An 88,735-nucleotide genomic window follows, 5' to 3' on the forward strand; every position below is an offset into this window, starting at 1 on the left:
AGGCCGCGGCTCTGAACGTTCAAACGGTTAGAGATTTGTAGGCCCGCAGCGTCATCTTTTGCGCTGTTGATTTTAGAGCCTGAAGCTAGGCGCTCCATCGATGTTTGTTGTGCGCTATTAGCATTGTTTAGGTAACGTTGCGCTGTCATCGCTGAAACGTTTGTATTTACATTCACTGCCATGGTGATTTCTCCAATTGATTTTCCGGTATAGCGGTTTCCGACGTCTCGGAAAACCAAGTAGTTATCTCTAAGTTACTATTAATAACGGCGTGAGTGCTGAAACCTTTAGAAAAAAAACAACAAAATTAAAGAAATAGCGATAAAGGAGAAGAAAGCGTGACTAGTCGTGAAATTATCAAAAAAAGATCAAAAAAACGCTAAAGTTGTCGAGGAGTCAGTCGGGACAAAAGTTGTGTTTTTATTAACCAAAGGGCTTTGGTTAAGCTAGAACACCGTTATAAAATTAAACTTAATTTATTAGCCTAGCAGCGTTAAAGCTAGATTGGGAGCTTGCTTAGCTTGAGCCAAAATAGTGGTGCTGACTTGTTGTAGTATTTGTTGCTTAAGCATCTGAGTGCTTTCTTTGGCGTAGTCGGTATCTTTAATACGACTATTTGATGTCGCCAAGTTCTCATGAACATTTTCAAGGTTATTGATAGCATGATCAAAGCGATTTTGCATTGCGCCGAGTTCGGAACGATGGCTATCTACATACTTCATCGCTGTATCTAAAATAGAGACTGCACGCTGAGCACCACCTACATCAGTCACATTGATGTCATCGACTGACTCGTAATAACCCGCCGACATCGAAAGCTCACTGGCTAACGAACCTGAGAAAGAGATCGTGCCTGCCGTGTCTTCGCCAGACATATAGATCTGAAGCTGCCCTTCATCATTGACGGAAGCAGAGACGAGATCCGTTTGACCATTAATATAAGTCGCCAACTCTTCGATATCGTCGCCTTCTTTCGCGTTGATGGTGATCTCTTGTGGCTGACCAAAACGGTCAGTAAATGACATTGTCATATCATTCTGATCGGGCTTCACTTCCCATAAGTCACTTGCCATGCCGTTGGCAACATAGCTAAAACCACCCATGTTGATGTCGTCAGTACGCATGCTTTTTAAACCGATCTGCACAGCCTCACCTGAACTGCCACCGATTTGAAATGAAGAGCTACCAAAGCTACCGTTAAGAAGTTTTTTACCACCAAATGAGGTGGTTTCTGCAATTCGATTTAACTCATCATTTAAGGCGGTCACTTCCTCTTGGATCGCGGTTCGTTCCGATTGGCTATTCGAGCCGTTACTCGCTTGTAGTGACAAATCCCGCATGCGCTGCATGATATTGGTGGTTTCATTCATCGCCCCTTCTGCGGTCTGCATAATGGAAATACCGTCGTTAGCATTTCGAACAGCAACATCAATGCCACTCATCTGTGTTTCTAATCGATTCGAAATTTGCAAGCCCGCCGCATCGTCTTTTGCACTATTAATACGGCTCCCTGAAGCCAAGCGCTCCAAAGATTGGTTCAGCATGTTGTTGGCATTAGAGAGGTTTCTCTGGGCCACCAGCGCTGAGACATTCGTATTAACAGTTATAGCCATAGACCTTCACTTACAAAAAGATGAATAAAAATCACGATTGCTCTTATATCGACCAGTTCATATAAAGCTTTAATAAAAAAGGAGCCCTGAGGCTCCTTTTCTTTACTGCATACGAGGTTATTTACTTAATCGTTAATGCACTCAACATATCAGTCGAAGGCGCAAAGTAGTAAGCGCCTGTCACTGCTTTAGTGAAACGAAGCAGTTGGTCTGTTTTACCATCTGTCGCGCCGTACATACTCTCTAACATCGCATCAAAGTTATGACGAACATTACAGTAAGCAATGAACAGTAAACCATGATCGCCCGTAGCGGTTCCGTAAGGTAGGCTATGGCGAACAATCTTAAGGCCTTTACCTTCTTCTTTGATATCAACACGGCCTACGTGAGACGCAGCAGGAACATCATCAAGTTCAATTGAATCAGGCTTAGTTCGACCAATCACTTTCTCTTGTGCCGACACATTCAATCTATTCCAAGCTGGCAGGTTGTGTACAAAACGCTGCACCATCACATAACTACCACCAGCAAATTCACCTTCAGGAACAATCGCTACTTCAGCGCGCTGTGCGTCTTTCGGGTTTTCAGTACCATCAACAAAATCAGTCATATCACGAGAATCGAGGAAGCGGTAACCGTAGGTTTCATCAACGACTTCAACGTCCGCAGCGACTTCAGATAGTAATTTGCGTAGGATAAAGAAGTGCAGATCATGTCGATTTGAATGACAGTGAATCAGAACATCAGACAATGTGCTCGGTGCAGTGATATCACCCTCACCAAGCGCAGGAAAATCAATTAAGTCAGAAGGCGCAGCTTGCTCGAACTTATCCCAAAAAGCCTTTGAGAACGCAACCGATGCAGTTAAGTACGCATCTGGTTGAGTTTGATTAAGCTCGGCGATTAGATTCGGAAGCTTTTGAAGTTCCGCTAATACATTAGCAGCGTTAGCATTCACTTTTAATTGAACGTAAAGAGCGAAAGGCCCAGCTTCTGGCAAGATAGCACTTTGAATTTGAGACTGCTCATTTGAGATGTTAAGCATAGATTAATCCTTTCATTTTTAGCTTCTAAGTATAATTGTGAACGGGACAAATGTTTTGATGAGAATCAGTCTTCGTGCTCGACCGCTTTAAAGCAATCTTTAGCGGTATGACTATTGGTTAGATAAAGTGCTAACCACAGGAGTAACAATAAAGTTACCCCATTCGACCAACGAAACCATCCGTTGTCCAAATAGATTAAATAAAGGGTATGTGCTCCCTGTGCCAAAATAGCGATCATGGTAACCCAACGCCCCCATGACACCACTTTGTTCAAGCGTTTTCTATCTGGTGATCTCAACCCAAACAACCACATAATAAGTAAACTAGGAATGCTCAATGCGATCCCAATGTAGAACATGTGGTGATCTGGATAAATAATTTCGAGGATATCAGTTCCCGACTCTCTGCTAGCGCCAGCAACGATGAAAACAACCAAAGCTTTCGCCAGAAATAACCAACCCAACCATAATAAGATTGGGGCTTTCAAAAAACCGTTCTTATCGTATTGTTCTATGGAGTACCGCACAAATCTCACTTTCACTTAGTTTCAAACCAACACTTTAACGCAAATCATTCATACTTAACTAGGTTTGCGTTATCTTATTAGCTAATCCGCTTTAATTATCGAACTCAGTATGAAAAAGAAAACTAATACGCCGTCTGTTGAATCTCAACAAGAAGCTATGAAGATAGCCAAAGCAACTCAAAAGCCAGCTCAAACCAAAGAACAAACCAAACTGATCGCTCAAGGTATCGAAAAAGGCATCGCACTCTATAAAAAACAACAAAAAGAGCGCAGTCGCCAAGCAGATAAAGCCAAGAAACGCATACAGAAAGAAAAGCAGACTCAACAAGCTAATCTAGATGAAGAGAACAGTGTAGATACCAGTGTTGAAACAACATCAAACCACGCCAGTAAATTGCCGTGGCTACTATTAATCATAAGCTGGATAGGCTTCGCGATTTATTTGATGAAATAACAGGATAAACGTATGAAAAAGGAATGGGTTGCTTTGGCTATGAGTGGAACCCTTTTGGGATGCACGACACCGACTTCATCTCCTCACAATGAAGCGGACAAAGTACAAATGGATTTCCACGGTCTTATCAATATTGAGCAGTGCGAGTATAAAGGGGAGGTCACGGGTAGCGAAGGCCACTGGTATAGTTACCTCTTTTTCCCGAACGACACCTTGATTCAGGGCGCCATGAATGAACTCAAATCGAATACGATTGAGCTAGGCGCAGATACGGTGATATTTACACTTCCCCAAGACTTTAGCACTTCTGTCACGATGCTTGGCACAGCCTATCTGTGTGAGTAAGAAAATAGACAGATAAGTAAACCAGCATATCTGTATGCTCTGATTTTGCGACGCCCAAAAGAAAGCCAGCTTTCGCTGGCTTATGCACTAAATCCAAGGCTTGTCGCTATATCGCCTTTACGTTCTAGAACCCACTGACTATCAAACGGCCCCCAGTCGGATAACTGGTAATAACCATCATTATGACGTCGCCCATCTTGAACAAACATAAGTTCGATACCGATCCCCGGTAGCGCCTTGAGTACATCTTGAATCGTACGACGAGGCCAACCCGTTTTTTCGATGAGTTTAGGCACATTTGGCCTATCAAGGCTTTCCACTAACAATGCTAAATATAGCCGCCTTGCAAAAACAGGACTCAACTCCATTGACACCTCCTATATATGTGCAGCTCAATTATTTCTTTTTTCGCTGACAACATGTTGAGGCTGATCAATAAGTCTCCAATAGTGACATTTTCTTACTGTTTTTTTTCACTCTATGAAATATTCCTCACTCTATTTTGTCTGAATTGCCGCTTCCTGATAGGATTCAACTCATAACAATGAAATAAAATCACCCAAAGGAAGAATAATGACTATCACTATGTTTGGTATCCCAAATTGCGACACCATTAAAAAAGCAAAGAAATGGCTCGAAGCTGAAGGTATCGAGTTCGAATTTCACGATTATCGCAAGCAAGGCATCACAGAAGAGCTAGTAACAAGCTTCTGCTCAGAGCTTGGTTGGGAACTTGTGCTGAACAAACGTGGTACGACTTATCGCCAACTTTCACAAGAACAGAAAGAGACGTTAACGGAAGACAAAGCCGTGTCTCTACTTGTTGAGCAACCGGCAATGATTAAGCGCCCAATCCTAAAAGTGGACGGTAAGCTTCACATCGGATTTAAAGCTGACCAATACGCCGCTATTTTTGCTTAGAGCACCGCATTTATATCGAAAGACAACCGGACGTTGATCACTGATGCAACGCCCTAAAAATTAATGACTATACGTTTTATTTAAACAAGGAATTCAAGGATGACAGATAGCCCAACTTTGGCTCTGGCAAAAGATCTCATTAGCCGCCAATCAGTAACGCCTGAAGACGCAGGTTGCCAAGACTTAATGATTGAACGCTTAAAAGCGCTCGGCTTTGAAATCGAAGTGATGGTATTTGAAGATACCACTAACTTTTGGGCTCGCCGTGGCACAGAAGCACCTCTGTTTGCTTTTGCTGGTCACACAGACGTTGTGCCAGCAGGTCCAATTGAACAATGGAACACCAAGCCATTTGAGCCGACTATAGTCGACGGTTTCCTTCACGGCCGTGGCGCAGCAGACATGAAAGGTTCCCTGGCTTCAATGATCGTTGCCGTAGAGCAATTCATAGCTAAGCACCCTGATCACACAGGCTCAATCGGCTTCCTTATCACATCAGATGAAGAAGGCCCTTTCATCAACGGTACGGTACGAGTTGTTGAAGCGCTGATGGCGCGTGGTGAGAACATCGACATGTGTATTGTGGGTGAACCATCGAGCACCGAATACGTGGGTGATGTCGTAAAGAACGGCCGTCGCGGTTCTATCACTGGCGATCTAACGATTAAAGGTACACAAGGCCATGTTGCCTATCCTCACCTAGCGAACAACCCCGTACACAGTTCTCTGCTTGCAATCAATGAGTTGGCAACGACTGAGTGGGACAAAGGTAATGATTACTTCCCACCAACTAGCTTCCAAATTCCGAACGTAAGCGCAGGTACGGGCGCATCAAACGTCATTCCTGGCGAGTTTAACGTTCAATTTAACCTGCGTTTTAGTACAGAATTAAACAACGACATCATCGTTGAACGCATCACATCAATACTCGATAAATACGATTTCGAATACGACCTAAAGTGGACATTCAATGGCGACCCGTTCTTAACAGACGCTGGCTCGTTGCTTGATGCTATCGTGGATGCAGTTGGTTACGTGAACGACGTGAAACCCGCGCTATTGACTACCGGTGGTACATCTGACGGACGCTTTATTGCGCGCATGAAAGGGCAAGTGGTAGAACTAGGTCCGGTTAATGCAACCATTCACAAGGTTAACGAATGCGTGAAAGTGGCTGATTTAGAGAAGCTCACTGATATGTACGAAAGAACATTAGTGAATCTTTTCGCCAAATAGTGTTTCACCAGAGATTCATAGCATCCCATTATTGAGAGACGCGTTATGACACCAGAGCAGCTTACCGGACAATCAGATTCTCATCTGGAACCTAACCTGATTGGCGCCAAGACATTCTTGGTTCACAGTGATGTCAAAGATGATCTGAACAATTTGATTGAAGCTGCTCAACTTGCTGGTTTTAAAATGGAGATTGCCAGTGGCTTTCGCGACTATGAAAGGCAATCTCTGATTTGGAATCGTAAGTTTTCTGGTCAAGCGCCGATATTAGACTCAGAAAGCCAACCACTTGATGCTTCAACACTCAGTGAACAACAAAAGTTGTCGGCGATCCTAAGATGGTCTGCGCTTCCCGGAGCGAGTCGTCACCATTGGGGTTGTGATTTCGATGTCTTTGCTCGTAATCACTTACCTGAAGATATACAGCTGCAATTAGAGCCATGGGAATACCTTACTGGCCACCAGCAAGTGTTTTATCAATGGTTATCTGTTCATGCATCTCAGTTTGGATTCTTCTTTCCGTACAACCAAGACCTTGGCGGTGTGGCGATTGAACCGTGGCATATTAGCCACCGTAAGGTATCAGACTCGTGCTTATCACAGTTATCACCTACTTTACTTGGCAAGCAACTCCAATCTAAGCCAATATTAGGGTATGAGATTATTATGGAGCAGCTAGACGCAATTTATGCACGCTTCGTAGCAAATATCAATCATTAGGAGCGCTTATGTTGGAGTGGCTTACAAACCCTTGGGTTATCATCATCATCGTGGTTAGCGTTGTGGTAGGTAATATTGTTGCGCTCAAACAGACCGCCAATATGGATCTGACAGGTCGTAACAAAACAGAGAAAGACTTAGATAAGCTCAATCAATTAGATAAGCTTAACCAAGAGAAAACTCAAAAAGATGAGTCAACCGACAACAAAAACGCTTAATGTTGTTACTCTGATGGGCCAACCTAATTAGCGGAAAAATCGCTGCTGATTGCTCAACGAATATAAAAAAGAGGACACATTGTGTCCTCTTTTTTATTGGTTTTAGCTAATCATAGAGCTGATATGACTCAGCTCTATGATTTATTTTGTCGTGCTTACTCAGCTTTCGCTTCTTTGTCATCTTTGGTTTGGTCAGCAATATGCGCGAGTACCGGAACCATTGACTTAAGCAGCTCTTCTTCTACTGGTTTACCTGACGCATCCGTCACGTTGATCGACGTACGGTTGCCAAGGTCACCAAATAGGAAGTTGTATGTACCTGGCGCCAAATCGATAGGCTGTAGGCCAATTTCTTCCCAGAATTCATCATCTGGTGCAGCGTACTTCGCCTTTACCGTACCCTGAGATTGATTACGTTCTTCAAGCTCAAAGCCCATCGTCGGTAACAAGGTAGGCAGACGCTGCCAGAATACGTTGTATGGTGTACGAGCAATGATCACAGGGAAACCGCTGCGGTCAGCACCCATTGAAATTGGAATACGCTTCACCAACTCTTGCGCTTTCAGCGCAGCTTCAGCACGAAGGTTTTCATCGTACTTAGCCATGACTAAGTTGGTTAAAAACGCGTTATAACGCTCTTTATTGGTTGCGGTTACTGGTTTCTCTTCAATACCTTCACGCCAATCAATTAGGTTGATCTTGAAGCCATGGCGGTTATTTGTTTGGAAACGAGCGATAGAGTAGCGACTGCCAATCTCTACATCTTCATCTTCAGAAACCCAAGTTACCCAATCGGTCTCAATCTCATTCTCTGATTGTTCACGAATACCAATACCACGTTGAGCCAGCATATCTACTGCTGTTTGCCACACTCGGTCTGCTTCTTCAGCACGAAGAAGCCATAGCGTCACTTCACCGTTTTGACGCTCGGCACGAGCGCCCGGGATCAGCTCAAGAACCTGCTGTGGTGGACGAATATCCACTTTACGACCGGTACCACCACTAAACTCACCGCTTGGGATGTCAAAGTTTGGGTAAAATTGAGGTTGAGCATCTTCAGGCAATTGCCACTGTGAAAACTCAGGTGTTTCTAAGTATTCGAAATCATCTTTGGCTTGGCGACGTTGAGTCGGGCTGCCAGAACATGCTGTAAGAACGAAAACAGCCAGTGACCCAATCACTAGCTGGTGAGAATACTTCATTTATACTCCTAAATGCCGAAGGTTCGCTTCGGCATCACTTCATACGTTTTTAGTAAATGCACGCTTCAGTCATTGCTTGAGCAACAACAGGCTGAGCTGGCTCTGACAGTTCAGTCAGCGGTAGACGTAAGCCACCTTCAGCAATCAGACCCATTTTGTGAACCGCCCATTTTACGGGAATAGGGTTAGACTCAACGAACAGGTTCTTATGTAGAGGCATCAAACGCTCATTGATCGCTTCTGCTTCTTCAAACTTACCTTCTTTCGCTAGCTTGAACATGGTTGCCATATCAGCGGCTGCAACATTATTGGTTACAGAGATCACGCCATCGCCGCCACGCTTAACAAATTCTAAGCCAGTTAAGTCATCACCACTTAGTAAGATAAAATCTTCGCCACAAAGTTCACGGTGAATTGCAATTCTGTCGAGATCACCCGTCGCATCTTTCAGTGCAACGATATTTTCAATCTCAGAAAGACGAGCAACGGTTTCTGGTAACAAGTCTACAGCAGTACGACCCGGTACATTATATAGAATCTGTGGAACGTCGCTTACTTCAGCAATCGCTTTGTAGTGTTGATACAAACCTTCTTGAGTCGGCTTGTTGTAGTAAGGCGTTACGCTCAGGCAACCAGCAATACCAGAACCATTTAATAAACGGCTGAATAACACTGACTCGTGAGTTGCGTTTGCGCCTGTTCCTGCAATAACAGGAATACGACCATCTGCAAATTCAACGATCTTATTGACAACTTTGACATGCTCTTCAATAGTGAGTGTTGAAGACTCACCAGTTGTGCCAACCGCAACCAGACCATCACTACCTGCAGCAATATGGTGCTCAACTAGCTTTTTAAGGCTGTCGAAATCCACTTCACCATCTGTGTTAAATGGCGTAACTAGCGCAACTATACTTCCTGAAAACATGTCTATCTCCCTTAATTTATTCTTTTTGCATGTTACTGTAAGCCAATCAATAAACACAAGACATTAAAGTGGCTTACTGGCAACATCTGCATTAAATATTGTTGTATGTTTGAGGTAAGACGACTTCTAACGGCGTTCTACCTATAAATTTGGCTAACCTTTATTCAATCTAGCGGATGCCGCATCGCTGGATGTCAGTAACAGGTAAGCTGTTTCTTCTTGTTCGTTTCTTGTTTTTCACACACTAGATATTCCTATCCTATACAGCACGCGAGAAGCAAAATGCCTCATAAAAAGCCCCGCTCGCACGCTTATTCCTCGTGTTAACTGTGCTAACATGCAGCATCAATGGAATATATAGAGACGTGATTTTATGACTCAACATCTAGTAATCACAGCTGTGGGCACTGATCGCCCAGGTGTATGCAACCAAGTGGTTCATTTGGTCACCCAATCAGGCTGTAACATTATTGATAGCCGTATCGCCCTATTTGGCGAAGAGTTTACGCTTATCATGCTACTGTCTGGAAAGGCAAACAATATTACCCGGGTTGAAACCACCCTGCCTTTGCTTGGCCAAGAGCACGACTTGATTACGATTATGAAGCGAACCTCGCCTCATGATGTGATTGAGAACTCCTACACGTTAGAAGTTTTCGTTGAGTCAGATGACAAACTCGGACTGACCGAGCAGTTCACTCAGTTCTTCGCAGACCGTGATATCGGCCTCGACTCGCTTAGCGCACAAACCATCAACAAATCCAAGATTCAGCTCGATAACGACCAATTCCATATCTCTATTACCGCTTCTGTGCAATCAGAATGTAATTTGATGCAGCTACAAGAAGAATTCAATTCGCTGTGTCAGAGCCTATCAGTTCAAGGCTCGCTCAACTTTATCAAAAACAGTTTTTAAAAAGGAAATATCATGAATACGCTAACGGCTGGTGTTCCAGCACCTGCTTTTTCTCTTCCAGATCAAGATGGCAATATCGTATCTCTTGGTGACTTCAAAGGTAAAAAAGTCCTTTTCTACTTTTACCCAAAAGCAATGACCCCTGGTTGTATTGTGCAAGCTGAAGGCCTGCGTGATATCAAAGCACAGCTTGATGACCTAAATGTGGTTGTTTTAGGTGTGAGTGTTGATCCAGTCAAACGCCTACCAAACTTCGTTGAGAAGAAATCTCTGAACTTCACTCTGTTATCAGATGAAGATCACAGCGTTGCTGAGCAGTTCGGGGTTTGGGGCGAGAAGAAATTTACCCTTACAAATTTTTTATGACAGAAAATCTTGATGTTTTTTTATGACAAATCTATCTTTGATATGTGGGTAACATATCGAGGATTGTTTTGTGATAGAAACGCATGAAGAAAAATGTTCCGATGTTTATGATGACTACCGACTGCTGTCCATAGAGGTCGATACATTAGCAAAGCTACGAATTTCTACGAATATAAATACTGAATCTGGAGAGGTGACATACTCTCCCTACCTTTCCCCTTCCTATCTGGAATCCCGCCTAAAGAAAACCGATATCATTATTGCGCCTGATGGGACGGTTGTTTACCCACAATCCCTATACCTCGTATCTAAATTACGTGGTGAAGAGAAAGTCAAAGACACCGGGCCTATAGCAAAAGGCTTATTGGCTTTTACTCGTTACTTGGATTCCACTCACCATTACCAAGTTGATGAAAATGGTGTGGAAATACCACCTGAATACCTAACCTATAAAACGTTGTCCAAGTATGAAGAAGAAGGGGCACCTTGGCGGTTTGCTGAGTTTCTGCTTGCGAACTGCAATAATATTGAAGGAGCTAATGGCAATGAAGCTTTTAGTTTATCTACCGCTAGAAGTTATATGAGTGCCGTGATTGGATTCTATAAGTGGATGCAAAAATACGGCTACATCAAAAATAACGATCAGAATGTTGTTACCCACTACACAACTGGAACTGTGCATCAGGAGTTAAACCAACACGATATGTTGGCTCACACAAAATCAGGCTCTAAACGTACTTATGAAACCTCCAATATCATGAGGATGTTTCCTAAAAAAGAGAACACACCCGCCCATAAAAAGCTCAAGCCCATGCCCCCTGAGCACAAGGCTTTATTTAATGAACATGCAACGTCACTCCCAAAGTCGACAGAATTAATCTATCGGCTATGCACCGACGCGGGGCTTAGAATTGATGAAGCCATCCACTTCCCTGCTCACGACATAGGAAAGGCTGACTACAGTGATTTGGACACAGTTCCAATCAAAATCACTCGCACAAAAGGCAGTAAGGAACGCACCGTCGACATTCCCATTACGCTGTACGAAGAGCTAGAGATATACAAAGAAAGTTACGCACGACTTAAAAACCTAAACAAACGCAATGAGCTTGTTCCGTCAGGAGAGAAGTTAGATACCGTAGATTACCTATTTCTTTCAAATAAAGGGACGCCTTACTCGGTCAATACTTTAGAAACGCACTTTTCCAACCTTCGAAAACAGATACGCGAAGTGAACTCTTCTTGGTATTACCGTATTCATGATTTTCGTTCTACCTTTGCCACTCATTGGCTTTGGAAGGAGTCAAAAGAGCGTGATGTTGGCTATGACTACCTTATGGGTGAATTGGCTCAATTAATGGGACACGCCAGCACGTCAACCACTGAAAAGTACATTAAGTACATGAATAAGCTGGACGACCAGATCAGCATGGCTAAGTCCAAAAACCGCAAAATAAACGGAGGTTGGTCGTAATGGCGAAAAGTAAAATCGCAAGACAGTCCGAAGCTATTAAGCATGTGCGCAACAATCAAAATGTCATTCCTTTGAACCTGACGATCCCTTATAAAGATGCGCAATCAAGCAAACCAAAGCAGTTCGATGTTTCTCATTTATTGCACTTAGGGTGCAACAAAGAAAGCGAAAAAGTAGACAGCCGAACCGTATTTATCAGGTACTTTTGCGAGAAAGCTAACCAATATGTCAGTAATGGTAACTCAGCAAGAACCATTAAAGGACTCTACGAAAAGTTACGCGCCTATCTTACTTTTTGTGATGCGGTAAATGTTAACCCATTTACGGAAAGTGGGTACTTAAAGTATGCAGGCAACGATGGCGAATTAAGACATCGTATCAAGATGTTTAGACCTTCAAAACGCCTTTGGGAGTACACTCATGGTGAGGAGTTAGGCGTTAAAGAATCGACGGCTACATCTACGCTGTCACTTCTTCGTAATGCGCTCGATTGGTGTGGTTTGCCTGTTTCCAGTTGGGTATTGCTTCACCGAGTGTTTGCAAGAGAAAATACGCCATATAAGGGGTACTCCGATCAGGAAGAAAAGCTCCTTGTGACACGGTTAGAGGCGTTATTCTTCACTCTTGCACCACAGCTTATTGCTGCAAAAGAAAACAACACCCCCTTACCAGAAACGCTTCCGATTATCATTGGTCTTGGTTCACATGAGGAAATAATTCAAATCCCGACATCATTGGAAACGCAATTTACACAGCTAAGTAAAACTGGCACCGCTGTTAATGCTGGCGCAGCCTTTAACCTTACAATGGGCGCTGCCTATCATTTGATGTGCTTTTTCACTTCACTCAATGACAGCAACATTCGAGATATTGCTCACCCAATTAAGGTTCATACAGAAGAAAGAGATAAGAGCCTACAAGTGGTAAAAGTCTCAAGCCATAAGCCTCGCGCAAACAAAGAGGTCGATGCCCTATTGGTGGGTGAGCAATTTGACGTTGATAAGCGTGGTGGGGTGAAGTTTATCAAGTTACTAGAGCGACTATCCAAATTGTACGGCAATGATGAAGATGGCTCTGTGTTAACTTTCACCCTCAATAGCCACGCTGAGGTGAGTGATACCTTTAATTTGAATGAAATTAATAAGAAGCTCGTTAACCAACTACACCTGTTATCTCCGTATCGGACTGGCAGCCTACCTTGGTTCAAAGAGCTGTTTTACACCTACAGAAACCAACAAACCATCACGTTAAAGAAAGCCATTAGTCATCTGGGTCGCTCTGTTGTTCATAAAGAAGTCAAGGCAACGTCCAAATGCAGAGCAGGAGAAGGGGCGACCAATAGCGCCTACTGTATTTTATCTTGCTACACCGACTTACCGCTAAAAGGGATTTTGCTTCCGCTCACATACTCCGACAAAGACAGCAATGGCAATATTACCGTTTCTTTTAACTATAGAAATGGCATCGGTGGCTTCTTTAAAGTCCCCGCTTCTGATTTGGCTGTAATCAGAGATATTGAGCAATACGCTAATGAGAAGGCAGACAAGCAGCCCAAGAAACATGAGCGGCTACTGTTGACGAGAAGTAGCAGGTACGTCCCTAGAGATTGGGAGGGCTTCAGCCCTCTTTCAGGAGAGCTAATGAAAACTTGGTCTGTTGAAACAAACCATTACTACCTCTCTCTTCAATCGAGTCGCTGGCGAGAAATGACCAGTAACCAAGCCTACGCCGAAGGGGGGATTCAAGCGGCTCAAAGCTTACTCCAAAACGCAAAGGAAACGTTAGACAGAAGTTATCTGAACGGGCTTTCATCACTGAATAAGGCCATCATATCTCAGGGTGTGGAGGTCATAGAAAACCTCGATGATGATACAAGCCTAGAGCAAGCAAAAGACATAGTAGCTAAAAGGCGTGGGATTCCGATGTTGTCACACGATGAAGCGAAGAAAAAGCGTGAAGAAGGCAATATTAAAACTAATCCCAACGGGCTGACTTGTAATGGGCAGCAAGTCATTAATGATGGTAAGAATACGCAACGTGAAACGAACTATGCGATAGGCATAAACTTACCTTGTGCCGAATTTGATATGTGTCATAAGTGTCAATCGGCCAAAGCGGTAGATGACGTTGAGGCAATTTATAAACTCGTGTCATACATCGATGTTCTTAAAGAGGCCCTTGATATGTACCCTGATTCGAAAGGGGATATTCATGAAAAAATTGAACAGTATGAGTATACGCTAGATGGGGCGAGTGATGGTGTATTCGATGAGGCTATGACGCGATTTAATACCCAAGGTCGTCACCCAAGAATTTCCATCGACCACGCGCTTTTATCCCTATAGTTACGGAGGCTCACATGATAAAGCTCACTGACCTAGAACATCAAAACAAGCTTCTTAAAGCACAAGAAAATGTCGGCGCTCATGCAAATTACTTAATGGATGTATTAAAGCCTGCTATTGAGCGTGGCGATTGGAATGAACTCGAAAGCCTTGACATTGGCTTTACTGTTACGGGTGAATCATTAGGCAAAATTGGCGACGATGACACTTGGAGAAAACTACAGCCTTATTTTGAGCCAAGAGCAAAGAAAACACTTACCATTGATTTTACACTCGATGGCAAAGTCATTGAGCGCAATCTAAAGAACCAGCTTAAAATCCTCCTGCTTAAAATGATGTGGCTATCACCTCATGACCATTCATTTGGCACTCTTAGGGATTCATTAAATGACCTAAAAAAAGTCATCGCCCCACTGTTAAATGAAGGGGTTAACACGCTGTCCGCTTTAGACTTTGACCGACTCGAAGTCTGGGCTCTAACCGGCTTTACCGATATTGATTTTGAAAGAGCGTCAATTTACAACGGGTTAAATCGCCTTTACAAAGAGGCGAGAGGTTTACCGTTTGAGGTTAACTTAATCAAAAAGCTCAACGCGTCTGATTTTGGTTTAACAATCAAAGAAGCTGAGCAGTATGCCGTTATTCCACAGAGGCTTTACTATCTGGGCCTTCAACAGTCAGAAACTCTGATTAATGAAGCTTATGCCCTTCGTGATGAGCTAGAGCAACTGGCAGAATACATCGCCACCTACTTTGATAAGGCATATGAAGGTTATGCTAAGTATCTGGTCAGTGATGAAGCCCGATTTAAAAACGGTAAGATTCAATGGTATTTAGGTAAACAGAAATCAAGTGAAAAGCGCACCCTGGCTTTTCAAGACACCTTTGCAGCCCTTCATTCTCCAAGTGAAGAAGAGACTCTGGATCTCATACGCCTTCTTAAACCAGAAATAAGGAGCGACTACATTGATAAGTTACACACAGAACGTAACCTAACGATTGGACAGTGGACAATCACCAAACTAATGGAGGCTCAATCGCTTTTCAAAACGCTCAATGGTGGCTGCCTATGGGGCTTAATGGCTCGAACAGGAATGAGAACCGATGAAATGTATGATCTAAACACCGCTCAGGGCTGCACAACTGAAACAATAGACCGCCAGAAGATACACATTATCCACGCCAACCTATCAAAGACTGCCAAAGGCTCTCAATCAAAACAAGATGAGTTTGTCACAACCGAAATCGGCATGAAAGCGTATGAGGTGCTTCAAGCACTGCACACGCCACTCAGAAAGCGACACCCTAGCTCACAATCGTTTTTCCATAAAATAAAAGAGGATTTCAGAGAAATAAGAAAAAAACAATTAGGAATACATTCTCAAGCTTGGTTTGAAAATGCGATGGGTGAAGAGCTTGCGCTTACCAATGAAGACGTTGTTGACCTAAAAACATCGGACCCCAACTTATCGTTTGAAGTGGGTAAGAATTATGAATTTACAGGCCATCAACTTCGCCGCTCTTTTGCTTACTACCTTATTGGATATGAACTTTGCAGTTTTCCGCAACTCAAACAGCAGTTTAGTCATGTCTCTATGGCAATGACGCGGCACTACGCTAAAAACGCCAGTAAATTCCAAAAAATCCGACAAAAGAAAAAGACGCTAGCACACGAAATTGATGAGGAAAGAATCGACCAGAAAGCCCGCATCTACTTGAATATCTATCAGAAACTGGCAAACAAAGAGCGAGTTGCCGGAGGAAAAGGCAAAGAGTTTGCTAAGAACATGATGAAAACAGACCGAAATTTATTCAAGGATAAAGTAGATAACGAGATGTTATCTCTAAACTATTGGAAAAAGCAAATTCGAACTCAAAGTCGCCACATTCATGCCGTTGCGCCAGGGATATACTGTACTTCGACGACTTGTGGTTTAAGAACGCTAGTTAACCTAATGGAATGTGTGGACTGCAAGAATGATTACATCGTTGATGCCGTATTTGCTGAAGCAAAGCGTAAAGAAGCCGAAATTCACATGCTTTATGATATTGAAAACAACGAGCTCACTCCTCAAACCGCCTCTGAATCTTACATAAAAGTTCAAGCTGCTGAGCGCATTATGGATGATTTAGGTATCGACTTTGAGCCTGTGATTTTTCCTGATGAAGTTAAGAACTTACTCATCCCATACGGAGCGATTTCATAATGTCACAGATAACCAAAAATAAGCTAATCAAAGCATTGGAAAGGCTGCTGGATGGTGATGTAGCCAAGTTAACATCGAAAGAGCTGCGTAATAAAGCACGAAAGGGCAAACTTAAAATCAACAATAGCAATGTTGAAAAAGAAGCGGGCCTTTCCGCTGGCGCACTCAGAAGGCATAACGACGTCGTTTTAATGATAAAAAATAAATCATTAGAGGTACAAGTTGCTCAAGATGAGAATACAGACTCCCCTATTGAAGTGCTTCAAAAGGAAATAAAGGCGCTCAAAGGTGAACGAATGCGAGCCAATAAGAAGAAAAAAGAATATTACGATGAGGTTCAAAGCCATAAAGAGGCGTTAGCCGTTCAAGCAGCCACGCATATTAAGGTCGTTCAAGAACTAATGGAGATGTTACATGAAAGTCAGCGAGAAAAAGCGATGGATAAAATCGTATCGTCTCGTTCAGACAATGTTGTGACACCCCAATTTAGAAAACCAAAGTAGCGTAAAGCGCTACAACAAAAAAGATCGTCCTGTTTAGTGTTATCACTAGACAGTGACACTGAATTATCGATAAAAATGTACACTCTAACGTAATAAAAATGCTCTAAAAAGGACGTGGCGAAGAACGCTACGCCAAATACCATTAATTGAGAAAGTAAGGACAAAACCAATGGCAATCGAAGCCGGACAAACCGCACCAGATTTTACCCTTAATGACCAAGACAATAACCCAGTGACGCTCTCTGAGCTTCAAGGAAAGAAAGTGCTGCTCTACTTCTACCCACGCGCTTCGACGCCTGGCTGTACCGTTCAGGCTCAAGGATTGCGTGACACGAAAGCTGAACTAGATGCCCACAATGTGGTTGTACTTGGTTTAAGCCCAGACACCCCAAAAAAGCTGACCAACTTTATCAACAAGCAAGAGCTGAACTTCACTCTACTAGCCGATGAAGAACACGAAGTGTGTGAGAAGTACGGTGTTTGGCAACTCAAGAAGTTCATGGGCCGTGAAAACATGGGCGTTGTAAGAACAAGCTTCCTGATTGACGAGTCAGGCAACCTTGAACATGTGTTTAACAAGTTTAAAACCAAAGATCACCATGAAGTTGTGTTGGACTACCTAAACAGCAAATAACCGTCCATGAGCAATTAACTCTTCAACATGGGGGCAGGCATGATTGGCTACATTCGAGTATCAGATTCACAAAGAGCCGATGGCGAATCGTAAAGAGAAGCTATCAAGGCGTACGCCGCTAAACGTGGAATACAAACATCGGATTGGATAGAAGAACATGTGTCTGCCACCAAGACAAAACTTAGTGAGCGGAAGTTATCTTCCCTCATTACCTCTCAACAAAGCATCATTGTATCGGATATCACTCGACTGGGTCGCCACAAGGTAATGGAGTTGGTCGGCGATATCGGCCAAATAGCCTCATACGGTGAGCTGCACTTGGCATACAACGACACCATCATTAACTCTGAGAACGTTGATAATGCTGAAATCATTTTTACAGTTATTGGGCAGTCTTTTGCCAGCGCTGTAGAGGTCAAAAACGCTCTGAACGAGCCAAAGCAGGTCACGCTAAACGAAAGGCCAAAGGGCTATCATCTGACCGGCAGAAGGGACAGAAGGTTAAGTCCAGGCTTGATGAACATACGGCGTTTATATTGAACCTCCTCTACACCAAGATCTCCAAAGCTGAAATCCTAAGAAAACTAAACGAACGCGGTGTTTCGATTTCTAGAAGTAGATTTTACTCGTGGTTGGAAGCTAGGGGCTGCATAACAAGAAAGCTGAGTTTCAGACAGACATGTTCACTGAGTAACCGGCTCAGTGCTGATTCTCTCTTAATCATACTTGTGGATGTGGCGGTTCTAACAAGGTTCTGCCCCAAACTTTGTTAGAACTAATAGACAGTCCAAAGTAGCGATATGCTGTTTGAATTAAGTAATCTAGTGCAAAATGAATGGCAGATTGGACTAACATGTTTAATCCAATCAGGAGTGAGCAAGTAATAGAAATAGTGCTGACTTTTGTGATTATGCTTCTCTCATGAAAGTCAGCACTTTCGCTAATTAATTCACTTCTGAAAGTTTAAGATCGGGACTTTTTTTCTGATTTAGTAAGATACTAATCAACGCTAATACCGTAAATGCTAAGCTCGATAGGAATAGGTTTTCTACACCGAACTGAGCGATAAACCACCCAGCGACTATCGAGCCAATAGTGATCCCAAAATTTGAAAAAGAGATGTACAGACTATTTGCAAATACTTTCGCATCACCTGCATTATCCATAACCCATGTTTGGCTCACAACCAAACCAGCAGAGTGTACTGCACCCCAAAACGCGACCATTCCTACCATGAAGGAGAACGAAAAACCCATGAAGTATACAACAAGATAGATAAGGCCAAGTGTAATAGGGTAAAGCATCACGGTCTTTTTCATGTTTTTGCCAAGTAATTTACCAAAGATGAAGTTACCAAAGATACCAAACACACCGAACACCATCAGCATTGCACTAATCCACGTGCCGTTCATATTCGTTACATTACTTAAGTACTGAGTAATAAAGCTGTACGAAGAAAACATCGCTGCAAATACGAATATTACGGTCGATAAAGACAGCCACATGGACTTGCTACGTAAAATAGTTACTTGAGAGCCGAATGACATTTTTTCCTTTACAGGCGCGCTTTCCATCAAGAACATCACACTCACTAACGCAATGGCACAAGCAGTTAAGCCAAAGTAAAAGGCATAAGCGAGAGAGTATTGTTCAGCTAGAAAAGCGCTAATCGGAATACCGAAGACCAAACCAACAGCAACACCACCGAATACTTTTGCTGCGGCGTTGCTTTGCTCTTCTACTGATACCATAGAAGTAGCTGCTACCAATGCAACTGAAAAGAAAACAGCATGCATCAAGGCTGGCAAAACGCGAAATATCATCATGGTCGTGTAATCTTGCGTTATTGCGTACACAAGGTTCGATAGAACGAACAAGGAAAGTATACCAATTAAGACGTATTTCCTATTCCACCCTGACATCAATAATGTAATAAATGGTCCACTTACCGCCACGACGACAGCGTAAACACTGACTAACAGACCGGCTTCTTGTACATCAATATTAAAGTCTTTCATGACTTGAGGAAGGAGACCAATAATACCAAGCTCTGTCGTGATAACGCCAAAAACGGCTAAAGATAGAGCAAAGATAAACAAGCTTTGTTTTTTCATTTTTTCAACTCAAATTATTAATATGCGGTAATTACGTACCGTCGATATTGGTTGTTGTTAGAGCCCTAAGTCCAAGTGTCGGAAAAGTGGCACAAAAATGTTGTTTTTTATCCAATAAAAATGCCGTTTTCAATGTGATTGAATTCGGCAACGTATCAGAATTCGCATTTTCAAAGGGGGAATGGCTTCTATTTATCCCGATGACATGCGCTTAGAACCGTGTTGTACGAAACTTGCAAATGACGACTGGTTGCTCGCTTTCCATGATTTTGTGCGGTCATTTCAATAATCCTATTTCGAATTCCTGGTTTACAGGCCTCGTAACAATATTCACTTGAAAGGTACGGCGGCAAGCAAGACAGCGAAATCGTTGATGGCCGTTGGGGCCATAGCCATGCTTTATGACACTGTCACTCTTATGACAGAAGCAGCAGTTAGGTCTATTCGTTGTCACATCGAACCGTAAATTTCACCAAAAGATATTGGTAGTCGTTTGAATTTAATTATCAACTTGGATTGCATAATAGGGGATAACACACGCAAGATTAAGTCCTTAAAATTACCAATACATATTCCCACAGAGACTTAATATGTCTTTTTGAAGTTTTATTGTGCAAATGGTACTTGAAATAATTTGTGGGAAATGCTGATCCTGGCAATATCAGGTAACGCTCAAAGTAGTTTAGGGACAACTCAAATCAATCAAATGAAAGAGTATGCCAACGACGTTCAAAGTCATGTGTTGGAGTCATGTGGCCACTGGTTGATGGAGGAGTGCCCAGTCCAGGTTGAAGATCTAGTTATTGATTTTTTTAACAAAAATAATCAATAAAACTCAGTTTGAGTGTTGTTGATTCGTACCCTAGAGCCACTCTAGGGTATTTTTATATTTGAACTGCTTATAATTCGTACTCGGTTATGTAGCAATATAACGAGAACTCTTTATCCATTGTCTAGTTCAGAATGTACCCAGCGAGAAAACGCTTGGAATTTTACTCTTGTTTCCATTCCTTTAGGGCAAACCAAATCGTAGCCTTTTCCTGATTCAATATGTGGAAATGGCGCGACTAGCCTCCCCGCTTGGATTAAAGGCAGCGCAAATTCATACCGAGAAAGAAACACACCGAGCGATAATTCCGCTGCTTCCATCGCTAGGCGATTGTCACTATAGAAGTCACACCGTTTTTTACAATCAATGTCGACATTCATCTCATCTAACCAATACTGCCACGCACTCGTATCCCCTCTATGGATAAAATTAACGTCAGATAGAGCGCTCAACCCATTGTGAAGGCCATGCTCGGCGGCGTAATCAACACTGCACACAGGTGTTCTTTTCCCTGAAAACAGTCGCTCACTGTAGTGGTTTGGATACCGCCCTTGGCTATAAAAAATCGCCACATCGTAAGGCTCAAATTGAAAATCTGATTGATTTTGTTTGGTTTGCAGCTTGATGCTTAGATTGGGGTATAGCTGACGAAGTGAAGGGAGTTTCGGGATCAGCCAAGCAGAGGCGAAATAAGGTGATGTCGCTATATGTAAGCTACCAGTCAGCTCTCCGGTTTGAATGTCAGAAAGGGTGGAAAAAATGGACTCAAATGATGAATTCAGAACACTCAGAACTCTTTGTCCCTCCGGTGTGAGCTCTAACTTTCGGGTTTTTCTAATGAATAGATTGAATTGAAGCTGCATTTCCAGTTTTTTAATTCGCTGGCTAACCCCACCTTGGGTCAGAAAGAGCTCTTCTGCTGCTTTGGTAAAACTCAAGTGGCGCGCTGCAACGCTAAAAGTATGAAGCAGAGAAAGCTGCTGTTGTTGATTGGTGATTGAGCTCATGCATTACTCTGGTTAATTCGTGTGGGGGAATTATTCGTTTGTCCGAAGTTGTCAGTCATTATAGATTAATTTGTGTAATGTCACATTACAAGGACGTTAATGGTGACTCAATCAAGAAGGGAATCGGAGCTGATAACGCTATTACGAGAATCGATAAGATCTAACGTGGATGAGATACGATGAAACTTATTTTAAATGCTGATGATTTCGGGCTGACGGAGTCGGTGAACTTGGGGATTGCGGATTGTTTTCGTGCCGGAACCGTAAAATCGACCACCATAATGATGAACCAACCTGGTGTCTCTCACGCGTCACAACTCTATCAACGTGGTCTTATTCATGAAGTTGGACTGCATTTTACAGTGACATCAGGTAAATCAATATCGTCCCCTAAATTAATTCCAACACTGGTTGACGAGAATGGTCATTTTTTTGATAGAAAGACCCTGTTTAATAAATCTGATGTGTCTTCTGATGAAGTCTTTAGAGAGTGTATGGCGCAATATCAAGCGGCTTTAGACGCGGGATTTAATATTAATCATATCGATAGCCACCATTTTGCTGGTGCCTATCGCCCTCTTAAAATAGGTTTTACACAAGCAGCCAATGAAATAGGCCTCCCCGTCAGGCGTATTGATAGCTTTATACGGGGTCAAAACTTATTGTCGGTTCCTACCCCAGATGCGTTTGATATGGGCTTTCATGCAGAAGGTGTCAATATTGAATACCTCAAAGCAGTATTGCTGGCTTATCAATACAGCATGCCTAACAGTACGATTGAATTAATGTGCCACCCAGCAAGGACGCTAACTGAAGAGCTAGAGGACATCTCTAGTTATACCCATGCTCGTGTTGAAGAGTGGAAGATTTTAACCAGCGATGAGTTCTCTCTCTGGCTAAGAAAAAGTGGCATTGAATGCGTTGGCTTTGATGCGCTTCATGCTTAAATCGCGAAACAACCTACCTTCTCACAAGATAAACCATCGGCCTTGTTAGGTCGTTAAAACCGTTCCTTGCGGTTCAATAAATCAGCACAATAATAAAGGGTGACATTGTGGTAAATTCTACCGTACTTTCCCAAGTTAATATCTATCCAGTCAAATCCATTGGCGGGCTTTCTCTCTCTTCTTCATGGGTCGAAAAGCAAGGCCTTGTTTTTGATCGTCGCTTTATGTTGGCGTTAACTGGTGATGATGTCTCCGCTTCGGCTAAATACCCAACCATGGTAACGGCGCGTCAGTATCCAAACATGGTTCAAGTGAGTTCTAGTCTACTGCCAACCGGTATCATTTTTTTTTACCCCGGGATGGAACCACTAAAACTACACTATTCTAATTTTAAAATGCAGGCTACAGATACCAGTGTTTGGAGGGACCGCTTTTCAGCCTACACAACAACCGATGAAGCAAATGACTGGTTTAGCCAAGTGATAGGGAAGCGAGTTGAGTTACTGTTTACTGGCGAGCAATCTAACCGCATGAGAGAAAACCTTGGTCATAATGTGAGCTTTGCCGACGGTTTTCCTATCTTGCTGATTAGCTCTGGCTCATTAGCGGAGCTGAATAGACGCAGCAGCGAAGTCCACACCATGGAACAGTTTCGCACTAACCTCGTGGTGCAATCAAACGAACCTTTTATCGAAGACTCATGGAAGCGTATCAAGATAGATGACGTTGAATTTGAAATTGTAGAGCCGTGTGAGCGGTGCATTTTAACGACACTTGATCTGGAAAATGGAGAATTTAGGGCCAGTAAAGAGCCATTGACGAGCTTTTCACGCTTTAGAGCCAACGAGCAAGGCAAAATATTTTTCGGGCAAAACCTTGTAGCGAAAAACGAAGGTGTTATCTCCATCAATGATGCTATCGAAGTGCTTGAGTATAAATCCAAGGAGTTTTATGAAGATCTCGACGCAAAAAAACAAGAGTTGATTTGTGTTGAAAGAGAACCTACAGCAAGAAACTTCGAGACATTTTGGTTTGAGCCTAAAAACGGCATGGTGCCTGAGTATAAAGCGGGACAACACCTCCCTATTGAGATCACGGCCAATGGCAAACTGACCAAACGAATGTATACGCTGTCATCTAGCCCCTCTCGGCCAGAACGTTTGTCGATTTCAGTGAAACGGGTCCATGGTGGTGAAGTTTCCAACTGGTTGTTCAACCACTTACAAGTTGGCCATACCATTATTGCGGATCAACCCAAAGGCACTTTTCATATTACTAAAGAATCGAATGAGCCGCTGTTGCTGCTTTCTGCCGGTAGCGGTGTGACGCCCATGATCGCTATGCTTCGGTATTTGACTGACCAACGAGACACTCGTGATATTGCGTTTTATCATCAATGTTTGACGAAAGCGGATATTCCATTCATGGAAGAGCTCGTTATGCTAGAAAAACAACACGCCAATGTCACTGTGACTCTAGCCCTTAGCGAGCCATCAACTGATTGGCTAGGCGAAAAGGGGCATTTTAGTCGTTCTCATTTAAATCAAATTTCAGAGTTTCACAAACGTCAAGTTTTTGTATGTGGTCCTAGTGGTTTCATGGAGAGTGTAAAGCGCTTGATGATAGAGAGTGGGCTGCCTGAAGAACAGTACCATCAAGAGACATTTGGCGTTGCAAGAGTGGCGGACGGGAGCGAGAAAAGGGTTCAAATCAACCTTGATGGTGTCGTGTTTGAAGGAAGCAACCAGCGCACCGTTCTGGAGCAAGCTGAAGCTGCAGGGCTTTCTATTTCGAATAACTGCAGAGCTGGCTTCTGCGGCGCCTGCAAAGTCACAGTGAAATCAGGAGAGGTTTACCAGCCCGATGCCCCAGGAATTGAAGGCAGTGATAAGGCGAAAGGAATGGCCCTAGCTTGCTGCGCGATACCTAAGACAAATGTAAATATTGTTAGCTAGTATGTAGGTTTTATGATGATTGAGGCCACTATCAAACTTTGATAGTGACCTCAATATCGTTGGACTATCTAAAACACAATAACACCCAAATGACCTGCAAAGTCGTGCTTCGATTAGTCAACATTACAAAGAAGCCTCAAAAATATCCGGATGACGGCTCGATAATGCAATGATTTCATCTATGATGACTCTTATTTTAGGCAGAATGTAAGGTGTTTTTAGCCAAACAATACTGATGGGTGCTCCTTCGCCATTGAATTTCTCTAATACAGGGCATAATTGCCCATCATCAAGGTATTGCTTCACTAACCACACTGGTAGTTGAGCTAAACCTGCACCAGATAAAGCCGATTGCAAAATACCTTCACAGTCGGCTATCTCATGACGTGCTGAAATATCAACAGATTCGGTTGCCCCTTTAGCATTTTTCAGCAGCCAACTATGCCTTTGTCCTATAGGCCAACCGACGATGCAATCATGTTGGGCAATATCTTCTTTTTTGGTAATCGGTGCTCGCGTTGCTAAATAAGAGGGAGAGGCACATATCACCCTTTTTTGCTCCCCTATTTTACGTGCAACAATATCGCCCGAATTTTCTAAGTGCCCAACGCGGATCGCAAGATCAATCCCGTCACTGACTAAATCCGTAGGACGGTCATTAAAGGTAATAGATAGATCTAATTGCTCGAACTTGGACGTTAATTCTAACAACTTGGGTAGGATTGCTCTTCTACCGAGAACTGCGGGTAAATCAATACGCACACGCCCTGATGGCAATAACTGTTGATTGCTTAAGCGCTTCTCTGCTTCCTCTAAAATGGTCATCGCTTTAAGGCAGTCGGCTAAATAGGAATCCCCATCATTGGTTAACGCGATGCGTCGAGTTGTTCGATGAAGGAGTTTGGTGCCTAGCTGTTTTTCTAGTCGAGCAACGCTTTTACTTAAAGCTGAACCGGTCATTCCAAGCGCTTGAGCCGCAAGGGTAAAACTCCCCAACTGCGCTACGGTGACAAAATGACGAACTTCCACAAACTGGCTTTTTAACATTAATTAATTCCCCCAAGGACTTTATGTTCTTCATTATATGGACTTAATAAACAGATGTGAATCGATTATTCTGCGTACATCAACGAGATGATTACATCGATTTTCAATTAAGGTAAACATAATGAATAACTTCAATAGATTCAAAGGTAAGGTCGCTTTTATCCAAGGTGGCAGTCGCGGCATTGGTGCCGCCATTGTTGAGAGATTGGCATTGGAGGGAGCGTCTGTTGCTTTTACATTTGTGTCATCCCACGAAAAAGCTAAAGCGCTTGCTGAGAACTTAACTTCACAAGGTAGCAAAGTCATCGCAATAAAGGCGGATAGCACTAAGCCTGAAGATATCAGAAATGCAATCAGCGAAACCATAGAACAACTTGGTCAAATTGATATTGTCGTAAACAACTCAGGTACGCTGATCTGGGACAGTATTGAAAATTTGACGATGGATGATTGGGACAAGACCATCAATACCAACGTACGAAGTGTATTTGTGGCTATTCATGAAGCCGTGAAGCATATGAATAATAACGGCAGAATAATCAATATCAGTAGTACGAACGCTCAGCGCATTCCTTTTGCTGGCGGTTCTATATATGGAATGAGCAAGTCTGCACTAACCGGATTGGCCAAAGGTCTCTCTCGAGATCTAGGCCCTAGAGGCATTACAGTCAACAACATTTTACCTGGTCCGGTAGATACCGACTTAAACCCAGACAATGGCGATACTTCAGAGCCTGTAAAAGCTATCGGTGCACTTGGTCGTTATGGTCAAGTTGAGGAGATTGCTAGCTTAGTAGCATTCGTCGCTAGCTCAGAAGCGGGTTACATCACTGGTGCTGATTTGATGATCGACGGTGGCTTTTCCGCTTAATCAAAATATGCAGTCAAGTAACTCGTGATTTATCAATCTAACTTCAAGCAATCATCGATACATGGTTAGTAAAGAGAAGTACAATGGTTGGCCTATTTCACAGGTCAATCATTTAGAACCCCTTGGCTTTGATCAGTTTTGCATACTTGCCAACGACATCCAGTCACTACCACATAAACATCCGATGTTAAATATTGAGTTCAACAATAAAATAGATAACACATTAAAAACTAGCGTTATTAAATTGAACTCTGACTCTTAATCCAACATTTCTAAACAAAGAGGTAAATTACTTCTATGGACGACCCCGTTAGGTGCCGCTTTATCCCATTGTCTTCTTGTATTAAGGAGATAAGCACATGCTAGAGCTCTTTCTACAACCCGAAATCTGGGTAGTATTTGCAACTTTATTGATTCTTGAAATTGTTTTGGGTGTCGATAATGTCGTCTTCATTTCTGTTCTATGTGAGCGGCTTCCCGAACAGCAACGCAAAGTTGCACGTAATTTAGGTATTGGTCTGGCGGTGTTAACGCGAATAGGTCTTGTACTTTCTATTTCGTGGGTGATGTCTCTGACTAATCCTTTGCTGAGCTTCGCCCATACAACGTTCACCGGGCGAGATATTATTATGATATTGGGTGGTGGTTTTTTGTTAGCTAAAAGTGCGAAAGAACTTTGGTCATGGTTAAGACATACACCATCGTCATATTCGACTCAAGCTAGGACTGGACTAGCCATCGTACTTCTCCAGATTGTAGCGGTAGATGCCGTTTTTTCAATGGATTCAGTTATAACCGCTGTCGGCTTAACATCTGAAGTGCCCGTTATGATAGCCGCTATTTTGACATCCGCGATTTTTATGATTTTAACAGCGGAAAAAATTAACAACTTGGTTATTCGTTACCCAGGATTTAAAACGCTGGCTTTACTGTTTTTGGTTTTATTAGGAGGGTTGTTGATGGCGGAAGGGCTAGCCATTCATATCAATAAAGGCTATGTGTACTTTGCTATGGTTTTCGGACTAACGCTTGAGTTATGTCATATACAAATAAAAAACAAACATAAGCGAACCTTAACCATCCAGCGAATTAAAGCATATCAGTCCAAAGCGAGCTGAGTTACATTCTAATGAGACACGTCTCCATTATAAGGAGACTGTCAGCTCTGCTAATTCGGAATGTGCAAACCTATTCGACACAGTCAGCACTAGACAAAGCTGCTTTCTATAAATAAGGGTTATTCATTAATTGCTAATTTAGGAAGGCCGATAACTCAGAAATGCCCCAAAACGTTCTAGAACCCATCTAGATCGTAATAGAACTAGCTAATGTGTAAAGCAAACACATTACTTTGAAAAAACTCCCGTCCGCACCCAAGTATACACATCTCCAAAAGTCATTACTTAGGGAGAGTTGTGATATTCCTATATATGAGCTAAGTTGTTGGTTGCAAGGAACTTAAAAAATCTGGGCTTAGTTTTTTCATGGATATCAAGGATGGTAATATGACTCCAAAGTCAATAATTTTATTTGGACTACTTTTTAGCTCTTTGAGCGTACAATCTGCCACTTATACGGTAACAACAAGTAGTGATCAAGGCATGGGCTCACTTCGAGATTTGATCGAAAAGGCCAATGCTAATCCTGGTTTAGATATTATCGAAATACCGGCTTCATATAATGCACAAGCACCTATCTCGCCTAATTTGGGTGAAGTCCCTTCAGGTCAAACCGACAACCGAATGACAATTACTGATGATATTATCATTCGAGGATTAGGCGATGATTATGTCCACATTAATGACCATCAACGCTGGGTTTCTGATACTGGCTCATTTAATACTGGTTATCCGAATGATCCTAACAATCTGATTCTAAGATCATCTGGTCTTTTATTTGACATCAATCCTCGAAATACCGCAGGGCGCCCCATTGATGTCACCATTGAAAATGTGTGGGCAGAACACATGTCAGGTTTTATCTTTTCCGATAACGCTAATGTAACACTCAATAACGTTATCCTATATAAGATAGTGCCTAGGCAAGGAGAGGCATCCATCATGTCTACTCAAGATGGCATTGTTACAATAAAAGATTCATTTATATTCGAAAATCTTGGCCCAAGATCAGCACCTACCCTTATTTTTAATAGTAATGTTTTTATTGAAAACACGGCTTTTGAATCTAATGGACCATTGGATGAAAACACAGCGAGTCATGTTATTCAAGTTAGTCAAGATAGTTCAGGCAGCACAACGGCAGTCATCAAAGATAGTATATTTAAAGGCTTATTTAATTCTACTTTTAGATTTAATGAAGCTGATGCACAAATTATAAATACTTTATTTGATGGAAGGGATGCTAATAGAGGTTGGCCAATCTATGTCAATAAAGGAAAATTGACGCTAACCAATAGCACGCTGTATTACCCGACTATTACTAACAATGTAGACCCTGCTACTTACAAAGCGACCCATATAGAGTTAATCAATAGTGCTCAACTTATAGCCAATAACAATCTACTCATTACAGTCGATGGTGTAAATAATGTTGGCTCTGCAATTTATCCAACAGATTGGGACGATACAACTATTTACCCATTAGCAGAGAACAATGATAACTTTATTTCGTCACCTGGTGTCGATGATACCCCTAACACTGGCCTGTCACTTGCAGGATGCGTTACAACTAATTGTTTCGTTCCAAACACGCTTTCAATAGCCCTTGTTGATAAAGGCGACGACGATAAAGCGCTATATGACGATGGTAGCTCAATCACATCAGATTACCTCAAACAAACCCGCCCGCAGGGGTTGAGAATCGACATTGGCGCATTCGAAAAACATGAATCTCTTTATGCTCACCCAGATAGCTATGAGGTTGATCAAGATACTAAGTTGATTGTCTCTAGTCAAAATGGAGTGCTTAAAAATGATACCAATGAAAACTCAGCACCCGCTGCATTAGACCAAGATGCTTTGTATGGAAGTGTCACATTGAATGCTGACGGTAGTTTTGAGTATCAACCTGATGCTGATTATTATGGCAATGATGAATTTTATTATTCAATCAATACTAGCCAAGCAAAAGTATCAATAACAATTCTCTCCACAGGTTGGACTCTTATCCCTAACAATGCTGCGCCAGTTGCTAATAATGATAGCTACTCACTTTACGCAGACAGTATTGATACTATTGTTGCACCAGGTGTGTTGCTTAACGATACAGATGACGCGAATACACAAGCTCCTTTTTATGCCGATTTAACTGCGCGAATCTATAAACAACCAATGCATGGGTCGATAACACTTAAGGAGACTGGTGAATTCATTTACACGCCTGACGCTGGTTTTATAGGCGATGATAGCTTTGAATATGATGTTACAGATATTGGAACAAGACATAGTTACCCTGCTACCGTTAATCTTCATATTCAAGCCGGTGTTCCTTATGGGGGGAAGGTTATCGCGGGAACCAGCAGTGGTGGTTCTATAGGGTTCTTAAGCACGCTGCTATTGACGATACTCGCACTGTTTAGACATCAAAAGTCACTTGCCGTTAAAGTGGTCGTCCCACTATTGTTAAGTGTTTCTCCTTTCGCTCATTCTGCAGAAGAGAATAACGGAATATATGTAACAGCTAATCCTGGGATTTCATGGTTAGAGCCAGATACTGACCACAACGCGTGGAGTCAGGAAAGTAACAGTCAGTTTTCTTTCGGAAGTAGCTTAGGGTACCAATTTGATAATAACGCGAGTATCCAGTTTACTTATCGTTGGCTAAATAGTGTCGATTTGAAAGCAGAACATACGCAATATAATGATATGACGGTCGATTACCAACATTACAGCTTTAACTTTGTTTATCGAGTTACGCAGCTTTGGGGCGATAAATTCGCCCCGTACTTCAGTTTGGGCTTAGGTTATCTTGATGCAAGTTCGAACCACGCGGAAGATTTCGAGGTGGAGGATAATGTTCACCCCAACATAGGCGTCGGCGTGAATGTATTGGACTTTGGTCAAATTAAGTCAGATCTACAATGGCATCATTTAGCAGGTGATGTTGATACCCTCGAACTCGTGTTTTCTTATTACTTCAAGTAATTCAACTAAGAACAGTGCTTTTAGCTGTTCTTAGCCATAGCTATCAGTTAGCACCTCTTCAGACATAATTTAAGGGTATTACGGTTGCTTCCTACGATGGTTTTGTATTGTCCATCAATTGGAAGCACCCTGTATCGGAGTTGATACTTTTGGTTTTTCATTGCTATTTTCATTCGAACTGACTGCATTTTCCACTTTATTCTCAAGATTATTTATCTCATGAATTTCGTAATTCTACACAGGCAATTTAGGTACTGCACTAAAGGTGAATCTAGCTAATTAATTAGATGTTTTTTAAGCGAAAACGCCAAAATTGAAGAGAGACACTACCGATTCAATTAAATGCAGCTATTCTCATTGTAACCATAAAGTAAATAGGCCTTAACAGTAGATGAATAAAGCACCTAGAACATTCCCTATTCACATCCACATTACCACTGTCATTATTGTGCTTGTTGTTGCGGTTTCTGGTGTTCAAATTTGGCTTGCCAATAAAGGACTAACAGACGTAATTTTTGAAACTAATAGGAATGTGTTCCAAAGGATCGCGGCTCAAACGCGCAGTCAAATGAATGCACACTATGGCGCTGCTTTTACCGCAATTGGTACTTTTTCAAAGGGAAAAATTGTTCAAGCTGAAACGATAGAAAATAGAAATGATTTTTTGCCCGAATTTACCCACCTGCTTACCGAATACACACATGTCACGTCGTACGCTATTTATTACCCGAATGAAGATGTTTTTTCCGTGACGAGGATAAACGACCTTGAGATGAGAGAGCGTATGGGGCTACAAAAAGATACTATTTTTGTGGTCACTCATCGAAGCTCAAACTTCGTTAGTATTAAAGGCTTAAACTCATCGTTAGTTTTCACTGAAAACATTGATACATCACACTCCTTGGCGTTTGATAAACAACACCAATTTTACAACGCAGTGCAAGACAAAAATATAATTTCAGAACCAAGCCTACTCAGAGGCGTTAATGAGCCGGGGATAACTATTTATCGAGCAAGTAATAACGGAGCGGTTGTTGCCGCTGAAGTATTATTGGCTGGGTTGCGGGATTCGTTAACCGATACGTTAGCCAATGAATCCTCGATACGAGTGCTTTATGACGATTCAAAAACCGTTCTTGCATATAGCGAAACTTCTCGTTCTGAACCCTCATCGCGTATGTCATTATCAAGCTTTGAGAAGCTAGAGAACCCTTTAGTGCAATTCGCGATTGAGCAATATCGCCGTGATGGCAAGTTAGGGATATTTGAGTTTGAAAAAGAACGTTGGTTTGGTGAGATAATCACGCTAAAACCTCTAATAAGTAACCATGTCCATTTGTTAATGGCAACAAAAGCTTCAGAATTATTTGACCAAGGTGGATTAATCAAACGCCAGACACTCTTTGGCTCGTTGTTGATTTTTGCTTTGATGTTACCTGTCATCTACTTAGTTTCCCGTTCAATTTCTAAACCTATAAAAATGGCGACGCAAAAAGCGAAAGAGATTCAGGGTTTTAATTTTTCTACTCCTATTAACTCCCAGAGTTACATAAAAGAAATCCAAGATCTCAACAACGCTCAAATCGCCACTCAAAACACAATTAGCCGATTCATTTCTTTAACGAATAACATTGCTCACGAAGAAAACCTAAAGGCCCTGCTAGAACTTGTCTGTCGCGATACCATTAGTGCAGCAGAAGCCAATGGTGTGTTTCTCTATTTGTTAGACGCAGAGAACAAGTGCTTAGTACCCAAATACGTTTGGTGGGAAGGCGCAACAAAAGCCGATATAAATCGAGTATTAAATTCTAAGGTTCCCACCGCTGAGTCGGGCCAATTTATTCGGCAGATATTCATTGAAAAGAAATACCATATATTCCAAGCAAGCGAGCTCCCGAACTTAGAGGTTGATTGGAAGGATAACCAAACTAGTCAGGTGGTGATTATACCTTTGAAAGATCGCGAGGGGGTTGTGATTGGGTCCTTTGGTGTATTGTATGATGACGGTAAAGCCCAAGCTCAGTATGAGCGATTTGCTGATTATTTAGATTCGTTATTAGGCTTTTCATCCGTTGCAATAGAAACGAACACCATGATGGCTGCTCAGCAAGCTCTTCTTGACTCATTCATCAAAGTTATTGCAGGGTCATTAGATAAAAAATCGCCTTATACAGGTAACCATTGCCAACGTGTTCCAATATTAACCGAGTGGTTAACTCTCGCAGCTCAAGAATCTACATTACCGTCGTTTGCTCATTTTTCTCTTAACTCAAAAGAGTGGCAAGAGTTGAAAATGGCGAGTTGGCTGCATGATTGTGGAAAAATCACCACACCCGAATATGTGGTCGACAAAGCAACAAAGCTGGAAACAATTTATAACCGAATCCACGAAGTCAGAATGCGCTTCGAGGTTCTTAAGCGCGATGAAGAAATTACGAGCTTGAAGTCTTTGGTCCAAGCGTATCCAGTTGGATGGCGAGATCAATTAATGGAAAAATGTGAACAGTTGAATCAAGATTTTGAGTTTGTGGCTCAACTTAATTTGGGATCAGAGTTTGTCACACAAACTGACCTTGATAGATTAAATGAAATTGCATCACGAACGTGGACTCGAACCTTAAGTAAACAACTCGGTATCTCTTCAGAGGAAATGAATCAGTACACGGAAGAAGATGAATACCCAACTGAAGAAAAGTTGCTTAGCGACCAGCCCGAACATCTTATTGATTGGAATCACACAGACAAATTTGATGATAGATTCACAATGAAGCCGACTCAATATCAGGCTAACAAGGGAGAAGTCCACAACTTAGGTATACAGCGTGGCACATTAACAGAGGAAGAGCGGTTTATAATCAACGATCACATTGTTCAAACCATCCATATTTTGGAGTCACTGCCGTTCCCACGACATATGCGAAACGTAGCAAAAATTGCGGGAGGCCATCATGAGAAAATGAATGGTAAAGGTTATCCTATGGGTTTAACGGGATCAGAGATGTCGCTGACCACAAAAGTCATGGCCATCGCCGATATCTTTGAAGCATTGACCAGTTCTGATCGGCCTTATAAGAAAGCAAAAACGTTATCGGAGTCGATTAAGATAATGAGTTTTATGGTTAAAGATCAACATATTGACCCAGATTTGTTCGCTTTATTTTTAAGTTCAGGGGTTTATAGACGCTTTGCCAATGACTATTTACAGCCTGAGCAAATTGATGAAGTAAATATTAGTGATTATATAACGTGATATCGACGTTGCGAGCCTGTTCTCTTATTACGATATCAGGCTAGTTAGAATTTGTGATACTTTGCTGAGTGCCAGTTATTCTCTAAGGGGCTCTTCAACGAGTATACGTGTTGAGATAGCAACGACTATATTATAGATGCTGATTTTGAGCACCTAAAAGTACGTTTACAGGAAATCACCTAATCCAATAAATGCTAATTCTGATCTGCTCCAATCAGACTGGACACTTAACTAAGCGACTTTCCCATACCTGACGTTATCTGTATGTCCTTAATTTAAGTAATTGCTCTAAGTAACTTTTGTCCAAAAATGCGCTAAAAGGACAGTTTACCTCACTCCAGACTAGGTTCGATACAGTTGGCACTTAGTAACTGGGGCTGCTCTGATGACCTACTGAAATCGTGACAGTTTTCGGTTTAAGGCGTACCTTCGAAGGCTAGTAAGCTGCCAGTCAATCATGGTTTACCTTTGTTCGTTACCTAATTTGAGGCTTGAGGCGTTTTTTGTTAAGCCCAATGGACTATGGTAGCTAAATTCGCAGTGCTCGCGGTTTTAGGTCATTTCGAAACGGGGCGTTTGGTGCCATTAACCGACTGTTAAAGCTATGGACAACCAAAAAACGCCTATTAAACTACGGAAACTGGAAACCAACAATGCTTAGAAACCTATAGCAGTATTGCCTCTGGGTTATGTACTTCCAGGTCAGAGCTAAAATGTTCTATGTATCTGCTTTTAAAGGGCTGTAATAGATCTAAGTTCAATCGAAATCGTGACTAATTGAGGTTAATAGCCTTCATATTGACACTGGTTGAAGGTTAGTAGGCAGACGGGAATCAATCATCAATACCTTTATCCTTTGTCCTTTGTCCTTTGTCCTTTGACTTATGGTAGGGAAAACGCGGGGTTGAGGCGTTTTTTGGTTGGTTCTATGGACTATGGTAGCTAAATTCGTTCTTCACGCGGTTTTTAAGTCAATTCGTCACGGTTTGGTAGGCAAAATCCGATTGGAGTCGGTTTTAAGTCCGGTGTAAGTGCATTTAACCAAGGTAAAAGCTCAACACTTGAAGAGTGTAGGGTTCTATTAAACAGCGTAATAGACGCCAGTATTAAGTTTGAAACTAACTTAAAATCAAGAAATACCTATCAAAAATGCTGGTTATGCTTATGATGGTACTTGTATATAACTGGTTTTACTTGATGAAATCAACTCGCTCGTCTGATACGTAATCGAGATAAATGGAATCAAAGATCACTTTGATAATTTTTGGTGATTATATTTTAAGGATAGCTGAGGCGATAGATGATTACACTAAATGTTTATTTTGGTTCTTTTAACGCACCGTACATATTAACATCCGAGCTTTTGAGCAGCATTCAAGAGAGTTACCCTGCACTCTATCCCGAATTTTTAAAAGATGAAGGGGCGCTAGAAGTAACAACAGTAAGGATTATCGATCAAGAGTATGCTTTTTACCCATCAGATGTAGAAAAAATCGCACTCCGGTTTGGTATTGATATTGAATTTAAGAAAGTAATCCTTTGACTTATAAAAAGGGATTGGCTGAAGCCATGTGTATGGTCAGAGAGAGTCTAAGTTGTAAATACTACAAGAATAATGAAATCTGACTATTCGTAACCTCCCTCAAGCTTCATATCAATGTACTGCAGTAATGCAGAAGCACCATATTTGTTGATAATGTCTTGAGGTGTTATATGTCCGTAGCCGGCCACCAAGTAGGAGGTATACCAACTTACATAATCTTCACCTAGATGACACAGCCTATCCATAATTAACTCAGTATCAACGCTAGAAACAACCTCTCTAATGTTTTCCAATGGGCTTCCAATGTTCTGCCCTTTAGATTCATTGCATCTCATAGTAAAAGACCTTCTTCAGTGATTTGGGGGGAGTGAACCCTAATTCATCTATACTCAACTTCGAGTTTGTGTAGCAATACTATGAAAAGTCAAACCTAAAAATGTCCAACTTTCCCGTCTAATTCAGTATCTAGGATTTTTTGACCATTTCGGAGTGACTGCTTCAGTGATATCAGACACTCTCGTTAGCAACTTTTGTCATCCTTTTAATAATTCATACTTCGCTAAATTAGAGATCTAAATTAGAGATCTTTCTAAAACGAAATTGCCCCAAAATCGTTTAGCTCTCGTCTCTTGATCTCTTTCTCTTGTCAGTCCTTGACCTACTTTTCCTAATAGCAGATTATAAACCTAATTGAATACATGCGAGTATGCGGACATGATCTGCAATTTGTGAGTACTGGTAAAATTAAGACCGATAGAACAGTATGTTACTGTTATGGTGTCTGTATTTTCTGAAAATATTATGAAGATAATGTCTGCTGAAAAGACGCTGTTAGGCGACTGGGTAAGTTATGAGTAATAAGAAAAAGAACAGTCTTGTTTCAAGGTTAGTATCAAACGATACGAAAGAATTTTGGGCTGAAATATCTGAAATGAGTCTCGACAATGTTCTTGAAACTGTTGCAAAAGACCAAGAGCTTCTCAAAGAGATCCCTGTTATTAAATGGGTTTGTACTTCAATCAGCGTAAAAAATTCCATTCAAAGTGCTGCTTTCATGAAGAAATTCTCAAGTTTTATTGGGCAAGTGAACCTTGAAAGATTCACTGAAAACGATATATCTTTACTTGATGAAGCCGTGGATGTTCCATCGGTAACTGATGAAATAATCGAAAATACGATGGTTTACATTGATCGGTACCACAACGAAATGAAAGCGAAGTTATTAGGAAAGTTGTTTGTTGAAACTTTTAAGTTCAATAGATTTACCGTACGTGAGTACAACTCTCTCTTGTTTAGTATCGAGCAAATCCATCCATTTGAAGGATTGGAAACACTCAAAGAGTTTTACGATTACAAAAAACGTATGGATACCGCCTCTTCAAATGAAGAAAGGCAAAGTGTTTGGGCCGAAGGTGCTGAAATTGACTTTCAGTCATTAGCAATGTCTGGTTTGTTAAACTTACCATCTGGGGGAGCATATGCAGGTGACTTGGGTGGAGCATTTATAAACGACAAAGGTGTTAAATTTTACGAGTTCGTCGTAAAAAATGTAGTTCGTTGAAAAATCGCCTAACAATCCAATGCAACTGACACAGTCAACTTTCGCGGTTGCGGTTCAAAATTTTTCAAACGCTTTAGTCCCAGCGGAATGCGCAATTGATTGGGGCGTTAGTACTCTATTGAGGTTAATATGAAAATAATAAGGCGAGTTGAACCAAGTATTTACTATCAAGCTGAGGCTTTTCATATTGCTGCTCTTACCTTGCATCAAGCTGAAGCAATGGAATATCGTGGTGCGCCTTTTATTGTAAATGCTAGTTTTGCGCTTGAATTATATTTAAAAGCCTTTGATGGTAAGACTGTTTTCAAGGAGCCCTCTGAGTATCGTGATTTTGTTACTCAGTATAAGCAGCTCGTAAGTAAAGGTAGTAAACGAGGACATGACTTATCTAGTTTGTTCAACGGGTTAGCGCAAGAATACAAAGAAAAAATTGCTAGCCATCTTGTTGATTTAACGTTCCCGTTGAGTCCAGCAATGTTCTTCGAAAAATACAATAATCATTTCGTCTCGTGGCGCTATGGTTTTGAAGGAAACAGAAGCAGTTATGTCGCTAGTGAAGTCTTAGATATGCTATCGGCACTTCAACATGTTGGTAAGGGGTATCTATAGTGCTAACAAACACTTAAGGTTTCAAGATACTTTTCCTAATCTGACAGAACCCTTTTAGAGCATCAGGTCTAACAAGGTTTTGTCCAAAAGTGAGTTGGTGACAAGTGTATATGTTGTGTGATCACCAAGCGACTCTGTCGTAATGACTATCAACTTATAGCAACACCTTAGTTTTTATGACAAGTTTGCGCTTGGAAAAGCGTCAAAATCAGCCCAATTTACAAAAAATTATGACAACTGCTATAATTGAGGTTAAAAAAGAGAAATTACTAACCTAACTCACTGTTAAAGGTAGAGTTTGTTATAAATCGTCAGAAATTGAGTCTGAAAAAATTTCCAAGGGTAGTATGCTATGGGCAAGGTTTATGATGGCCTACATCGTATTAGCTTCCTCATTGATGAAGAAGGTCAGATTGAACACGTCTTTAATAAGTTCAAAACTAAAACTCACCACGAAGTGGTTTTAGATTACTTCAATCAAGAAGCTTAAGGTCAATTTGAGTGCGTTAATTATTTAGGTTTCCCACTCAAATTAAACGAATGCAAAAAAGGCCGAACATCATAGATGTTCGGCCTTTTTCTATAATAAATCAGTTATTTTTGATGCTCAGGCTCATCCTCTAAAGCATGGCTTGGCAGAGCGTTCCAAACCGCTTTCACTAAGGTCGCCAGTGGTATGGCAAAGAATACCCCCCAGAAACCCCATAATCCGCCAAACACTAATACTGCAACAATGATCGCGACCGGGTGAAGGTTCACTGCTTCAGAGAACAGAACCGGAACCAACACGTTACCATCTAGCGCTTGAATGATGCCGTACGCAAGTAACAGCCAGTAGAACTGAGGTTCAAGCCCCCATTGGAACAAGCCAACAATTGCGACAGGAACGGTCACAGCAGCAGCGCCGATATATGGAATCAAAACCGAAAAACCGACTGCGACCGCTAGCAGTGCTGAATAACGTAAATCTAGAATTGCGAAGGTTACGTAACTGACACCACCGACAATTAGAATTTCTAACACTTTACCGCGAATGTAATTTGAGATTTGCTGGTTCATCTCTACCCAAACCTTAGTCGCTAGACGGCGGTTCTTAGGTAATACACCACTTGCCATGCTGATCATTTCTTCTTTATCCTTGAGCAAGAAGAAGATCAAAAGCGGTACAAGAATCAAGTAAACCGCTAGTGTCGCTAAACTCACAAGAGATGCTAAAGAACCTTTCACTACGCTTTCACCGAAACCTAGCGCTTTGTTCTTTGCGTTAGACATGATCGATTCAACAATCTGTAGGTTGGCTAATTCAGGGTAGCGTTCGGGAATCGTCGCAATGAACTTTTGCAAACTACCATACATGCTCGGAATATCATTAATAAGGTTGCCCACTTGCTCCCAAATCGTTGGTACTAAACCAAACAGTGCCAGCAGCATCAGGCTAAAGAACATCATGATCACCAACATCACCGATGGTGTTCTTGGCACACCAAGTCTTTGAAGTTGGGTAACGGGCCACTCAAGTAAGTAAGCCAAAACAATAGCAACCAATAATGGCGCAATGAGATGACCAAAGAAGTAGATCGTAATAAAGCCGAATAGAATGATGGCAACCAAACTAACAGCATGTGGATCAGAGAAACGTCGTTTATACCAACGATTGACCATTTCAAGCATCTGACTGCGATTCCTTTTTAGTGATGAGGAGATGGTGGTAATTAGAACAAACCTCTGTCATGACAACATAAGCTTGCTTAGACAAAAAAGTAACAATATCTTTCATCGAGCTGTTATCAGAAACATAAATTGACAATGATTGGCCTACTTCTAACTTTACACTGTGACGCTTGGCTAATAATAACGCCATTGGGCATCGCTCTTGGCGTAAATCTAGAATATTAGGTGTCATTCTTGGGCTCGATGCTTATTATAAGGGTCGTATTGTAATCTGTTTTTGAAAACGCGCCATCATTCATTCATCTTCCTTTATGATAGCGCACGTACTTGGCAAAGGTTAAATCAGATAAAGAACCAATTTGCATTGCACTTGTCTTACTGTCAGAAGAAACGGAGTATTACTGACTAATTATGTTTAAACGCGCTCGTTCAATTGCTTGCTTATGCATCGCAGCTACATTAAGCACCCCAACGTTGGCAAACACCAACAGTTTGGAGCTTCCAGATATTGGCACCGCGGCTGGTGGCACACTCACTATCGATCAAGAACTAATTTATGGTGATGCCTACATGCGCATCATTAGAAGCAGTCAGCCTATCGTCAACGACCCGGTTCTAAATCAATATATTGATACGCTAGGCCACCGCCTTGTCGCGAACGCGAACGATGTAAAGACACCTTTTCAATTCTTTATGATCCGTGACCGCAACATTAACGCGTTCGCTTTCTTTGGTGGCTATGTAGCATTGCATTCAGGTCTGTTCCTGCATGCACAATCTGAAAGTGAGTTAGCTTCAGTATTAGCGCACGAAATCGCGCACGTTACTCAGCGTCACTTAGCACGTAGTATGGAAGATCAAGCTCGTCGTTCCCCAGCGACCATCGCAGCACTTGCAGCCTCGGTATTATTGGCAATTGCAGCTCCTGAAGCGGGTATTGCAGCTCTAACAGCAACAACTGCAGGCAACATGCAAAGCCAAATAAACTACACACGTAGTAATGAAAAAGAAGCGGACCGATTTGGCATCAACACACTTGCAAAAGCTGGGTTCGATGTAAACGCTATGCCGCGTTTCTTTGGCCGTTTAGCCGATGAATATCGCTATGCGAGTACACCACCACCAATGCTATTAACTCACCCATTGCCAGAAGATCGAATCACAGATTCACGAGCTCGTGCTCGTAGCTATCCACCACTAAAACTGGCGCCTTCGTTGGATTACCATCTAGCAAGATCCCGCATTGTTGCACGCTACGCGGGTATCAATAATGATGCTGCTCTCGATTGGTTTGAACGTAAGCTGAAAAAAGCGCCGAAAGCGTTGGTTCCATCATTAGAATACGGCCAAGCACTGGTTTACCTTGATTCTAACAAATTAGATAAAGCAGCGCCGATTTTAACCAAGCTCATCAACAGCGATCCAACAAACCTATTTTATTTAGATGCGATTTCAGATCTGCATATCGAGCAAAAAAAGCCTGAAATTGCGATTAAAGAACTCAAGTCAGCACTGGTTCGTCAACCGAATAACTCAGTACTGACCATTAACTACGCCAATGCGCTAATTGAAAATGAAGAACTTCAAGAAGCCGTTCGCGTATTACAGCGTTACACGCATGACAACCCGAACGACACCAATGGCTGGCATCTGCTTTCAAAGGTAAACATTAACCTAGGTAACAGCGATGAAGACCTTGCCGCTCGTGCAGAGATTTTGGCATTGCAAGCTAACTGGAACAAAGCGATTCAGTACTATACGCAAGCAAGCCAAATCGCAGAACTCGGTAGCCTAAAACAAGCGCGTTACGATGCTCGAATTGACCAATTAATGATTCAGCGTGAACGTTTCTTATCGCTACAGTAAATCGCTCAACTCGCTGCAAGTAAACGCAAAACGAAAACGAAAGCTCAACGGATACAGTGAAGAAGCCACTCGAATGGCTTCTCCTGAAAATCAAACCAAAAATAATAATGAGGAAGAACCATGTCTGTCGTGATTTATCATAATCCACGTTGCTCAAAGAGCCGTCAAACTCTCGAACTGCTTGAAGCTAACGGTATACAACCAGAAGTTATCAAGTATCTAGACACGCCTTTAACTGTCGAGCAGCTGAAAGTACTTTTCACTCAACTGGGTTTTGACAGTGTTCGCGAAATGATGCGCACCAAAGAAACTGACTACAAACAAGCAAACTTGGCTGATACATCAGTGACTGATGAGGAGCTTTTCTCTGCAATGGCCAAGAATCCAAAACTGTTTGAGCGCCCTGTGGTTGTCGCGAACAACAAAGCAAAGATTGGTCGTCCACCAGAACAAGTATTAGAGATTTTGTAAGCCAATATGAGCATCAACATCCTTGTTCTCTACTACAGTCGCCACGGCAATACTCAAGCTCTAGCAAGACAGATTGCACGAGGGGTTGAATCCATCCCGAACTGCGAAGCGATGCTAAGAACGGTGAACGACGTGTACACAGTAGAAGAGCAGCCTGATTCGCGCTATCAACCAACAGATCCTATTGCGACCTTGCAAGATCTCCGTTCTTGCGATGGTTTAGCACTAGGTAGTCCAGTATGGTTTGGCAATATGGCTGGGCCAATGAAGCACTTTTGGGATAGCACAACATCACTATGGATCAATGGCGATCTTATAGACAAACCTGGTTGCGTATTTACCTCATCTTCATCACTGCATGGGGGTCAAGAGACGACACAGCAAAGCATGATGTTGCCTCTGCTTCATCATGGCATGTTATTAGTGGGTATCCCCTACTCAGAGCCAGTACTACACACCACTCAAACCGGCGGCACACCTTACGGTGCAAGCAGTACTGGAGAGAGCGCTTCTTTAAGCAAAGAAGAGATTGAGTTGGCGCAGAACCTAGGCAAACGCTTAGCACGTATCGCCATAAACCAGAAGGGAATTTCTCAATGATGTATATGCCAGAGAAGGCTATGTCTCCCAAAACCAAGTTATTTCGCTACCTTGCGCTAACGGGTAACTTGTCACTTTTATTCTGGGTAGTCGCTTGGCAGATGACACTTTCGCCGCACCCTCATCTAAGTAATATAACGCTTGCGATTGCTTGGGCTATACCACTGTTACTGCCATTACCAGGCATTCTAGCAGGCAAACCTTATACGCATGCTTGGGCGAATTTCGTCTTAATGCTCTACTTCCTACACGCATTAACTATTTTGTATATAGACGGTGGTGAGCGATTATTAGCGGCTGTAGAACTACTCCTGACTACCTTAGGGTTCGCGGGTAATATCTTATTTACTCGTTTTAGAGCAAAAGAGTTGGGCATCAAGCTCAAGCGTCTTTCTGAAGTAGAAAAGAAAGAGAAAGCTAAGTTCGAGCAATAACTTAGGTTCGGTTACCTTTAGCTAGTACAAGTAGAAAAAGCAACAATAAACAAACAAAAAGCCCTGCGAGATTTCTCTTGCAGGGCTTTTTCATGAATGCATTTCAATCCGCAATGTCAGTAGACCATTACTAGCGAACCCATTCGTATACTAGACTTGGCTTAGCATGTACTGGCGCAACAACTGTTAGCTCTTCCGAGCCAGACGTATTCGTTAGCTCAGCATCCGCTTTAGCTGATAACTTACTACCTTTGATGACTTGAACACTTGGGTCTGCTTCGTTAACCGTCGCTTCTGCGCCATCGTTCAGGGTCGTATCAGTAATAGCTGCTGAATCATCGCCTACAGACATGGCGTTGTCTTGCGTTTCAAATTCAGGGCTCACTTCAGGTTCAATGTAAGATTCTTCAACCTTTGCGACTTGGCGAATGCTTTCCACTTCTTGCTCAAACTCTTGTTGAGTCGACAATAAGTGAATTCGGAACGTCACTTCGTTGTTTTGAATCTTGAGGATATCTAAACTTGCAACTGAATTTAGACGCTTAAGTGCGTTCTCCAGTTGGAAGAAATCCTGCGCGTTATTCAAGCTAATAAACTGCGTTAATATTGATTCCGAAGATTCACTGGCTACGGTAACCGCACTTTTACCTGCGTAGTAGTTGCTGATTTGGTCGACTAGCTTCTTAGAAGTCGTAGCGCTGTTACCCGACACTGAACCGCTCACTGGCGATGTTGGTGCGCTCGTCAATTGACTCGGCTTTTGATCGTACAGAGTCCAACGTAAACCTGAAGATTGAGCCTTAATCACCAACACAGCATCAACAGGGTAACGCTGACTCGCTTTACTGATTGGCGTAACAAAGCTGCCCCACAAATCAGAAGTCGCAATACCTGTAATATCATCAAAGTCACCCACAGGTAGCGTTAGAGGCAAGCCGCGCTCTTTTGCGTTAGCTTGTAAACCTGCCGCTAATTGTGAGTTGGAGTGTTCCCACACAATATTTTTGTCGTAGTTGTCTTCTTCTACGAGCCAAACAAGAATGTTTGAACGAGTATCAGGCCAGTACGGTAACTGCGCTTGGGTCAATAGAGAACGGATTTGAGCACCGTTAAAACGCATGCGCAATGTTGATTGGTCATTGCTCTCGCCAAAACTCATTTGAGACATGTACTGCGAACTCTTACGCATCGCCTTTTGAATGGTTTCGTTCGATGCAACATCAGTTTGGCCAGTCGCACGTATCAATACCTGCTCCATACCGGTATTTCTTGCCACTTGTTCTGGCTGCTTGTTTTCAGCGTTAATCGCAACTTCAGCACTAAAAATATCTACTTGAGTTAATGCATAACTCGGAGAGGCTAATAGTGCCATTAACAAAAATGCTATGTAGCGCATACTGATCCTAATATTCAAATCTTGTGCCTAGATGATAAGCAACTATGGATTGGGGGGCAAGGTCGATAGCGCCCACTGTGTTTAATAACCACAAAATATCACCTGACCATGATAAATCGTTCACTTGTAAACTGTATTTCTTCTTATTTTGATAGCAACAAACATCACTAAGATAAATAAATTTGATCTATTTGGTATAGCAATCGATTGCTAAGTGATAGAATCCTGCGAATTTTATTTTCCACTTTTCATATAACGACCAATTTAAGGACTTCACATGAAAAATGCTTTGCAAGGTGCGCAAATGCTGTTTGTAGCTTTTGGTGCACTTGTATTAGTGCCGCTACTAACTGGGCTTGATCCTAACGTTGCACTCTTTGGCGCGGGTATCGGTACTCTTTTATTCCAACTGATTACACGCCGCTCAGTGCCAATCTTCTTAGCATCTTCTTTTGCATTCATCGCACCTATCATGTTTGGTATTCAAACTTGGGGCATTGGCGCAACAATGGGCGGCCTAATGGCTGCGGGTGTTGTGTATGTCTTAATGGGCGCATTGATTAAAGTTCGAGGTGTTGCTTTCATCCATAAACTACTTCCACCAGTCGTGGTTGGCCCTGTAATCATGGTGATCGGCTTAGGTCTTGCACCCGTTGCAGTAAACATGGCGTTAGGCAAAACCGGTGATGGTGCTGTGCAACTTATCGATGCTGATGCAGCATTATGGATCTCTTCTATTTCACTACTAGTGACGATTGTCATCAGTGTTTTCTCGAAAGGCTTCCTTAAACTACTGCCTATCTTTGGTGGTATTGTAGCGGGTTATGTAACGAGCTTAGTATACGGAGTCGTTGATTTTACCCCTGTCACTCAAGCAGCTTGGTTAGCACTACCTAACTTCACAGCACCAGAATTTAACATCAACGCTATCTTCTTTATGGTGTTTGTTGCTATCGCACCAGCCGTAGAGCACGTAGGGGACATGCTTGCTATCTCTAACGTAACCGGTAAAGACTACCTTAAAAAGCCAGGTTTACACCGTACTATCACAGGCGACGGCGTGGCTACAATCGCAGCTTCTATGCTGGGCGCTCCGCCAAACACAACCTACAGTGAAGTAACAGGTGCAGTAATGCTGACGAAAGCATTCAACCCAGTGATCATGACTTGGGCTGCTGTTACTGCTATCGTTCTTGCATTGGTTGGTAAGCTAGGCGCACTACTTCAAACGATTCCGGTTCCTGTAATGGGTGGCATCATGATTCTACTGTTTGGCTCTATCGCAACAGTGGGCCTTAACACACTCATCAAGAACAACGTTGACCTGCATAAATCACGTAACCTTGTGATTGTGGGTATTACTTTAGTCTTTGGTATTGGCGGTATGGCCTTTGGTATTGGTGACTTCAGCCTACAAGGCGTAAGCTTGTGCGGTATCGTGGCGATTCTACTTAACCTAGTACTTCCAGAAGAGCTAGGTGATAATACTGTGGTAGACAAAGCTCAAATCGATTAATCCATCGGTAGTGCTAGATTCAAAAGAATCACAAACCAACAAGATCAAAAAAGGGAGAGCATCGAATGCTCTCCCTCTTTTATTAATACGGCTAATTCAGCGAGTTAAGAAACGGTTTGAGTCACTTAAGCTGAAACCGAATTACTTAGTACCGAAGATTTTATCACCAGCATCGCCAAGACCAGGAACAATGTAGCCCTTGTCGTTTAGCTTCTCATCGATTGCAGCTGTGTAAAGCTCAACATCTGGGTGCGCTTTTTCTAGAGCCGCGATACCTTCAGGTGCAGCAACAAGGACAAGCACTTTAAAGACTTTACAGCCTTGCTCTTTTAGTAGATCAAGAGTTGCAATCATAGAACCGCCAGTCGCTAACATTGGATCAACAACTAGAGCAATACGCTCATCAATGTTAGATGCTAACTTGTTGAAGTACGGTACAGGTTCTAGTGTTTCTTCATCACGGTAGATACCAACTACACTAATACGAGCACTTGGCATGTGCTCAAGTACACCATCCATCATACCTAAACCAGCACGTAGGATTGGTACTACTGTTACTTTCTTACCCTTGATTTGGTCAACTTCTACTGGGCCATTCCAACCATTAATGGTTACTCGCTCAGTTTCGAAATCAGATGTCGCTTCATACGTTAGAAGGCTACCCACTTCTGTTGCTAGCTCGCGAAAACGCTTAGTGCTAACCTCACCTTCACGCATCAGGCCAATTTTATGTTTTACTAGCGGGTGTTTCACTTCAACAACTTTCATTTCCAACTCCGGCAATATTTAAACAAACCTGTAGATTATACACGAACTGTGTGGTTATTTCAGAATCTTTATTCTAATAAAAAAAACCGCGCAAACGTTTGCTCTTCGTAATCAAGCCCTGTTAGAATAGCGCCGTTTTCACATCCAACTTAAGTTCGAGGACTATCCCGTGAGTGGTAATACTTCTTCTCTAAGCTACAAAGACGCTGGTGTTGATATCGACGCAGGTAATGCACTAGTAGACCGTATTAAAGGTGCAGTTAAACGCACTCGTCGCCCTGAAGTGATGGGCGGTATTGGTGGCTTTGGCGCCCTATGTGAACTTCCAACGAAATACAAAGAGCCAGTACTGGTTTCAGGTACTGATGGTGTTGGTACTAAACTTCGCCTTGCTTTGGATCTGAAAAAACACGACACCATTGGTATCGACCTAGTGGCAATGTGTGTGAACGACCTAATCGTTCAAGGTGGTGAGCCGTTATTCTTCTTAGACTACTACGCAACAGGTAAGCTAGATGTAGATACAGCTGCAGACGTTGTTTCTGGTATTGCTGAAGGCTGTGTTCAAGCTGGTTGTGCACTAATCGGTGGTGAAACAGCTGAAATGCCAGGTATGTACGAAGGTGACGACTATGACGTAGCTGGCTTCTGTGTTGGTGTTGTAGAAAAAGCTGACATCATAGATGGCACTAAAGTAGCAGCAGGCGACGCACTTATTGCTGTTGGCTCAAGTGGTCCACACTCAAACGGTTATTCTCTAATTCGTAAAGTTCTAGAAGTTTCTGGTGCTGATAAGAGTGAAGAACTAGAAGGCCGCACAATCGGTGAGCACCTACTAGAACCAACTAAGATTTACATTAAGTCAGCGCTTAAGATGATTGCTGAGCATGACATTCATGCTATCTCGCACATCACAGGCGGTGGTTTTTGGGAAAATATCCCACGCGTACTTCCTGAAGGCACTAAAGCAGTGATTGATGGCAAGAGCTGGGAATGGCCTGCTATCTTCAATTGGCTACAAGAGAAAGGTAACGTGGAAACATTTGAAATGTACCGCACTTTCAACTGTGGTGTAGGCCTAGTTGTGGCTCTACCTAAAGATCAAGCTGAAGCAGCTGTTGAACTACTGAAAGCTGAAGGCGAAAACGCTTGGGTTATCGGTGAGATCGCAAACGCTGAAGCTGGTGAAGAGCAAGTAGAAATCAAATAAGTGATGTATTCACTTATTTAGTTAATCAATGAGGACCTAATGGTCCTCATTTTGCTATTTGGCCCGCAGAAAACCTTAGTTTATGTAGGTAAATTGTAAACAGTCCTGTTAACTAATCGTATGACCCACTCTATGAAAAATAATCACTCAAATAAAACCAGTCACTCTAAGAAAAACATCGTTGTTTTAGTTTCAGGAAGCGGAAGTAACTTACAGGCAATTTTAGATGCCTGCGATAACAATATGATTGATGCTTCTGTTAAAGCTGTGTTCTCAAACAAAGCAGAGGCTTTTGGGTTAGAGCGAGCAAAGGCCGCAGGTGTTAACGCACATTCTGTTAATCCAAAAAACTTTGGTTCACGCGAAGAGTTTGATCATGAATTGATGGTTCAAATCGATGCTTACCAACCCGATTTGATCGTGCTCGCGGGCTACATGCGTATTCTAAGTTCAGAGTTTGTTCGCCATTACGCAGGGAAAATGATCAACATCCACCCTTCTCTACTTCCTAAATACCCCGGCTTACACACCCATCAGCGCGCTATTGATGCGCAAGATAAAGAGCACGGTACAAGTGTTCACTTTGTAACAGAAGAACTCGATGGCGGACCTGTGATCTTACAAGCTAAGGTACCAGTTTTTGAAGACGATGATGCTGACATGTTAGCAAGCCGAGTCCTCACCCAAGAGCACTGTATTTATCCGATGGTCTGCAAATGGTTCGCTGAAGATCGTTTATTAATGGTAAACGGGCAAGCAATCTTAGACGGTATAGCATTGGGCAAGCACGGTTACGCAGAAGAGTAGTTCGTCAAAAACTAAATCAAATAAAAAGGCCGCTTACTGATCTTTTGGTTCAGTAAGCGGCCTCTCTTTTGTTCAGAGCAAATAATACTACCCGGAGGTTTTAGCTCAATGGCTCAGTCGGTGCTTGGCTCGCAACTTTTTTAGGTGCGTAAGCAACATCTTCTAACGCTTGATGGTTGTTACCTATCAGCTCACCAAAATGAAACAGCGCATATTCGCCAGGCTTCATTCTAAACCACTCCTCATTGCATGTAAGAGGTTGAGTTGCCACTACGGTAACTATATCGTTCGGCGTGGTCTCTTCTTGGAAGTTAATCTCAACGTCTTCATCAATTAAGCTCGCGTTGCCAAAAGGCGCGCGTCTTGTTATCCAGTACAAATGATTGGTACAGTACGTCATCACATACTCACCATCACTCAACAACATGTTGAAGACACCTTTATCTCGTAACTGGTCACAACACTCAGCAACAAAGCGAAACATGCCTTCCATGTCTTGAGGCGGTTCAGGAAAGCGATCCTCGAGCTGTTTTAATAACCAACAAAAAGAGAGCTCACTGTCCGTCTCACCTACCGGTCTGAAACGACCACTGATAAGATCATCGTAGTCTGTTAACTGACCATTGTGCGCAAAAGTCCAGTATCTTCCCCAAAGTTCGCGGGTAAAAGGGTGAGTATTTTCAAGATTAACCCCACCACGGTTGGCTTGACGAATATGACTGACAACAGCCTGGCTTTTAATTGGGTAGTTTTGAACCAACTCTGCGATCTTAGATTCACAGCTAGGGTTAGGATCTTTAAAAGTACGAAAACCCTTTCCCTCATAAAAAGTGATACCCCATCCATCACGGTGTGGACCTGTGTTACCTCCACGCTGCATCAGACCAGTAAAACTAAAACAAATATCAGTTGGCACATTCGCGCTCATACCGAGCAATTCACACATGGTTTAATCTACTCCCTATTAAAACCAGCAGAGCCTAAGCTGTGCTTTAAATCTCTGTAAACGACTATTCCATTTCTTTTTCAACAAGTTGAATCACAATATGAATAATCTTAATGTGAATTTCTTGAATGCGATCTGCGTAACCAAAATGTGGAACTCGGATTTCGATGTCTGCACAACCTGCCATTTTACCGCCATCTTTACCTGTTAGGGCGATGGTTTTCATGCCTTTCGCTTGAGCAGCTTCAATCGCTTTTAAAATGTTGCCAGAGTTGCCAGAAGTCGACAAACCAAACAGCACATCACCTTTACGGCCTACCGCTTCTACATAGCGAGAAAATACGTGGTCGTAACCAAAATCATTACTCACGCAAGATAAATGGCTAGGATCTGAAATCGCAATACCAGCATAACCTGGGCGGTTCTCACGGTATCGACCAGTAAGCTCTTCCGCGAAGTGCATGGCATCACAGTGTGAGCCACCGTTACCACAAGAAAGCACTTTGCCTTCTTGTTTGAATGAGTCGGCAATCAGTTTTGCAGCCGCTTCAATTTGAGCGATGTTGTGGTCATCGCTCAAGAACTTGTTAAGAACGTCAGCAGCTTCGTTCAATTCACTTTTGATTAGGTCTTGGTACATAAGGCTTATCTCTTATTTTTTTGGCGCAGTTTAACTTGCGCGAAACGAGAATTGAGGGGTTCCCCCTCTTTATATCACTGAGTTTACCCACAAACATGAAATAGTGTCGACACTTAAGCCCAAAGATTGCCACCTTTATTAACCAGTCACTGTCGATCCGCCCAAATATTCACCACCAACCTCTCACAATTAGAATTTTAACTCTATTCAGATCGCTTTTTATCCAATTTAGAGTTTTACAAATATTTAATATTTTGTTTACACTTAACTGGTTAGACCTCTTACCTAAAACTTAATAACAATAAGTGATCTCTGAAAAGGAAATCGATCATGAACATATTGCTCTCCCTACTCGGCATGACCGTCATCTTAGGCGTCTGTCTTTACCATAGAGTTAGTCTTGTGCGTGCATTAGTTGTACTAACCTGCGCGATGATAGCACTCACACTGTTTGACGGCGTCGCGATTACTGGCTGGCTTTGTTACCTATTAGCAGTAGCGATTTTTGCTGTACCGACTATTCGTCAAACCCTAGTAAGCCAAAAGGCGCTTTCTCTATTTAAGAAAGTTCTACCAGCAATGTCTCAGACAGAAAAAGAGGCTCTAGAAGCAGGCACTGTATGGTGGGAAGCAGAGCTATTCAAAGGCAAGCCTGAATGGAAAAAACTACAAAACATCGCCGATCCAAAACTCTCTGAAGCTGAACAAGCATTTTTAGATGGCCCGGTTAATGACGTGTGTGAAATGGTCAATGATTACCAAGTGACACATGAACTTGCTGATTTACCGTCAGAAGTATGGCAATACCTGAAGGACCATAAATTCTTCGCCATGATCATCAAGAAAAAATACGGCGGTTTAGAATTCTCAGCTTACGCTCAATCCTTGGTTCTACAAAAGCTAACCGGCGTGTCTAGTGTATTGTCATCAACCGTAGGCGTACCTAACTCATTAGGCCCCGGTGAACTATTGCAACACTACGGTACAGAAGCACAAAAAAACCACTACCTCCCACGTTTGGCAGAAGGTAAAGAGATCCCGTGTTTTGCCCTAACTAGCCCAGAAGCTGGTTCAGATGCCGGTTCAATCCCTGATTACGGCATTGTATGTAAAGGAGATTGGCAAGGCGAAGAAGTACTTGGAATGCGTTTAACATGGAACAAGCGTTATATCACTCTTGCTCCTGTCGCAACCGTTTTAGGGTTAGCCTTTAAACTACGTGACCCTGATGGTCTGCTTGGAGATAAACAAGATCTTGGTATTACTTGTGCGTTGATTCCAACGGATTTAAAAGGCGTTGAGATTGGCAACCGTCACTTTCCGCTTAACGTTCCGTTCCAAAATGGCCCAACGCAAGGCGACGACCTTTTTGTGCCTATCGACTTCATCATTGGTGGTCAGAAAATGGCAGGTCAAGGCTGGCGTATGCTGGTTGAGTGTTTGTCGGTTGGCCGTGGTATCACACTGCCTTCAAACTCGACAGGTGGCATTAAATCTGCGGCATTAGCTACAGGCGCTTACGCTCGCATTCGTCGTCAATTCAAGCAACCTATCGGCCGTATGGAAGGGGTTGAAGAACCACTGGCACGTCTAGCAGGAAACGCCTATGTAATGGATGCGGCAAGTAACCTAACCGTCGCAGGTATCGACCTTGGCGAAAAGCCTTCGGTTATCTCTGCAATCGTTAAGTATCATTGTACCCACCGTGGCCAACGAAGCATCATTGATGCGATGGATATCGTCGGCGGTAAGGGTATTTGTTTAGGTCCATCCAACTTCTTAGCACGTGGCTACCAAGGTTCGCCTATCGCCATAACAGTTGAAGGTGCAAACATCCTGACTCGTTCAATGATCATCTACGGCCAAGGGGCGATTCGTTGTCACCCTTACGTACTTAACGAAATGGAAGCCGCTTATTCTGAAAGCAGCGATGCGCTTGATAAGTTTGATTCAGCGTTAGCAGGGCACGTTAGCTTTACTATGAGCAACCTAGTCCGCAGCTTGTGGTTTGGTTTAACCGATGGTCGTGGTTCAGATGCACCAACACCATTAAATAAAACAGATAAACAGACACAGCGCTACTACCAACAGCTTAACCGCTACAGTGCCAACCTAGCGCTACTTTCTGACATCTCAATGGCCGTTTTAGGGGGTTCATTGAAACGCAGAGAACGCCTATCAGCAAGACTGGGGGATATCCTGAGCCAACTCTACTTAGGTTCAGCAACACTGAAACGCTTTGAAAGCGAAGGCAGCCACGCTGAAGATCTACCGCTAGTACATTGGGGTATGCAAGACAGCCTAAGACAGACAGAAATTGCTATTGATGAGTTTTTAGCAAACTTCCCTAGCCCTGTGATTGGTCGTTTACTTCGCGTTGTATTGATGCCATTTGGCCGTATTCGTCGCGCACCAAACGACAAGCTGGATAGCCAAGTAGCGCATATTATTCAAACGCCGAGCGAAACACGTTCACGTATCGGCCGTGGTCAATACTTAGAAGCAACTGAACATAACCCAGTAGGTAAGATTGAGAAAGCACTCGAAGTGATTCTTCAAGCTGAGCCACTGTTCGATAAAGTTTGTAAAGAAACGCATCAAAAACGCGCTTTCTTACGACTAGACCTTGTCGCTCAATTAGGGCTTGAGAAAGGCATCTTAACGGAGAAAGAAGCTGCGTTGCTTGTCAGTGCAGAGGAACACAGACTGTATACAATTAACGTTGACGATTTCTCTCCAGAAAAGCTTGCTTCAAAATCACAGTACCCAGATCAATCAATTGAGAACGTTGCCTAGCATCGATAACCAAGACTAAACGAGACATTAAAATCGAACGGGTAGCTGAAGCAAACAAGCAATAAAAAACGGGACTCTTATGAGTCCCGTTTTTTTAATAACGACTATGATTCTTTACAATACCAACGCAAATCGGCCTTACACCAATGATTTATATGCCAATGCTCATACTTACAAAGACCATATAGCTTGTAAGCTTACTTAGGTGCCTTTAACTGCATTTCTGGTTGAGCCTTTTTCTTCACTTTCACCTTTCGAACCACAAACCAAACCAACAAACCCAATAGAATCGCGATCACATTGCCCACAGCTATAATGATCATACTACGTTGCCTGTCATCTTCTCGCTTCTGAAGTATCATTAATTCTGCTGCGATACGCTTTTGCTCCTCAAGCGCTTCTGCTTGAAGGCGTCGTGACTCCGCTAAATCGATATCTTCAACAACGCTGTACGATTGCTCAGTAATTGGGAAAATCAGCGGACGCTGGCTTGAAGCATCAGTGGCATAAACCATCCCCGACCAGTTATAAATACCCAGTTCACCAGCGTAAGGTACCTCTAGAGACACTTTCATTGCATCAACCATAGCTTGGCCTTGTCTGTACATAACAAACTCATCAGGAGCCTTGTGCTCAACATGAACCGCCAAAGAGCTGGGCGCGATCATGCCTTGCTCGCCGGACACAACGATAGTATGAGGTAAACCCTCTTTGCGAGACTGGATAAAAGTAGTGGTAATGGGGGTTGGATACACGAGTACTTCTTGTTCTTGCGCTCGCAAAAACACGCCATTGCCAGAGGTTATACGAGCTCGGTATTTACCCGGTTCAATATCAATAGGTAACGATACTGTGAATACGCCATCTCCGGCTTTTTCGTCTAAACCTGTACCGTCGTCGGCAAACTCTCCCATCACAACAGGGACCGGGCGCGCCTCTCTGACTAGAGAATCTTCATTTTCGACAAATTTAGTAAAGGTGACTTTAAGTTTCACGCGATCAAGGAAATCGCGCAGTACTAGAGGCTTACCATCTGAGGTCAAACGAGCGGTGAACTTGATGTGTTCGGTTTGATACAACTTATTTGGAAATTCGTTGGCATCCAAAACCAAATGAGACAATAGTTTAATGTTGTTCTTAGGTGAGACTTTACCTATCGCTTGCCAAGGGCCTGGCATTGGCTTATCAATAGAGACAATGTCCATAGATGATTCTTCGTACCAACGGACGTTATCAGCATTGCGCCAAGAGTAGTATTTCTTGCCATCAGGGCGAACCAAAACGACGGGTTTAGAGTTATCGGCTCGATAAATCACAAAGGTGACTTGTTCAATACTGGGATCAACGCGAAAACGGTTATCCAATAAACTCATTACGGATTCCGTTGCGGCATGTAAGCTAAAGCTTAACAGCAATAAGTAACCGGTAGCCAATACCCTTAACATACTTTCTCCCTACTGACGCCAAAGGCAGCTTCCGCTTTTCTCGACGAGGTCTAAACGATTTTGATGCGCTTCTACTTCATCGGCCGTAGCTCGTAAAACCTTTAGGGATTTTCGACCACTTTCTACTCTTCGTATACTTTCGGCTTCGCCTTCTTGTTGGCCAGCGTTAAATTGTAGCGAAGTTTGCCCACCCGTCATCAATAAGTAGACGTCGGCTAGGATCTCCGCATCGAGCAATGCGCCGTGGAGAGTACGGTGCGAGTTATCAATACCGTAACGGTCACATAAGATATCTAGGTTGTTTCTTTTACCTGGGAATATCTTCTTCGCCATTGCCAAGGTATCGGTGACTTTGCAGTAGTCATCCGTTTTACCTATCGCAGGATTAAGCTTCTCAAACTCATAGTCCATAAAACCCGTATCGAAGGGCGCATTATGAGCCACCAGCTCCGCACCTTTGATAAAGTCGAGAAACTCTTTATGTATATCTTGGTATTCAGGCTTATCAATCAAGAATTCATCGGTAATACCATGAACGCCAATCGCCTCTTCTTGAATCGCACGATCGGGCTTGATGTACACGTGGAAATGACGCCCGGTCAACCTACGGTTGATGATCTCTACTGCACCAATTTCAACGATGCGGTGGCCCATATAGTGAGGACCACCTTCTGTATTCATACCTGTGGTTTCGGTATCGAGTACAACAATGCGCTTATTTTCGTTCGAACTGTTTTTTTCGTTCGTGCTTTGTTCTGGAGTGCTACTGGTATTCATAAGGATAACTGTGTCAGACTATGCCGATAATGTGCTTGAGGTAATAGTATCAAATCATGACGAAACAAGTTGAAATTTTCACTGATGGTTCTTGTTTAGGTAACCCTGGTCCGGGTGGCTATGGTATCGTACTTCGCTACAAAAAAGTCGAAAAGACACTAGCAGAAGGCTTCACGCTAACAACCAATAACCGTATGGAAATGCTCGCCGCTGTTGTTGCTCTCCAAACCCTCAAAGAGCCTTGCTCTGTGATTTTGACCACCGATAGCCAATACGTACGCCAAGGTATCACACAGTGGATTCACAACTGGAAAAAGCGAGATTGGAAAACAGCTGATAAGAAACCTGTTAAAAACGCCGATCTTTGGCAAAGGCTTGATAAAGAAACTGCTCGTCACACCGTTGATTGGCGCTGGGTAAAAGGACATGCGGGACACAGAGAAAACGAAATGTGTGATGACCTAGCGCGAACTGCGGCTGAGAATCCAACTCAAGAGGATACTGGTTATCAACCAAGCTAATTATCTTGGTTCAATTCGATGTAACATTTGAACCAAGATAGTTTCTCGAACTGATTGATAACTTATTAAAGAAATTGATAATTTCTTAGCCCAATGAATAGATGAAAAGCCGACCTCTAGTCGGCTTTTTCTGTTTTTAGCGGGTATGAAGCTTTGGCTGAATCCATTGTACGACGCGTATTGGTTCTAAAGCTCGCTCCAACAGGAGAAAAACGTCGTTTAAGGTGCCAATGAGGCTTAATCGGTTTGAGCGGATAAGTACGCTTGCGAGCAACAATAAAGTATTGGCTTCCCGCAAAGGAGGCACAACCGCCCAAGCTATTCTCTAACCAAGTCCACATCGCCTGATATTTACTCATCGGAAACAGCGCGTAGGTATCACAGTGGATCACTTCATAATTTAGTACACCTAACCAGTCTTTAACTCGACTTGGCGTATACATGCGCCCACTCCAAGGTAAACTGTTTCTTCGCCAAGGTAGTAAACTCGCAAGCCCAGTAAGACTAAACGGATTAAAGCCTGTGATGATAATATAGCCATCGTCCATCATCACTCGGTCAACTTCTCTCAATAACCTATGTGGGTCATTGCTATAATCTAATTGATGACTGAGCACCACAACATCAAAACTTTTCTCTAAAAAGGGTAAATTATAGCCATCCGCTATCACATTATGTAATGGGTTCTGGATATCTAGGTTTACTTGATGTTGAATGTTGCATGTGCAGCTAGAAATCTCACTACTGAGGCCGCCGAGCTTGAGCATGTGGTAACCAAAAAGCTTTGGACACCACTCATCGAGTCGAGTTTGAATTGATTCTCTCAACCAGTCCCCATTGTGCAACTGTGCCCAAGTGTAAGGACGCTCAAACTTCTTTCTGCTACGCGCTGGCTTCATCAATAATCTATCTCACTTATTCTGTCTCACTAAAAGTGACTGGAGATCCAATAATGTTACATATCAAAAGCATACCTGCATTTAACGATAATTACATCTGGCTGATTGAAAATAGCGATCGCCGTTGTGCTGTCGTCGACCCTGGTGATGCGGCTCCAGTATTAGAGTACTTGGCACATCATGAGCTAACTTTAGATGCAATCTTGATTACACACCACCACCATGATCACATTGGTGGCGTTCCAGAATTAGTAAGGCAACACCCTGGCGTTGATGTAGTGGGCCCAAAGAACGAACCGATCCCAACGTTGACTCACCCTGTCGACGATGGTGACCAGTTAGAGCTGTTTGGCGAAGTCTTTCTAGTACTTGGGCTCAGTGGACACACCGCAGGTCACATCGGTTATGTCGGTGATGCTAAGTTATTTTGTGGCGATGTATTGTTCTCAGCGGGTTGTGGTCGAATCATGGAAGGCACACCACAACAAATGTTTGACGCGCTGAATAAGATCACGGCACTTCCTCAAGAAACGGAAGTCTATTGTGCACACGAGTACACAGCAGCTAATGTCGCTTTCGCACTTGCCGTTGAACCTGATAACCAACATTTGCAGCAATATCGAGACCAAGTAAACCGACTGCGCGCTCAGAATAAGTCGACCATCCCCACAAATTTGAGACAAGAGAAGTTTGTGAACCCTTTCTTACGTTACACAGAGCCAAGTGTAGTTAAATCAGTATCTAATCGTACCGAGCAGACCGATCCTTTATCAGTCTTTACCGCTTTACGTGCGTGGAAGGACGAATTTTAACAAATCCATACTTGTCACTCATAGGGAGTGGCAAGTATTATCAGCAGCCGTTTATTAAAAAGGCTGTAACATGCGAGTTAAGTACAGCTGGGCTTTGGTATTACTACTTTCTGGTTGCCAATTAACTCAGTCAGAGAATCCAGACCAAGCTTCCGAGCAAACCAACACATCTCCTACTAAAGAAGTTTCTCAAACGAACGTTTCATCAGAAGCGACCAAAGAAGAATCCAAAGTTGAAGCACCTATCGTTACTCCACAAACACAAGAAGATGTTTGGAAACGCATTGCGATGCAACTTGAAATGGAAGTACCCGACGAAAAGAAAGTCGACTACTACCGAACTTGGTATCTAAAACACCCTAGTCACCTCAAAACCGTCTCACAACGTGCTGAACCTTTTCTTTATCTGATTACGACGAAGATTGAAGAAAAAGGGTTGCCATTAGAATTGGCACTATTGCCCGTTGTAGAAAGTTCTTTTGATGCGTTTGCCTACTCTCATGGCAGTGCTGCAGGACTATGGCAATTCATTTCTGGCACCGGCAAAGACTACGGGCTAGAACAGAACTTCTGGTATGACGGTCGTCGTGACGTAGCCGCTTCTACCGATGCGGCATTGGATTTCCTTTCGGACCTAAATAGACGCTTTGATGGCGATTGGAACCATGCGATTGCGGCCTACAATAGTGGTGGCGGTCGAGTAAACAGCGCAATTCGTAAGAACAAGAAACTAGGTAAACCAATCGACTTCTTCTCTCTAGATTTACCAAAAGAGACCAGCAGCTATGTTCCTAAGCTACTCGCGCTGGCTGATGTAATCGCAAATCAAGAGAAATATGGAATTGATATTCCAGCTATTCCTAACAAACCCGTATTAACTCTGGTGAACCCAGATGAACAGCTCGATCTCGCGATTGCTGCTAGCTACGCAGGTATTCCAGTTAAAGAACTGCAAGGCTACAATCCGGCTTATAACCAGTGGGCGACGGCACCAGAAAAACATCAGCAATTATTGCTTCCTCTAAGCTCTGTTGAGAAGTTCAACAAAGAAGTGACAGCTAATAAAGGCAAAGGTATGAAATTGGTGCGCTATAAAGTGCAATCTGGCGATAGCATCAGCGTACTGGCGAGTAAATACAGCACCACCAGTAAAGTGATTCGCTCTGCAAACGGGATGAGCAACAACAATATCCGTATTGGTCAGCACCTGCTTATCCCAACCTCAACCAAAGACGACAAAACATATGCACTAAGCGCTTCAAACCGCCTAGCTAACACACAGTCGAAGAGTCGCGGCCAATATAAGCTCAGTCATACAGTAAAAAGTGGTGACAGCTTATGGACGATTGCGCGCGCAAACAAAGTCTCTCACCAATCGCTGGCTAAGTGGAATGGTATGGGGCCACGCGACACACTTCGAGTTGGTCAAGAACTGGTCATCTGGAAGAATAGTTCAGACGGCTCTATCATCCGCACTGTCTTCTATAACGTAAGATCAGGTGACACAGTCAGCGGTATTGCATCAAAGTTCAAAGTAAAAAGTGCAGATGTTGTAAAATGGAACACTTTGCAGAACAAGAAATACCTACAGCCAGGACAAAAACTGAAGCTGTATGTTGATGTAACTAAGGTAAGTGTATGAACCCGTCAAGCAACCCACTCGTCATGCTGTTGGATATTTTCCGTTCACCAACGGCTTGTTTCTTAGCGCTTTATCAACGAAGTGCTTGGGGATGGCAACCCTACGTCGTATTAATACTCAGCCCATTTTTATTTTGGGGTGCCTATTTTTCAAATGTAGATTTTGCATGGTTAAGTTCAGAATTGTCACAGCAACTGGCTGAAACTAATCCTGACCAATTGGCGTTACTTGACAGCAATACTCTACTCGCGAGCGAAATCATCAGTGATGTATTTGGCCGTACACTAAGCATTGCTCTGTTGGCATTCTGGTTTAACCTCGCAACAAAGCCAAGCCAACATCAGCATAGTTACTGGAGATGGTTTGCCGCTTCATCGGTTGTGATGTTCCCTGCGGTTTTAGGTGATGTAGCAAGCTACGCAAGCCTACTCCTCAAACATGGACAGGTGATGAGCTACGCCGCTGACTTGAACAGCTTAAACGGCTTAATCAAGTTACCACTAACCAATGACTGGTCACAGTTCGCGAGCTCATTACCGCTTTTGTTACCTTGGTACATCGTGCTAGGTTATGCCGCAGTGCTGACGTGGACTGAATTTGAACGCGGACAAGCACTGGTCATCTCTGGTTTGCCATGGGTTGGTTACTACCTAATCTGGGCTCTCTACATTTTAATATTCTAAGCTTGAGTCGATAAAATAAAGGCTAGAGGATACTCACTAGTCTATTTGTTTCATTAGCTAATTATTAAAAGTAACCACTGTGCAAATAGCTAATTGCCATTGGCTTGTTACTATCTAGCCTTAAAGGTCACTCGCATTGGGTTATGATCAGAAGCGTCCGTAATGGGCGCTTTTGCTTTTTCTACCTCTAACCCTCGATAGAACACGTGGTCAAGCACCAAACCTGTCATAAACTGAGTTCGGTTATCAGGGTCAAAAACAACCTCGGTCAGACCAACTTTTTCCAACGCCTCTTTCAATACCGCAAAGCGAGCTTCGCTCCAGCTGTTAAAATCGCCAGCAAAAATGACTGGTCCGCGATATTTTTGCAGGTTATCGGTTAGGCTTTTAAGCTGAGCTTTATAATCTTCGGTGCCAAACGTAAAGTTCACGGCATGGATATTAATGACGGCAAGCTCTTCTCCATTACTTAACTGATAGCGAGACCAAAGTGCAGATTTAGGCAGTTGAAGCCAAGGCTCTTCATGAGTATATGCACAAGCTTCGATCGGTAAATGGGTCGCTAGACTAAGCACACCCGCACTTTGTTCAAAGACTTCAAACGCATTAACACGAGTACTTCCCCACTGTCCGCTTGTCACCCATTGACTAAGCTCTTTAGTCATACGTGCTTCTTGTAACAACACTAAATCACTTCCCTCCGTCAATTGATTCAGTTCATTCTGCCAGTTATTGCGGTTTTGCTTGTAGATATTCCACACAATTAGGCTCAATCCGTCTGAAACATCAATCGATTTAGGTAGTGAATTTTGATAGCAACTATAGGTATCGTTACTGGTGCTATAAGAGGAAGTAACCAGATTAGGTTTTTGAGGAATAACGAAGATAAGATGAAAACTAGCAACAACAAGTGTTATCAAAACTGCGATAACAATGATGGTTTTCTTAAACATACAACACCCACCAGAAATGAAAAAGGAGCGATAAGCGCTCCTTTTAGGGTAATCGTTTTTTATACAGCGTCTTCGTCTTCTTCGCCAGTACGAATACGTACCACACGTTCAACATCAGTAATGAAGATCTTACCGTCACCAATCTTACCGGTTTGAGCCGTTTCGATAATGGTATCTACGCATTGATCCGCAACTTCATCAGTCACGACAATTTCTAATTTCACTTTTGGCAAAAAGTCGACCATATACTCTGCGCCACGGTATAGCTCAGTATGACCTTTCTGACGTCCGAAACCTTTTACTTCAGATACAGTCATACCTGTAATGCCAACTTCTGCAAGTGCTTCACGTACATCATCAAGCTTAAATGGCTTGATAATCGCTTCAATCTTTTTCATGTTCATCCCTTAAACTGTACGAATAGCTCATTATCGGTTAGCTATTGTAAACATTCAATGAAAAAAGCCAGAGCTTTAAAGCTCTGGCTCGAAATTTATCATCTTGTTTAATTAGCGCTTTGAGGAAACTTTATTTAAGGCTTGCATAGTAAGCAGCTAGGTTCGCGATATCATCATCACTTAACATTGAAGCTTGAGCTTGCATTACAGCTGCTAAGCCGCCATTACGTTGCTTTGTTTTGTACGCGTTAATTGATGACACAATATACTGTTCATTTTGTCCCTTGAGATTCGGGTAACCGGGGATGACAGCGATTCCATCTGCACCATGACATGCTGCACAGATTGCGGCTTTAGCTTGACCTGCGGCAACATCCCCTGCCAGAGCATTACCACTCAATAGTCCAAATCCAATAACTAATCCTAGTGTAATTTTCTTCATTGCATATTCCATTAATTATTTTTATTAAAGTAACGTCAAATTGTGACACAAACTTTTTTTACTTGCTCCAAAGCGCTTCACAATCTTGACCTTCGTAGTTTTTATCTACGAATAAGCCTAAAACTGCGATCACTCGATCACCATCCATTAATATTGGTGTTCGACGTCGTAACCAACTTGGTACCTGATACTCTTGAAAGAGCTTCTTAAGCTTTCTGCTATGCCCGCGTCCAACAGGGTGAGCCGATAATCCTTCCGGATTAAAAATCACCCTTAGTGTTACGCTTTTATCCGACAAACTAAAGCTTTGCAAATCACGGTTGCTAGATACGCCCTCACTCATCGCTGAACTTAAGTGTAGCTCCCCTAAACCATCAGGCAGAACTAAGCTACCTTCCGCTGAAATATCACTTTGCCAGCTCGACAAATCTTGGGTGTCTTGTACCAAATAGAGCTGGTTATTAAAACGCCTAATCTCAACATCATTCAACACCAGCTTAGGATTGGCATCTGCCTGAGCGCAGGCTACCTCATCCCAAATAAGTTTTAGCTGCTTTTGGCTCGGCATAGGTTGATTGCAATGGTTCAACCACATTCTTAGCAAGCGTCCGCGCAGTAAATCAGAATGCTGAGATAAGGCCTCAATGCTTAGGCTTAGGCTTAGGCTTAGGCTCTTACTGCCCCTCAAAGCTTGCTGAAAGTGAGACTCAAGCAGTTCATCGAGTAGCAACTCTTGTTCTGCGCACAGTTGAGCGCTGCGACTGACCGACTCTCGAAAACTAGGCCATCGTTCAATTAATGTCGGCGTAACTTGGTGACGAATAAAATTACGGTCATAGCGCAGGTCTTGATTACTCTCATCTTCGACCCAAGTTAAACCCATATTATGAGCTGATGTTTCAATATCTGAGCGGGTCACCGACAGCAGAGGACGAAGCATGAAAGCTTTCCCAAACGGCATAATATTCGCCATAGAAGAGAGTCCTTTTGGGCCACTTCCACGTTTTAACGCTAACAAGAAAGTCTCAAGTTGGTCATCAATGTGCTGCCCCGTGACTAACACATCACCCGATCTGACATGCTGCTCAAAAGCTTTATATCGAGCGTCTCGCGCAAGCTTTTCAACGCTCTCGCCACTATTAAGATCTAATGATACTCGCTCTACAGCCAAAGATACCGACAACACATCACACCATGCTTGGCATCGTTCTACCCAGTAGTCGGCGTTTTCGCTTAGGCCATGGTGAACATGTACCGCACGACACTCAATGTCATGCGTTTGCGCGTACTGTGCCGCTAACTCTAACAAAACTCGAGAATCAACACCGCCACTGAAAGCCACGATCAATCTACTAGGCTTAAGTGCGCTTTGATGAAGTGCCGATGTAAAGGTTTTGATTAAGTGAGTCATGAGCGAGTGAACCATGAGAGTAGTTTTGACGGGGGTATGTTCTAATAATAAAAAAGGGTTGGTACTGAGTCCAACCCTTTCATCATCTTGTTACTTGAAGCTGCCTCATTTCAAGGCACGCTTATCAGCAGTAACCGTAGCTCATTAGACGCTGGTAACGACGCTCAAGAAGCGCTTCATTATCAAACTGCTCTAGCTCTTCTAGTTGTTTGACTAGCATGTCTTTCATGTTCTGAGCAGTTTGTACTGGATCGCGGTGCGCGCCACCTAGAGGCTCAGGAATGATTTCGTCGATAAGTTCAAGCTCTTTAAGACGAGGAGCAACTAGACCCATTGCTTCTGCAGCTTGTGGCGCTTTATCTGAATCACGCCATAGGATTGAAGCACAGCCTTCTGGAGATATTACTGAGTACGTAGAGTACTGAAGCATGTTCACGTAATCACCAACGCCGATCGCTAGTGCACCACCAGAACCGCCTTCACCGACAACGTTACAGATAACTGGTACAGATAGACCAGCCATTACCTTTAGATTTTTTGCGATAGCTTCAGATTGGCCACGCTCTTCAGCACCAACACCAGGGTATGCACCCGCCGTGTCGATGAAAGTAATAATTGGCATGTTGAAACGCTCAGCCGTTTCCATTAAGCGAAGAGCCTTACGGTAACCCTCAGGCTTTGGCATACCAAAGTTACGGATCACTTTTTCTTTGGTCTCGCGACCTTTTTGATGACCAATAACCATAACAGGACGGCCATTTAGACGAGCCATACCACCCACAATTGCTTTATCGTCAGCGTAAGCGCGATCACCCGCCATCTCTTCAAATTCTGTGAATGCATGCTCCAGGTAATCTTTGGTATAAGGACGTTGAGGATGGCGAGCAAGTTGAGCTACCTGCCACGCACCTAAGTCACTAAAGATTTTCTGTTTAAGCTCTAAGCTTTTTTTCTCTAGTTGTTCGATTTCTTTGTCTAGATCTACCGCTGCGTCACCACCGTGACGAGAAACGTCACGTAGCGCTTCGATTTTTGCTTCAAGTTCAGCGATAGGCTTTTCAAATTCTAGAAAGTTCAGGCTCATCTATGAATCCTTGTTGATTCAGCTCCACGTTAGCGAAGCTAAATTTTAGTTAAATTCGAGTTCTACTTGGCTATTTCCAAGCAGCTGTTTTAATTCGTCTAGTAATGTATCACTTGGCGTCACACGCCATTCTGTGCCCAATGTTAACCGCGCTCTAGCGTCGGCACGTTGGTAGTATACATTGACTGGGACCGTTCCGGCTCTATAAGGTTCTAAGATTTGACCAAAGCGTTCAAAAAATTGAACATTAATCTGGGATTGATCGATAGATATCGATACCCCACGAGCATATTTTTCACGGGCGCTTCCTAAGTCCATGACCTCGCGCGCGGACATTTTAAGCCCACCGTTGAAGTCATCAAAGCTGACCTGTCCAGAAACGACCACAATTTTGTCTTTTTCGAGCAATTCTGCGTAGCGATCGAGTGCATCAGAGAACAACATCACTTCCATTCGGCCAGATCGGTCATCAAGTGTCATTAAACCGATTCGTGTACCGCGTTTCGTGGTCATGACCCTAGCAGCAATGACCAAGCCTGCAATCGTTAATGATTGGTCACGACGCGTTGGCGTAGCATCTTTCAAACGACAGCTGGTGTATTTTGCTAACTCTTTGATGTAAGCATTCACCGGGTGACCCGTTAAATACAAACCCAGTGTTTCTCGCTCACCTTCAAGCCAAACTTTTTCAGGCCATTTAGGTACTTGAGTATACTTGTGTTCAACCTCTTCTGGAGCATCAGTCAACACACCAAACATATCGGATTGACCAAACGACTCAGCATGGTGATGTTGGCTTGCAGCCTTAACTGCATCTTTCAATGACGCCATCATCGCAGCACGGTGAGGACCTAATCTATCTAAGGCTCCAGATAGAATCAACTTTTCGATAACACGTTTGTTAACCTTCTTCAGATCAAGACGCGCACAGAAGTCGAATAAATCTTTAAAGTAACCGCCCTTATTGCGCGCTTCAATAATCGCTTCAATAGGGCCTTCACCCACCCCTTTTATCGCACCAATACCATAAACAATCGCTCCGTCTTCATCGACATTGAATCGGTATAGGCCTGAATTGATATCAGGTGGAAGAAGCTTAAGCTTCATACGGAAACACTCATCAACAAGGCCAATAACCTTCTCCGTGTTGTCCATATCTGCGGTCATTACCGCCGCCATAAATTCCGCTGGGTAGTGCGTTTTCAGCCATAGTGTTTGATAAGAAACCAATGCGTAGGCAGCCGAGTGAGATTTGTTGAAGCCGTAGCCCGCAAACTTCTCTACCAAGTCAAAGATCTTCATGGCCAATTCGCCATCAACACCGTTAGCTTCAGCACCCTCTTTAAAGGTACCGCGCTGTTTTGCCATCTCTTCAGGCTTTTTCTTACCCATCGCACGACGCAGCATATCGGCTCCACCAAGCGTATAACCCGCCAGAATCTGAGCGATTTGCATTACCTGTTCTTGATACAGGATGATGCCGTAAGTCGGTTCTAATGTTTCTTTTAACGACTCGTGTTGCCACGTTTCATCGGGGTAAGATACTGCTTCTCGTCCATGTTTACGGTCGATAAAGTTATCTACCATACCTGATTGAAGAGGGCCCGGACGGAACAAGGCCACTAATGCGATGATATCTTCAAAACAGTCGGGCTGTAGACGCTTGATCAGGTCTTTCATACCGCGAGATTCCAGCTGGAATACCGCCGTCGTTTCAGAATTTTGTAATAAGTTAAACGACGCTTGGTCATCAAGAGGAATCGACTCGATACGAACCGGATCTTTACCCTCTTTTGCCAAACGTGGATTCACTAAGCCCAATGCCCAATCGATAATAGTTAAGGTACGCAACCCCAAGAAGTCAAACTTAACCAAACCAGCGGTTTCTACGTCATTCTTATCGAATTGCGTTACTGGGAAGTTACCTTCCGCATCGGCATAAATAGGTGCAAAGTCAGTAATCGTGGTGGGTGAGATTACAACCCCCCCAGCGTGCTTACCAGCGTTTCGTGTACAACCTTCTAGAATTCGACATTTATCAATCAGCTCACGAACTTCTTCATCACCATCATAGAGTTCAGGTAATGCGGGTTCAGCGAGGAAGGCTTTCTCTAGCGTCATACCCGGGTCAGGCGGAACTAGCTTAGAAATTCGGTCAACAAAGCCAAATGGGTGGCCTAACACACGACCTACATCTCGAATTACCGCTTTCGCTGCCATGGTACCGAAGGTGATGATCTGAGAAACAGCATCACGGCCATACATTTCTGCAACGTGATCAATGACTTGGTCACGCTTATCCATACAGAAATCGATATCAAAATCGGGCATCGATACACGTTCTGGGTTCAAGAAACGTTCAAAAAGTAGATCGTATTCAAGTGGGTCAAGATCGGTGATATCCAATGCATAAGCCACCAAAGAACCAGCACCAGAACCACGGCCAGGACCAACAGGTACATCGTTGTCTTTGGACCACTGGATGAACTCCATAACAATCAAGAAGTAGCCTGGGAACCCCATGTTATTGACAACTTCAAGTTCAATTTTGAGGCGCTCATCGTACTCAGGCCTACGCTCTGCTCGGATTTTTTCGTCAGGGAATAGAAACTCTAAACGACGCTCAAGACCTTCTTCTGACTTCTTAATCAGGAAGTCTTCAATCGCTAAACCTTCGGTTGGGAAGTTAGGCAAGAAGTATTCGCCAAGGCGAACGGTTACATTACAACGCTTAGCAATCTCGACACTGTTTTCCAGAGCTTCAGGGATATCAGAGAACAACTCGCACATCTCTTCTTCGCTACGAAGGTATTGCTGTGCGCTGTAGTTTTTTGGTCGACGTGGATCAACCATTGTAAAACCGTCGTGGATCGCTACGCGGATTTCGTGAGCGTCAAAAAGATCTTCGGTTAGGAACACCACTTCATTCGTCGCAACAACAGGCAAATCTTCTTGCTCTGCCAGTTCTAATGCAAAGTGCAGGTAAGACTCTTCATCCGGACGCCCGGTACGAATAAGCTCAAGGTAAAAACGATCTGCGAAATACGTTTTGTAAAACTCAACGCTGCTCGCGACAAGTTCACGGTTACCTTTCAGTAACGCTTTGCCAATCTCACCATCTTTGGCACCCGATAAAATAATCAGGCCTTCTGCATGCTCAATTAACCATTCTTTATCGAGAACAGGTTGATGCTGTACATGACCACGAAGATAGGCCTTCGAGATCAATAAAGTAAGGTTGTTGTAACCCTTGTTATCCGTGGCCAGTATTGTCAACTTTGTTAACTCGTCACCAAATTCTGGAGACTGCATAACGAAGTCCGCACCAATAATAGGTTTAACCCCACACCCATGGGCAGTACCGTAAAACTTAACCAAGCCACAAAGGTTGGTAAAGTCGGTAAGTGCTAGAGCAGGCATACCCATTTCAGCTACTTTTTTTACTAATGGTGGCACCTTAGATAGGCCATCCACCATCGAAAAGTCACTGTGTACGCGTAGGTGAACAAATTTTGGATCTGACATTATTTTTCCTGAGTTCTAGGCTCAAGCCTAGGATTACAACTGTGTGTATTCTATTTTTTTCTGCCGCAAATAGGCAACTTTATTCGCTGCTACGTTTAAATCAATACGAAGCCCTAATCAATATAAAGCTCGAACCAATTTAAAGCGTTGGCCAAAGCACGTTAATCGATACCTAAAATACGTTTTACTGGTTTGAAGCTCTTACGGTAATGTTCGGTTACGCCGTGTTTTTCAATTGCTTCGAAATGCGCTTTAGTTGGGTAACCTTTATGTTTAGCGAAACCAAATTCGGGATGGATCTTATCAAGTTCTTCCATCTCTTGATCACGGACCACTTTAGCAATAATAGACGCCGCACTGATTTCAGCGACTCGTAAGTCACCCTTTACAATAGCCATACCGTCCATCGGCAGTTCAGGAACACGGTTACCATCGATTAATGCCATATCGGGCTGAATATTAAGTCCGGCAATGGCACGCTGCATCGCTACCATGGTTGCTTGCAGAATATTAAGTTCATCAATCTCTTGAGGAGAACAGCGACCAACAGACCACGCCAACGCTTTTTCTTTGATTTCAGGAAGTAAAGCAAGGCGTTTTTTTTCAGACAGTTTTTTGGAGTCGTTCAAGCCTTCAATTGGATTATTTGGATCAAGAATAACCGCAGCCGTCACTACATCACCAACCAATGGCCCACGTCCCACTTCATCCACACCAGCAAACAACTGGTAACCCTCAGGATACTCAAAAGGAGGAAGTTCTTTTTTCTCTTTTACTGCCATAATTATTCTCTTAGTGCTCTATAAAGCTATCAACGCTTACGCTTCAACAAATGGCTTATTAATAAGGTTCAAGACTGCATTGGCTGCTTGCTTGTCCGCGCCTTTACGAATCCAATGATGCATCTCAGTAAAGCGTTCGATCAACGCAGTATTGTCCGCTGAGAGCATTTTATCGACAGACGGAAACAAAAAGTCTGGGTGACACTCTTCAAGAATATGTTCTTTCACTATCTCTTCACCTGCCAAAATATTCGGCAATGAGACGAACTCGGTAATCGATAATTTCTTAACAATGTATCCCGTCAGTTTATTTACTTTGTAGCCAACGACCATCGGGCGTTTCAGTAACATACACTCAAGAGCAACAGTACCTGAGGCAAGCAGCACAGAATCAGCAGCGGTAATTACGTTTCTCGCGGTATCATCCACTAACGAGAATTCAAGTTCAGGTGCTGTCGATTGCCAAATGTCGGTAAACTGTTTTTTACGCTGTTCGTTAACAAGCGCAACAACAAAATTGATATCAGGGTATTTCTGTTTAATGCGTTGGCACGTTTCGATAAATGGTTGAGCAATCAAACTCATCTCACCACCACGGCTACCCGGCAATACCGCAAGCCACTGCTTATCTTGATCTAAACCTAAAAGCTCTCGAGCTTCCTGCTTATTTGGGTCCAGAGGGATAGCGTCTGCCAAGGTATGGCCAACAAATTCACAGGCAACATTATATTTATCGTAGAACGCTTTTTCGAATGGCAAGAAAGCAAGGACTAAATCAGTTGCTTTATCGATTTTAAAGATACGCTTAGGACGCCAAGCCCAAACTGAAGGGCTAACATAATGAACCGTTTTAATTCCAGCTTTCTTCAGATCTAACTCAAGTCTCAGGTTGAAGTCAGGAGCATCAATACCAACAAAGACATCTGGTGGGTTCTGTGTGAAATACTTAACCAGTTCTGCTTTCACTTTTAACAAGCGAGGTAAACGACCCAATACTTCAACTAACCCCATTACGGCAAGCTCTTCCATTTCGAAAAGAGATTCACAACCCAGAGCCTTCATCTTTGGTCCACCGATACCTACGAACTCAGCATTCGGATACTGGGATTTTATTGCTTTGATGAAACCTTCACCTAGCGTGTCTCCGGAGAGCTCTCCCACAACAATACCGACTCGCAGTGGTTCATTCGAAACAAAGTTAGAGCTATCAGTATGCGCATCTTGTTGTGCCATAATTTTCAATTCCCTTCTTGCCTAAAACAAAAAAGATCGCCTAACAAGTAGCGATCTTTTTGTTATACCAACCTGATGAAGTAATGATTGTCATACTCATGTTGACTGGTACATAACCACATCAAGTATTAACGAATAATACCGCGCTCAGAGTTCTCTAGCATTTCTAACATCGGAGTTATAGAAGTAAACTCTTTCGCCATTTCAACTAAAGCCACTTTCGCTTCTTCAAGTGTTTTGCCTGAGCGGTATAACTCTTTGTACGCTTTTTGTAATGCTCGGATTTCCGGTTTCTCAAACCCATTTCGCTTCAAGCCCACTAGGTTAAGACCAAATGGAGCAGCATGGTTGCCCTGCGCAAGCACGTACGGCAGTACATCTTGAACAACAGCAGAGCAGCCGCCAATATAAGCGTAAGCGCCGATTGAACAGAATGGGTGAATAGCAGAAAGCGCCATAACGCCAGCGTAATCGCCTACGGTTACGTGGCCACCAAGAATCGCATTGTTACCAATATGAGTATGGTTACCAACAATTACATCGTGCGCTACGTGAGCATTGACACAAAGTAGGTTGTCATCACCAATCACTGTGGTTGCTTTATCTTGAGTTGTACCACGGTGGATCTGAACTGCTTCACGGATCACATTACGATCACCGATCACAACAGTTGTGTCTTCACCGCCGTATTTCTTATCTTGGTTTTCTTCACCAATCACTGCGTGTGGGAAGATTCGATTTTGCTTACCAATTGTTGTGTGACCTTTGATCACAACATGTGACATCACTTCTGTGTCATCGCCAATAGTCACATTACCAGCAATGTAAGTGAAAGGCCCAACCGTCACGTTAGCACCGATTGTCACATCACCTTCGATTACTGCTGCCGGGTGAATTTTCGCTGTTTCATGAATCATATTAAAACTCTCTACGAGCACATTTAAGTTCAGCTGAACATACTACGACGCCGTCTACTTTAGCTACACCATTAAATGATGCGATACCACGACGCTCTTTCAAAAACTCAACTTCGATAACTAACTGGTCACCTGGTACTACAGGTTTACGGAATTTTGCTTTATCGACACTTGCAAAGTAGTAAAGCTCATTGCCAGAAGGAGCACCAAAGGATTTAAATGCCAAAAGACCTGTAGCTTGTGCCATTGCTTCTAAGATCAACACGCCTGGGAATACAGGAAGTTGTGGGAAGTGGCCGGTGAACTGAGGTTCGTTAACAGAGACATTCTTAATTGCAGTCAGTGTTTTTTCTTTTTCAAAGCTAGTCACACGATCAACCATTAAGAATGGGTAGCGATGAGGTAATAGTTCCTGAATTTCAGTAATGTTCATCGTTGTCTGTTCAGTAGTCAAAGTCGTATTCCTATATATATTCTTTATTTAATTAGAAGGATTATAAACGAAAAAGACTCGCTGTTCGCGAGCCTTTTATTAGAAATGCTGGAATTATGATTCCGCGCTCTTCTCAATAAGTTTTTCAACGGTTTTCAAACGCTTGTTCATTTCATCAATACGATGTACACGCGTTGCTGTTTTACGCCAATCTTTGTTTGGCTGTAAAGGAATACCAGAAGAGTACATGCCTTTCTCAGTGATGCTACGCATTACCATCCCCATACCAGTGATTGTAACGCCGTCAACGATTTCAATGTGACCATTAATCACGCAGCCACCACCAATGATACAGTACTTACCTATCGTTGTGCTGCCAGCGACAATAGTACCACCGGCAAGGGCAGAACCATATCCGATGTGAACGTTGTGAGCAATTTGAAGTTGGTTATCTAAGATAACATTATCTTCAATCACAGTATCGTCCAAAGCACCACGGTCGATGGTTGTACACGCGCCAATTTCTACGCGATTACCAATACGAACTGAACCGACTTGCGGAATCTTAACCCACTCGCCTTTCTCGTTTGCATAACCAAAGCCATCAGAGCCAACGACAGTGCTTGATTGGATCAAACACGCATCGCCAATAACAACCTCATGATAAATGCTTACATTCGCCCACAACTTAGTGCCGGAACCAACCTTTGCGTTTTTACCAATAAAGCAACCTGCACCGATGACTACATCATCACCAAGTACAACGCCTGATTCAATCACTGCGTTTGCACCAATAGACACATTTTGTCCAATGGTCGCATCGCCTGAAATTGAAGCAGAATCAGCAATAGCCGCAGCTGGTGCTGGAGTAGTGTCAAGCGCTTGAGCCACTTTAGCAAAAGCAACGTAAGGGTCATTAACCACAATAACGTTGGTCTTACAAAGTTCACGCTCAGTCTCTTTGACCATAATAGCGGATGCCTTACAGTCACCTAAGTGCTTGCTGTACTTAACGTTAGAAAGGAACGTAATGTTACCTTCTTGCGCTTTATCCATAGGAGCGACTGCTGAGACGGTAATACTACCGTCTCCATGTAGCTCTCCACCGGTAATCGTTGCCAATTCGGCTAAAGTCAGGTTCTTCATAAAAACTTATTTCAGTGCTTTAATTACTTTCTCAGAGATGTTGTATTCTGGCTTACCATACTGCAGAGCTTGAATATCAACAATCATGTCGTAGCCTTCTTTCTCTGCAACTTTAGTTACAGCATCTTGAATCACTTTGAAAAGCTTCTGCTTCTCTTGCGCTTCACGACGTTGGCTTGCTTTTTCTAGTGCTTGAGCTTTGATTTTGTACTTACTGTCTAGTTGACCTACTTCGATACGTAGCTTCTCAACTTCGTCAGGACCTAACAGTTCGCCATCACGCTTAAGCTTTTCGATCTTAGTCTTAGCTTGTGCTTGAATACTTTGTAGTTCAGCCGCTTTGTCTTTGAACTCTTCCTGCATTTTTTGAAGAACAACTTCACGCTGAGGTAGAGCCTGGAATACTTGTGCAGTGTTTACATAACCCACTTTTTGCGCAGCTTCAGCCGCTGTTGCAAAGAAAGAAGAGCTAAGAACTACAAGGCCTAAACCTGCTGCTTTAATCATATTTTTCAAAATATTGTCCTTTAAATATTAGAAGGTTCTACCGATGGTGAATGTGAAGAACTCTTCATCATCACCTTCGTAAACTTTAATTGGTTTCGCTAGAGAGAAAACCAGTGGGCCCATTGGTGACATCCATTGAAGAGCGGCACCATAAGATGAGCGATAATTACTTGGATCAGAGTAATCGTAGTAATACTGACTGCCACTGTTAGGTGCGCCTCGGTCTACGAATTCTGTATCCCATACACTTGCCATGTCGAAGAAAACACTGGTGCGAATTTGACTACGCGCTTCATCAGAAGCAAACGGCGTTGGTACGATTAGCTCTAAACTAGCCAAAGCAACCGCATTACCACCTACTGAATCATCCGTAGCTGTGTCGTAAGTTGGGTTGTTACCCGTACTGCTTCCGTAAACGGCTTTCGGACCTGCCGAGTTAGAACCAAAACCACGTAGCGTAGTGAAACCACCTGCATAATAGTTCTCGTAGAATGGGAACAAGTTATCGTTACCATCCGTCTGACCATAACCATTACCATAGCCTAATCGGCCACGCATCAATAGTGTGAACTCATGCTTTTTGGTCAGCGGGATGTAATGTTTTACATCATACTGCGCTTTGAAGTACTGAGCATCAGACCCTGGTACCGTCATTTTAGCGAAAGCACGTTGGTGGTTACCCTCGGTTGGGAAAAAACCACGGTTCAAGTTATTACGTGTCCAAGAAATATTGATGTCGAAATCATCGGTCAAGATGTGTTCGTCACCATATTGGTCAATACTTCTCGCAAACTGTTCAACTTGAATATAGGTCGGAACGTTACCGATCTTGTTGTGTGTATAGCCGATACCAAACTCGATACGATTCAGCTCATCGACAGGGAAGCCCCATGTTAGGCTGGTACCATAACTTTGGTTGGTATAGTCGACGATACCCGCTTCAGATGCTTCGAACTCGTTGTAGAAGATCTTACCGCCTAAACTCACACCATCAAGGTTCCAGTATGGGTCACGGTAGTCTAAGCTCACGTTCTTCTGGTAATCGTTCATCATGGCACTAACGCCAACACGGTTACCTGAACCCGCAAAGTTATCTTGTTGCAAACCAACTTGGAAACTCACGCCTGACTCAGTACCGTAACCAACACCAAAGTTGATGCTGCCTGAGTTAGCTTCTTTAACGTTGTAAACCAAATCAACTTGGTCGTCACTACCTGGGACACGTACGGTTTGTACATCCACAGTTTCAAAGTAACCTAAACGGTTCAGGCGGCTCTTACCGGTATCAATTGACTTAGAGTTAAGCCAGCTTCCTTCCATTTGACGCATCTCACGACGTAACACTTCATCTTTGGTTGAGTTGTTACCCGTAAAACGAATATCACGAACGTAGATACGACTACCCGCTTCTACATTGATCACTAACGAAACTTCTTTCGTTTCATCATCAAATTCTGGAATAGTGCGAACTTGTGGATAGGCATAGCCTGATTCACCAAGAATTCGTTTAACGTTTTCTTCAAGTGAAGTCACCGAAGAACCGTTATAAACATCGCCATCTTCAAATGGGACTAATGCGTCGAAATCTGCTTCACGACCGATCAACTCACCACGGAAAGCGACATCTTTAACGATATAGGCCTCACCTTCATCAATACCGAGCGTGATATAAACGCCTTTTTTGTCTGGTGAGATCGCTACCTGAGTAGAATCGACCTTGAATTTAAGGTAACCACGGTCAAGATAGTAAGATTTCAGAGCTTCAATATCGCCAGCCAATACTTGCTTTTGGTATTTTTCATCCGCAAGAAAGTTCCACCATGCAACATCGACATTCAAGTTGAAACGACTGAGCAAGTCAGCATCAGAGAACACTTCATTACCAATAAAGTTGATTTGCTGAATTTTAGCGGACACGCCTTCAGTAAACACAAATTTAAGGTCAGAACGGTTACGCGGCAAAGGCGTAACAACTGCTTTTACGGTTGCGTTGTATTTACCAACACTGTAATAAAAGTCTTCGAGGCCTTTCTCAATGTTACTCAGTGTTGTACGGTCAAGCGCTTCACCTTCACGAACACCAGACGCATCTAGGTTCTGTTGAAGCTGCTCTTCTTTGATCGCTTTATTTCCTGAAAACGAGATACTTGCAATGGTTGGCCGCTCTTTAACTTGAACAACTAAAACACCTTCATCACGAAGTACTTTAACGTCCTCAAAGTTACCTGAAGCATATAATGCGCGAATGATCTCAGATACATCGCCTTCATCTACTTCATCACCAATACGTACTGGCATTTTCAGTAGAGCTGCACCAAGTGCAACACGCTGTAAACCTTCGATCTTGATATCTTGAACCACAAAGTTTTGTGCTCCGTTCGCAGCCACACTAGTGGCCAATAGACTTGCGAACAGAATTTGCTTAATCGCCATACTTATTCTAATTATTCCTTGCTACTACCAATGCCTGTAAGAAACCATTTACAGGCGAGTAAAATCGTTAAATATTGCCAGAGCCATCAAAGAGAAGAGGATTGCCCCTCCCACTCTGTACCCCATCTCCTGAACTTTTTCAGGGACCGGTTTACGAGTAACGGCTTCAATAGCGAAAAAGAGCAAATGTCCGCCATCAAGCATAGGCAGCGGAACCAAATTAATAATACCTAAGTTCACACTAATCAAAGCCAAAAAGCCTAGGAAATAAACCAAACCATAATCGGCGGTTGTCCCTGCACCTTTGGCAATTGAAATAGGACCACTCAAGTTGTTTAAGCCAACATCACCAACGATAAGCTTTTTAAGCATTGTCAGCGTCAAACCAATAATTTGACCTGTTTTATCAAATGCTTTTCCTACAGAATCAATTACACCAAATTGTAACTCAAAGCGATAATCTTCTGGCCATTCTGCGACTTCTGGAGCAATACCCGCATAGCCAATTACAGAACCATCAGAAAGCTCCCGGCTTTTTGGCGTCATAACCAATGACTGCTCAGCACCATTTCTCAACACAACAAGGTCTAATGACGTCATCGGGTTTGCACGAATTAACTCGACTACCGACTGCCACTGTTCAATGGGCTGCCCATCAATCTCAACAATTTTATCACCGGCTTCTAACCCTGCCGAGTATGCCGCACCGTCGTCAATCACTTGAGCAAGCGTTGTCGATATTTCTGGCGAATACGGTCTAAAACCAAGCGTTGTCATTGCAGATTCAGTTTCTGGGTTAAACGACCAGTCTGAGATATCCAATGTCATCTGTTGTTCGAAGCCGATATCATCTTGAGAAGCGACAGTTACAGTCATGGATTGATCACCAATGTGTGATATCAAACCCATATTAACAGATTCCCAATCTGCGGTTTTGATTCCTGAAACTGATTTAAGTTCCATTCCACTTTCAATTCCGGCTTGTGCGGCAATAGATTGCGGGGTGACTTCGCCGATTACGGGTTTAACCGCAGGCACACCAATCAAAAATACCAACCAGTACGCAAACACAGCAAAGATAAAATTAAATGCAGGACCGGCACCGACTATCGCAGTTCTTTTCCACAATGGCTTCTTATCAAAAGCGTATTGTTGTTCATCTTCAGAAAGGTCATCAACACGACCATCAAGCATCTTAACGTAGCCGCCCAATGGAATAACTGACAAGCTGTACTCTGTGCCATCACGGCCAACTTTGCTCCAGATTGATTTACCAAAACCAATCGAGAATTTTTCAACTTTCACACCACAGCGACGAGCAACCCAGAAGTGTCCAAACTCATGAACAGCGACCAGAATGCCAAGCGCTACAATAAAAGATGCGAAGTTCCACAGAATTCCACTCATGTAAGCTGCTCTTTAATAAATTGAATGGCTATTAGACGAGACATATTATCGAGCTCGAGAAGGCTTTCCAAGCTATCTAAGCCCTCAGAGTTATGTTGTTCACATACTTTGCTCATAACATGCTCGTTAATGATAGCAATGTCGGTAAACTTCACCTGATTATTCAAGAAAGCATCAACTGCAATTTCGTTTGCCGCATTAATTGCAGTTGTTGCATGCTGACCTAAGTAGCAAGCTTCAATCGCTAATCTTAAGCAAGGGTAACGAGTTAAATCAGGCTCTAAGAATGTCAGCTCACCAACCTTAGTAAAGTCCAACGGCTTAACACCGGCTTCAGTACGTTCAGGATAAGACATGGTTAGAGCGATCGGCGTCGCCATATCGGGTTCGCCCATTTGAGCCAATACTGAACCATCTTTGTACTGAACCATAGAATGAATAACAGACTGAGGGTGAATAATAACTTTGAGTTGTTCTTGAGAAGCATTGAATAGCCATTTCGCTTCAATGTACTCTAGGCCCTTATTCATCATAGTTGCTGAATCAACAGAGATCTTAGGCCCCATAGACCAGTTAGGGTGCGCAATAGCTCGTTCAGGAGTCACTGATTCGAGTTCTGCGACATCGGTATAGCGGAAAGGGCCACCAGAGCCGGTCAAAAGAATATGATTGATACCGTTCTCTTCTAGGTTACAACGACCTAGATTGGTTTGTACGTTTTGTGGTAGGCATTGAAAAATAGCATTATGTTCACTATCTACAGGAAGTAGCTCGGCCCCGTACTTTTCTACAGCGTCGATAAACAGCTGACCTGACATCACCAAAGCTTCTTTGTTGGCAAGTAGGATACGCTTACCGGCTTTAACCGCAGACATCGTAGGAAGCAAACCTGCCGCACCGACAATAGCAGCCATAACTGTGTCGACTTCCTCTAAAGAAGCGACCTGACACATACCTTCCGGACCTGAAAGTACTGTAACGTTAGGGTAATTTTCGGACAACATGCCTGTCAGCTGAGATGCAGCATCAGGACAAGCCATAGCAACATAGCTTGGTTGCCACTTTTCAACTAACGCCAGCATCTTTTCAACGTTCGAGCCTGCAGCCAGTGCAACGACCGAATAAAGTTCTGGATTTTGCTCAACGACTTTTAGTGTACTTGCACCAATTGAGCCGGTAGCGCCAAGGATAGTTAGATTTCGCATCACATATGACCGTAGAAATGTAATAAAGAGCAGAAACACTGCCCTTTTTTATTAGAATGCTAAATAAAGCAGAGCAAAGACAGGGAATGCAGCCGTTAAGCTATCTATTCTATCAAGTATACCACCATGACCAGGAATCAGATTACTGCTGTCTTTCACTCCGGAAACACGCTTAAACATGCTTTCTACAAGGTCACCAAGAACAGAGATAACAACGGTCACTAGGGTAATAATAATCATGTGAAGAGGGCTGGTGAATTGGATATCAAACAAATCAGCAAAGATCCAAGCCACGATCACCGCAGTAATAATGCCACCAATAAGACCTTCAATCGTCTTATTCGGACTTACCGCAGGTGCCATTTTTCGCTTACCAAAACTCTTTCCTGAAAAATAAGCCCCGCTGTCTGCTGCCCAAACAAGCAAACAAACAAACATTACCAATTTTGCACCGTGGTAAGGGTCAACATCGATGCCGTTAGCGCGCAGGATAACCACACTCCAGAAGAATGGCAGTAAAGTCAATACACCAAAAGCATGACGAAGGAAAGAAGAGTCTTTCCATGCTGGCATCGACTTAGGATAAGTCACTGCCATACCACTTGCGATTACCCACCAAATAGAACCAATAGTTAATATTGCGTAATGGGCGCTAGATAAGTCATTAAGGCTAAATGCATCAAAAGGGATAAAAGCAAAACTTGCCGCACTGACCACAACCGTTGGAATCAAGGCTAAATAACGCGACTTGCTTTCAACAAACTGAGTCCACTCCCAAAATCCCAAGAGCGAGATGACCGCTAATGAAAAAATAAACGTAGGAAGTGACAACTCGAAAATACCTAGAATAACTAGGGGAGCTAAAATCAACGCCGTAATAATTCGTTGTTTCAAACCAAAAAATCCTTATTAACTGTCCATCAGAGCTTTGATCTGTTCACCGGTGCATCCGAAACGACGCTCACGGTTTACAAACCAAGTCACAGCTTCTACTAAGCTGTCTTCATTAAAGTCTGGCCAGAATTGTTCAGTGAAATACATTTCAGCGTAAGCCAATTGCCAAAGCATAAAGTTACTAATGCGACACTCGCCACTAGTACGAATTAATAGGTCAACTTCCGGAATATCGGCCATAGTCAGGTGTTGTGTAATCATAGCTTCATCAATGTCTTCTACATTAATATCACCAGACTTTACCTGTTGAGCAATAGAAGTCATTGCTTGCTGGATATCCCACTTGCCACCGTAGTTGGCCGCAATATTAATAACCATGCCAGTATTGGTGCGAGTCAAAGCTTCCGCTTCTTCGATCTTCTTTTGGAGTCGATCATTGAAACGACTTTTGTCACCAATAACACGAAGCTGTAGATTGTTTTTATGAAGTTTTTTTACTTCACTCGAAAGGACTGAAATAAACAGTTCCATCAAGATACCGACTTCTTCTTCAGGACGACGCCAGTTCTCGCTACTAAACGCAAAAAGTGTAACGGCTTTAATGCCAAGTCTGGCTGCAGAAGAGATGGTTTTGCGAACGGCTTTAACACCGTTTTTATGACCAAAAACGCGAGGCTTGCCCTTAGCTTTTGCCCAGCGACCATTACCATCCATAATGATAGCAATGTGTTTAGGAAGAGAGTCTGTGAACGCTTGAGAATTATGCATAAAAGAGTGAATCAAATTCTAATAGTCGAACAGAGTAGCATAAAAAAACGCTGAACCGTGAGTACAGCGTTTTTCCGGAAAGAAAAGAATATGGAAAATTAAACTTCCATCAACTCTTTTTCTTTAACTGCTAAAACTTCGTCTACGTTCTTAACCGCAGCGTCAGTTAGCTTTTGAATTTCGTCTTGTGCTTTACGATCTTCGTCTTCAGAGATTTCTTTATCTTTAAGAAGCGCTTTTAGATCGCCATTCGCGTCGCGACGGATGTTACGGATAGCAACACGGCCACCTTCAGCTTCGCCACGAACAATTTTAACTAGGTCTTTACGACGCTCTTCCGTTAGCGGTGGAAGTGGTACACGGATAACCGTACCTGCAGACATAGGGTTTAGGCCTAGGTCAGAAGTCATGATTGCTTTTTCAACGAGAGGAGTCAGTGTTTTATCAAACACTGTAATTGCTAGTGTACGTGCGTCTTCAGCAATAACGTTAGCTACTTGAGTCAAAGGTGTTGGCGCACCGTAGTACTCAACGGTAAGGCCAGAAAGTAGGCTCGGGTGAGCACGGCCTGTACGAATTTTTTGTAGGCTGTTCTTTAGTGCATCAACACTTTTTACCATGCGCTCTTGAGCGTCTTTTTTGATTTCGTTAATCACAATTTCACCTTGATTATGTTCTTTCTTCAAGAAAGCTTTTTATTTGGAGTGATAAGGATAAGCTTACCAAAGCACAAGGCTTCAGTAAGCCCGAAAAATTAGTCAGCGTCGCTGATTAACGTACCTTCAGTTTCACCCATAACCACGCGACGTAGTGCGCCTGGCTTATTCATGTTAAATACACGGATTGGCATTTTGTGATCACGTGCTAGCGTAAATGCAGCCAAGTCCATTACTTTCAATTCTTTCTCAAGAATCGTGTTGTAAGACAAAGTATCATACAGCTCTGCGTCTGGGTTTGCTACTGGGTCAGCAGTAAATACACCATCTACTTTTGTCGCTTTTAGAACTACGTCAGCTTCGATTTCGATACCACGTAGACATGCAGCTGAGTCAGTAGTGAAGAATGGGTTACCAGTACCTGCAGAGAAGATCACAACGCGACCTTGACGTAGTTGGCTGATTGCATCTGCCCAATTGTAGTCGTCACACACCCCTTTAAGCGGGATAGCTGACATTACACGCGCATTTACATAAGCACGGTGCAGAGCGTCACGCATTGCAAGGCCGTTCATTACCGTTGCAAGCATACCCATGTGGTCACCAACAACGCGGTTCATGCCTGCTTCAGCAAGGCCTGCACCACGGAAAAGGTTACCGCCACCGATAACAACACCTACTTGAACACCTAGTTCAACCAATTCTTTTACTTCTTGAGCCATACGATCAAGGATCGTAGGGTCAATACCAAAACCTTCTTCGCCTTGTAGTGCTTCACCGCTAAGTTTTAACAGAATACGTTGATACGCCGGTTTAGGGTTCGTAGTCATGGAGTTTACCTTCCAAAGAGTTGATGATTAACAGTCATGGATAAAAACTGATTAGCTCAGTTCGTATTCATAACAGCTAACAAAGCAAAAAAATTGTTCATTATTCATAAAAAGACCGCAGCATTTGCCACGGTCTTTTTCAAACAATACGCTAAGGATTAACCTTTTTGTACCGCAGCAACTTCGTCAGCGAAGCTCATTTCAGCCGCTTTCTCGATGCCTTCACCAACTTCTAGACGTACGAAGTCAGATACTGAAGCGCCTTTCTCTTTCAGGATAGCGCCAACAGTTTGCTTAGGCTCCATGATGAAAGCTTGACCAGTTAGAGAGATTTCGCCCGTGAATTTCTTCATACGGCCAACAACCATTTTCTCTGCGATTTCAGCTGGTTTGCCTTCGTTCATAGCGATTTCAACTTGAACTGCTTTTTCTTTCTCAACTACGTCTGCAGGTACGTCTTCTGGGTTTAGGAACTCAGGACGTGATGCAGCAACGTGCATTGCAACGTGCTTAAGCGTTTCAGCTTCGCCTTCACCAGCAACAACAACACCGATTTTCTCGCCGTGACGGTAAGAAGCTAGTGCAACACCTTCAACGAATTGTACGCGACGGATGTTGATGTTTTCACCGATCTTAGTTACTAGTGCAATACGCGCTTCTTCAAATTTAGCTTGAAGAGCAGCGATTTCTAGACGTTCTGCTAGAGCAACTTCAGCAACTTCGTTAGCGAATGCAAGGAAACCTGCATCTTTAGCTACGAAATCAGTTTGGCAGTTAACTTCAAGAAGAGCAGCTGCGCCGTTTGCTTCTTTGATGATGATTGCGCCTTCAGCAGCAACGTTACCAGCTTTTTTAGCTGCTTTCGCTGCGCCAGATTTACGCATGTTTTCAATTGCTAGCTCGATGTCGCCTTCAGCAGCAACAAGTGCTTTTTTACATTCCATCATGCCCGCAGCTGTGCGTTCACGAAGTTCTTTAACTAGAGCTGCAGTTACAGTTGCCATTCTCTATTCCTCAGTAAATTCTAAAAAAGATAAAAAACAGGGGCCTAATTAATTGGCCCCTGATATTGACTGTATTCAGTCCGTTAAGCCACCGATTATGACCGCTTAATATGAACTAAATATGGCTCAGAGCCGCTATTATTCAGCTTCTACAAAACCGTCTTTTTCAGCAGCTACAGCAGCAACATCTTTGTTACGACCTTCTTTAACCGCGTCTGCAGCAGCGTTTAGGTAAAGCTGTACTGCACGGATTGCATCATCGTTACCTGGGATAACGAAGTCAACGCCGTCTGGGTTAGAGTTAGTATCAACTACAGCGTAAACTGGGATACCTAGGTTGTTTGCTTCTTTAACTGCGATGTGTTCGTGATCAGCATCGATTACGAATAGAGCGTCTGGAAGGCCGCCCATGTTCTTAATACCACCAAGAGATTTCTCTAGCTTCTCCATTTCACGAGTACGCATTAGAGCTTCTTTCTTAGTAAGCTTGTCGAAAGTACCGTCTTGAGCTTGCGCTTCAAGTTCTTTCAGACGCTTGATAGACTGACGAACAGTTTTGTAGTTCGTTAGCATACCGCCTAACCAGCGGTTGTTAACGTAGAACTGGTTGCTGTTGATAGCAGCTTCTTTAACAGCTTCAGATGCAGCGCGCTTAGTACCAACAAAAAGAACTTTACCTTTCTTCTCGCCAACTTTAGCAATTTCAGCTAGAGCGTCGTTGAACATTGGTACAGTTTTTTCTAGGTTGATGATATGTACTTTGTTACGAGCACCAAAGATGAATGGCTTCATTTTTGGGTTCCAGTAACGAGTTTGGTGACCGAAGTGAACACCAGCTTTAAGCATATCGCGCATTGATACAGTTGCCATTTTAAAATCCTCTATGGGGTTAGGCCTCCACATCCCCCATGAATCCGACCCCTAACAACTAACCACTTTTCAGCCGTTATCTATGTTGTTGAGGCACCCCGGAACATGTGTCGGAATGTGTGTGATTTAAAGAAATAAGTTAGTGGACACAAAGCTTGTTTCGCCAAGTGGAGAAAACAGTCCTGATGTCCGGCGCGCTTTATACCATATTTTGTCTATCTATGGCTAGAAAAAATTCTAAAAATGGCGACTGCTATACTGAACCGTGGCGGCGAATTTCCTCTGTAAAATAGTGTCCTATTCAAATCACGCTGCACCATTAAACCGAACATTATCCACTCAGATTGAGCAGTATCCACCAACATTGTACGGACATGGTAATGTTGCGCTAAAATGCTGCACTGATAGAATAGCCCCAATATGCACACTTAGGTGCTACCAAATTAAGAGATATGCAATGGCTGTAAAAATTAAAACTGCAGAAGAAATCGAAAAAATGCGCGTTGCCGGCAAACTGGCCGCTGAAATTCTAGAGATGATTGAACCTCACATCCAAGTAGGTACAACGACAGAAGAACTGAACAAAATCTGTCACGAGTACGCTCTAGAAAGAGGCGCATACTCAGCACCACTTGATTACCACGGTTTCCCTAAGTCAATCTGTACGTCTATCAACCACATCGTGTGTCACGGCATTCCAGCATCACAAGATGAGACAGGTAGCACAGGTCAATTCAAACCTGCAGTATTGAAAGATGGCGATATTCTAAACGTTGATATCACTGTGATTGTTCCTGATGATGAAAATGCAGACCTAAGCGTTCGTCCACAAGGTTACCACGGTGACACATCTAAGATGTTCCTTGTTGGTGAGGTTTCACCGGCAAACAAGCGTCTATGTATGGTTGCTCAAGAAGCACTTTACGAAGGTATGCGTCAAGTTAAGCCTGGTGTTCAGCTTGGCCAAATCGGTACTGCTATCGAGAAGTACATCAAGACAAACAACAAGAACAACCCACGTGCTAAGTTCTCTATTGTTAAAGATTACTGTGGCCACGGCATCGGTTCTGAATTCCACGAAGATCCACAAGTGGTTCACTACAAAAACAACGACCGCACTGTGCTAAAAGCTGGCATGTGTTTCACTATCGAACCAATGATCAACGCTGGTAAATTCGGCTGTCGTCTCGATGACGAAGATAGCTGGACAGTGTACACCGCTGACAGCAAGAACTCGGCACAGTGGGAACACACATTGGTTGTGACTGATACAGGTTGTGAAGTACTAACCCTGCGCAGCGATGATACTATTCCACGTATCATGAAGAACGCTTAGTTCATTAAACTGAACGCATCGGCCTTTTAAAAATATCCTCGCATTGTCGAGGATATTTTTTTACGCTCAATTTCGATTTTCCACCAGCTTCTGGTAAATTGTTTATTATTCTCATTTGCTTGCACGGATAGCAAACTATGCCTTATCAATGCCCTCTTACGTTCAATGATGAACAAATTGAAATCTGCGAATTAAAAAATCAGCTCGAAATCTTCACGCAGTATCAAAAAAATGAATTTCTAAATCATCATCCAGTTACTGATTTAGTACTATTGCGATCCAAATACATGGATTTGCTTCTCAGTCGATTATGGGAACATTTAGGCTTTAATAAGCTGCCACATATTTCCCTTGTCGCAGTGGGTGGATATGGTCGAGGTGAACTTCACCCGTTATCGGACATTGATATTCTCATTGTCTCGCAAAAAACGCTTCCACCAGCTCTTGGTGAAAAGGTCAGTCAATTCATTACTCTACTTTGGGATTTAAAGCTCGAAGTTGGCCATGCTGTGCGAACTATTGCTGAGTGTCTTGATATCGGCACCGATGATTTAACCGTCGCGACTAACCTACAAGAGTCACGCTTACTTTGTGGCAGCGAAGACACCTTCCAAGAGCTGAAACTAAAGATTCATTCCGATTCATTTTGGCCTAGTGAGACTTTTTACAAAGCTAAAATTCAAGAACAAAGAGAGCGTCATGCTCGCTACCACGACACCACTTACAATCTAGAGCCAGATATCAAATCAACTCCAGGCGGCTTAAGAGATATTCACACACTGAGTTGGGTAGCTCGTCGACATTTTGGTGCGACATCGTTACTAGAAATGAGTAAATACGGCTTTCTTACCGATGCTGAATATCGCGAGCTCGTTGAGTGCCAAGATTTTTTATGGCGTGTTCGCTTTGCATTGCATATTGAACTGCGCCGTTACGACAACCGTTTAACGTTCGCACATCAAGCTCAAGTCGCTGAGCATCTAGGTTATACTGGTGAAGGAAACCGTGGCGTCGAGATGATGATGAAAGAGTTCTACCGAACACTTCGTCGTGTAGCAGAGCTCAATAAGATGCTACTTAAACTGTTCGATCAAGCGATCATCAATGGCGGTGAGACCCAAGAAGCTGAAATTCTTGATGACGATTTCCAGCGTCGAGGTTCACTGATAGAGGCGCGTAAGCCTGCACTGTTCCAAGCACGGCCAGAAACGATTCTCGATATGTTTATCCATATTGCCAATGACTCTTCCATCGAAGGAGTAAGCCCACCAACACTGCGACAACTGCGCACAGCGCGCCGTCGACTGAACCGATTCTTACATACCATCCCTGAAGCTCGTGACAAGTTCATGGCATTGGTTCGCCACCCAAATGCTCTGCATAAAGCCTTTAGCTTGATGCACAAGCTAGGCGTCTTATCGGCATACTTACCACAGTGGAGCCAAATTGTTGGTCAGATGCAATTTGACCTATTCCATGCTTACACCGTTGATGAGCACAGTATTCGTCTGCTCAAGCACATTAACCGTTTCAGCCAGATAGAAAACCACGACAAGCACCCTATTTGTTGTGAAGTGTACCCACGAGTTCAGAAGAAAGAACTACTGATTCTGGCGGCTATCTTCCATGACATAGGTAAAGGCCGCGGTGGAGACCACTCAGAAATTGGGGCAGTAGAAGCTTACTCTTTCTGTATTGAACATGGGCTATCTAAACCCGAGGCTAAGCAAGTGTCGTGGTTGGTACAAAACCACCTGTTGATGTCTGTCACTGCACAACGCCGTGATATCCACGATCCCGATGTTATCGCCGAATTTGCCAAAAAAGTACGTGATGAAGAATCACTTGAGCTTTTGGTTTGTCTAACCGTCGCCGATATCTGCGCCACTAACCCTGAGCTCTGGAACAGTTGGAAACGTACCCTACTAGCGGAATTATTCCATTCAACACAAAGAGCACTGCGCCGTGGTTTAGAAAATCCGGTTGATGTCAGAGACCGTATTCGCCACAACCAACAAATGGCCTCCGCCCTGTTACGTAAAGAAGGCTTCACCGCTCGCGAAATCGAAGTGCTTTGGCAACGTTTCAAGGCCGACTACTTCTTGCGTCATACCCACAAGCAAATCGCTTGGCATTGTGAGCACTTACTTCGCTTGGAAGATCCAAGCCAACCCTTGGTATTGATAAGCAAAAAAGCCACTCGTGGTGGTACTGAAGTGTTTGTCTACTGCAAAGACCAGGCTGCACTGTTTGCGACCGTCGTTGCTGAACTCGATCGACGTAACTTTAACGTCCACGACGCACAAGTTATGGTCAGCAAAGATGGCCATGTTTTAGACACCTTTATCGTTCTAGACCAACATGGCAAAGCTATTGATGAGGCAAGACACAAAGCCGTTGCCAAACATTTGGTTCATGTCCTCGCTGATGGTCGCCCAACTAAGATCAAAACACGTCGTACACCTCGAAATTTACAGCATTTCAAAGTCAAGACTTTAGTCGAATTCCTACCAACAAAGAGCAAAAAACACACTTTGATGGAACTCAGAGCACTGGATACCCCTGGGTTATTGGCTGAAGTAGGTGCGACCTTTGCTGAGTTAGACATCAATTTACATGGCGCAAAAATCACGACTATCGGCGAACGAGCGGAAGATTTATTTATTCTGACCAGTGACGCTGGAGGAAGGCTTTCAGAGGAACAGGAACAAGCGTTAAGAGAAAGATTAACCGAGCATGTTTCGGAACTCGCACCTTAGAAAGCTAATTCAATGCCAAGAGTAGGCTTAATAGCCAAATTAATGTGGGTAAAGATAGAGAGCGATCTTGCCCACAACTTACAATCAATTCCCAGATATCAACTATCTAGCGCGTGATTAGGCTGCTACATTGATTAGGTCAATTTCATAAAAGTATTACATTCATAAACTAGAGGTCGCTTATGTATCCAAACCTCACTGGCTTAGGTATCCACGAACCTAAACAGATTGAACGTTATTCCCTTCGCCAAGAAGCCCACAAAGATATTCTAAAGATTTACTTTTGTAAGCAGAAAGGCGAATTGTTCGCGAAAAGCGTTAAGTTTAAATACCCACGACAGGTCAAAAGTGTGCTTGTTAGTGGTGGCAACAATCAATACAAAGAAGTGACGGAGATAAACCGCAACCTCACCCTTGTGATTGATGAGCTAAACAAGATCACCAAACCTACGCCAACCACTGAGGTCGATGTGAAGCAGAAGATCCTCACTGATTTACGTCACTTAGAGAAAGTAGTATCGAGTAAGATCTCAGAGATCGAAGCTGATCTAGCAAAGTTAAAATGATCCCGCTATTAGCAACTAAATTCTAGTAAGTCGATTCCAATTACACAGATATTAGAAAGGGCTGATATTACTATCAGCCCTTTGTTTTATGCTTTCTACGTTTACTTGGACGCGTGTACTTTTACTTAGGCGAACATGCTTCAGCATTCACTAAGTTGGTATCCCACTCAAAAGTTTCAAACAACCTTAACCACGTTTCATCTAGGTTAGCCTTCATCACTAACTCCTTCTTTGTAAAAGGGTGGATGAAGCGTAGTTCAGAAGCATGCAGTAACAAACGGTGAGAGTCTAAATCATCACGAAACAGACGGTTATGCTTACCATCACCATGCGAAGTATCACCCACGATTGGGTGTCTTAGGTGAGCCATATGACGACGCAACTGATGCTTGCGACCTGTCTTTGGCATCATCTCAACCAAGCAATAACGACTGGTTGGGAAGCGGCCTGTTGAATACGGCACTTCAACTTTCGCTAACGGCTCGTAAACGGTAATAGCCTCTTGTGGTTCTTTATCTTCTTTCACGAACTTGTCTGCGATCTTATCCAACTCGACCTTGAGTGCGTAGTCGAGCGTATCGCCCTCTTCTATCCAGCCACGCACAATCGCATGATAAGTCTTTTGCATCTCATGGTTGGCGAACATCGGCATGACTTCAGAGGCAACCTCACTCGACAATGCAAACACCAAAACACCGGATGTAGGTCGGTCTAAACGATGCAAAGGAAATACATGCTGACCAATTTGGTCACGCAGTGTTTGCATAACAAATTGAGTCTCGTGTTTATCCAACCATGAGCGATGTACTAGCATACCTGCAGGCTTATTCACCGCGACAAAATACTCATCTTGATAAATGATCTCTAACATTACGCGCATACCTCATCAATGCTCAGAATCGTCACTAGCAGTTCAGCTTTGTCTGCCTTATTTTTCCACACTTCACTAAAATAAGGATGAATCGCAAAGCCTTTCGGTAGACTTATTTGGGCATCCATCATTGCGTTGATCTTAACGATAAAGATCCACTGCAACCACTCTTCCGGTTGTAGCGAATCAACCGCGAAAGGTTCAATGCTCGCAAGCGCCTCATCCGAGGGTGGAAACGTGCTCCACAGAGAACATTGGCGCATTTGTTGTTCTAATTGTTGAAGTAAAAGAGGTAACTTTGTGGCAGCTGTCATTTTTCACCAAGTTATTTATCTAGTGACCTTGAAATTGGGGCATAGAGTACCATCTATTTAGGAAAGAAAGTTAGGAGCTTTATTACTATGGAAACCATTCACACGCTCACTCAGTTGCTAAAGAATAGCGGTTGCCAATATGATATCTACGATCTAGGTCGTCGTATCCAAAAGATCGACAACAACCTATTCTCTGATGTTGAGCAGGGGAAACAGCCGTACCCATTTCCACTGCAGAAACAAGCTCACTTAGCGATTAGCTACTGGAACGAACACAAGCAACCTTGGATTTGGTTCCTAAAATTTAAACTGGATGAAAGAGGCCTATTGCATCAAGGAGATGTGGGTAACTTCCTAAAGTTTGTTATTGAAGCAATGGGCACTCGTTTGAACGGCGAGATCACCGAAGAGCAACAACAAAAGCTGTCTAACAACCCATATACCTTCAAGCCTTCTGAAGACAAGATGGCCGTGTTCCATAGCCAAGTAAGATCAGGTTTAGATCTTGCGACGAGCCAATACTACGAACACGCTCAACATTACTTCACAGGTGAACTCGGTTGGGACAACTGGAAAACGGTTGGCTTGCAGGGTATCACAG

81 protein-coding genes and 4 pseudogenes are annotated in these 88,735 nt (G+C 43.0%); 40 read left to right on the forward strand and 45 right to left on the reverse strand.

Annotated features, from left to right (window positions below; translation table 11 throughout):
- The 4 genes and pseudogenes from IQO02_RS05680 to IQO02_RS05695 all read right to left on the reverse strand — a co-directional run.
- Window positions 1–182 (reverse strand): annotated as a pseudogene (locus IQO02_RS05680) (flagellin B); the annotation flags it as partial.
- Window positions 183–479: 297 nt separating this feature from the next.
- Window positions 480–1,613 carry a flagellin gene (locus IQO02_RS05685; protein ID WP_010436622.1) on the reverse strand — a complete coding sequence of 378 codons (1,134 nt, stop codon included), beginning with the start codon at window positions 1,611–1,613 and terminating at the stop codon, window positions 480–482.
- Window positions 1,614–1,734: 121 nt separating this feature from the next.
- Window positions 1,735–2,658 carry a Dyp-type peroxidase gene (locus tag IQO02_RS05690; protein WP_010436619.1) on the reverse strand — a complete coding sequence of 308 codons (924 nt, stop codon included), beginning with the start codon at window positions 2,656–2,658 and terminating at the stop codon, window positions 1,735–1,737.
- A 65-nt stretch (window positions 2,659–2,723) separates the two neighbouring features.
- Entirely contained in the window at window positions 2,724–3,185 is a 462-nt protein-coding gene (locus IQO02_RS05695) for a DUF2919 domain-containing protein (protein WP_010436616.1), read from the reverse strand.
- A 109-nt stretch (window positions 3,186–3,294) separates the two neighbouring features.
- On the opposite strand from IQO02_RS05695, the gene IQO02_RS05700 reads away from it, so the two are divergent.
- Together IQO02_RS05700 and IQO02_RS05705 are read left to right on the forward strand one after the other, a co-directional pair.
- Entirely contained in the window at window positions 3,295–3,639 is a 345-nt protein-coding gene (locus IQO02_RS05700; RefSeq protein WP_010436613.1) for a DUF2956 domain-containing protein, read from the forward strand.
- 12 nt (window positions 3,640–3,651) lie between these two features.
- Window positions 3,652–3,984, forward strand: a complete 333-nt coding sequence (locus tag IQO02_RS05705; protein ID WP_010436610.1) for a DUF4156 domain-containing protein — start codon at window positions 3,652–3,654, stop codon at window positions 3,982–3,984.
- 80 nt (window positions 3,985–4,064) lie between these two features.
- Here the strand turns inward: IQO02_RS05705 and IQO02_RS05710 are convergent, their stop codons facing one another.
- Window positions 4,065–4,352 carry a winged helix-turn-helix domain-containing protein gene (locus tag IQO02_RS05710; protein WP_004741665.1) on the reverse strand — a complete coding sequence of 96 codons (288 nt, stop codon included), beginning with the start codon at window positions 4,350–4,352 and terminating at the stop codon, window positions 4,065–4,067.
- A gap of 205 nt (window positions 4,353–4,557) precedes the next feature.
- Here IQO02_RS05710 and IQO02_RS05715 point away from each other — a divergent pair, with 205 nt between their 5' ends.
- The 4 genes from IQO02_RS05715 (at window position 4,558) to IQO02_RS05730 (ending at window position 7,079) form a co-directional block, all read left to right on the forward strand.
- A complete protein-coding gene (locus IQO02_RS05715) occupies window positions 4,558–4,905 on the forward strand; it encodes an ArsC family reductase (RefSeq protein ID WP_010436602.1) in 348 nt (115 codons plus the stop codon).
- Between the two features lie 99 nt (window positions 4,906–5,004).
- On the forward strand, window positions 5,005–6,141 hold the full coding sequence (gene dapE, locus IQO02_RS05720) for a succinyl-diaminopimelate desuccinylase (RefSeq protein ID WP_010436599.1): 1,137 nt from the start codon (window positions 5,005–5,007) through the stop codon (window positions 6,139–6,141).
- A gap of 45 nt (window positions 6,142–6,186) precedes the next feature.
- Window positions 6,187–6,861 (forward strand): M15 family metallopeptidase, encoded by a 675-nt coding sequence (locus IQO02_RS05725; RefSeq protein WP_010436596.1) that lies wholly within the window; start codon window positions 6,187–6,189, stop codon window positions 6,859–6,861.
- Between the two features lie 8 nt (window positions 6,862–6,869).
- Complete coding sequence (locus IQO02_RS05730) at window positions 6,870–7,079, forward strand: DUF2897 family protein (RefSeq protein WP_102282769.1); 210 nt, start codon at window positions 6,870–6,872, stop codon at window positions 7,077–7,079.
- Window positions 7,080–7,234: 155 nt separating this feature from the next.
- Here the strand turns inward: IQO02_RS05730 and bamC are convergent, their stop codons facing one another.
- Both bamC and dapA read right to left on the reverse strand, forming a co-directional pair.
- A complete protein-coding gene (gene bamC / locus IQO02_RS05735) occupies window positions 7,235–8,281 on the reverse strand; it encodes an outer membrane protein assembly factor BamC (RefSeq protein ID WP_016767915.1) in 1,047 nt (348 codons plus the stop codon).
- A 49-nt stretch (window positions 8,282–8,330) separates the two neighbouring features.
- Window positions 8,331–9,209, reverse strand: coding sequence for a 4-hydroxy-tetrahydrodipicolinate synthase (gene dapA, locus IQO02_RS05740; RefSeq protein WP_010436589.1), 879 nt, complete (start codon window positions 9,207–9,209; stop codon window positions 8,331–8,333).
- Between the two features lie 373 nt (window positions 9,210–9,582).
- Between dapA and IQO02_RS05745 the strand changes: the two genes are divergently transcribed.
- The 8 genes and pseudogenes from IQO02_RS05745 (at window position 9,583) to IQO02_RS22425 (ending at window position 18,348) form a co-directional block, all read left to right on the forward strand.
- On the forward strand, window positions 9,583–10,125 hold the full coding sequence (locus IQO02_RS05745; RefSeq protein WP_010436587.1) for a glycine cleavage system protein R: 543 nt from the start codon (window positions 9,583–9,585) through the stop codon (window positions 10,123–10,125).
- A 12-nt stretch (window positions 10,126–10,137) separates the two neighbouring features.
- Window positions 10,138–10,470, forward strand: a pseudogene (gene bcp / locus IQO02_RS05750) (thioredoxin-dependent thiol peroxidase); the annotation flags it as partial.
- Window positions 10,471–10,561: 91 nt separating this feature from the next.
- Window positions 10,562–11,965, forward strand: coding sequence for a tyrosine-type recombinase/integrase (locus IQO02_RS05755; RefSeq protein WP_016792138.1), 1,404 nt, complete (start codon window positions 10,562–10,564; stop codon window positions 11,963–11,965).
- On the forward strand, window positions 11,965–14,310 hold the full coding sequence (locus IQO02_RS05760) for a hypothetical protein (RefSeq protein ID WP_102385053.1): 2,346 nt from the start codon (window positions 11,965–11,967) through the stop codon (window positions 14,308–14,310). The genes IQO02_RS05755 and IQO02_RS05760 overlap by 1 nt, the downstream gene beginning before the upstream one ends.
- Window positions 14,311–14,324: 14 nt before the next feature.
- The gene (locus tag IQO02_RS05765; RefSeq protein WP_016792136.1) at window positions 14,325–16,517 is read left to right on the forward strand and encodes a tyrosine-type recombinase/integrase; all 2,193 of its coding nucleotides are present in this window, start codon (window positions 14,325–14,327) and stop codon (window positions 16,515–16,517) included.
- Complete coding sequence (locus tag IQO02_RS05770; RefSeq protein ID WP_016792135.1) at window positions 16,517–17,020, forward strand: hypothetical protein; 504 nt, start codon at window positions 16,517–16,519, stop codon at window positions 17,018–17,020. The genes IQO02_RS05765 and IQO02_RS05770 overlap by 1 nt, the downstream gene beginning before the upstream one ends.
- Window positions 17,021–17,189: 169 nt before the next feature.
- Complete coding sequence (bcp, locus tag IQO02_RS05775) at window positions 17,190–17,654, forward strand: thioredoxin-dependent thiol peroxidase (RefSeq protein WP_016792134.1); 465 nt, start codon at window positions 17,190–17,192, stop codon at window positions 17,652–17,654.
- Between the two features lie 39 nt (window positions 17,655–17,693).
- A pseudogene (locus IQO02_RS22425) lies at window positions 17,694–18,348 on the forward strand (recombinase family protein).
- Between the two features lie 250 nt (window positions 18,349–18,598).
- On the opposite strand, the gene IQO02_RS05785 reads toward IQO02_RS22425, so the two are convergent.
- The 4 genes from IQO02_RS05785 to IQO02_RS05800 form a co-directional block, all read right to left on the reverse strand.
- Window positions 18,599–19,768, reverse strand: coding sequence for an MFS transporter (locus IQO02_RS05785; protein ID WP_016792133.1), 1,170 nt, complete (start codon window positions 19,766–19,768; stop codon window positions 18,599–18,601).
- Between the two features lie 188 nt (window positions 19,769–19,956).
- A complete protein-coding gene (locus IQO02_RS22540; protein ID WP_366664312.1) occupies window positions 19,957–20,049 on the reverse strand; it encodes a hypothetical protein in 93 nt (30 codons plus the stop codon).
- Window positions 20,046–20,222 (reverse strand): IS1 family transposase, encoded by a 177-nt coding sequence (locus tag IQO02_RS22545; RefSeq protein ID WP_108109600.1) that lies wholly within the window; start codon window positions 20,220–20,222, stop codon window positions 20,046–20,048. Before IQO02_RS22545 ends, IQO02_RS22540 begins: the two co-directional genes overlap by 4 nt.
- Window positions 20,223–20,710: 488 nt before the next feature.
- Window positions 20,711–21,604, reverse strand: coding sequence for a LysR substrate-binding domain-containing protein (locus IQO02_RS05800; protein WP_016792131.1), 894 nt, complete (start codon window positions 21,602–21,604; stop codon window positions 20,711–20,713).
- Between the two features lie 179 nt (window positions 21,605–21,783).
- On the opposite strand from IQO02_RS05800, the gene IQO02_RS05805 reads away from it, so the two are divergent.
- Complete coding sequence (locus IQO02_RS05805) at window positions 21,784–22,551, forward strand: carbohydrate deacetylase (protein WP_016792130.1); 768 nt, start codon at window positions 21,784–21,786, stop codon at window positions 22,549–22,551.
- A 107-nt stretch (window positions 22,552–22,658) separates the two neighbouring features.
- Entirely contained in the window at window positions 22,659–24,506 is a 1,848-nt protein-coding gene (locus tag IQO02_RS05810; RefSeq protein WP_016792129.1) for a hybrid-cluster NAD(P)-dependent oxidoreductase, read from the forward strand.
- A gap of 123 nt (window positions 24,507–24,629) precedes the next feature.
- Here IQO02_RS05810 and IQO02_RS05815 read toward each other — a convergent pair whose 3' ends face one another.
- Complete coding sequence (locus tag IQO02_RS05815) at window positions 24,630–25,553, reverse strand: LysR family transcriptional regulator (protein WP_016792128.1); 924 nt, start codon at window positions 25,551–25,553, stop codon at window positions 24,630–24,632.
- Between the two features lie 121 nt (window positions 25,554–25,674).
- Here IQO02_RS05815 and IQO02_RS05820 point away from each other — a divergent pair, with 121 nt between their 5' ends.
- From IQO02_RS05820 to IQO02_RS05840, 5 genes are all read left to right on the forward strand, one after another.
- Window positions 25,675–26,424, forward strand: a complete 750-nt coding sequence (locus IQO02_RS05820; RefSeq protein WP_016792127.1) for a 3-oxoacyl-ACP reductase family protein — start codon at window positions 25,675–25,677, stop codon at window positions 26,422–26,424.
- A 359-nt stretch (window positions 26,425–26,783) separates the two neighbouring features.
- Complete coding sequence (locus IQO02_RS05825) at window positions 26,784–27,542, forward strand: TerC family protein (protein WP_016792126.1); 759 nt, start codon at window positions 26,784–26,786, stop codon at window positions 27,540–27,542.
- Window positions 27,543–27,929: 387 nt separating this feature from the next.
- A complete protein-coding gene (locus IQO02_RS05830) occupies window positions 27,930–30,527 on the forward strand; it encodes an Ig-like domain-containing protein (protein ID WP_102385065.1) in 2,598 nt (865 codons plus the stop codon).
- Between the two features lie 391 nt (window positions 30,528–30,918).
- The gene (locus IQO02_RS05835) at window positions 30,919–33,777 is read left to right on the forward strand and encodes an HD domain-containing phosphohydrolase (RefSeq protein WP_016792124.1); all 2,859 of its coding nucleotides are present in this window, start codon (window positions 30,919–30,921) and stop codon (window positions 33,775–33,777) included.
- 1,300 nt (window positions 33,778–35,077) lie between these two features.
- Complete coding sequence (locus tag IQO02_RS05840) at window positions 35,078–35,320, forward strand: hypothetical protein (protein WP_016792123.1); 243 nt, start codon at window positions 35,078–35,080, stop codon at window positions 35,318–35,320.
- A gap of 83 nt (window positions 35,321–35,403) precedes the next feature.
- On the opposite strand, the gene IQO02_RS05845 is transcribed toward IQO02_RS05840, so the two are convergent.
- The gene (locus tag IQO02_RS05845; RefSeq protein WP_016792122.1) at window positions 35,404–35,655 is read right to left on the reverse strand and encodes a hypothetical protein; all 252 of its coding nucleotides are present in this window, start codon (window positions 35,653–35,655) and stop codon (window positions 35,404–35,406) included.
- A gap of 515 nt (window positions 35,656–36,170) precedes the next feature.
- Between IQO02_RS05845 and IQO02_RS05850 the strand changes: the two genes are divergently transcribed.
- The 3 genes and pseudogenes from IQO02_RS05850 to IQO02_RS05860 all read left to right on the forward strand — a co-directional run.
- On the forward strand, window positions 36,171–36,881 hold the full coding sequence (locus tag IQO02_RS05850; protein WP_016792121.1) for a hypothetical protein: 711 nt from the start codon (window positions 36,171–36,173) through the stop codon (window positions 36,879–36,881).
- 129 nt (window positions 36,882–37,010) lie between these two features.
- Window positions 37,011–37,490 carry a hypothetical protein gene (locus IQO02_RS05855; protein ID WP_016792120.1) on the forward strand — a complete coding sequence of 160 codons (480 nt, stop codon included), beginning with the start codon at window positions 37,011–37,013 and terminating at the stop codon, window positions 37,488–37,490.
- A 352-nt stretch (window positions 37,491–37,842) separates the two neighbouring features.
- Window positions 37,843–37,980: pseudogene (locus IQO02_RS05860) on the forward strand (thioredoxin-dependent thiol peroxidase); the annotation flags it as partial.
- 104 nt (window positions 37,981–38,084) lie between these two features.
- Here IQO02_RS05860 and IQO02_RS05865 read toward each other — a convergent pair.
- Window positions 38,085–39,161, reverse strand: a complete 1,077-nt coding sequence (locus IQO02_RS05865) for an AI-2E family transporter (protein ID WP_010436584.1) — start codon at window positions 39,159–39,161, stop codon at window positions 38,085–38,087.
- Complete coding sequence (locus IQO02_RS05870) at window positions 39,154–39,393, reverse strand: sulfurtransferase TusA family protein (protein WP_010436581.1); 240 nt, start codon at window positions 39,391–39,393, stop codon at window positions 39,154–39,156. Before IQO02_RS05870 ends, IQO02_RS05865 begins: the two co-directional genes overlap by 8 nt.
- 179 nt (window positions 39,394–39,572) lie before the next feature.
- Here IQO02_RS05870 and IQO02_RS05875 point away from each other — a divergent pair, with 179 nt between their 5' ends.
- The 4 genes from IQO02_RS05875 (at window position 39,573) to IQO02_RS05890 (ending at window position 42,532) form a co-directional block, all read left to right on the forward strand.
- Window positions 39,573–41,027 carry a tetratricopeptide repeat protein gene (locus tag IQO02_RS05875; protein ID WP_016767572.1) on the forward strand — a complete coding sequence of 485 codons (1,455 nt, stop codon included), beginning with the start codon at window positions 39,573–39,575 and terminating at the stop codon, window positions 41,025–41,027.
- A gap of 120 nt (window positions 41,028–41,147) precedes the next feature.
- Entirely contained in the window at window positions 41,148–41,498 is a 351-nt protein-coding gene (gene arsC / locus IQO02_RS05880; protein ID WP_010436575.1) for an arsenate reductase (glutaredoxin), read from the forward strand.
- A gap of 6 nt (window positions 41,499–41,504) precedes the next feature.
- Complete coding sequence (gene wrbA, locus IQO02_RS05885) at window positions 41,505–42,098, forward strand: NAD(P)H:quinone oxidoreductase (RefSeq protein WP_010436572.1); 594 nt, start codon at window positions 41,505–41,507, stop codon at window positions 42,096–42,098.
- On the forward strand, window positions 42,095–42,532 hold the full coding sequence (locus IQO02_RS05890) for a DUF2069 domain-containing protein (protein ID WP_016767573.1): 438 nt from the start codon (window positions 42,095–42,097) through the stop codon (window positions 42,530–42,532). The genes wrbA and IQO02_RS05890 overlap by 4 nt, the downstream gene beginning before the upstream one ends.
- 130 nt (window positions 42,533–42,662) lie before the next feature.
- Here the strand turns inward: IQO02_RS05890 and IQO02_RS05895 are convergent, their stop codons facing one another.
- The gene (locus IQO02_RS05895) at window positions 42,663–43,928 is read right to left on the reverse strand and encodes a DUF2066 domain-containing protein (RefSeq protein ID WP_010436567.1); all 1,266 of its coding nucleotides are present in this window, start codon (window positions 43,926–43,928) and stop codon (window positions 42,663–42,665) included.
- Window positions 43,929–44,205: 277 nt separating this feature from the next.
- Between IQO02_RS05895 and IQO02_RS05900 the strand changes: the two genes are divergently transcribed.
- Window positions 44,206–45,444 carry a uracil-xanthine permease family protein gene (locus IQO02_RS05900; protein WP_010436565.1) on the forward strand — a complete coding sequence of 413 codons (1,239 nt, stop codon included), beginning with the start codon at window positions 44,206–44,208 and terminating at the stop codon, window positions 45,442–45,444.
- A gap of 141 nt (window positions 45,445–45,585) precedes the next feature.
- Here the strand turns inward: IQO02_RS05900 and upp are convergent, their stop codons facing one another.
- On the reverse strand, window positions 45,586–46,212 hold the full coding sequence (gene upp / locus IQO02_RS05905) for a uracil phosphoribosyltransferase (RefSeq protein ID WP_102282768.1): 627 nt from the start codon (window positions 46,210–46,212) through the stop codon (window positions 45,586–45,588).
- 169 nt (window positions 46,213–46,381) lie between these two features.
- On the opposite strand from upp, the gene purM reads away from it, so the two are divergent.
- Together purM and purN are read left to right on the forward strand one after the other, a co-directional pair.
- Window positions 46,382–47,422, forward strand: a complete 1,041-nt coding sequence (purM, locus tag IQO02_RS05910) for a phosphoribosylformylglycinamidine cyclo-ligase (protein WP_010436562.1) — start codon at window positions 46,382–46,384, stop codon at window positions 47,420–47,422.
- 132 nt (window positions 47,423–47,554) lie between these two features.
- Window positions 47,555–48,229: a phosphoribosylglycinamide formyltransferase gene (gene purN, locus IQO02_RS05915; RefSeq protein WP_010436560.1), complete on the forward strand. Its 675-nt coding sequence runs from the start codon at window positions 47,555–47,557 to the stop codon at window positions 48,227–48,229.
- 100 nt (window positions 48,230–48,329) lie between these two features.
- Here purN and IQO02_RS05920 read toward each other — a convergent pair whose 3' ends face one another.
- A complete protein-coding gene (locus tag IQO02_RS05920; protein WP_010436557.1) occupies window positions 48,330–49,175 on the reverse strand; it encodes a class II glutamine amidotransferase in 846 nt (281 codons plus the stop codon).
- A 64-nt stretch (window positions 49,176–49,239) separates the two neighbouring features.
- The gene (gene lpcA / locus IQO02_RS05925) at window positions 49,240–49,815 is read right to left on the reverse strand and encodes a D-sedoheptulose 7-phosphate isomerase (protein ID WP_008222941.1); all 576 of its coding nucleotides are present in this window, start codon (window positions 49,813–49,815) and stop codon (window positions 49,240–49,242) included.
- A 330-nt stretch (window positions 49,816–50,145) separates the two neighbouring features.
- Here lpcA and fadE point away from each other — a divergent pair, with 330 nt between their 5' ends.
- A complete protein-coding gene (gene fadE, locus IQO02_RS05930) occupies window positions 50,146–52,611 on the forward strand; it encodes an acyl-CoA dehydrogenase FadE (protein ID WP_029189427.1) in 2,466 nt (821 codons plus the stop codon).
- Between the two features lie 197 nt (window positions 52,612–52,808).
- Here the strand turns inward: fadE and IQO02_RS05935 are convergent, their stop codons facing one another.
- Window positions 52,809–54,056 carry a TIGR03503 family protein gene (locus tag IQO02_RS05935; protein ID WP_016791319.1) on the reverse strand — a complete coding sequence of 416 codons (1,248 nt, stop codon included), beginning with the start codon at window positions 54,054–54,056 and terminating at the stop codon, window positions 52,809–52,811.
- A gap of 9 nt (window positions 54,057–54,065) precedes the next feature.
- On the reverse strand, window positions 54,066–54,833 hold the full coding sequence (gene dnaQ, locus IQO02_RS05940) for a DNA polymerase III subunit epsilon (protein WP_010436546.1): 768 nt from the start codon (window positions 54,831–54,833) through the stop codon (window positions 54,066–54,068).
- A 56-nt stretch (window positions 54,834–54,889) separates the two neighbouring features.
- Between dnaQ and rnhA the strand changes: the two genes are divergently transcribed.
- Window positions 54,890–55,354, forward strand: coding sequence for a ribonuclease HI (gene rnhA / locus IQO02_RS05945; RefSeq protein ID WP_010436543.1), 465 nt, complete (start codon window positions 54,890–54,892; stop codon window positions 55,352–55,354).
- 116 nt (window positions 55,355–55,470) lie between these two features.
- Here rnhA and IQO02_RS05950 read toward each other — a convergent pair whose 3' ends face one another.
- The gene (locus IQO02_RS05950; RefSeq protein WP_016787743.1) at window positions 55,471–56,253 is read right to left on the reverse strand and encodes a class I SAM-dependent methyltransferase; all 783 of its coding nucleotides are present in this window, start codon (window positions 56,251–56,253) and stop codon (window positions 55,471–55,473) included.
- Window positions 56,254–56,306: 53 nt separating this feature from the next.
- On the opposite strand from IQO02_RS05950, the gene gloB reads away from it, so the two are divergent.
- The 3 genes from gloB to IQO02_RS05965 all read left to right on the forward strand — a co-directional run bounded on the left by gloB (window position 56,307) and on the right by IQO02_RS05965 (window position 59,390).
- Window positions 56,307–57,065 carry a hydroxyacylglutathione hydrolase gene (gene gloB / locus IQO02_RS05955; protein WP_016796160.1) on the forward strand — a complete coding sequence of 253 codons (759 nt, stop codon included), beginning with the start codon at window positions 56,307–56,309 and terminating at the stop codon, window positions 57,063–57,065.
- 70 nt (window positions 57,066–57,135) lie between these two features.
- A complete protein-coding gene (locus IQO02_RS05960) occupies window positions 57,136–58,707 on the forward strand; it encodes a LysM peptidoglycan-binding domain-containing protein (RefSeq protein ID WP_016794908.1) in 1,572 nt (523 codons plus the stop codon).
- Window positions 58,704–59,390, forward strand: a complete 687-nt coding sequence (locus IQO02_RS05965) for a YIP1 family protein (protein ID WP_010436533.1) — start codon at window positions 58,704–58,706, stop codon at window positions 59,388–59,390. Before IQO02_RS05960 ends, IQO02_RS05965 begins: the two co-directional genes overlap by 4 nt.
- Before the next feature lie 110 nt (window positions 59,391–59,500).
- Here the strand turns inward: IQO02_RS05965 and IQO02_RS05970 are convergent, their stop codons facing one another.
- The 21 genes from IQO02_RS05970 to rpsB form a co-directional block, all read right to left on the reverse strand.
- Window positions 59,501–60,343: an endonuclease/exonuclease/phosphatase family protein gene (locus IQO02_RS05970; protein WP_010436530.1), complete on the reverse strand. Its 843-nt coding sequence runs from the start codon at window positions 60,341–60,343 to the stop codon at window positions 59,501–59,503.
- 59 nt (window positions 60,344–60,402) lie between these two features.
- Window positions 60,403–60,741: a nitrogen regulatory protein P-II gene (glnB, locus tag IQO02_RS05975; protein ID WP_004738609.1), complete on the reverse strand. Its 339-nt coding sequence runs from the start codon at window positions 60,739–60,741 to the stop codon at window positions 60,403–60,405.
- 130 nt (window positions 60,742–60,871) lie between these two features.
- Window positions 60,872–61,183, reverse strand: a complete 312-nt coding sequence (locus IQO02_RS05980; RefSeq protein ID WP_010436524.1) for a c-type cytochrome — start codon at window positions 61,181–61,183, stop codon at window positions 60,872–60,874.
- A gap of 58 nt (window positions 61,184–61,241) precedes the next feature.
- Window positions 61,242–62,594 (reverse strand): tRNA lysidine(34) synthetase TilS, encoded by a 1,353-nt coding sequence (tilS, locus tag IQO02_RS05985; RefSeq protein ID WP_102282767.1) that lies wholly within the window; start codon window positions 62,592–62,594, stop codon window positions 61,242–61,244.
- Window positions 62,595–62,718: 124 nt separating this feature from the next.
- On the reverse strand, window positions 62,719–63,678 hold the full coding sequence (gene accA / locus IQO02_RS05990) for an acetyl-CoA carboxylase carboxyl transferase subunit alpha (RefSeq protein ID WP_010436520.1): 960 nt from the start codon (window positions 63,676–63,678) through the stop codon (window positions 62,719–62,721).
- Between the two features lie 45 nt (window positions 63,679–63,723).
- On the reverse strand, window positions 63,724–67,203 hold the full coding sequence (gene dnaE, locus IQO02_RS05995; protein WP_102282766.1) for a DNA polymerase III subunit alpha: 3,480 nt from the start codon (window positions 67,201–67,203) through the stop codon (window positions 63,724–63,726).
- A 161-nt stretch (window positions 67,204–67,364) separates the two neighbouring features.
- The gene (gene rnhB / locus IQO02_RS06000; protein WP_016785005.1) at window positions 67,365–67,985 is read right to left on the reverse strand and encodes a ribonuclease HII; all 621 of its coding nucleotides are present in this window, start codon (window positions 67,983–67,985) and stop codon (window positions 67,365–67,367) included.
- A 36-nt stretch (window positions 67,986–68,021) separates the two neighbouring features.
- Window positions 68,022–69,218 (reverse strand): lipid-A-disaccharide synthase, encoded by a 1,197-nt coding sequence (lpxB, locus tag IQO02_RS06005; protein ID WP_010436514.1) that lies wholly within the window; start codon window positions 69,216–69,218, stop codon window positions 68,022–68,024.
- A gap of 128 nt (window positions 69,219–69,346) precedes the next feature.
- Window positions 69,347–70,135: an acyl-ACP--UDP-N-acetylglucosamine O-acyltransferase gene (gene lpxA / locus IQO02_RS06010; RefSeq protein WP_010436512.1), complete on the reverse strand. Its 789-nt coding sequence runs from the start codon at window positions 70,133–70,135 to the stop codon at window positions 69,347–69,349.
- Between the two features lies 1 nt (window position 70,136).
- Entirely contained in the window at window positions 70,137–70,589 is a 453-nt protein-coding gene (gene fabZ, locus IQO02_RS06015) for a 3-hydroxyacyl-ACP dehydratase FabZ (RefSeq protein ID WP_009847408.1), read from the reverse strand.
- Between the two features lie 93 nt (window positions 70,590–70,682).
- Window positions 70,683–71,714, reverse strand: coding sequence for a UDP-3-O-(3-hydroxymyristoyl)glucosamine N-acyltransferase (gene lpxD / locus IQO02_RS06020; protein ID WP_010436510.1), 1,032 nt, complete (start codon window positions 71,712–71,714; stop codon window positions 70,683–70,685).
- Window positions 71,715–71,720: 6 nt separating this feature from the next.
- Window positions 71,721–72,221: an OmpH family outer membrane protein gene (locus IQO02_RS06025; protein WP_016767578.1), complete on the reverse strand. Its 501-nt coding sequence runs from the start codon at window positions 72,219–72,221 to the stop codon at window positions 71,721–71,723.
- Window positions 72,222–72,248: 27 nt separating this feature from the next.
- A complete protein-coding gene (bamA, locus tag IQO02_RS06030; RefSeq protein ID WP_010436504.1) occupies window positions 72,249–74,654 on the reverse strand; it encodes an outer membrane protein assembly factor BamA in 2,406 nt (801 codons plus the stop codon).
- A gap of 48 nt (window positions 74,655–74,702) precedes the next feature.
- Window positions 74,703–76,061, reverse strand: a complete 1,359-nt coding sequence (gene rseP / locus IQO02_RS06035) for a sigma E protease regulator RseP (protein WP_010436501.1) — start codon at window positions 76,059–76,061, stop codon at window positions 74,703–74,705.
- A complete protein-coding gene (gene ispC, locus IQO02_RS06040; RefSeq protein ID WP_010436498.1) occupies window positions 76,058–77,266 on the reverse strand; it encodes a 1-deoxy-D-xylulose-5-phosphate reductoisomerase in 1,209 nt (402 codons plus the stop codon). Before ispC ends, rseP begins: the two co-directional genes overlap by 4 nt.
- Before the next feature lie 51 nt (window positions 77,267–77,317).
- Window positions 77,318–78,160, reverse strand: coding sequence for a phosphatidate cytidylyltransferase (locus tag IQO02_RS06045; protein ID WP_016787751.1), 843 nt, complete (start codon window positions 78,158–78,160; stop codon window positions 77,318–77,320).
- Window positions 78,161–78,175: 15 nt separating this feature from the next.
- A complete protein-coding gene (locus tag IQO02_RS06050; RefSeq protein ID WP_010436491.1) occupies window positions 78,176–78,928 on the reverse strand; it encodes an isoprenyl transferase in 753 nt (250 codons plus the stop codon).
- A gap of 98 nt (window positions 78,929–79,026) precedes the next feature.
- Complete coding sequence (frr, locus tag IQO02_RS06055) at window positions 79,027–79,584, reverse strand: ribosome recycling factor (protein WP_009847417.1); 558 nt, start codon at window positions 79,582–79,584, stop codon at window positions 79,027–79,029.
- A gap of 98 nt (window positions 79,585–79,682) precedes the next feature.
- On the reverse strand, window positions 79,683–80,414 hold the full coding sequence (gene pyrH / locus IQO02_RS06060) for a UMP kinase (RefSeq protein WP_009847418.1): 732 nt from the start codon (window positions 80,412–80,414) through the stop codon (window positions 79,683–79,685).
- A gap of 158 nt (window positions 80,415–80,572) precedes the next feature.
- The gene (gene tsf / locus IQO02_RS06065; RefSeq protein WP_010436487.1) at window positions 80,573–81,418 is read right to left on the reverse strand and encodes a translation elongation factor Ts; all 846 of its coding nucleotides are present in this window, start codon (window positions 81,416–81,418) and stop codon (window positions 80,573–80,575) included.
- A gap of 138 nt (window positions 81,419–81,556) precedes the next feature.
- Complete coding sequence (gene rpsB, locus IQO02_RS06070) at window positions 81,557–82,288, reverse strand: 30S ribosomal protein S2 (RefSeq protein ID WP_009847420.1); 732 nt, start codon at window positions 82,286–82,288, stop codon at window positions 81,557–81,559.
- A 457-nt stretch (window positions 82,289–82,745) separates the two neighbouring features.
- On the opposite strand from rpsB, the gene map reads away from it, so the two are divergent.
- The 3 genes from map to IQO02_RS06085 all read left to right on the forward strand — a co-directional run bounded on the left by map (window position 82,746) and on the right by IQO02_RS06085 (window position 86,949).
- Window positions 82,746–83,624, forward strand: a complete 879-nt coding sequence (gene map, locus IQO02_RS06075) for a type I methionyl aminopeptidase (protein WP_010436481.1) — start codon at window positions 82,746–82,748, stop codon at window positions 83,622–83,624.
- 137 nt (window positions 83,625–83,761) lie between these two features.
- The gene (glnD, locus tag IQO02_RS06080) at window positions 83,762–86,383 is read left to right on the forward strand and encodes a bifunctional uridylyltransferase/uridylyl-removing protein GlnD (protein ID WP_010436479.1); all 2,622 of its coding nucleotides are present in this window, start codon (window positions 83,762–83,764) and stop codon (window positions 86,381–86,383) included.
- 182 nt (window positions 86,384–86,565) lie between these two features.
- Window positions 86,566–86,949 (forward strand): DUF3461 family protein, encoded by a 384-nt coding sequence (locus IQO02_RS06085; protein WP_010436477.1) that lies wholly within the window; start codon window positions 86,566–86,568, stop codon window positions 86,947–86,949.
- A gap of 121 nt (window positions 86,950–87,070) precedes the next feature.
- Here IQO02_RS06085 and truC read toward each other — a convergent pair whose 3' ends face one another.
- Entirely contained in the window at window positions 87,071–87,820 is a 750-nt protein-coding gene (gene truC / locus IQO02_RS06090; protein WP_016784999.1) for a tRNA pseudouridine(65) synthase TruC, read from the reverse strand.
- Window positions 87,820–88,134, reverse strand: coding sequence for a YqcC family protein (locus IQO02_RS06095; protein ID WP_016784998.1), 315 nt, complete (start codon window positions 88,132–88,134; stop codon window positions 87,820–87,822). The genes truC and IQO02_RS06095 overlap by 1 nt, the downstream gene beginning before the upstream one ends.
- A gap of 87 nt (window positions 88,135–88,221) precedes the next feature.
- Here IQO02_RS06095 and IQO02_RS22065 point away from each other — a divergent pair.
- Window positions 88,222–88,735, forward strand: a 514-nt coding sequence (locus IQO02_RS22065; protein ID WP_228006011.1) for a DUF3549 family protein, incomplete at its 3' end; no start/stop codon positions are given.

The sequence above is a fragment of the Vibrio sp. OPT24 genome (genome assembly GCF_015163545.1).
Lineage (GTDB): Bacteria > Pseudomonadota > Gammaproteobacteria > Enterobacterales > Vibrionaceae > Vibrio > Vibrio cyclitrophicus.

Excerpts from the sequence above, each read along its gene's own strand:
- IQO02_RS05685 (WP_010436622.1), bottom strand. The coding sequence starts at position 1,613 with ATGGCTATAACTGTTAATACGAATGTCTCAGCGCTGGTGGCCCAGAGA.
- IQO02_RS05690 (WP_010436619.1), bottom strand. The coding sequence starts at position 2,658 with ATGCTTAACATCTCAAATGAGCAGTCTCAAATTCAAAGTGCTATCTTG.
- IQO02_RS05700 (WP_010436613.1), top strand. The coding sequence starts at position 3,295 with ATGAAAAAGAAAACTAATACGCCGTCTGTTGAATCTCAACAAGAAGCT.
- IQO02_RS05705 (WP_010436610.1), top strand. The coding sequence starts at position 3,652 with ATGAAAAAGGAATGGGTTGCTTTGGCTATGAGTGGAACCCTTTTGGGA.
- IQO02_RS05710 (WP_004741665.1), bottom strand. The coding sequence starts at position 4,352 with ATGGAGTTGAGTCCTGTTTTTGCAAGGCGGCTATATTTAGCATTGTTA.
- IQO02_RS05715 (WP_010436602.1), top strand. The coding sequence starts at position 4,558 with ATGACTATCACTATGTTTGGTATCCCAAATTGCGACACCATTAAAAAA.
- dapE (WP_010436599.1), top strand. The coding sequence starts at position 5,005 with ATGACAGATAGCCCAACTTTGGCTCTGGCAAAAGATCTCATTAGCCGC.
- IQO02_RS05725 (WP_010436596.1), top strand. The coding sequence starts at position 6,187 with ATGACACCAGAGCAGCTTACCGGACAATCAGATTCTCATCTGGAACCT.
- IQO02_RS05730 (WP_102282769.1), top strand. The coding sequence starts at position 6,870 with ATGTTGGAGTGGCTTACAAACCCTTGGGTTATCATCATCATCGTGGTT.
- bamC (WP_016767915.1), bottom strand. The coding sequence starts at position 8,281 with ATGAAGTATTCTCACCAGCTAGTGATTGGGTCACTGGCTGTTTTCGTT.
- dapA (WP_010436589.1), bottom strand. The coding sequence starts at position 9,209 with ATGTTTTCAGGAAGTATAGTTGCGCTAGTTACGCCATTTAACACAGAT.
- IQO02_RS05745 (WP_010436587.1), top strand. The coding sequence starts at position 9,583 with ATGACTCAACATCTAGTAATCACAGCTGTGGGCACTGATCGCCCAGGT.
- IQO02_RS05760 (WP_102385053.1), top strand. The coding sequence starts at position 11,965 with ATGGCGAAAAGTAAAATCGCAAGACAGTCCGAAGCTATTAAGCATGTG.
- IQO02_RS05765 (WP_016792136.1), top strand. The coding sequence starts at position 14,325 with ATGATAAAGCTCACTGACCTAGAACATCAAAACAAGCTTCTTAAAGCA.
- IQO02_RS05770 (WP_016792135.1), top strand. The coding sequence starts at position 16,517 with ATGTCACAGATAACCAAAAATAAGCTAATCAAAGCATTGGAAAGGCTG.
- bcp (WP_016792134.1), top strand. The coding sequence starts at position 17,190 with ATGGCAATCGAAGCCGGACAAACCGCACCAGATTTTACCCTTAATGAC.
- IQO02_RS05785 (WP_016792133.1), bottom strand. The coding sequence starts at position 19,768 with ATGAAAAAACAAAGCTTGTTTATCTTTGCTCTATCTTTAGCCGTTTTT.
- IQO02_RS22540 (WP_366664312.1), bottom strand. The coding sequence starts at position 20,049 with ATGACCGCACAAAATCATGGAAAGCGAGCAACCAGTCGTCATTTGCAA.
- IQO02_RS05800 (WP_016792131.1), bottom strand. The coding sequence starts at position 21,604 with ATGAGCTCAATCACCAATCAACAACAGCAGCTTTCTCTGCTTCATACT.
- IQO02_RS05805 (WP_016792130.1), top strand. The coding sequence starts at position 21,784 with ATGAAACTTATTTTAAATGCTGATGATTTCGGGCTGACGGAGTCGGTG.
- IQO02_RS05815 (WP_016792128.1), bottom strand. The coding sequence starts at position 25,553 with ATGTTAAAAAGCCAGTTTGTGGAAGTTCGTCATTTTGTCACCGTAGCG.
- IQO02_RS05820 (WP_016792127.1), top strand. The coding sequence starts at position 25,675 with ATGAATAACTTCAATAGATTCAAAGGTAAGGTCGCTTTTATCCAAGGT.
- IQO02_RS05825 (WP_016792126.1), top strand. The coding sequence starts at position 26,784 with ATGCTAGAGCTCTTTCTACAACCCGAAATCTGGGTAGTATTTGCAACT.
- IQO02_RS05830 (WP_102385065.1), top strand. The coding sequence starts at position 27,930 with ATGACTCCAAAGTCAATAATTTTATTTGGACTACTTTTTAGCTCTTTG.
- IQO02_RS05835 (WP_016792124.1), top strand. The coding sequence starts at position 30,919 with ATGAATAAAGCACCTAGAACATTCCCTATTCACATCCACATTACCACT.
- IQO02_RS05840 (WP_016792123.1), top strand. The coding sequence starts at position 35,078 with ATGATTACACTAAATGTTTATTTTGGTTCTTTTAACGCACCGTACATA.
- IQO02_RS05845 (WP_016792122.1), bottom strand. The coding sequence starts at position 35,655 with ATGAGATGCAATGAATCTAAAGGGCAGAACATTGGAAGCCCATTGGAA.
- IQO02_RS05850 (WP_016792121.1), top strand. The coding sequence starts at position 36,171 with ATGAGTAATAAGAAAAAGAACAGTCTTGTTTCAAGGTTAGTATCAAAC.
- IQO02_RS05855 (WP_016792120.1), top strand. The coding sequence starts at position 37,011 with ATGAAAATAATAAGGCGAGTTGAACCAAGTATTTACTATCAAGCTGAG.
- IQO02_RS05865 (WP_010436584.1), bottom strand. The coding sequence starts at position 39,161 with ATGCTTGAAATGGTCAATCGTTGGTATAAACGACGTTTCTCTGATCCA.
- IQO02_RS05870 (WP_010436581.1), bottom strand. The coding sequence starts at position 39,393 with ATGACACCTAATATTCTAGATTTACGCCAAGAGCGATGCCCAATGGCG.
- IQO02_RS05875 (WP_016767572.1), top strand. The coding sequence starts at position 39,573 with ATGTTTAAACGCGCTCGTTCAATTGCTTGCTTATGCATCGCAGCTACA.
- arsC (WP_010436575.1), top strand. The coding sequence starts at position 41,148 with ATGTCTGTCGTGATTTATCATAATCCACGTTGCTCAAAGAGCCGTCAA.
- wrbA (WP_010436572.1), top strand. The coding sequence starts at position 41,505 with ATGAGCATCAACATCCTTGTTCTCTACTACAGTCGCCACGGCAATACT.
- IQO02_RS05890 (WP_016767573.1), top strand. The coding sequence starts at position 42,095 with ATGATGTATATGCCAGAGAAGGCTATGTCTCCCAAAACCAAGTTATTT.
- IQO02_RS05895 (WP_010436567.1), bottom strand. The coding sequence starts at position 43,928 with ATGCGCTACATAGCATTTTTGTTAATGGCACTATTAGCCTCTCCGAGT.
- IQO02_RS05900 (WP_010436565.1), top strand. The coding sequence starts at position 44,206 with ATGAAAAATGCTTTGCAAGGTGCGCAAATGCTGTTTGTAGCTTTTGGT.
- upp (WP_102282768.1), bottom strand. The coding sequence starts at position 46,212 with ATGAAAGTTGTTGAAGTGAAACACCCGCTAGTAAAACATAAAATTGGC.
- purN (WP_010436560.1), top strand. The coding sequence starts at position 47,555 with ATGAAAAATAATCACTCAAATAAAACCAGTCACTCTAAGAAAAACATC.
- IQO02_RS05920 (WP_010436557.1), bottom strand. The coding sequence starts at position 49,175 with ATGTGTGAATTGCTCGGTATGAGCGCGAATGTGCCAACTGATATTTGT.
- lpcA (WP_008222941.1), bottom strand. The coding sequence starts at position 49,815 with ATGTACCAAGACCTAATCAAAAGTGAATTGAACGAAGCTGCTGACGTT.
- fadE (WP_029189427.1), top strand. The coding sequence starts at position 50,146 with ATGAACATATTGCTCTCCCTACTCGGCATGACCGTCATCTTAGGCGTC.
- IQO02_RS05935 (WP_016791319.1), bottom strand. The coding sequence starts at position 54,056 with ATGTTAAGGGTATTGGCTACCGGTTACTTATTGCTGTTAAGCTTTAGC.
- dnaQ (WP_010436546.1), bottom strand. The coding sequence starts at position 54,833 with ATGAATACCAGTAGCACTCCAGAACAAAGCACGAACGAAAAAAACAGT.
- rnhA (WP_010436543.1), top strand. The coding sequence starts at position 54,890 with ATGACGAAACAAGTTGAAATTTTCACTGATGGTTCTTGTTTAGGTAAC.
- IQO02_RS05950 (WP_016787743.1), bottom strand. The coding sequence starts at position 56,253 with ATGAAGCCAGCGCGTAGCAGAAAGAAGTTTGAGCGTCCTTACACTTGG.
- gloB (WP_016796160.1), top strand. The coding sequence starts at position 56,307 with ATGTTACATATCAAAAGCATACCTGCATTTAACGATAATTACATCTGG.
- IQO02_RS05960 (WP_016794908.1), top strand. The coding sequence starts at position 57,136 with ATGCGAGTTAAGTACAGCTGGGCTTTGGTATTACTACTTTCTGGTTGC.
- IQO02_RS05965 (WP_010436533.1), top strand. The coding sequence starts at position 58,704 with ATGAACCCGTCAAGCAACCCACTCGTCATGCTGTTGGATATTTTCCGT.
- IQO02_RS05970 (WP_010436530.1), bottom strand. The coding sequence starts at position 60,343 with ATGTTTAAGAAAACCATCATTGTTATCGCAGTTTTGATAACACTTGTT.
- glnB (WP_004738609.1), bottom strand. The coding sequence starts at position 60,741 with ATGAAAAAGATTGAAGCGATTATCAAGCCATTTAAGCTTGATGATGTA.
- IQO02_RS05980 (WP_010436524.1), bottom strand. The coding sequence starts at position 61,183 with ATGAAGAAAATTACACTAGGATTAGTTATTGGATTTGGACTATTGAGT.
- tilS (WP_102282767.1), bottom strand. The coding sequence starts at position 62,594 with ATGACTCACTTAATCAAAACCTTTACATCGGCACTTCATCAAAGCGCA.
- accA (WP_010436520.1), bottom strand. The coding sequence starts at position 63,678 with ATGAGCCTGAACTTTCTAGAATTTGAAAAGCCTATCGCTGAACTTGAA.
- dnaE (WP_102282766.1), bottom strand. The coding sequence starts at position 67,203 with ATGTCAGATCCAAAATTTGTTCACCTACGCGTACACAGTGACTTTTCG.
- rnhB (WP_016785005.1), bottom strand. The coding sequence starts at position 67,985 with ATGGCAGTAAAAGAGAAAAAAGAACTTCCTCCTTTTGAGTATCCTGAG.
- lpxB (WP_010436514.1), bottom strand. The coding sequence starts at position 69,218 with ATGGCACAACAAGATGCGCATACTGATAGCTCTAACTTTGTTTCGAAT.
- lpxA (WP_010436512.1), bottom strand. The coding sequence starts at position 70,135 with ATGATTCATGAAACAGCGAAAATTCACCCGGCAGCAGTAATCGAAGGT.
- lpxD (WP_010436510.1), bottom strand. The coding sequence starts at position 71,714 with ATGAAGAACCTGACTTTAGCCGAATTGGCAACGATTACCGGTGGAGAG.
- IQO02_RS06025 (WP_016767578.1), bottom strand. The coding sequence starts at position 72,221 with ATGATTAAAGCAGCAGGTTTAGGCCTTGTAGTTCTTAGCTCTTCTTTC.
- bamA (WP_010436504.1), bottom strand. The coding sequence starts at position 74,654 with ATGGCGATTAAGCAAATTCTGTTCGCAAGTCTATTGGCCACTAGTGTG.
- rseP (WP_010436501.1), bottom strand. The coding sequence starts at position 76,061 with ATGAGTGGAATTCTGTGGAACTTCGCATCTTTTATTGTAGCGCTTGGC.
- ispC (WP_010436498.1), bottom strand. The coding sequence starts at position 77,266 with ATGCGAAATCTAACTATCCTTGGCGCTACCGGCTCAATTGGTGCAAGT.
- IQO02_RS06050 (WP_010436491.1), bottom strand. The coding sequence starts at position 78,928 with ATGCATAATTCTCAAGCGTTCACAGACTCTCTTCCTAAACACATTGCT.
- pyrH (WP_009847418.1), bottom strand. The coding sequence starts at position 80,414 with ATGACTACGAACCCTAAACCGGCGTATCAACGTATTCTGTTAAAACTT.
- tsf (WP_010436487.1), bottom strand. The coding sequence starts at position 81,418 with ATGGCAACTGTAACTGCAGCTCTAGTTAAAGAACTTCGTGAACGCACA.
- rpsB (WP_009847420.1), bottom strand. The coding sequence starts at position 82,288 with ATGGCAACTGTATCAATGCGCGATATGCTTAAAGCTGGTGTTCACTTC.
- map (WP_010436481.1), top strand. The coding sequence starts at position 82,746 with ATGGCTGTAAAAATTAAAACTGCAGAAGAAATCGAAAAAATGCGCGTT.
- glnD (WP_010436479.1), top strand. The coding sequence starts at position 83,762 with ATGCCTTATCAATGCCCTCTTACGTTCAATGATGAACAAATTGAAATC.
- IQO02_RS06085 (WP_010436477.1), top strand. The coding sequence starts at position 86,566 with ATGTATCCAAACCTCACTGGCTTAGGTATCCACGAACCTAAACAGATT.
- truC (WP_016784999.1), bottom strand. The coding sequence starts at position 87,820 with ATGTTAGAGATCATTTATCAAGATGAGTATTTTGTCGCGGTGAATAAG.
- IQO02_RS06095 (WP_016784998.1), bottom strand. The coding sequence starts at position 88,134 with ATGACAGCTGCCACAAAGTTACCTCTTTTACTTCAACAATTAGAACAA.